Raw genomic sequence first — 101,998 nt, 5'->3', positions numbered from 1 at the left:
TGTGGACCTCATGCAGGGGTGCCTGCCGCAGTCAAACTCCTGAGCATTCTCGCATCGCCGGAAGACGCCGCAGAGCAATTGTGCGCAGTGCGGGGTGCTCCGGCGTGGGCTCTCATAACCTTGGGTAAAAGGCAGGCTCATCCCGCAAACATTACGTTTTTAGGTTGCATCTCCCGCTGGCGGTTCTAGATCTCTTCCGCAACGCGCTTTGCATGTTGATCCGCATGATCCGGGAGGAGGAAATCTTGTCAGACCCAGCCACCACGACCACGGTGCCTTACACGGCCGAGGAAACCCGCCACCGCATCGTTGCGATCATGGCTGCATCTTCGGGCAACCTTGTGGAATGGTTCGATTTCTACGTCTACGCCTTCACCGCGCTCTATTTCAAAAGCTCGTTTTTCCCCAACCAGGATCCGACGGTCCAGCTGCTTCAGACGGCCGGGGTTTTCGCTGCGGGCTTCCTGATGCGGCCGATCGGCGGTTGGCTCTTCGGCCGCGTCGCCGATCGTCTCGGGCGCAAGACCTCGATGCTGATCTCGGTATCGATGATGTGCGGCGGCTCGCTGATGATCGCGGTCCTGCCGACCTATGCGCAGGTCGGGGTCCTCGCGCCCTTCCTGCTGCTGGTCGCACGGTTGATCCAGGGTCTGTCGGTGGGCGGCGAATACGGCACGACCGCAACCTACATGTCCGAAGTCGCATTGCGCGGCCGGCGCGGCTTCTTCTCGTCTTTCCAGTATGTCACGCTGATCGGCGGGCAACTGCTGGCGGTGCTGGTGATCGTCATCATCGAGGCGCTGATGACCAGCGAACAGATCACCGAGTGGGGCTGGCGCATTCCCTTTGCAATCGGTGCCGTCGCTGCCGTCGTATCGATCTTCCTGCGTCGCACCCTGACGGAGACCCAGAATGCTGAAACCCGCAACAGCAAGGAAGCAGGCTCGCTCTCGGCACTTTTCCGCAATCATACCCCCGCTTTCCTGACGGTCCTCGGCTACACCGCCGGCGGGTCGCTGATCTTTTACACCTTCACCACGTACATGCAGAAATATCTCGTCAATACGGTCCACATGCCGGTGAAAACGGCGAGCTACGTGATGACCGTGGCGCTGTTCCTCTACATGTGCATGCAGCCGATATTCGGTGCCTTGTCCGACCGGATCGGCCGCCGCAACAACATGCTGCTGTTCGGCGGGCTCGGCACTCTTTGCACGTTGCCGATCCTCGTCACGCTGCAGCACGTCACCGACCCCGTCATAGCAGGCGTCCTGATCGTGGTCGCACTCGCCATCGTCAGCTTCTACACTTCGATCAGCGGCATCGTGAAAGCCGAGATGTTTCCGGCCGAAGTGCGCGCCCTCGGCGTGGGTCTCGCTTATGCCGTGGGCAACGCTATATTCGGCGGCTCCGCAGAATTCGTGGCGCTATCGATGAAGAACGCCGGAAACGAGCAGCTGTTCTACTGGTATGTCACCATCATGATGATAATCGCCTTCCTCGTCGCCCTAAGACTCCCCCGCCAGGCACGCTATCTGCACGATGACCATTAAGTAAGGGCGGATTCGAGCCTGAGGTATTGCGTGTTTCAGGATCGTGACGGGAGGTGAATGATGGACTGGTCGTGGCAAGGGCTGAGGCGCTCATATCTGACGACGCCTGTGCTGCTGCGGTCTATTCCGGTCGGTATGGTCATCGCATGCGGCGTCGTTGCCACCAGCTGGACGCATAGTTTGCTGAGCAACCATCAACAACTCGTCGTCCACGCCTATCAGGTCATAGACACCACCAAAGACGTACTGATCGGCCTCGACGATGCCGAGACGGGACAGCGGGGATACCTGTTGAGCGGAGATAGCCGCTATCTGGATCCGTACGAAAAGGCCTTGACGAGACTGACGCAACTGCGCGCGACCTTGGCGGTATCGATCTCCGACAACACAGTTCAGGTGGAACGGGTGCGCAGGCTGAACGGTCTTATCGACGAGAAGCTCGCGGACTTGCAGCAATCGATAACCACGCATGACGCCAAGGGTTTCGAGGCGGCGAGGACGATGGAACTCGAAATGATGCAGAAAGCCACGATGGACAGCATCCGGCGAGTCATCGGCGACGTGACCGAAACCGAAAAAGCACTTCTTGCCGCCCGACAGACAAAGGTGGACCGGGACGAGATGCTTATCCGCGTGGTCGCCATCCTCGTCGGTCTCGCATCCTTCCTGACCCGCGCCGGTATCGAAGTGTACCTTGCAAGGACCGGGCGTGCATCGGTTGCAAGCCCTAGGGCAGACGCAGCCGTCCCAAGCAAGAGCTTGGAGAAAGACCGTTGAAGGCTGGCATGCCCGACGGCACGCGACACGCTTCGGCCGCTGAAACGCAAGTTTTCTAGAATACAGGCTAATTGGTCGGTTAGCGCTGTTCGGCATATTTTGAAAATGCCCGGTTTTGCGCTTGCCACCCTCAGCCGCAGATTTCAGGGCAACGTCACGCCCTTTGCCGACACTCCCCGACTGGCCTCCGGTTCCCCCCAAATTGCTGCACTGCCACAAATTTAGCCACTGAAAAACAGTGCGACGTTTTTAGCGTCGTCCGCTTGACAATTCATGGCTGATAAAGCTTTTTATCAAAATCCAGTAAAACAGACGTATGTCCGGTATATTGGACATTCAATAAATCATCTTTTCAAGGGGAACGTCATGACCTTTTCTATTCGTGCCGGCCTGATCGCCCTGGCCGCAGCAGTCGTTTTTTCAAGCCCCGTTCTTGCCGACGGCAGCAAGCTCGATGAAGTGCTTGCACGCGGCCACCTGGTAATGGGTACCGGCAGCACCAATGCGCCGTGGCACTTCAAGAGTGCGGACGACAAGCTGCAGGGCTTCGATGTCGATATGGGCCACATCATCGCAAAGGCCTTGTTCGGCGATCCGGACAAGATCGAATACGTCAACCAGTCGTCCGACGCCCGTATTCCGAACATCACCACGAACAAGGTCGACATCACCTGCCAGTTCATGACCGTCACCGGCGAGCGCGCCCAGCAGATTGCCTTCACCATTCCCTATTACCGCGAAGGTGTCGGCCTCATGCTGAAGGCTGACGGCCAGTATGCCGATTATGCCGCGCTGAAAGCGGCAGGCTCGTCGGTCACCGTTTCGGTGCTGCAGAATGTCTATGCCGAAGCCATGGTCCACGCAGCGCTTCCGGACGCCAAGGTCGACCAGTACGACTCCGTCGATCTCATCTACCAGGCTCTGGAATCCGGCCGGGCCGATGCTGTCGCCACCGACCAGTCATCGCTCGCCTGGTACATGACCCAGAATGCCGGCAGGTATAAGGATGCCGGCTATGGCTGGAACCCGCAGACCTACGCTTGCGGTGTCAAGCGCGGTGACCAGGATTGGCTGAACTTCGTTAACACGGCTCTGCATGAAGCAATGACCGGCGTTGAGTTCGATGCCTATGCGAAGTCCTACAAGACCTGGTTCGGCAAGGACCTGACACCGCCGCAGATCGGCTTCCCGGTCGAATTCAAGTAACTGGCTCCGGGGAGCGAGGCATCCCTCGCTCCCTGTTTCTCCGAGGACGACCATGGGTTACACGCTGAATTTCTCTGCGGTCTGGCGCAATTTCGATTTTCTCTGGAGCGGTTTGGCGTTGAGCCTCGGCCTGGCGGTCATCTCGATCGTGATCGGCGCCGCAATTGGCCTGGTGGTTGCATTTGCCTTGCTGTCTAAGCAGCGGTTCGTGGCCATCCCGGCGCGCTGCTATGTGACGCTGATACGCAACCTGCCTATCCTCGTGCTGGTCCTGTTTGCCTATTTCGCGCTGCCGCAGATGGGATTCAGGTTAGACAAGGTGAAAAGCTTCATCCTGGTGCTTTCCCTCTATTCGGGCGCCTATCTGGCGGAAGTATTTCGCGCCGGGCTGCTGTCCATTCCGAAGGGCCTGACCGAAGCCGGCCTCGCCATCGGCCTGACCTCGAGCCAGATCCGCACCTCGATTATCGCGCCGCTGATGTTCCGGAACGTGCTGCCGTCGCTGTCCTCGACGATCATATCCCTGTTCAAGGACACATCGCTTGCAGCGACCATTGCCGTGCCGGAACTGACCTTCGCCGCCCGCAAGATCAATGTCGAAAGCTTCCGTGTCATCGAGACATGGATGGTCACCTCCGGTCTCTATGTCGTCACCTGTCTTCTCATTGCTGCCGTCATGCGCTTCTTCGAGCGCCGCCTGGCGCTGCCGAGGTAAGCCGATGTCCCACAGTTTCCTCGAACAGCTCTGGATTGCCCGCTATGTGATCGTCAGCGGGCTGATGATGACGATATCGATCTCGCTGCTGGCCATCGTTGCCGGCTCGGTCGTCGGTGTCTTCGTCGGGCTCGCTCTGGCTTACGGTAACATGGCGCTGCGGTTTGTCGTGCGGGCCTATGCCGACATCATCCGCGGCACGCCGGTTCTCGTGCTTGTTCTGGCCAGCTACTATGTCTCGAGTGCCGTCGGTCTTGACCTCGGTCCTTTTTCTGCCGGCGTGCTGGCGCTGGCGATCTTCTGCTCGTCACATGTCGGTGAGATCGTGCGCGGCGCGCTGCAGGCAATCCCCCGGGGGCAGACGGAAGCCGCCAAGGCGATCGGCCTGACGTTCACGCAGACATTCACCTCCGTGCTTTGGCCGCAGGCGTTGCGCCAGTGCCTTCCGGCCTGGGTCAACACGGCTGCAGAAATCGTCAAGGCATCGACGTTGCTTTCGGTCATCGGAGTGGCCGAGCTGTTGCTGCGCAGCCAGGAGATCATCTCGCGCAACTTCATGAGCCTGCAGTTCTACTTCCTCGCAGGCGCCCTCTATTTCGTCGTCAATTTCGGGATCGAGCGCTTTGGCAAATTCGTCGAGCGCAAGACCATGCTGCCATCTTGAGGAGGCTTGCCAATGGCCAAGACCATGCTTGAAATCAAAGGCCTGCGGAAAACCTACGGCCACCATGAAGTGCTGCAGGGCGTCGATTGTTCCGTCGCGGAAGGCGAGGTGATCTCGATCATCGGCTCGTCGGGTTCCGGCAAGACGACGATGCTTCGCTGTATCAACATGCTCGAGGAGTTCCAGGGCGGAACCATCAACCTCGATGGCGAGGAGATTGGCTACCACATCGAAGGTAGCTCGCGCCGCCGCAAGAGCGAACGGGAAATCGCACGCCAGCGCGCGCTAACGGGCATGGCCTTCCAGCAATTCAATCTCTTTCCCCATATGACAGCGGCCGAAAATGTCATGCTCGGTCTCGTCAAGGTGAAGAAGATGCCGAAAGCCGAAGCCCGGACGCTTGCCGAGCGCTGGCTCGATCGCGTCGGCCTCTCGGCGCGCAGCGATCACTATCCCGGCCAGCTGTCGGGTGGCCAGCAGCAGCGCGTTGCGATTGCCCGGGCGATCGCGATGTCCCCGCGCCTGATGCTGCTCGATGAGGTGACCTCTGCGCTGGACCCGGAGTTGGTGGGCGAAGTACTGCAGGTTATCAAGGGCCTGGCGGCAGACGGAATGACCATGCTGCTGGTGACGCACGAGATGCGTTTTGCCTATGAGGTGTCGTCGCGGGTTATCTTCATGAACCAGGGTGTCATCTGCGAAGAGGGCGATCCCAGGGAAATGTTCGTACAGCCGAAGACCGAGCGGCTCGCCGAGTTTTTAAAGACCTCGAGTTTCAACTAAGCAGGAAAGTGAAATATTATGACGATCAAACGTTATGGCGCCGGAGAAAAAGGCGCTGGCGGTCAACCCCTTCCGTTCGCACGGGCTACGGAAGCCGGTGGCTGGCTTTATGTTTCCGGTCAGGTCCCCATGGAGAATGGCGAGATTGTGCCCGGCGGCATCGTCACCCAGAGCCGGAAGGCCATCGACAACATGATAGCCATCCTCGATGAGGCCGGCTACACGCTTCAGGATGTGGTGCGCGTCGGTGTCTGGCTCGACGATCCGCGGGATTTCTGGAGTTTCAATGGCGTCTACGCCGAATATTTCAGCGAGAATCCTCCCGCGCGCGCTTGTGTCCAGTCGCGCATGATGGTCGATTGCAAGGTCGAGGTGGATTGCGTCGCCTATCGCTCGGATCGCGCCTGAATATTGGAGAAATGCATGGCTGAGGCTGCTGTCGAGATCGCATCGCGACGCACCAGAGGACTGGATCGCGCTTTCGAGATCCTGGAGTTTCTGCGCGTCAAGCGCCAGCCCATGAGGCCCAATGAGATCGCGGCGGAAATAGGCGCGCCGCGATCCTCGGTATACGAACTGGTCAACCTGCTTCTCGGCCATGGCATGCTCGACTATCAGGGAGACGACGGGCGGGTGTTCCTCGGCCGTCGTCTGTATTTCCTTGGAACAGCCTATGCCGAGCATTTCGATCTGATGCGGGAATGCGAGCGCATGCTGACCCGGCTTGCGGTGGAAACGCGCGAAACTGCCCAGATGTGTCTGCTCGAAGGCAACAAGTACACTGTCGCGATGATGCGCGAGGGCATTCGACCCTTCCGTATTTCCTCCAACGTAGGCGAAACAGTTTCGATCCCCTGGACGGCGTCGGGACGGCTGCTCGTCTCACACCTGACCGACCAGCAGATCATCGATTTGATCCCGCCGGAAGATTTCACGCTGCCGGATGGCAGGCAGCTGGATCCTGCAGCCTTTCTGGCCGAGGTGCGGACTGCAGCGCGGGATGGATATTTCACCTTCAACAGCGAGGTGGAAAACTTCACCCATTGTTTCGCCGTGCCGATTTACCAGGCCGGTGGCAACTGCATTGCCACCCTCTGCCTCGTCGCGCCTCGGGAAGATGGATTGCGCAACCGCGAACTCTATCTGGAGAGCCTGTTGACGGCCGCGAACGAGATCTCCGACAAGCTCGGGTTCCACAACGAGCGTGCCAGGGTTGCCGTCCCCCGCTGAGGTCTCCGGGCTGGCTGGCTACTTGGGTCGCAGCACGGCCATGCTCATAAGTTTATGCGTTTTTTAGCAATACGACCCACCGAATTGATGTACTCTGCCCTCAATAGCAGGAACCGGGAAAAGCCGGCCTACAGGGGAAGTCGATGCATGAGATACGTCGTCGATGATATCAGCGGTCAAGCCGGGGGCGATGCCTGGCAGGCTGCGGTGACCGAAACCTATTTTCCACTCGATACCGAATACCGCAACAGGCGGGAATTCAGGGGCGTGCTGGAGACATGGTCTCTAGGCCTCGTCGGTGTGTCGAGGATGGAGTGCGACGGCGTCAGCTATCGTCGCCACCGCCGCCACTTTCTCAACGAACGAGATGCAAGTCTTCTCATCACCATTCCTGAAGTCAGCGAAATCGACTTCTCGCAAGGCTCGCGCAGCGTCAATTGCAAGCCGGGTGGATTCATTTTGGAGCGTGGCGATGCGCCCTATGAATTCTGGCACGGCCGCCCGAATGCCCTCTGGGTGCTGAAGGTCCCGGCTGCGAGCGTGCGCTCACGGATCGGCTCGACGGATCGGTTCAGCGCGCTCAGTTTTGACGGGACCCGCGGTGTCGCCGCCCTCTTTCTCGATACGGTACGGACGACGATCAACCATGTCGACGACATCGACGACGTCGCGCGTGAACTGACCGGTCGGCACATTCTCGAAATGCTCTGCCTGTCGATCGTCAGCGACGACCGCGTGCTCGATAGCAATATCTCTTCGATACGGGCAGGGCACCTGCATCGTGCCGAGCAGTACATTCGCGACAATATCAAGAATGCAGATCTCGGTCCGCAATCGGTAGCGGAAGCTGGCGGCATTTCGTTGCGCTACCTGCAGGGCCTGTTCCAGGACAGCAACAAGTCGATCAACGGTTTCATCCGCGACAGCCGTCTGGAGCGCTGTGCCGAGGAACTGATGTCGCTGACCGTCACCACGACGATTGCTGAAATCGCCTATCGCTGGGGCTTCACCGACCAGTCGCAGTTCTGCCGTCACTACAGATCGAAATTTGGCTGCTCGCCAAGCGAGACGCGCCGCGAGGCCCTGCTTCGGGCAGGTAGGACCCACCCGGGAAAAAAGCCGCACTAGCCACTTCGGCCGAGCGGCAAGGGGACATTTGACGCCGTCCGGGCGACCGATCCGGACTTTCGCAACTACCGGACAATCGAAGCGCCATTCCGTGAGGGGTTGGCGAGCGAAGAGTGCTGTCCGGTCGAACCATCCAGAGGATAGATCATGGCGAAGACGAGAGTTGCGGTGGATGTGGGAGGCACCTTCACCGACATTTGCATCATGGATGAGGAGACCGGGTCGATCCGTATCGAGAAGACGGCGTCGACCCCGGATGATCCGATGCAGGCGATCATGAACGGCATCGAGCAGGGCCGCATCGAGCTTTCCGAGGTTACCATGTTCTCGCACGGGACCACGGTCGCCACCAATGCGCTGATCACACGCCGTTTGCCGCGAACAGCAATGGTCTGCACCGAAGGCTTTCGCGATGTCGTCGAGATCCGGCGTGCCAACAAGGAGGACCTCTGGGATACCTACAAGGATGTCGCCAAGCCGTACATTCCGCGACGCGACCGGCTGACGGTTGGCGAACGTGTCGACGCCGAGGGCACGGTCCTCGAAGCCCTGAACGAGGACGATGCCCATCGTGTTGCCGCGATTCTGAAAAAGCGTGGCATCAAGTCCATCGCCGTCTGTTTCATGAATTCCTACGTCAATGGCGCAAATGAACGGCGCATGCGCGATATCCTCAAGGCCTCGATGCCGGAGGTGCCGGTGTCGATTTCCTCCGAAGTCATGCCGGAAATCTTCGAGCACGAACGCTTCTCGACGACCATGGCAAACGCAGTCTGCGCCCCTGTGGTTGTCGATTACGTCTCCCGGCTCGGCGAAAAGCTGGCTGCCGGCGGTTACCAGCGAGACCTGCTGCTGCTGCATTCCGGCGGTGGCGTGATGACGCCAGCGAGTGTTATAGACTTCTCCGCCAGGCTCGCGGGATCGGGGATCGCGGCGGGCGCTATCGCCAGCCGCTTTATCGGCAATCTCTGCGGCTTTCAGAACTCGATAGGCTTCGATATGGGCGGAACGAGCACGGATGTTTCGCTCGCCTGGAACGGTCAGTCTCGTATCACCAAGGACTGGTACATCGAGTTCGGCTATCCCATCCGCTTTCCCTCTATCGAGGTGCTGACGATCGGTGCCGGCGGCGGGTCGCTGGCCTGGCAGGACGAGGGCGGATCGCTACGCAACGGCCCCCAGTCGGCCGGCGCCAATCCCGGCCCGGCCTGCTATCGAAACGGCAATCGGATTGCCACGAACACAGATGCAAATGTCGTCCTCGGCCGTCTCGGCAGCAGCCTCGCAGGCGGCAAGATCACCCTCGATCCGGCGCTTGCCGAGGAGGCCGTACAGGAAACGGTGGCGACACCATTCGGCATGGAGCTTCACGCGGCTGCCGAGGCAATCGTTGCCGTCGCCAATGCAAACATGGCCAATGCCGTACGCCTGATGTCGATCAGCCGTGGATACGATCCGCGCGACTTCGCGCTCGTTGCCTTCGGAGGTGCCGGCGCCCTGCACGGGGCGGCTGTCGCAAGGGAGCTTTCCATTCCGACCGTGATCGTGCCTCCCAATCCCGGCGTCACCTCGGCCCTCGGTTGCCTGCTTGTCGATGTGCAGCACGACTTCTCCGAAAGCTTCATGACCGACGCCTCCATCGTTGCGCCGGCGGAGCTGGAGGCTGCGTTCCAGCGCATGGAGGCGCAAGCGTCCGAGCGCTTGCTGCACGAAGGGATAGCGCCGCAGGATATGGCGCTCCAGCGGACTGTCGAGATGATGTATCAGGGCCAGTGGCGCTCGCTCGCTATCAGCGCACCCGCCCGGATCGTGAGTATTGCATCCCTGATCGATGCTTTCCACGCGGAGCACGAGCGCGAGTTCAACTACCGCCGCGACGAAGCCCCGGTTGCCATCTTTCGCGTCGCAGTCAAGGCGATCGGTCTCGTGCCCAAGGCCGAGCTGCCGAAATATCCGGTGCGCGACCATGCGCCTGCGCCCCTCGACCGACGCGCGGTCTGGTTCGACGGCAAATCCTACGATGCGGCGATCTATCAGCGTGAGGGGCTCGAAGCGGGTGCCACCATCTCCGGCCCCGCAATCGTCGAACAGTTCGATTCGACCACGGTTGTCCCGCCAGGCATGAGCGCCAGGGTCGACGCATTCCTGAATATTCTTATCGGAACGAAAGGCTGAGACATGACCAACTTCGTCGAAACCGAAAAGAGCCTCGATCCGGTCACCTTCGAGGTGCTCAAGAACTCCTTCATCACCACGGTCGACCAGATGGCCGAACAGATGCTGCGCACCTGTTATTCGTTCGTCATCTACAACCGCGACTTCTCCAATGCGTTGCATGACGCCGATGGCAACTCGGTTGCACAGGGCAACTACGACATCGCAGTCCATGTTGGCACGCTGCACAATACCTGCAAGGAAGTCATCCGTGTATTCGAAGGCGACATGGCGCCGGGCGACGTCTACGCAATCAACGATCCCTACGCCGGCGGGACCCATTTCAGCGATGTGCGGCTCGTGCGCCCGATCTTCGACGAGGACACGTTGATCGGGTTTTCGCAGTCGAACGGGCACTGGTCGGACCTCGGAGGGTCGGTCCCCGGCTCCTTCGACGTCACAGCCCGCGACATGTTCCGGGAAGGCATGCGCATCACGCCGGTGAGGCTATTCCGTGCCGGCCGCTTCTGCTCCGATGTTGCCAATCTGATCGCCGCCAATACCCGCGATCCTGCATCGATCATCGGTGACATCCATTCGCAGGCCCAGGCGACCCAGGTAGCGGAGCGGGAACTGCTGCGTCTCGTCAAGAAATACGGCCGCGACACTGTCGTGCGCGGCATGGAGGAAGTTCAGGACTACGTCGAGCGGGCCGTCCGCAAGCGCCTTGCCGAATTGCCCGACGGCACCTGGGAAAGTGTCGACTATATCGATCGCGATCTCGGTGGCGGCGAAGGGATGATCCCCATCCACATCAAGATGACGATCAAGGGCGACACGATCCATTACGATTTTACCGGCAGCCACAAGACGATAGGGTCCATGTACAATTCCGCACCGGGGGCGACCTTTTCAGCGGTGGTCGCGGGAATGAAGACCTTCTTCCCTGATCTTCCCCTTAACAGCGGCTTTTATCGCATGATCGAGGTGACCGCGCCGAAAAACAGCGTTGTCAGTGCCGAGTGGCCGGTGGCAGTCACAGGATTCCTGATGCCGTTCGAGAAAATCATGAATTCGATCTTCGAGATGTGGTCGCAGATCATGCCGGAACGCGCCATCGCATGCGCTTTCAACCTCGAATACCTGCTGGCCGGGGGTCGCGACGCGCGCAAACCGGAAAAGCCGATCTTCATGTTCTACGAGTGGCTTCCGGGGGGATGGGGTGGGCGCAACGGCAAGGACGGCGCCGACGTGACGACTGCCTGCTTTGGAACCGGCCTGATGTCGCAGCCGAACGAAGGTAACGAGCGCGTCAACCCGACGCGGACGACGGAGTTTCAGATCAAGCAGGATTCCGCCGGTCCCGGCAAATGGCGTGGCGGTGTCGGCGTGCAGAAGACCTCGGTGTTGCTGGCGGCCGAAGATGCCGTGATGTCCTATATCTGCGATCGCGAGCGCGCCGTGGTCTGGGGTGTCGAGGGCGGGCTCCCCTCTATGCCGCACGGGCTGACGATCCGCCGCGCGGGCGAGGAGGTCGACACCTGGCTCGGTTCGGTCTTTTCCGACTATCCGGTGTTCACGGGCGATCAATTCGCCCGGCCGACAGCTGGTGGCGGCGGCTTTGGCGATCCGCTGGAGCGCGATCCGCTTCATGTGCTGGAGGACGTGATCGACGATTATGTCTCCATCGAGCGCGCCAAGGTCGACTACGGCGTCGTGTTGAAGGTCATAGATCGCGATCTCTGCGAGTACGAAATCGATCTCCCCGCAACAGAAGCTGCCCGCACCGAAATCCGCGACAATCGCAAGCAATGGGCGCGTTCGGATCCGGCGATGGTATCTGCTCGCTACAAGTCGGGCGAGATCGACGCCATGGATGCAGTTCGTCGCTTCGCGGTCATTCTCGATTGGGAGAGCGGCAACGTCCTCGAGAACACGACCCGGCAATTCCGCGAGAGCTTCGAGAGGCGCAGCGTAGCACACTGGAAGTGAGCGCCAGCGGCATTGCCTCGGTTGAGCTTGGGAAGGGCGTATCTCTTTTTACGATATTACATCCAGGAAACTACTATTTCACGGGCAGGCTTGCCTCTGAAATGATGCTGGAAAGCCGCAAAGACGGCGATTGAAGGGGTAGAAGGTCAATGTCCGAACATCTGCAGCGGTCCCTGACAGTTGCCGGCAGCATCGAGGAAGCGCTTGCCGCGCGCCGACAGGGTGCGGCGATCCTGGCCGGCGGAACGTGGCTCATGCGCAATCCGCGTCGGGGCCACGCGTTGCCGGACGCATTGGTGTCGCTCCACAAGATTGCCGGGCTGACCAGCATCCACATCGAGACCGATCGCGTGACGATCGGTGCGGCCGTAACACATGATGCGCTCGCCCGGTCACTTGCGGGCATAGGCGGCCTTGAGGCGCTGGCTGAAGCTGCATCCGGCGCTGCCAACCCGGCAATCCGCCGGGTGGCAACTATCGGCGGCAATCTCTGCACGCAAGACTTCGCCGCCGCCGATCTTCTGCCCCCGCTGTTGGCCCTCGCGGCGGAAGTCGAGCTGTACGGCAACCAAGGGACAATGCGTGTCCCGATGGTGTCGTTTCTCACGGATCTGAAACGGCTGCTCGCCGATGCCATCCTCGTCAGGGTGATCATCAACCGCGACAGCGCCGCCACCGCGCATGTGAGGCTGCCGCTGCGCCGGGCAGGCGACTATCCGGTTGCCCTCGTTTCGATGGCGCGCCGCCTCGATGGCCGAATTCTCGTTGCCGTCGGCTCTGTCGAGCATGTGGCGCGGCACTGGCTTTCGCTAGAACACGCGCTTGCCACCGAGCCGGGCGGATCGCCCGCTGAACCCGAGAGAGCTTATACCCTTGCCACCGGTTGCAACGACTTCCAGGCCCGCGACGGAATGGAGGCGGATGGCTGGTACCGGCGGCAGGTGTTGCCGGCGCTTGCCCGCCGATGCATGGCAGCACTTCTGAAGACGGAGGCCACCCGATGACCGTGACGCTTCACATCAATCGCTCCCTCTATCGTTTCAACGGCGATCCGATGACGCCGCTGGTCGATATACTGCGGCAGGAACGTTTCCTGACAGGCACCAAGGCCGTTTGCCGCGAGGGATTTTGCGGTGCCTGCACTGTGAGTGTCGACGGAGAGGCCATCATGTCCTGTCTCCGCCCGATGGGATTGCTCGATGGCGCCCACGTATTGTCGATCGAGGCGATGGCGACCGGCGATGGACCGCTGCATCCTCTCCAGGCCGCGTTCGAGGCGGCGGATGTGGTCCAGTGCGGAATGTGTTTTCCGGGCATGGTCATGAGCCTTGCGCCGTTCCTCCGCGACAATCCGACGGCCAGCCGGGACGATGTGAAATCGGCAATGGTGGGCAATATCTGTCGATGCACGGGCTATGAGCGCATTATCGATGCGGTGATGGATTACCTCGGACAACCGGCCGAGGAGCACGTCCATGACTGATGCTTCGACGACCGTGATGGATCTTCCCCGCCGAGACGCCCGCGACAAGCTGCGTGGACGAACGAAATACACCAATGACAGGGCCCGTCCGGATATGCTGCACGCTGTCCTGTTGCGGTCCTCCGTGCCCGCTGGCCGCATTACGCGGCTCGATGTTTCCGCTGCTCTCGAGTGCCCCGGTGTGCTGGGAATTGCGACCGCAGCGGATGCGCCCGGCAATTACGGCATCGGTATCGCCGACCACCCGCTCTTTGCCGTCGATGTGATCCGCTACAATGGCGAGCCGCTCGCCGCGATTGCCGCCGAAAGCGAGGCCGAGGCGCGGGCGGCCCTGGCTGCAATCATTCTGGAGATCGAACCCCTTGCCCCCGTGCTGACGATGGCGGAGGCGCTGACGCCCGGCGCCCGATCGCTGCACGAGGACTGGCGGACATATGAAGTGCTGACCGAGGGCGGTGCACGATCCGGCAACATTGCCTGGGAAGCGAAATCGGTACGAGGCGATGTCGATGCCGCCTTTGCCCGCCCCGATGTGACGATCGTCGAAAGCAATTTCGTCGTCGGCAGGCAGAGCCATGTTCCCTTCGAGCCGCGTGTCGCAATCGGCAGCTGGGAGGACGGCCGGGCGCATATCCAGACATCGACGCAGGTGCCATGGACTGTGCGCAATGTGACCGGTCGCGTCATGCAATTCCCGCCGGGCCGCGTTCGCGTCACCGTTCCGCCGGTCGGCGGCGCATTCGGCTTGAAATTCGATGCGTCGATCGAGCCGATTACGGCACTCTTGGCTCGGATCACGGGCCGGACCGTCATGCTGGAGAATACTCGGCAGGAAGAGATGGCCACCTGCCTCTGCCGGGAGAACGCAGAAATCAAAATTCGCTCGGCCGTATCAACCGAAGGAGAAATCGTCGGGCGCGAGGCCGTCGTGTTGATGGATTGCGGCGCCTATGGCGGCGAACAGGTCTTTCTCACCACCATGACCTCCCATACCCTCGGCGGTAGTTATCGTCTGGGCGCTGCCCGCCTCGTCAGCCGCGCCGTCTACACCAACACGCCGCCGAACGGCGCCTTCCGGGCTTGCAACGGCGTCTATAACGGCTTTGCGCTGGAGCGCCATACCGACGAGATATGCGCCGCAATCGGCATGGACCCCATGGAGTTCCGCAAGCGCAATGTGCTTGGCGACGGCGATCTGGGCCCGACCGGACAGGTGTTCGAGGGTGACGTCCTGCGTCCGATGCTGGAGCGGATGGAGGCACTGCGGGAAAAGACAGGAACGGCGGAAGCCCGCGCCGACGGTCGCCTCTATGGCCGCGCCACCACGGTGGGAACCTGGTTCATCTTCGTTGGGCCATCTGCCGCGACCATCAATCTGAATGCCGACGGCAGCGCCACGCTGGTGACGTCCGGCGTCGAGATCGGCTCGGGAACAATGGTGCAGGCGCTGCCGCAGATCGTTGCCGGCCAGCTTGGGCTGCGACCGGAGCAGGTCGTGGTGCGCGAGGCAGATACGGATTCCGCCGGGCTGGATGTCGGGGTCGGTGGCGGGCGGACGACCGTCTCTATCGGTGCGGCGAGTGTGGGTGCGGCGGCCGAAGTCCGTGAAAAGCTTCTGCGGACGGCCAGTGAGATGTTGCAGACCGCCGCGAGCGACCTGGTGTTGCGCGAAGGGCGGGTGGAAATTGCCGGGCGACCCGGGACCGGCGTCGCCATCCCGACGGTGGTCGCCCATGCGCAATCGACCACGGGGCCGATCAGCGGTACGGGCAGCTTCACCGCAAAGAACACGCCGGCGATGGCAGGCTGTGCGATGGGCCACTTTATCGACGCGCTCGATATTCCCGTCTTCGTGGTTCACGAGGCCGAAGTGGCTGTCGATCCGGATACCGGGCATGTCGAGGTTCTGGCCTACCGGGTGGTGCAGGATGTTGGACGCGCGCTCAACCGCCGTGCCATCATGGGCCAGATCCAGGGCGGCGTCGTCCAGGGCCTCGGCTATGCGCTGCACGAGGAAGTGACGATCACCGCTGACGGCCGGATCGCAGAGGACGGCTTCGAGACCTACCGCGTGCCGCTGGCCGGGGATGTCGTGCCTGTCGTCGCGGATCTCTATGAGGGCGCGCCGTCGATGGGCCCGCTCGGGACAAAGGGAGCAGGCGAAGTCCCGATCCTTGCCGTCGGCTCGGCCATCGCCTGTGCGGTTGCGCGCGCAATCGGCAAGCCGGTCTCCAGCCTGCCGCTAACGCCGCCGCGCGTCCTGCGCCTGATCAACGATCTCGAGCCCACCCCCACCCATCCGCACATCGCCGCAGATTGGGCGACCAACACGCTGGGCTAGGCTTGTTGCCGCGTCAGGACGTCGATAGTGCCGATCGCCTGCCGCATTCGACGTGATGGAGCTGGCGGTATTTTACGCCTGGCCAAATGCCGCTGATTATTTTCTGAGGGCCATTTCTATCTCGTCGAGGACCTTGTCCTTGCCGATCCCGGTCAGAAAGGCGAGACCCTTGATCACCGGCTTTGTGACGGATGCGGAAATGGGCGTGGTGGAGACGATGAAGTCGACGCCGTCGGCAAGCGACGGAACCTCGGTCGCCTTGGCCTGCATGGCGTTGAAAGACAGGCCACGCTTCTTCATTTCTTCCGTCACGGCAGCGTTTACGGCCGTCGATGTAGCAATTCCGGTGCCGCATGCGAAAAGGATAGTTTTCTGCTTGGCCATGTTCAGGATTCCTTTGGTGAGCCGAGAAGCACCCTCACGTCGTGAAGCGTTTTGGCGCGCTTCAATCCATCGAGCGTCGTCGGGCTTTGAATGGCTTCGATAATCTGTTGAAGGGTTTCGATCTGCTTGTCCTTGTCGTTGATCGCAAGCAGGAAAACGGTGCCGACGGGGAGCAGCTCTTCCGGCTCCTCCATATTGGCGAACACGACCGGCGTCGACAGGGTCGCCATGGCAACGCCGGCCTTGATTACATGCTCCGGATCGGTATGCGGCACGGCGACATTTTCGTCCCGCTCCAGCGGCAGTCCTGTCGGCAGGTTCTTTTCGCGGCTGACAACGGCGTCCGCGTAGGTAGTCTTGACATATCCCAGCGTCTCCAGCCGGGCCGCAAGGAGCCGGATTACCTCTTCCGCCGTGGTAGCCCGAACATCGAGCAGGATGGCTTCCGGTTCCAGTATGTCCAACAGGGTAGGCATGTCGTCTCTCCAGTTTCTGTCACACCCGCACAAGGACTTTAGAGTGCGAGTGTCGTCTTTGCCGGTCTGGTTTACCAACGCCTTCTCTCAGGCCGCAGAAGCTTCCACCGGCTCGTCTTCCGCCCCGGCGGCCCGTTCCCAGGCAAGACTATTGCGCCGATAAAGGGCGAAGAGTGCCGCGATGATGGCCGCGAGCAGGACGATGCCGAAGACGCCGAGCCCCTGGATCGCGTTGATGATGACATAGGGGATCCAGAGGAAGCCGTCGACAACGGAGGTGACTTGCAAAGCGTTCGCCGGCAGCTTGAAGCCGGATGAGACGGCAGCGCTGGTAAACAACGGTGCAAGCGCATTCGCCACATAGAAGCCGATGGCAAGCGTCACGGTTCCAACCACGACCATGCGGAACACGTTGCCCTTGAGCAGCGGTGCCGTCAGGGCGACGATGAAAGGGATGACCGCGAGATCGGCAAACAGAATGACGCGATTACCCGGCAGGATAACCGAGAGGATGATCGCAATCGGAACCAGGATGAGCGACGACGAGATCGCCGCCGGATGACCAATCAGGATGGCGGAGTCCAGGCCGACGAGAAGTTCGCGGTCTCCGGTTCTCTTTCGCACGAACGCCTGTGCAGCGTCTGAAACCGGAAGCAGGCCTTCCATCAGCACTTTCACCATGCGTGGCAGGAGCAGCATGACTGCGGCGAGCGTCATGCCCGTGCTGAGGATTTTTGAAAGAACGGTCCCGAGATCGCCAGCGTTGTAGAAGGCGATGGTTCCGAGTATGAGGCCGATGATGAGGCCCAGCACGACCGGCTCGCCGAAAACGCCAAATCGACGCTCGATGGTTTCGGTGCTGATGTTGATCTTGTTGATGCCCGGGATGCGATCCATGATCCAGTTGAGCACGATTGCGATCGGCAGAATTTGTGCCGAGGCAATATGTGGTACCGAGATGCCGGGGACGCCATAGAACTGCTGGACAGCACGGGCGGACCAGTCGGCAAACAGCAAGGACAGGGCAGCCGCCAGGGCGGCTATGGCGATGCCATAGGCAAGGCTGTCGGTAGCCGCCACGACCAGCGAACCGATGAAAGCGAAGTGCCAGAAATTCCAGACATCGACGTTCAGTGTGCGGGTCCAGCGCAGCAGCAGCAGGACGACGTTGACGAGAATGCCAACTGGAATGACCCACAAGCCGACCGACGAACCAAACGCGATGGCAGCAGCAGAGGGCCAGCCAACGTCGACGATATCCCGCTTTATCCCGGTATTGGTGACGATCGCCTGGGCAACCGCACCAATCGAGTTGAACATCAGCCCGAGAACAAGATTGATCCCGATAAAGGCGACGCCGATTGTCACCGCCGCGCGAAATGCCTTGCCGACCTTCGCTCCGAGAATGACGGCGATTATGAAAATGACGATCGGCAAAAGCACAGTCGGACCAAGCGTATCGACGGCCGACTTCAAGCCACTCAGAAAAGTGTCCATATGCGAATTTCTCCCCTCCCATGCTCCATGGCGGCTCCTCCGCCGCATCAGAACATTTGTTCCTCCAACAATACGAAAGTTTATGATTCAGAATCAAATTTGTGTCAATTGCCTATCGGCGCACAGCTTTCGCGCTCGGATATTTACTGTCCTTTCGGCAAGTTCGCCCAAATCATGGCTTCCCTCGAAAGCTCCTCGAATGAACTGAATACCTTGTCGGCGCCCGCTTCAAGCAAATGTGTCTCGTGCTCAACATACGAGTGGCCTCCGCCGGTAAAGCCGAAAACCGTCATGCCGGCCGCACGTCCCGCCTGCGCGCCAAACAAAGAGTCTTCGATGACGAGACAATCAGACGGAGCGAACCCCATCTTGCTGGCTGCGAAGAGAAACAGGTCCGGGGCGGGCTTGCCGTGTTTCACCATGGACGAACTGAAAATGTCGTCGCCGAAAAACGAAATCAGTCCAGTCAGCGACAGGCTATGCTGTATTCTTTCCAGCGAGGAAGACGAGGCGACGCAGCATCGTGCATCGAGAGCGGACAGAAAAGCCGCCACGCCCTTCATGGCTTCGAGTTGCTCGGTGAAGACCTCTTTGGTTTCCAGCCAGACGTCCTCGACATGGTCCCTGGGGTAATCCTGTCCTGTCAGATCATGTATGCGGGCGAAGATATCGGCCTGCTTCATTCCAAAGCATTTGCCGACCACGTCCGGGGTGATTGTCAGCCCGTGCCTTGCATACACCCGAACATAGGCCGAGGCAGCCAACGGCTCGCTATCGACAAGAACGCCATCGCAATCGAATATGAAAAGCCGGTCTTTTGCCAATCCCTGTCCCTCCCCGGACACTGTGCGGAATTCCATTGGAGATGCTGCTAACTGCCTTTTGCTAAAGAAAAGTTCGTCTCGCTCCCCGCTTCGAATTTATACATATTGACATACCACAATACAAATGTTCATTTATGACGTGAGGATGAATGACTGGGCAGCGACACTTTCGGGAGGGGTGAAGATGGCTATATGGCAATGGGCGCTGCTCGCTTTGGGCGCGGTGTGGTTGTTGCAAGTGATTGGCGTCTGGCTGCAGATGCGGCACTACACAGACGTCTTCAAAGGAATAACCAGCAAATATAATGACGGATACGTGGGTGCCGGACACGCGCGCGGTCGCCTCAGAAGAGGCACGATTGCATTGCTGGTCGTCGGCCAGGACATGAAGGTGCAACGCCTCATGACGATGACCGGACGTTCCGTTTTCGCCAAATTCAAGCGAAACGAGCAATATGAAGGCCAGTCGCTCAATGCATTGAAAGCTGCGCAAGCCGTCGCTGCTGCGGACAACACGCACGCGGCCATTTCCAAGGCAATCGAGCAGGTCGAGCACGTTCGAGAGGGCAAGGGGCCGGCAGCGCCGCGCCTCAGGCTTGCCTCGGCATAAAACCCAAAACTATTTCAGATCAATCGAACTGCATTCAAGGAGGAGAGAATGTTATTCGCGTCAGTGCTGGCCGATCATGGCCATCTCGCTATACACGATTTAGGGTCGACGTTTTCCGATGCTGCCTTGCACGGAAAGATGGTTGCCAAGGGAGCCGCCGATAAGCTTATCGTTCTGGCCCAGGCAAATTCCGACATTTCCGTCGAGCAATTCAAGGAAAAGCTGAACAGCGTCAACAAAGAAGAGCAGCTCGGCGGACTGGCGAATATCGGCAAGTATTTCATCGGCATTTTCCAGAAGGGCGGCGAGGTCTTCGCAGGCTTCGTAACAGGAATTATTCCGACGCTGGTCGTGCTGATGACCGCCTTCTATGCCCTGACCGAAATGGTCGGCGAGGAGCGCGTTCATGGCATTGCTCGCGGCGCCGGGCGCATCGCGCTGACGCGCTATACCGTGCTGCCGCTGCTGTCGGTGTTCTTCCTGACCAACCCGATGGCCTATACCTTCGGCGCGTTCCTGGAAGAAAAGCACAAGCCTGCATTTTACGATGCAGCTGTGTCCTACGTTCATCCGCCGCTCGGCTTGTTTCCGCATATCAATCCCGGCGAATACTTCGTCTGGGGCGGCGTTCTCGTGGCGCTGCAGGAGCTGGAAAAGCGCGGCGTCGTCCCGGGCGGATACCACATCAAGATGGCCATCTGGTACGCCATTGTCGGCCTCGTGGTGATCCTGCTGAAGGGCATGCTGACGGAACGTATCACAATGATCATGGCCCGCCGTCAAGGCGTGGAACTCTGATTGCCACTTGGGAGGAGGGGCTATTATGGCAACTGAATACAAGGCAGTAAATATTTCGAGGGGTCCCCAGGGCTGGGGTGGCCCGCTGGTTATCCAGCCGACCATGCAGCGCAACAAGATCGTCTCGGTCACCGGCGGCGGTATTCACCCCGTCGCGCGGCGGATCGCGGAACTGACCGGCGGCGAAGCCGTCGACGGTTTCCGGGCGCCACCGGTCGAGGGCGAAATGGCCGTTGTCGTCGTCGATTGCGGCGGTACTGCGCGATGTGGGGTCTATCCGCGCAAGCGCATCCCCACCGTCAACATCACGCCTGTCGGACAGTCGGGACCTCTGGCGCAATTCATTACCGAAGACATCTATGTCTCCGGCGTGAAGGAGCAGAACATCACCATGGCCGACGGTTCCCAGCCGGTTACCGTGGCAGCGGCCGGAGGGGCTCCGAAGGCAACCGCCGCCCCTAAGACGGTACCTGTCGAGACCGGCGGTGGTGGTTTCATCAACCTGATTGCTGGCATCGGTCGCGTCATGGGCCGCGTCGTCGGCATCTTCTTCAATGCCGGACGCCGTACGATCGACCAGGTCATCCGCAACGTGCTGCCGTTCATGGCATTTGTGACCATGCTGATAGGCTTCATTCTGTATACCGGCGTTGGCGATGTGCTTGCCGAGCCGATGGGGCCGCTTGCCAACAATATCGTCGGCCTTCTGATCATCTCCGCCATCTGCGGCCTGCCGTTCCTGTCGCCTATTCTCGGCCCAGGTGCGGTTATCGCCCAGGTCATTGGCGTGGCGATCATCGGCCCGCAGATCGCAAACGGCACCATTGCGCCCGCAATGGCCCTCCCGGCACTCTTTGCCTACAATGCGCAGGTCGGTTGCGACTTCGTGCCTGTGGGCCTGGCGCTGGGTGAGGCAAAACCGAAGACGATCGAGATCGGCGTTCCCGCCGTTCTCATCAGTCGCCAGATCATGGCCCCGGTTTCTGTGCTCATTGCCTGGGTTACCAGCCTGATCGTGTTCTAAGCCGACGCGTGCGGACGTCTAGCAGACTGCCCGCACGCCCAATACGACAACACCAGGCCGAGCTATTTCTCTAGAGAAGGATTTGTCCATGGCACTGCACCTCAAGACGCAGATTACCGCCGTCGGTCCCGACGTGGCCGATCTGGCCGATGGCGGCGTCCTCATTCTGTTTGCCGACGGCGCTCCGCCCGAACTGGCCGAAGTGTCCGTCCTCCATCTGCCCGATGTCGGGCCCACCGAACAGGAGCCTTCCGTGGGCTCGTCGATCAGGGTGGGTTCTGCCAGCAGCCGGATCACGGCGATGGGGCCAATTGCCTGGAACAAGGTGCTGGAAATCGGCCACGTCGTCATCAACTTCAACGACGCCACGACCGTCGACAGCCCGGGTGCCATCTGCGCCGCGGCAATCGACGCGGATGTGTTGAAAAGCGCACTTTCAGTCGGGACGACGATCACCATCGGTGATTGATCTCGACTGTTGCTGATTATCTAGTGAATGGATGTTTTTATGGAACGCTCAACAATTGTGCGCGTGAAGGAAGGTCTTCATGCTCGTCCGGCAACTCGCTTCGTCAAGCTGGCGAAGAGCTTTGCGAGCGAAGTGGAGATCGTCAAGGATGCGAAGGTCGTCAGTGCGAAAAGCTCGGTAAAATTGATGCTGCTTGCGGTCAAGGAAAACGACTCTGTCGCCCTGCGAGCCACCGGCGCCGACGCACTCGAAGCACTGGATGCACTGGTGCAGTTCCTGGAGAATCCGGAGTCAGGTCTCGACGGCGTCACAAATGCCTCTGCGGCGCCCGTTGCCAGCGAGGCTACCGGCACTGCTGCGCCTGAGCGCGCCGGCGTGCTTCAGGGGATCGCCGCCAGCGAGGGCGTCGGCTTGGCGAAGATATTTCGCTATTTTCCGAAGAAGTTCAAACCCGTGCAACGCCGGCTGCGGGACGATGAAATCCTCTTCGAAATAGAGCGATTCGAGAAGGCGATCTCGTCTGTCAGACAGCAGATGGAGGCAGCACTCGCTGCCAAGGGACTGTCTGAGACGGACAGCAGCATCATTTCCGCGCTTGTCGAGATTGCCGGCGATCCTGAGATCATCGACGGCGTCGTGGTTGCGATCGGCGAGGGCCTCGATGCGACCGATGCCGTCTTGAAGGTTACGGACGAAACGGCAGCCTCCTTCGGTCGCGTTTCCGATGCCTATCTGAATGCAAGAGCCGACGACGTAAAAGCCATTGCGCGACAGATCTGTCTGGCGCTTGCCGGCGAACGCGACATCGGCCTCGATGAAATCACGGAGCCATCCATTGTGCTGGCGGAAGATATCGGCGCCTGGGACCTGGCGCGCGCACCGGTTAAGCTGATCAAGGGCGTCATCTGCGCCCACGGTGGCGCCACGTCGCATATCGCCATCATTGCAAGGGCGCACGGCATTCCGGCTGTCCTCGGTCTCGGCAATGGTATCGATGCCCTCGTCTCGGCCACGGACGTTGCTATCGATGGCGGCAAGGGACTTATCTATCCCGATCCGGATGCGGCGTTACGCGAGACGTTCGCCCGGCGTCTTGACGCGGCGGCGAATGAGGAAGTCCGTCTGCGTGCATTCAAGGATGTGCGGCCGCATCTCGCGGACGGCACGCCGATCGAGGTTGCCGCAAACATCGGCTCCATCGAGGAGCTCGAAGCCGCCAAGGAAGCCGGTGCGATGGGCATCGGCCTGTTCCGTACCGAACTCCTGTTCATGAAGCACGGCGGATTGCCGAGCGAGGACATGCAGTTCGATATCTATTCGCAGGCAGCGCGGGGAATGGCACCCGATCCGGTCATCATCCGGACGCTCGACATCGGTGGCGACAAGCCAGTGTCGGGCATCGTGTTTCCCGAGGAGCAGAACCCGTTCCTGGGTTGGCGTGGTGTGCGCATGTGTCTCGACAGGCCGGATATCTTCAAGCCGCAATTGCGGGCACTGCTGCGCGCCGCGACGCAAGGCAATATCAAGGTGATGTTGCCGATGGTATCCACCATCGAAGAGGTCAAGCGCACGCGGGATCTGATCGACGAATGCGCGCGCGAACTTGCCGCCGAAGGAAAGCCTTTTGCGAGCTTCGCTCTCGGCGTGATGATCGAGACGCCCGCAGCGGTGATGATTGCGCCGTCGCTGGCAAGAGAGGTCGATTTCTTCTCGATCGGCACAAACGATCTGACGCAATACATCATGGCGGCCGACCGGATGAACCCGCAGGTCGCGGCACTCAATGACGTCGGCAATGCGGCAGTCCTGACGGCAATCGAGATGGCAGCGAGGGCCGGCAAGGAGGCTGGTATCATGGTCGGCATGTGCGGGGAGGCCGCTGCCCGCCCGGATCTGATCCCGCTGTTCCTGAAATTCGGTTTGACCGAACTCAGCATGAGCTCCGCCTCCATTCCGCGCGCGAAGAAATGCATTTCGGAACTCGGCTCCGCAAGCGCCGGTTGATCTGCCGGAGCCGGATATCGAAACCGTAATGACGATTTCCAATTGCGCCTACTGTTGTTAAGGGTAGTTTTTTACTTCCTAAGACGCGGGAGCCAACTTGGCACGTTCGAAGAAAGACATCTCAAAATCCGAAGGCGCAGAAGATCAGGCCCCATCGGCCGGCCAGACTTCGGGCAACCGGGCTGACAGAATGCGCATTCGGGCTGCCTGGATGTATTTCGTCGAGCAAATGACCCAGAACGACATCGCGGACATTCTGGGCGTCGGGCGCGTCACCGTCGTTCGCATGCTGGCGGAAGCGCGAAGTCGCAACGAAGTAAAAATCGCCATTGAGGGAGAGCTTGCGGAAATCGTCGGGCTCGAACGATCGCTCGAGATCGCCTTCGGAATAGAGCAGGTGGTCGTGGCACCTTTGTCCGATCCGGAAGCGGACCCAATCCCGACGATTAGTGCAGCAACCGGTGCGTTTCTGTCTAACGCGATGAAGCCGGGAATGACGGTCGGTGTCGGCTGGGGCAGGACGCTGTTTGCCTGTCTTTCGTCGATCAATGCCCGTAATCTTCAGGATTTCAAAGTGATTTCGCTTTTGGGCGGTGTCAGCCAGGCGCGCCGATTCAATCCTGCCGAATTTGCCTGGCGCTTTGCCCAGGTGTTCCAGGGCGACGGCTACCTCATTCCGGCGCCAGCGATGGTCGACAGCCTGGAAACGAAGGAAGCGCTGATCAAGCGATGCGGTCTCCAGGATATTTTGGACATGGCCGACAATATGGATGCGGTGGTTGTCAGTGTCGGCGGCATCGATTCTGCAACAACCTTTTATCGCGGCGGCTTTCTTACCGAGAAGCAGAGAAGCGAACTGGAAAAGCTGGGCGCGGTTGGCGACCTGCTATTCCATTTTTACGATCGAAATGGCGATGTGCTGGATCATCCGATCAACAATCTCATCATGTCGGTCGAGGTCGATCGTATCCGCCGAACTCCCTTGCGGATCCTCGCTTCGGGCGGAATAGACAAGCGCGAATCGATGCTCGGCGCCATGCGCCTTGTCCAGCCAACGGTCCTCATCACCGATGAGGAAAGTGCACGGCGCCTGTTGCAGGGCGCGGATGATTTCCTGGCAGCAGAAGCGCCATAAGCCTCGCCTGAAATACCCATTTATCCGTGAAATTCGAGAGCCGGCCGATCCCCCATCGGTGGCATGCGGACGCTGTTGCCTGATCGCAGCAGCGCATCTTTGAGGTCTCGAAATGAACATTCGCGTTGACAGAAAGACAAATGTACGAATACAGTCGCACTGAAAGACACGGTCATTAATTAACTTGGGAGGAGTTTCTATGGCTATCAACGTCGCGCCAACGGGCTTGGCGCGTGATCTCATTGCACGCGCTGAAACAGGACGTCCGGTTCGTATCGGCTTGATCGGCTCAGGCGAAATGGGAACCGACATCGTTACTCGCGTAGCCCATATGACGGGCATCGAGATCGGTGCAATCTGCGATCTCAATCTTCCCGCCGCGTCACGCGCGGTCGACATTGCCTACCAGGAAACCGGACATGCACGCGAAGCCGACAGCGCAAGCGCGCTGTCGGCGGCGATGGAAAGCGGCAAGATCGCCGTCACCAGCGATGCCAATCTCATCCTGCAGAATGGCCTGATCGACGTCGTGATCGATGCGACCGGCGTGCCCGCCGTTGGCGCTGAAATCGGCCTCTCCGCCATGGAAAATGGCAAGCACCTCGTCATGATGAACGTCGAAGCCGATGTGACGATTGGGGCTTTCCTGAAGAGCGAGGCCGAGCGGCTTGGCGTTACCTATTCGCTGGGCGCCGGCGATGAACCGTCTTCCTGCATGGAGCTGATCGAATTCGTCTCGGCGATGGGGCATCCGATCGTTGCGGCCGGCAAGGGAAAGAACAATCCCCTGAACATCGATGCCATACCGGACGACTATGCAGAGGAGGCCGCGCGCCGACACATGAATGTCCGTATGCTCGTCGAATTCGTCGATGGATCGAAGACGATGGTCGAGATGGCGGCAATCGCCAATGCGACCGGGCTGGTTCCTGACAAACCCGGCATGCACGGCCCGGCAGCAACGCTCGACCAGCTTGCAAAGACGCTTGTGCCTGAAAAGGACGGTGGCGTGCTGTCGCGCATCGGAGTCGTCGATTATTCCATCGGCAAGGGTGTGGCGCCCGGCGTTTTCGTCGTTGCCGACATGTCGCATCCGCGGATTTCGGAGCGAATGGAAGACCTGAAGATGGGCAAGGGCCCGTACTTCACATTCCATCGGCCCTACCACCTGACGTCTCTCGAAGTGCCGCTGACCTGCGCGCGCGTCGTGCTTTACGGCAAGGCCGACATGGTGCCCCTGTCGAAGCCGGTCGCAGAGGTCTGTGCTGTCGCCAAGAAGGATATGAAGCCGGGCGAAAAACTCGATGCAATCGGCGAATATTGCTACCGCGCCTGGATCATGACGGCGCCAGAGGCGCGCAGCGCGTCGGCCATTCCCTGCGGCTTGCTGCAGGGCGGCACGGTGACGGCCGCCATCAAAAAGGGTGAGCTGATCACCTATGCCAACGCGGCAGTGGCGCCGGGCTCGAAGATTGCAGCGCTGCGGGCGCGTCAGGACAAGCTTGTTTACGGGGCAGGAGCTTAAGGATGCCAAACAGTCCGACAGCCGAGGCAATTGTTGCTGAAACAGGCAACATGCCTTTTCTCTACAAGAATTTCAGCCGCGAGCAGCTATTGGAAGCCTTGCGGAAGATGCATCTGATCCGGAAGTTCGAGGAAGGCGCCGAGGAGAGTTATACGCGTGGCCTGATTCATGGCACCATGCATCTTTCCATCGGTCAGGAAGCGAGCGCCATGGGCATCTGCCTGGCGCTGACCAACGAAGACCAGATCACCTCGACGCATCGCGGTCATGGCCATTGCATTGCCAAGGGTGCGGATGTGAAGCGCATGTTTGCCGAGTTCTTCGGCAAGACGACCGGCTATTGTGCCGGTCGCGGCGGATCGATGCACATCGCCGATGTGACGACTGGAAACCTCGGCGCCAACGGCATCGTCGGCGGCGGCATTCCGATTGCGGTCGGCGCTGCGCTGACGTCGAAGCGGATGAAAACGGGCAAGGTCGTCGTCTGTTTCTTCGGCGACGGCGCCAACAATGAAGGCGCATTCCACGAGGCGCTGAACATGGCGGCGGTCTGGAAGCTGCCGGTCGTCTTCGTCTGTGAAAACAACAAATACGGCATGTCGACTTCGACAGAGCGTTCGACCGCCGTCCCGAACATTGCCGATCGTGCTGCCGGCTATGCGATGCCGGGTGTCATCGTAGACGGCAACATCCTGTCGGATGTTGCGGAAGCCTCGCAGGCTGCCGTCGAGAGGGCGCGATCCGGTCAGGGGCCATCCCTCATCGAGTGCAAGACTTACCGGCATCGTGGCCATTCCAAGAGCGACCGCAACCGCTACCGGACGAAGGACGAGATAGACGACTGGATGACCAATCGCGACCCGATAGACATGTTCGAGAAGCAGCTGGCCGAATTCGGCATAGCGGACGAGGCGACGCTGGCAGGTATTCGCGACAGCGTTCGCGAGGAGATTGCGGCAGCCATCGAATTTGCCAAGTCCAGCCCATCGCCCGAAATGGCTGATCTCGGACAGAACGTATATACGGAGCAGTCGTAATGGATGCGGCAGTGAGAGAGCTGAGCTATTCCCAGGCTATTCAGGAGGCGATGGCGATTGCCATGGAAGCCGATGAACGCGTGTTTCTCATGGGCGAGGATATCGGCGTCTACGGCGGTGCCTTCCAGGTGACCGGCGATCTGATCGAGCGGTTTGGTCCTGATAGGGTCATGGACACACCGATCTCCGAACTCGGCGGCGCGGGCGTGGCGGTGGGCGCCGCCCTGACCGGTATGCGTCCGATTTTCGAATTCCAGTTTTCCGACTTCGCAGCACTGGCCATGGAGCAGATCGTCAACCAGGCGGCGAAAATTCGCTACATGCTGGGTGGAGCGGTTTCCGTACCGCTGGTCATGCGCTTTCCGGCAGGCTCGGGAACCGGTGCGGCAGCACAGCACAGCCAGAGCCTTGAGGCGTGGCTCGGTCACGTTCCGGGGCTGAAGGTCATCCAGCCGGCCACGCCGCACGACGTGAAGGGCATGCTGCTGGCGGCCATCGAAGACCCGGACCCGGTGATGATCTTCGAGCACAAGCTGCTTTACAAGATGAAGGGACCCGTTCCCGAAGGCCACTATATCGTGCCGATCGGCAAGGCCGCCATCGCCCGCGAAGGCCGCGACCTGACGATTGTTGCGACGTCGATCATGGTGCACAAGGCGCTGGAGGCTGCCGATACGCTGGCGGCCGAGGGTATCGATGTCGAAGTCGTTGATCTTCGCACCATTCGCCCGATGGACCGGGAAACCGTCATCGCCAGCGTCAAGAAGACTTCCCGCCTGATGTGTGTCTACGAGGGCGTCAAGACCCTCGGTGTCGGTGCCGAGGTCAGTGCGATGATCGCTGAAAGCGATGCCTTCGATTACCTCGATGCGCCCATCGTGCGGCTTGGCGGCGCCGAGACACCCATTCCTTACAATCCCGAGCTGGAGAAGGCAGCCGTGCCGCAAGTCGCCGGCATTCTCGCCGCGGCACGCGATCTGGTGAAGGGAGTGCGCTGAGCCATGGCAATCGAAGTCATTCTTCCGAAGGTTGACATGGACATGGCAACCGGCCGGATATCCAAGTGGTTTTTTGAAAGCGGCGCCACGGTCAAGAAAGGCGATGTGCTTTTCGAGATCGAGACCGACAAGGCGGCCATGGAAATCGATGCTCCGGCAAGCGGCATCCTGCGTGATGTGGTGGGTGCCGAGGGTATGGATATCGCCGTGGGAGCGCCGGTGGCGTGGATCTACGAAGAAGGCGAGGCTTATTCTCCGGGCTCCAGCGCTGCACCTGCCGCGCCTCCGGCAATTAACGCTGAGGCCGTTCCGGAGCAGACTGCATCCGTTGAAGCTGCTGCAAGCCCCGTGGTAGCGGGTGAGGGCATCCGTGCCACACCGCTTGCCCGGCGATTGGCCCGCAATGCCGGGATAGACATCAGCCGCATAACCGGATCCGGACCAAATGGCCGGGTGACGCGCGCCGACGTGGAAGGCTACGCACCGCCTGTTCAGCAAGAAGAAGCCGTTGCCGCGCCTTCCGGTGCTCAGAAGCCGGTGGTTGCCGGTCCGTCGAGCGAGCAGACCCGCAAGCTCTTTGCCGAGGGAAGCTACGATCTCGTCGCCCATAGCAACATGCGCCGGACGATTGCGCGCAGGCTCGTCGAGGCAAAGAGCACCGTACCGCATTTCTATCTGACGATCGATTGCAACATCGACGCTCTTTTGAAACTGCGGGCCGAGGTGAATTCCTCGACGCTTCCGATCGGCGGCAAGCCAGCCAACAAGCTTTCCGTCAACGACATGGTCATCAAGGCCTACGCAATGGCACTCGCCGCAGTTCCTGATGCCAACGTGTCATGGACTGACGACAGCCTGATCGTCCATCGGCATGTAGATATCGGCGTTGCCGTATCCGTACCCGGCGGGCTTATCACGCCGATCGTGCGAAATGCCGAGACAAAGACCTTGTCTGTCATTTCGACCGAGATGAAGGACCTCGGTGCCCGCGCCAAGGAAGGTAAGCTGAAGCCCGAGGAGTACCAGGGGGGGACCGCCGCGATCTCCAATCTTGGCATGTTCGGCATTCGCGAATTCGCAGCCATCGTCAATCCGCCGCACGCCACCATCCTTGCCGTCGGCGCCGGAGAAAGACGCGCCGTGATCTCCGGGGAGGCTGTGGTACCCGCGACGCTGATGACCGTGACGCTATCGACCGATCACCGTGCAGTGGATGGCGCTCTCGCGGCAGAGTTGATCGGAGCCTTCAGGACATACATCGAAACGCCGATGGCGATGATCATATAGTGCAAGTCCGGGTGGATCAGATCCACCCGGATGCCCCAAAGTCTCCTTGCGAAGATGGGCTGGAGGAAAAGTCTCACTTCCATGCCTGAGCGATCATGAAGCCGATCGCCGCGGCGCTCAAATGGTCGGCGCTACCAGCCGTTCTGTGCTCGGGGCCCGATCGAACTTGTTTTCCGCATTTTGCCGGGCGAGCATGCCGACGCGCATCTCTGGCAGATCAGGTGTCGCCCAGTTGGGCTCGCCGCCAAAAAACTTGTCGAGAAATGCGACCGCATAGGCAGGCATCTCGCTGGTGTTCTCCTTGAACGACCACCAGGTCCGCAGATCATCGACACCGCCCGACAGGGGCAATGTCGACTGGAATTCCTGCTGATGCACGGCTATGACCGCACTGATGCAATAGTTGGTGTAAAGAAAACCCTCGGGCCAGAAGGCCACAATCCCGGGGACCGGAACGGCGCTTTTTGCCTCTACCAGATCGACTTTCGCAGGCCGCGCCTTGATCAGTTCTTTCAATGCGAGACCGCCGGCAAAAACGATGAAATCCGCACGGTTCACAGTCGCTAGGCTCTTCTTCGCATCCAGCACCTCGACCCAGTCGATGAATACCTTTGCAAGCTTGTCCTCGTCGATGGTGACAGACAGTCCGTAACGCGCAGATAGCGTCTGCGCACTGCTGCGAAATGACTTTCGAAACCATCTGAGTTGGCGGAGCCGATGTCCGAAATCAGGCTCTGCTGCAATCTCATTCTGGGTGAGCAGATCCAAGCGCGTAACTCCGGCAGGACAAATTATCCCGAATATTGCGCTTAATTTGTACAATATGCATAAGAAACTGTCAAATGTTCAGCGCACAGCTTCAGGGAAGGTGTCTGAGAAGGCTCGTGCAGGTTTTAATCAGTGCTTCGGTTCGCAAGCCGGACCTGATGGCTTCCTGAAAGACCTCGCTGCGGAGATTGCAAACCGTGATCGCATCCGGCGTAAACGACTGAAACTCGCTTCCCGTGAGGCGATCTGAAATCGAAAGTGCGAACGCAAGCGACAGGGCCGCATAGAGTTTCCAGGTTTCGCTGTCATGGACATTGCCAACGCTCGCGATTGGCTCGTGCTTTACAAACGCGACGAAAACTGTTGCGCAGCAGGTGCCGAGGTCGTCCAAGGTCCATCGCTCGCTTCTGGACGCCGTCATGACTTGCCTTGCCGCTGCCGTGACGCGCGCTTTCAGGATGAGCCGGGCCGGGCCAACGCCCTTGGTGATGAGCTTGAGCGCCGTGTAAAGGTCGTCGGTGAGTTCGTCCTCGTCGCCAGAGATTGCTCCGCTCGCTGCACCGAAGTAGAAGGAGAACTCCCGGAACCCTGCCTCCGGCGCCCGCAGATCCCGCAAAGGCGTGACGAGCGATTGCAACGTTGTCATCACCCCATCCACCGTCTGCAAAGTGCCGCCGACAAGACGGCTTAGCTCTGCCGGAAGGGGTGGCAATGGCTGGTTGGCGACGCTGATGGCGGGTGCCTCGGAGCTCAACGTGTGGATGAGATGCCGGAGGCCCCGAAACTGGTCACCGATATTGTCTTTCAGGTCCCGTCGAATGGTAGAAAGCATGGCACAGCCTCTATCTGAAGAACGCCCGGCCGAGCCGAGGCATTTCGCCAGATTATACCCTATATCAGGACAATATTGTACGCCTTCCTCGCAAAAATAGAGTCTTCCGGTTCACTTGTATGACACTCAGTAGACAAGCCAGGAGGCGCCAGTGGGTGTAGGGGCGCTTCGTCGCAAGGGGCCTTGATGCGCGCACCTAAAACGCAGCGCCGGGCCAGCGCATATCTCTGCCCGCATCATTAGTTTCAACGTCCACCGGTTCAGCTCCCATAAACCCCCGCGCCTGTGCTTCGCACCGTGCCCAACTGTACCGTCTTTCATCCCCTTGACGCCTTCGTCGGGCTGCCATAGGCTTTGTCGTATTCACCAGGGGTGTCCCGTCAAGGGGCTGAGATTCTGCTATCGCGCGCAGTGACCCGTTGAACCTGATCCAGTTCATACTGGCGTAGGGACGGTGCAAAGCGCTGCTGCAGTTACAGATCCGCATCCCGGATTCCGTGTCGGCGTTCTTCCATCATTCCGGCTCTAGGACTGGGTCTCCAAACGCAAACTTGGAGCCTCACGATGAATATTGCCTCTAAAAACCAGAGCCCGACGGTCACCTCGGGCGCATTCCCGGCCTCCCGCAAAATCCATGTCGAAGGCCAGCGATATCCCCACATTCGCGTGCCGATGCGCGAAATCTCCCTGCATCCGACTGCGGGGGAGCCGCCTGTTATCGTGTATGACAGCTCGGGCCCGTACACCGATCCAGGCCATATCGTTGCGATCGATCGCGGTCTTTCGCGCCTGCGGGAAAACTGGATCCTGGCGCGCGGCGATGTTGAGCGTTACGAAGGCCGCCACGTCATGCCGGAGGATAACGGCTTTGCCACCGGCGAGCGATTGACGCCGGAATTTCCCGTTCGCGATGCGCCTCTGAAGGCCGCTCCCGGCCGGGCCGTCACCCAGCTTGCCTATGCTCGCGCCGGCATCATCACGCCCGAGATGGAATTCATTGCCATCCGCGAAAATCTCGGACGCCAGGCTGTCCGTGAAGCCTCGTTGCGGGATGGCGAAAGTTTTGGCGCTCACATCCCGGATTTCGTAACGCCGGAATTCGTGCGCCGTGAGGTGGCCGAGGGCCGCGCCGTCATTCCGGCCAATATCAACCATCCCGAAAGCGAGCCGATGATCATCGGCCGTAATTTTCTGGTGAAGATCAACGCCAACATCGGCAACTCTGCTGTCACCTCGTCCATGGAGGAGGAGGTCGAGAAGATGGTCTGGGCGATCCGCTGGGGCGCCGATACGGTGATGGACCTGTCGACCGGTCGCAACATCCACAATATCCGCGACTGGATCATCCGCAATTCGCCCGTGCCGATTGGCACCGTGCCGCTCTATCAGGCTTTGGAAAAGGTGGGTGGCATTGCCGAAGATCTTTCCTGGGAAGTCTATCGCGACACACTCATCGAGCAGGCCGAACAGGGCGTCGACTATTTCACCATCCACGCCGGCGTCCGCCTTGCCTACATCCACCTCACCGTCAACCGCGTGACCGGCATCGTCTCGCGTGGCGGGTCCATCATGGCCAAGTGGTGTCTGCACCACCACCGCGAAAGCTTTCTCTACGAGCACTTCGACGAGATCTGCGATATCGCCCGCGCCTACGACGTGACGTTTTCGCTGGGCGACGGACTGCGTCCGGGCTCGATTGCCGACGCCAACGATGCCGCCCAGTTCGCGGAGCTGGAGACGCTTGGCGAACTGACGAAAATCGCCTGGGCAAAGGATTGCCAAGTGATGATCGAAGGACCGGGCCATGTTCCGATGCACAAGATCAAGGAGAACATGGACAAGCAGCTGGAGACCTGTGGCGAGGCGCCGTTCTACACGCTTGGACCGCTGACCACCGATATCGCCCCCGGCTACGACCACATCACGTCGGCAATCGGCGCTGCGATGATCGGCTGGTTCGGCACCGCTATGCTCTGCTACGTGACACCGAAGGAACATCTGGGCCTGCCCGACCGCGACGACGTCAAGACCGGCGTCATCACCTACAAGATCGCCGCCCATGCGGCCGATCTCGCCAAGGGCCATCCGGGCGCACGCCTGCGTGACGATGCGCTGTCGCGCGCACGGTTCGAATTCCGCTGGGAGGACCAGTTCAATCTTTCGCTCGACCCGGATACGGCGCGCAGCTTCCACGACCAGACGCTGCCGAAGGAGGCGCACAAGGTGGCGCATTTCTGCTCCATGTGCGGCCCGAAATTCTGTTCCATGAAGATCTCGCACGAGATCCGTGCCGAAGCGCAGAAGGAGGGGCTGGAGGCGATGGCTGCCCGCTATCGTGACGGCGGCGATCTTTACATGCCGGTGGAAAATCCTGCCGAGACGATAGTCGGTGAAGCCTGATGGCGGGGTTTCTTGTCAGGGGTGCCGGTGTCGCCGGACTGACCGTCGCGTATGAACTGCGCAAACGCGGCCATGAAGTCGATATTGTGGATTGCCGGGATGCGGCAGGGCTCGGAGCATCGTCCTTTGCCGGCGGAATGCTTGCGCCCTATTGCGAAAGAGAGGCGGCGGACGAGAGCGTTCTGACACTGGGTTGGGGAGCTGCAGACTGGTGGAGCGACGCCGTACCGGGCGAGGTCGTTCGCAACGGCACGCTGGTGGTGGCACAGCCGCGCGACATGCCGGATCTCGTCCGGTTTGCCTCCCGTACGACAGGCCACGTCTGGGTCGACCGGGATGGCATCGCCGAGCTCGAGCCATCGCTTGGCGGGCGGTTCGAAAAGGCGCTGTTTTTTTGGTCCGAAGCCCATCTCGATCCGCGGAGGGCGTTGACCCGTCTGGCCGAAGCTCTCGGCCGGGGTGGCAGCCGGTTCTACTTCGGTGCCAGCCAGCTGCCGGAACGGCACTACACTTCCACAATCGATTGCACCGGACCGGCGGCGATCCCCCACATTACCGGGCTGCGTGGCGTACGGGGCGAGATGCTGCATCTGGAAACCGAGGAGATCAGTTTGTCGCGTCCGGTGCGGATGCTGCATCCGCGCCATCCCATCTATGTCGTGCCGCGCGCCAACCACCGCTTCATGGTTGGCGCGACGATGATCGAGACGGAGGATGACGGGCCGATTTCGGCACGTTCGCTGATGGAATTGCTCAACACGGCGTATGCGCTTCACCCAGCCTTCGGCGAGGCGCGGCTGGTGGAAACCGGTGTCGGCATCCGTCCGGCTTTCTCGGACAATGTCCCGCGCGTGGTTGAAACCGGGGAGGGGCTGGCGATTGCCGGCATGCACCGCCACGGTTTTCTGCTGGCGCCCGCCATGGCCGTGAAGGCCGCAACACGCCTTTCCAATGGCATGTCCACCAGGAAGGAGTTTTCCCGATGAAACAACTCATCGTCAATGGTGAAGCCCAGGCTCTGCAGGCGGCAACGCTGGCGGAGCTACTTGCCGTGCTGGAATACGAAGGCGAGTGGCTGGCCACAGCAGTCAATGGCGATCTCGTGCACCGCGAGGATAGGGCGGACAGGCGCCTCGAAGACGGCGATCGGATCGAAATCCTGTCGCCCATGCAGGGGGGCTGATCGATGCTGAAACTTTACGATACCGAACTGTCGTCGCGCCTGCTGCTCGGAACGGCGCGTTACCCGTCGCCGGCGGTGCTGGGCGAAGCGGTCAGGCGGTCGGGTGCCGAGATCGTCACGGTGTCGCTTCGCCGCGAAACCTCCGGCGGCAGAACCGGAGGCGCATTTTTCGAACTCATCCGTCAACTCGGGGTGCGTGTCCTGCCCAACACGGCCGGATGCCATAGTGCCTCGGAGGCCATTCTGACTGCCAGGATGGCAAGGGAGATCTTCGCGACAGACTGGATCAAGCTGGAAGTCATCGGCAATCACGACAGTCTGCAGCCGGATGTGTTCGAGCTTGTCGAAGCAGCGCGGATCCTCACCGACGAAGGGTTTTGCGTCTTTCCCTACACGACGGACGATCTCGTCGTTGCGGAAAAACTGCTGGCCGCTGGTTGTCAGGTGCTGATGCCCTGGTGCGCGCCAATCGGTTCGGCGGCGGGTCCGCGCAATGCGTCGGCGCTCGTTGCCTTCAGGGCGGCCTTCCCCGCGATCCCGCTGATCGTCGATGCCGGCCTCGGACGGCCGTCGCATGCCGCTGCTGTCATGGAACTGGGTTACGACGCCGTGCTGCTCAACACCGCCGTCGCCATGGCCGGCGATCCGCCTGTCATGGCCGAGGCGTTCGCGAAAGCAGTCGATGCGGGGCGGCTTGCCTATCTGTCCGGCATGCTGGAGCCGCGTGACATGGCCGTTCCCTCGACGCCCGTCATCGGCAAGGCGGTGTTTCAATGAGGCTCGATCCCTTCTACCTCATCGACGACAGTGCCGACTGGATCGAGCGCCTGGTGCCGCTCGGCGTGAAACTCGTGCAGTTGCGCGTCAAGGACAAGTCTGAGACCGAGTTGCGGCGGGAAATCCGGCGCGCCAGGGCCGTGTGCCTGGCTCACGGATGCCAGCTTGTCGTCAACGACTACTGGCAGCTGGCGATCGACGAGGGATGCGACTTCGTCCATCTCGGACAGGAGGACCTTGCCGGGGCAGACCTTGCCGCCATTCGCGCGGCCGGGTTGAAGCTCGGGCTTTCCACCCATGATGTCGCCGAACTCGACACGGCGCTTGACGCTCGACCGGATTACGTCGCGCTTGGGCCGGTCTGGCCGACCATCCTCAAAAAGATGAAATGGCAACCACAGGGGATCGAACGGGTTGCCGAATGGAAGCGCCGGATTGGCGATCTTCCCCTCGTTGCCATCGGCGGCATCACTGCCGAGCGGGCACCGCTGGTGTTGGAGCATGGGGCTGCGTGCGCAGCTGTCGTTACCGACATCACCCTTCATGAAGACCCGGAAGGCCGGACACGGCAATGGCTTGCAGCAACGGCACCGTGGAGACTTGGGGAAATCGAGAAATGACGCTGATAGCCCTTACCATCGCCGGATCGGACAGCGGCGGCGGCGCCGGTATCCAGGCGGACCTCAAGACATTCTCCGCCCTCGGCGTTTACGGCGCAAGCGTGCTGACCGCCGTCACTGCGCAGAACACGTTGGGCGTTTCGGCCATAGAGGATATCTCCGTTTCCATGGTTGCAGCCCAGATGCAGGCGGTGCTCGCTGATCTCGTCGTCAACGCGATCAAGATCGGCATGCTGTCGCGCGAGGACACGATCCGGACCGTTGCCGAGGGCCTTCGGGGCTTCGACAGACCTGTCGTGCTCGATCCCGTCATGGTGGCAACATCCGGAGACAGGTTGCTCCGCGACGATGCGGTGGCTGAGTTGAAACTGGCACTGATGCCGCGAGCCGATATCATAACGCCGAACCTCTTCGAGGCAGCAATCCTGACGGGCCTGCCGGTGGCAGAAACGCCGGAAGAGGTTGCACGGCAGGCACTGCAGATGCGCAACGAGGGCGCACGTGCGGTGCTGATCAAAGGCGGTCATGGCAAGGGTAGCGAATGCGTCGACACCCTTTTGACCATCGACGGCACCTTCCATGCCTTCAGATCACCGCGTCTCGAAACACTCAATGGTCACGGAACCGGCTGCACCCTGTCAGCAGCCATTGCCGCCCAACTCGCCCACGGACACGATCTGCCGACCGCTGTCGGAATGGCGAAAGAATACGTGCACGCAGCCCTAGCCGCTTCAAGAGATCTGCGGATAGGAAAGGGCCGCGGTCCGGTGCACCATTTCTATGCCCAATGGAAGGAGTTGGGAGGCGCTTAGTCCAATGAGCGCAACCGCAAACTTCAGGAGCCGATTATATCGCGGCGTTATTTCTTGCTCGGCCTCACGGCGTTGCGCAAGTCGATGAGGCGATCAAGCGATCTCAATGTCCTGTCGCGCGCAACTGTGGCCAGCGCCAGCATCAGCGCTTCGATGCAAACCATGGTGGAGCCGTGCAGGGCGACGTGTTCCGTCTTCGCCCTTGGAATGACGATCGATGCATCCGCATGCCGACGCAACACGGTGTCGGGCTGTCCTACCAGCATGACGATGGGGATGCCGAGACGCTTGGCTTCGCCGATCGTGGCCATGGCCTCGCGATGTGGTCGGCCATATGCCATCATAATGAGCGCGTCACCGCTTTCCATTGACAGCAACTGCTCGGCAAGAGCGATCCCTGTAGCGTTCAGCGTATAGGACCGGTAGCCGTTTCTATGGAAAAGGCGGGAAGCGTAGCTTGCAATGATACCGGACGCGCCTATCCCGAACACCCCGATGGATCGTGCCTCGAGAAGCAGGGGCACCGCCAGTTTAAGCGCCTCGCGACTGGAGGGTTCCGCTAGTGCCGCCATCGCCTTTCGATGATCGTCGATGACAAAATCGATCGCGGCATCCGCGCCGCTGTCGAGTGCCTCCGTCGTCGCGGCCATCTTTTCGGAAGGCGAGTCTGTTTCGCCGATATGAGACTCTAGCGTATCCTTGAGGTCGATGAGGCCTTCGAATCCGAGCGCCTGGATCGCGCGGATGACGGTTGCATCCGAGGTCACGGTATCAGCGGCAATTTCGAGCGCAGATTTTCCAAGGACCGCGTGGCGGTGCTGATCGATATAGTCCACAACGCTGATCAGGCTTGGCGAAAGAGACCCTCGGCGGCTCTTCAGTCTTTCGCCAAAGCGATCGATGCGTCGCGGCCGCCGTGTCCTGCCAGGCGCGCCATCTGGTTCTTTTGGCATAGTCTATTCCCAAAGTTTGAAGGCCAAAGCGCCCTCTTGTCCCAAGCGGTTCTATTTCGACGGCATCGGTGGCTGCCGGCCTGAAATTTGAGACTGGACGACGGAGACCATCAGCGAAAGGGCCGCGTATGAATTGGAGATCGCTTCCTCCCTGGGCAGGACAATATAACGGCCTTCGCGGCAGGCTGCGAGGAAGCGGCAATAGTCCGGCAGTATCTTGTTCATGGCAGCGATCTCGTCTGCAGGCGTGCCGCCGATATCCGACCGATATGTATCGAAGATATAGTCGGCATCGAGCTCCGGCAGTCGTTCGGCACTGACTTCCACGCGGCCGCCCTCCGGAATGCTGTCGATGATCTCGGGGAACCTGAAACCGGCATCTCGAAGGACACGACCAAGCGAACGATAGGTGTGGTAGATGCTCACCTTGCCATTCTGCGCCTGCATTACGGAGACGGTGACCTTGGAGGTATCCACCAGCTTTTTCAGTTGCTCTATCTGGACCTTGTAGCGCCGGTCGAGCACCGCAAGGCGGCCTTGAGTTCCCGTCAGGTCGGCAAGTTTCTCGTATATGTGCGGCGCCCCGCCCGAGGTATCGTCGATGACGACTGTCGGGGCTATTTTAGCGAGTTGTTCGACGGGCGTCGTGCGCCCCGGTTCGGTGATGATAAGGTCTGGTCCTGCCGCGACCACAGCCTCCATGTCGGCGGTGACAGCGCCAATGTACTGAATGCCGGAATTGTCGAAATCCACACCTGTCAGGATCGGGCTCGAGCGCAGATATGGCTTGCCGTCGACGCCGGCACGGCCATGGCTGGCGACGGGTGGTGCGCCGAGTTCAATGAGCGGTATGGTGATATCGAGGTCGTGCATCGAGACGATCCGAAGTGGGCGCTTCGGCACTTCGACAACCCTGCCGGCGTCGTCGGTAAAGGAGCGCATTTCTGCTGCCTGGACTGCAGTAAACGAGACCATCGACAGAGCGATGATGGCGGCGGCAAATGCGGAAGATCTTTTCATTCTGTCATCCTAAAGCTGACCGCGGCGTTTCCAGAGAAGCGTCAAGAGAACGGGGACGCCGACGATCGACATGACGATGCCGGCCGGCAACTGGTGTGGAGCAAATGCGGCCCGCCCGATCGTGTCTGCGGCTAGAACCAGCGCCGCGCCATAGAGCGCGCTTGCGCCCAGCAACCCGCCCTGGCTGCCACGAACCGAAAGCCGGGCGAGGTGGGGTGCGATCAAACCCACGAAGCCAAGACTTCCAACCAGCGCCACACAGGCAGACGTCAGCAGCACAGGTGCCGTGAACCTTATTATTGCGAGTGTTTTCAGCGACACGCCGAGGCCTGCTGCTGCCTGAGGGCCGAGCATCGCGGCATCGGCTGCGCCTGCAGTCAGGAAGAGCAGGCTGGCACCCATGAACATCGCGGCAAAAGCGATCGGTACCGCTTCCCACGAAGCGCCGTTCAGGCTTCCGGCAAGCCATACAAGGGCCGCCTGGACATCGCGGATATCGGCAGTCGTGACGATGACGGAGACGACTGCGGCTGCAAGCCAGGACGTGCCGATGCCGACCATCACGAAGCGCATGCGGGTCACGCCGCGGGCGATCAGAACAACAATGAGCGCAATGGCAAGCCCGCCCGCCATGCCGGCAGCAGTCCGCCCGTAAAGCCCGGCAAAAGGGGCGTACAGCGAAAAGACGATCGCTGCGGCGCTGGCACCTTCCTTGACGCCAAGCAGGCCCGGATCGGCAAGTCCGTTGCGCGTCAGGGTCTGCATTGCCGTGCCGGCAAGCCCGAGCATGGCGCCGACCATCAGTGCCAGGAAAACGCGTGGCAGGCGCAGATCCCACAAGATGCGCATGGTCTGACTGCTGAGGCGCGCAGGATCCACGACGAGATCGAAAGCATCCCTGAGGTCTATCGGCTGGCTTCCGGCAAGGATGGCAAACAGGGTCAGGCAAACTGTGCCGAATGCCAGGCCCAGAATGGTGATCGAGGTGGCCACATGAATGCGTCTCGAGAAAAACGGACCGCTGACGACTATGTGCGGGTTCGGAGTGTCGTAACCGGTCATTTGAGAGCCCGCGAGGCGATGGCGACGAAGAGAGGCGCTCCCAGCATGGCGGTCATGATGCCGGTTGCCAATTCGTAGGGCGTGAACAGCGTGCGCGCGCCTATGTCGGCGGCGACGAGCAACGCGGCACCGAGAAGTGCGGCAAGCGGCAGGGCGATGCGCGCATCTCCGCCGGCAGACCATCGTGCGATGGCAGGCACGATCAAGCCGACAAACCCGATCGGCCCGGCGATGGAGACAGCAGTTCCGGCAAGAATTGCCGTTGCGCAGAGGCCAATGAACCGTGTCGCCCAGATCGGAACGCCGAGCGCCTTCGCCACGATATCGCCGAGTGCCAGGGCGTTGAGCCGTGGGCCAATGAAAAACGCAAGCAGGAGGCCAACAGCTATCGGCCCGAGCGCTGCGGCAATAGTGCCGTAGCTGACGCCGGCCAGATCGCCCGCAAGCCAGAAACGCAGGGATTGCAGCGTCTCCTCGTCGAAAAGCAGTATGGCCGAGGTGATGGACGAGGCCAGCGAAGACAGTGCGATGCCGCAGAAGGTAACCTTGAGCATCGTCGGGCCGGAGCGACCAGCGGAAGACACTGCCAGCACAAGAATAAACAGGGTGGCTGCGCCAACGGACGCGATCAGTGGGCGACTGAGACCACCAGACAGGAAAGGCACACTGCTTGTCGCTGTGACCGCCAGTGCGGCACCGGCATTGAGGCCGAGAATATGAGGCTCACCCAGCGGATTGTGCAGCAGCCCCTGCAGGAGAAGCCCGGAGACGCCGAGTGCCGCACCGACGAGGAGGGCGGCTGCCAGGCGTGCAAATCGCAACTTGACCAGCAGCTGATGATCGAAATTAGCGGGATCGAAATGGAAGACCGCTTGAAAAAAGGTCAGCGGTGAAACCGGTCGGGCGCCAATACTCACATGGATGCAGGCCAGTGTGAGGATCGCCAGGAGAAGCGCGCCCGTTACAAGGCCAACGCGAATCCCGCTTGAGGGCTGGCGCCTGGTATCCGAGGACATGACATAATTCACGTGATCGGCCCCGTGCCATGGGCAGGAACGAAAACCGGTTTGTCAGTCTGCGGATGGGTCAGTCGAATGACCTGCACGCTGAAGACGTCCTCTATGAGTTCGGCAGTGCAGGTACCGGGATCCTCCGCAATGTGCCGAATGGACCCGTTTTTCAAGAAGACGACGCAATCGGCATACTGGACGGCGAAATTCAGGTCGTGCAGCACGACGACGATCGTCCGGTCGTGATCCTGGGCGAGATGCCTCAGCAGTTCCATGACCTCCACCTGATAGTGGAGGTCCAGATAGGTCGTCGGTTCATCCAGCAGGATAACCGGGGTTTGCTGCGCGAGAGCCATGGCGATCCAGCACCGCTGCCGCTGACCGCCGGAAAGACTGTCCACCGGCCGGTGGAGGAGGTCGGAAAGGTCTGTAACCTCGAGTGCTTGCCTGACCGCTTGCTCGTCCTTGTCGGTCCACTGTTTCAGAAAGCCCTGATGCGGATGGCGGCCGCGCGACACGAGGTCATAGACCGTCAAACCTTCCGGAACCACGGGGCTTTGCGGCAGAAGGCCCAGCTTCCTCGCCACCGACCGCGTCGGTAAAACGTGAATGTCGTGTCCTTCCAGAAGCACATTGCCAGCGCTGGGCTTCATCAGGCGGGCGATGGTCGCCAGCATGGTCGACTTGCCACAGCCGTTGGGGCCAACCAGCGCGGTCAGCTTGCCTGCACCGATGTCGAGCGATATTCCGGATAAGACTGTCTGCCGTCCGTAGCCGGCAGAGACGTCGCGTGCGGAGAGGGGATGCCCTTGCCCGGCTCCTCGAGCGTTCGAGTTCAATCTGTCCGTCATGCCCGCGGCAGTCCTGTTTTAAAAATCCGACCTCTCCTACCGTCTCGAAACCGCGCGAGAAAGAGAATTCTTGAGTGTAGTAGTCAATTTTAAATTCGAAAAGATGCGATTGCCGTTGTTGGTTGTGCCTGCGTGACAGCCATATCGCGGCTCACCTCTCCCATAGGCGCACGCTCAACACATTGCTTCTATTTATATATTAGGGGTATCTCAGGGTCGAGAGCCTGACGGCAACGGGAACGCAGGCGAGCACGCCGGGCATAAAATTGCGGATATTCCAGCAATTAAAGTTGACTACTACATTCATGAAATCATACCTGCCATCGGCTTGCAGGCGGGCAAGGGGTAATTCTGACGAAGATATCCGCAAGGATATGGGGGTACGACATGATTGAACGGCGAGCCGCAGGGCGCTACGGTCCCAATATCCTGAGGGCGACTGCCTTGGCGCTGGCTGCCTGCGCCGCCTATCCGGCATTCGGCGAAGACGCTCAACCGGCTGCAACGGCAGAGACCGATGTATTGCCCAAGGAGAGCCGGATAAAGGGCGACACCGTGCTGAAGCCGATCGTCGTCGGTAAAGGCAGCAATGCCGCGACGCAGGGCTATCAACCGATCTCCACCGTAACCGCGACGCGTACGGATACACCTCTGCTCGATATCCCGCAGGCCGTGAACGTTGTCAGCCAGGACGTCCTGAGAGACCAGAATGCGCGGTCGCTGGACGATGCACTTGCGAATATCAGCGGTGTTGCGCAGTCGAATACGCTTGGCGGCACGCAAGAATCCATCATCCGCCGCGGTTTCGGGGACAACAGGGACGGTTCGATCCTCATCGATGGCATGAAAACCGCGATGTCTCGCAGCTTCAATGCGACGACCGATCGTGTCGAAGTTCTGAAAGGCCCGGCGTCGACACTTTACGGCATCCTCGATCCCGGCGGCATGATCAACGTCGTGACGAAGAAACCGGAACAGACTTTCAGCGGCAAGACCTATACCAGCGTTTCAAGCTTCGGCGGTGGATCTGCAGGGTTTGATTTCACAGGCCCGATCGAAGGCACCGATTTGAGCTATCGCTTCGTCGGAGACTACAAACACGTCGACTACTGGCGCAATTTTGGCGTCAACAAGGATTGGGTGCTCTCGCCATCGCTGACATGGTCCGGTGAAGATACCGAAGTGACCGTCTCCTACACGCATGAAGACTATAGCGTCCCCTTCGACCGCGGGACGATCTTCGATCTCGCCACCGGCCATGCCGTCGATGTCGACCCGAAGATCCGCTTCGACGAACCCTATAACATCAGCAAGGGGCAATCGAACCTTGCGTCTGTCCACGTCAAGCGCGACCTTGGCGACGACTGGAAGCTGACATTCGATTACACCTACAGCATCAATACCTATTCGGATAACCAGGCACGCGTCATCTCCTATAACGCAGCGACGGGGATCCTGACGCGACGCGCGGATGCCACGCAGGGCTCGACTATCTACAATCACGCCGTTCGCACCGATCTGTCCGGTGACGTCGATATTGCCGGTTTCCGAAATGAACTGCTGTTCGGGACGTCCTACGATTATGCGGATACGCTCCGGACCAAGCTGATCCGTTGCGCCAATCGCACCGGGTTCAATATCAATAACCCGACTTACGGCACGCTACCGGAATGCACCACCGTATCGGCTGCCGACAGTGACCAGACAGAGCAGATCTCTACAGCTTCCTTCTACGCTCAGGACGCTTTGCATCTCAACGATCAATGGACCCTGGTGGGCGGTTTTCGCTATCAGTATTATGACCTGATGGCCGGCAAAGGGCGTCCTTTTAACGAGAATACCGACAGCTTTGGTACTTCTTTCGTCCCACGGGGTGGGATTGTCTACAAGGTGACCCCGGACTTCTCGCTGTACGCCAATGCTGCCAAGACGTTCCGGCCACAATCTTCCATCGCCAGCTATTACGGCAATCTCGATCCTGAAGAAGGCGTGGCCTATGAGGTCGGTGCCAAATTCGACCTGCTTGACGGCATCACCGCGAACGTCGCGCTGTACACCAGCGACAAGAAGAATGTCGCTTATTCCAGCCTCGATCCGGCGACTGGCGATACGGTCGTGAAGACGGCAGGCCTCGTGCGGGCAAGCGGCATCGAAGCCGATCTGGCGGGCGAAATCACCGATGAGATGAGTTTCATTGCAAGCTACGGCTACACGCACGCGCGGATCCTCGAGGACCCCGACTACGCCGGAAACGAGCCGGTCAATGTACCGCATCATACAGGCTCGCTTTACCTCACCTACGATTTTGGCGAGATCGACAGCCGTGGTGATTCACTGAAGCTTGGAGGCGGTGTTCGCGCTGTTGGGCGGCGTGCCGGGATCAACACGAACGCCTATTACCTGCCGGGCTATATGGTGGCTGACGCATTTGCAGCCTACACCTGGAAGAACGACCGCCCGTTGACGCTCCAGCTCAACCTCAAGAATATATTCAACAAAACCTATTACACATCATCGATCGGCACGACGGCATTGGGAAACCAGATCGGCGAGCCTTTCAGCGCGGTATTGACGGCAAGCGTCCAGTTCTGACAGGTGGCTGAGACGATCGCTTGTCGATGGTTGGCTTGACGGCAGCCTTCCATCGGCCTCTTCGGCTTATTTCCGTAGTCCGCTTTCCTGACGCGGACTACGGGCGCGCGCTGCTGGCCTTATCGGCGCGGCAGCAACCATCAGCATTGCCGAACAGACCGCTGGATCCTCGTTTGTCAAACGGACGGCTACTCAGAACCTGCATTCTCAATTGCGTAGGAGTTCCATAATACTTATTACGAATTTTTCTGTGTGTAGCCGGTACATTCCATTTCCAAGTGCGACATGCCGCGCGCGCCTTTCATCACCCCTCAACCACCCATCTGTTTCATATCCCTGACGTTTTCGACCTTGGTGGTTGTGACGGCGAGGGATTGGGCGAGGATGCCGTTGAATAGGGGGCAGACGAAGAAGAGGTCGCGGTGTGTCTGGGTGGGGGCGTTTTCGAGGGCGTGGGCTAGCGCTTTCAGGAGGACGGATCCGGAACGGAACGCGTAGGTTCCAGCCGAGGCTTCGCTGGAGATGACCTTTTTCTCGGCCGCCTCTACAACGTTGCCCTCGTCGTTTTTACGTAGATAGCTGTAGAGGGGATTTTGGCTCTGGAAGGTCAGCGCGAGGCCGCCGACGTCAGCGTGCCGGGCAAAGTGGAGGGCTGGATCGAGGGCGGTCGCGTAGAGGATGTCGGCGAGATCGATGAGGACAGGATTGTTGTGGGCGCCGAGTTGCAGGGCTGCGCCGGCAAGGCTGCTGAAGGCTGCGCCGGCCGTGAAGTGCGACAGGAAGACGACGCGGCAACCGGGAAACCAGGCTTGGAGGTAGTCGCTTGCAAAGGCGCGTGTTTCCGCCCGATCATGGAGCACGAATGCGTAGCTGGAGGGGGCGGTGCCCCTCGCCCAAGGCCGCTGCTTCAATGTCGCGTAAAGGAAGGGGTCGGCTTGCCCGATATCCATGAGTGCCTTGAGGCTGCCGTCTGCCGACACGAAGTCCGGACCGGCCAGCGGCACGACGATATTGAGGCCGGAGATGTCCATCGGCGTTACGAGGCCATGGCGAGGGGCGCATCGGCCGAAGACGGCAAGCCGCTTGCGGCGAGGTATGCGTTCAGGTCCTCCGGGGTGCCGAGGCCTTTCATGGCATCCGGGCTGACCTCGTAGACGCCGATCCTGGCGCCGTTGCGGATCATGTAGTTGTAGACCGGGCAGGTGTAGAACTCGTTGTTCACCCGGTCGTTACAGGCGATCATGTCGACGGCGGCGCGGACGAAATCGGAGCCCCGACGGAAGAGATAGATGCCGACGGTGGCGAGATCGGAGATCGGCTTTTTCTCTGCCACCTCGGTGACCAGGCCCCGGTCGTCAACCTTGGCGAAGGACCATTTCGGATCCATCTGCGCATCGCGAAAGACCAGGATCGAGCCGTCGAGCTTGCGCTGCAGGCAATCCTCGATGAAGGCGCTGCAATCGAAATCGACCCACTGATCCGAGTTGGCAATCAGCAGCGGCCGGTCGTTGTCGAAGCTGCTGCGGGCAAGCAGCACCGTGCAGGCGGTGCCCTCCGTCAGGTGGTCCACGGGCTTGATCGTGGTGCCCATTGCCCGCAAGAGCTGGACGTCTCCATCGCATGCCTTCATGTGCTCGGCGCGCAGCAGCACAGTGGGTGTGGCATTCGGCGGGCATACATTGCCGATAACATGTTCGAGCATCATCCGGCCATCGACATCGATGAACGGTTTAGGCTTGCGCCAGTTCTGCCGGGCAAAGCGGCTGCCCTCGCCGGCCGCCGGGATGAGCACGTTGATCGGTCGGTCATCCCGTGACTGGTCGCGCAGGCTCGCAGCGAGCTCGGTCGCCGCAAATTCGGCAATCTTTTCCGGCGAATAGAAGCTGTAGTACCTGGAGGCCTCGATCTTCACATAGGCGACCTCTTCGTCGCTGAGGATGATCTGGTTGAGGGCGGCAGAGAAGTAATATTGGCCCTCGACGTCATCGCCGTTGAGGATCGCGCGGCGTGCCGCCGCGAAGAAGTCACCTGCCCGCCGAAAGTAATAGAAGCCGGCAACGGCGATATCGGAGACGACGCGCTTTTCCGCCGCCTGGGCAACACGTCCGTCGCCTTCGGGCACGATGTAGCACCAGCGCGGATGGACGGAGCGGAAGGTGACGACGCCGGAGGCGACGTCGTCATGGCGAAACTTCTCCAGGATTTCCATCAGCGGCGCATCGATGATCTGGTCGCTGTTACAGATGACGAGAGGCGCCTCCAGATCCAGTTCGTCGCCGGCGAGCAGCGCAGAGCAGAGGCCGCCCCTGGTCTCGCCGACGCGCTGGATGACCTTGGTCCCCTGCCCGCCGACAATCATCAGGGTCTCATCGAGCGAAAAGCGTCGCGCATCGTCGGCTGAAATGATGAAGCAGAAGCGGGCGTCGGCAATCGTCGTGCGCAGCGCCGAGACGACGCAGTCGATCATCGGCTTGCCGGCGATCTCGATCAGCGGTTTGGGAAAGAAATACTCCTGCTCGGGAAAGAACTGCGAGCGGCTGGCGATCGGCATAAGAATCTGCATGGAGAATCCTGATCGGGTTACGCTGTCTTGCGATGGGAGATTGCGGATGTGCCGGCATTTGCCGCTTCAGGCCTTGCGGGGTTGAGATCAGCGGCGCCCTGCCCCAGCATGCGGCCCATGTCTGCGAGCTCGATCTCGCTGATGCGCTGCATGATCCGCTCGTAGGTCACATCGGCGGGCGTGCCTATGACGAGCACATGACCGCCGCTTGCACGCGCCGCCCGGATGCCGTGCTCGTTGTCCTCGAGGATCAGGCACTCATGCGGCTCGACGCCGAAGCGCTGCATTGCCGAGAGGTACATTTCCGGATCGGGCTTTGCCTTGGCGACATCCTCGTTGGAGACAATGGCATCGATGAACGGCGAAAGCGCTGCGAGCCGCATCATCACCTCGATGGAATTGCGGATCGAATTTGAGCAGACGGCGATCTTGCGCCCCGACTTGTGCAGGCGTGAGAGCGCCTTCTGGTGGTGGAAGACGGGCTTGCAACGCAGATGGGTGAGTTCGATGGTGTAATTCTGCTTCAGCCCGTTCAGCAGATCGTGCAGCCCGCGCGGCAGTCCATGAGCCGCCGTCAAAATCTCTAGCTTGCGACGTGTCGGCAGTCCATCGAAGGTGGACAGATGGGATTCGCGGCTGATCGTGTAGCCGAACAGCTCGAGCGCGCGGTTCAGCGCCTCGTAATGCCAGTCCTTGGCGTCGATCAGGACACCATCCATGTCGAATAGAACGGCTTTGATCATGCTGCTTCACTCCCGAAGTAAACAGCTGCGGCATCGGGAAAATCCGTGCAGAGCAGCATGGAGGCGAGATCCAGGTTTGGTCGATCCCGCAGCGACGACCAGAAGGTTTCGTGCGGGCGCTTGTGCAGCTCTGGCGAAACCAGCGCGATCGGCTTGCCATTCGTGGACAGTCCCTCTGCCACGTCGACCTGGGGAAATTCGCCGGTAAAATTGTCGAGCCAGATGCCGGCCGATTCTGCGGCCAGAGCGGGCGTCGGCTCGTATTCGCTGACGCGCGTGTAGACCGGCATTCCAGCCCTGATGTAGGCCAACATGTCCGGGATCGACATATCGAAGACGAAATAGGAATTGACGCCGTGGGCGCGCAATGCGCGGTGGGTCATTTCGGCAAGACCGTCGGCCTTGATGTTCAGCGCCAGCGTTCCCGTGCAGCCATTGACGGCGTAGAAATCGAGTAGCCAGTCGAAGGTGATGATGTCGTCGGAACGGGTTGGCGGATCGTGGGAGATGACGAGTGCGCCATCGAGATCGCGAATGTCAGTTTCGAGGCCGAACCCGGCGAGGAGCGCGCTGCAAAGGGCAGTGCGCGAATTTCTCGCGACGTGTTCGTTCCAGCTGCCGCGATGAGCAAGGATGCTGCTTCTGGCAATCGTGCCCATTCTACCGCCCCATCCAAGATCACCGATCAGCACATGCTGTCGCTGCATGGCCATGCCGCAGCAAAACCATGAGTCGCGCTGTCGAGGTCATTGGAGGGGCTGCAGCTTGTGCCAGCCTTATGGTTGAACGATATGCGGGGAAAATCGTACGATAGCGATCAAGTCAAGGTTGTAGGCCCGGCGGCGGGACTTCGTACGGAAGATGGAAATATCAATCGGGCGCGTCGCGCGATCAGTGCGCCCGCAGCTCTATTGATTGCTCCGCAGACGCCGCTATGTCCGTGGAAGCTGTAACCTGCTCGGCCATGCGCGCGGAGAGATCGAAGAGCTCCGTCAGTTCCTGATGCTCGCGGTAGGCCGACAGCCAGTTCTGCTCGCTGGCAGCCTTTGCTTCCGCGGCATCGTCTATCCATGACACGAGGGGGTCGCGTGGTTCTTCCTGATCGGAAGGGTCGTCGATCGGCTGAAACTGGGCGATCAGGAGGCCAATTTTCTGTAGCTGAGAGCGCTGCTGCATCCGGCGTTCGTTGGCGATCAGCAGTCGGAAGGCGTTCACCAAGGTGCCCTTCGGTGAAGGCAGTTCTTCGATGTCTACAAGCCTTGTCTCGGCAATCGGGTTGGCTTTCAGGTAGACGAGAAACTCGCGGACAATGTGACCGGCGTGCAGCAGCGGCGCTGTGTCCATCGGTGTTTCCGACGTGCTCTGCTCGAGCGTTCTGTCCTGGAGTTCCATCTGTAAATCCTTCCGATTGCGCTCGTTAACGCATTCGAAAGGAATTGGTTCAACTGACGCCCGTACGGGCATCCACGGCCTCAGCTGGCTGAAACCGTGGAGGTTATGCTTTAGTCGCGGAACTTGCTGTCGAGTTCGTTGATGGCGGCGACGTTGGAGGCGCTGCGGCCGTTTTCGTCGAAGGTCTGGGCGAGGTAGGCATCGGCGATGGATTTTGCGACTTCGCTGCCGATGACGCGCGAGCCCATGGTGATAATCTGGGCGTTGTTGGAGAGGGCTGCGCGTTCCGCCGAATAGGTGTCGTGGCAAAGGGCGGCGCGGATGCCGGGGACCTTGTTAGCGGAGATCGACACGCCGATGCCGGTGCCGCAGACGAGGATGGCGCGGTCGTATTTGCCGGCCAGCACATCGGCAGCGACGCGAGCCGACAGATTGGCGTAGAATTCGTCCGAGCCATCGGTGGGCTTGGAGACTTCGGAGACCTCGTGGCGGTCCTTCAGGTATTCGGCGAGGACGTGGGCGAGCCCGTTTCCGGCGCTATCGCCAGCGATTGCGAGTTTCATGGGTTTTCTCCTTCGTGTGTGAACTGGATATGGGGTCGATCAGAGAACGGCGCAAACACGGGCCAGGATGTCGAGATAGCCGGTGACATTCCAGGCCGAGCGGCCGATGAATAGGCCGTCGATATGGTCGCAGGCCGCGAGTTCGGCGCAGTTGCCGGGATTGACGGAGCCGCCGTAGAGGCATGGCACGCGGCGCCCGAGGATGCCCTCCGCGACCTTGATGATCTCGGCTTGGCGGGCGTCCGCATAATCGGCTTTCGCGGGGATGCCATTTTCACCGATGGCCCAGACGGGTTCGTAGGCGAGCAGCAGCGGTGCTGTCCGCTGTTCCGCGCTGAGCTTGCCCAGCGCGCCGCGCACTTCGGCGGCCAGAACCTCGTCGGCGCGGCCGCTCTCGCGGTCGGCCAGCGTTTCGCCGATGCAGATCAGCGGGATCATCCCGTGCCGCACGGTCGCCTCGACCTTGAGACCGACCGTCTCGTCGGTTTCGCCAAAGAATTCGCGTCGCTCGGAGTGGCCGAGTTCGACGACATCCATGCCGCAGTCGACCAGCATCAGCGGCGAAATCTCGCCTGTCCAGGCGCCGGATTCAGCCCAGTGCATGTTCTGGGCACCGACCTTCACGGCACTGTCCTTCAGCATCGCCTTGACTTCGCGGATAGAAGTGAACGGCGGGATGACGAAACATTGCAGGCGCGGATCGTTGACGATCTCGGCGCTGGCAAGCCCCTCGGCAAAGCTGCGCGCCTCTGCGAGCGTCTTGTTCATCTTCCAGCTCGTGCCTATCCAGAAAGGCGTCTCGGTCATGGTCTTCTCCCCCGGCGCTAAAGGCTGCGCCCAAATTCATGCAACTAAGGTGACAACCGGCGCCGCCAAGGCGGTGGCCGGCTAGAGGTTAAGGTCGGCAATGCCGGTGTCGATGTGCGGCGCCCAGAAGGCGATCGATTCGGCGATCTGCTCGATCACCTGCCGGTCGTTGGGCTCGCGCTCCTTGAACGACAGCTCCAGGCAGATTTCATTGTCTTTCGCGCCACCCTCGGCGAAGGCAGCCAGCAGCGGCTCCGGCTGCACACGCCCCTTGGCGTTGAATTCCGCCGTGAACGGACGGTGGCCGCCCTTGTCCATCAGCGATTGCTTGATGTGGATGATCGGCGACACCGGCGGCACTGCCCGTGCCCAGGCATAGGGGTCGATATCGTCCGGATTGCTGCTGGTGACATCGCCGTGGTCGATATCGGCCATCATCCACATCGGCACCGCCATGTTGGCTGCGGTCAGACGATCCTGGAGGGCAAAGCTGGCGGCGATGGTTTCGCCGAACTCGCGGCCGATCGACATCGGCTCCCAGAACACGTAGCTCAGACCCGCTACCTTGGCATGCTCGGCGACCTCGGCCCAGCAATCGATGGCGATCTGAATCAGCTCTTCGCGCCGCGCCGTATCGTCGAAATCGCGATAGGTGAAAATGGCAAACTGCGTGCCGACGGAGCTACCGCCGAGATCTGCGGTGATGTCGGCGAAGGTCTTGAACCATTCGACATAGTAGCGCCGGACATCCGCATCCGGATGGCCGAAATGGTTGAGGCGGCCATAGGGCCCTGTCATGCCGGAGGTGATGCGTATGCCGGTATGGGTCAGGGCGGCGCGCATGTCACGTGTCAGCCTCCGGATGACGGCAGCGGGCCAGGATGGGTTGATGAACTCGTGCGTCAACTGCACATCGCGGATCTTCAGGTCACGCGCGATGGCGCCGATCAGGTCGGCCGGTTCGGCGTAGCGGTTGACCAGCGGGTTGGTGTTGAGCGACAGCGTCAGCCCCATCGGTAGCTCCTGTAAACGGCGCGTGGCCGATCCCGTCGACCACGCCTGTAAAAATCGAAACGGCTCAGGCCGAGCGCGCCATCTGCCCATCGAACCAGGCGCCGAAAGCGGCCTTTTCGTCGGCACTCATGTGCAGGCCGTGCTTGGTGCGGCGCGTCAGGATATCTTCCGCCGTTTCGGCCCATTCCTGCTCGATCACGTAGCGCACTTCTGCCTCATAGAAGTTGGGCCCGAAACATTGGCCGAGGGCTGCCACCGATGTGGCACCTCCGATCAGCTTCGATGTGCGGGCGCCATAGAGGCGGGCATAGTGGCGGGCGAGCCCGCGTGGCAGCCAGGCATAATCGCGCTGCAGCTTTTCGAGAAAGCGCGGCACGTCGGCGCCCTCGATGTCGCCACCCGGCAGGATGCCCTTGGCCGTCCAGTCCGGTCCCATCTTCGGGAAGGTCGCCTGCAACTTCTGGATCGCGTGCTCGGCGAGCTTGCGGAACGTGGTGATTTTGCCGCCGAAGACATTCAGCAAGGGCGCGCCGCCCGTCGTGTCTAGGTCGAAGACGTAGTCGCGGGTAACGGCGGAAGGGTTACCCTTGCCGTCGTCGTAGAGCGGCCGGACGCCGGAGAACGTCTGCAGCACATCCTCGCGGCGGAGCGTCTGCTTGAAGTAGCGATTGACGGCGTTGAGCAGGTATTCGATCTCGCTCTCGTCGGCCGAAACGGCTTCAGGAGCACCTTCGTAGGGGATGTCGGTGGTGCCGATCAGGGCCTTGTCGCCCTCGTAGGGGTTGATGAAGATCACGCGCTTGTCGTGGTTCTGCACCAGATAGGCCTGCGGTCCGTCCCAGAATTTCGGCGTGATGATGTGGCTGCCCTTGACCAGCCGAACGTTGCGGCTGGAATTGGTGCCGGCGACGCGGCCGATGATGTCGTTGACCCAGGGGCCGCCGGCATTGACCAGAGCCCGCGCCATGACGACGCGCTTGGCGCCGGTTCGCGTGTCCGTCATCTGCACCCGCCACAGATCGCCCTCGCGCCGGGCGGAGTTGCAGACGGTGCGCGTCAGTACTTCGGCGCCGTGTTCGGCGGCATCCTTGGCGTTCAGCACGACCAGGCGGGCATCGTCGACCCAGCAGTCGGAATACTCGAAGCCCCTGGTATATTCGTCCTTGATCGGTGCGCCTTCCGGATCGCGCCTGAGGTCGAGCGTGCGGGTTGCCGGCAGTTTCTTGCGGCCGCCGAGATGGTCGTAGAGAAACAGGCCGAGCCGCACCAGCCAGGCGGGCCGATCATTGGGGCTGTGCGGCAGCACGAAACGCATCGGCCAGATGATGTGGCTCGCTGAGTTCAGCAGCACTTCGCGCTCGATCAGGGCTTCGCGGACCAGGCGGAATTCGTAATATTCCAGGTAGCGCAACCCACCATGCACCAGCTTGCCGGAGCGCGACGACGTGCCCTGTGCCAGGTCGTCCTTTTCGCAGAGGATCACCGACAACCCACGGCCTGCAGCATCGCGCGCGATGCCGGCGCCATTGATGCCGCCACCGATGATGAACATGTCTACCGTTTGAATATCGCTCATCTGCATTCTCCTGCGGCACGTGCCAGTGTCTTGTTCCGGTTCTGCCGGATGTGATTGTCGATCGGACTTATTCTCGTGGGGATCATGCAGCCGGCGCCTGCTGCGCCGCGAGCATGTCCCATACGGGCTCGAGTGCCTCGCGCGCCTGCCTGTATGCTGGAAACGTCCGGTCGTAGACCGGCACCAGCGACGGGTCCGGTGCTGTACCCGCACCGAGCAAGGGCGTGACCCATTCGGCGATGCAGGCGTTCATGTCGGGGTAGACGCCGACAGCCACTGCCGCCATCATCGCCGCACCGGCAGCCCCGGCCTCCTCGCGCGCCGAGACGCGGACACTGGCGCCGGTAGCCGCAGCAAGCACGCCGCCCAGTGCCTTCGAGCGAGCAGCACCGCCCGTCAGCCGCAACTCGCGCGGCAGTGCACCCATCGCCACGTAGCAATCCCGCGCTGCCATGCCGAGACCCTCGATAACGCTGCGCAGGAGATCGGGATAACGATGGCCGGCATTCAGCCCGATGAAACCGGCGCGCGCGCTGGCGTTGACGAACGGGCCTCGTTCTCCGGCTTCGGAAATGTAGGGGTGATAGAGAACGGCGCCCGGCCGGCTGGCCGCCATCCAGTTGTCGATGCGGGCGACCATCTCTGCGTGGGAAGGTGCAGTACCAGCCTCGCCGATAAGGTCGGCGGCCACGTGCAGGATCCAGTCGAGATTGAGTGTCGCTGCCATGTTGGTCTGCATCTGCGTCACCATGCCTGGCACCGGCAGCGCCATGATATAGCCTGTTCCCTCGGCATTCAGTTGCGCATCGGCTGTTGCGACCGGACGCATGTGGACGCCGGTCGAGCCGATGACGGTGCAGGCGGCATTGAGGTCGCCGGTCCAGACGCCTGCCCCCATGCCGGTCATCACCATGTCGACATAGCCGAGACTGACAGGCGTGCCCTGCTTGAGGCCAGTTGCGGCAGCGGCGGCTGCCGTTAGCGGATGCGTTACCTCGGTTCCGTCGATGATTTCCGGAAGAAGATGCCGGCGCGATGAAAGCCCCAGCGCCGCAATTACACCGTCGTCATAGGCGCGGCTGCGAAAATCGCCGAAGGTCCAGCACGCTTCGGATGGGTCCGTGGCACGAACCCCGGTGAGATTGAGATAGAGCCAGTCCTTGCAATGCAGCGCCACTTCGGCGCGGTCGAGCAGTTCGGGCGCGGTGGCAGACATGTGCGCCATCTGTGCGCCCTGCTGGCAGGTGTTGAGGCCGGTTCCGGTGGTCTCGAAGCGCGTGCGCTCGCCGGATGCGCCGACCAGCTTTCTGACCGTCGGTGCGGCGCGCGCATCGAGCCAGATCCAGGCATCTCCGACCGGGGCATCGTTAGCGCCCACCAGCCAGGTGCCATCCCCCTGTGCCGTTACGGCGACTGCAGCAGTCCGCGCGGCAAGCCCCGGGACCTTTTCGCCGAGTCCCCGGAGTGCAGCGGCACATTCGTCCCAGGTTCGGGCAAGCGGTTGCGTCGCCGAACCGTCCTGCCCCGAATTATAGCGGTTCGCGACCGATGCCGAGGCGATCTGCCGTCCGGCAAGATCGAAGGCCACGGCCTTGATCACCGAGGTGCCGGCATCGATACCGACGAGGATGTCCTGTCCGGCATCAGCCATGGAACTTGGTTCCCGTTTCGCTGTGGCTCAATATCATGCTGTTATTCATAGAACTCTCCCCCTCACCCGTCCCCTCAGGCCAGGTTATCTAGCAGCAGTGCTTGCGCCGTGCGTTCGTCAGTGATCAGTCCGCTCAGCAATCCGCTTTTCATCACCGCCGCGATCGCCCCGACCTTATTCTTGCCGCCAGCAATCGCGACGATACGCCGGCCCTTCATGGCATCGAGACCCGGCGACAATGTTCGCGCCGACAGCGATGTCTCCACCGCCTTGCCGGTCCTGTCGAAGAAATGCCCGAGCACTTCGCCGACGCCTCCGAGTTCGCGGACTTCGGCGATCTCCGCCGCCTCGATCATATGCGACGCCACAAGCTGTGCGTCCGGCTCGACAGTGCCGATGCCGACGATCATCGGATCGGCGCCTGCCGCAAGTTCGAAAATCTCGCGCACGCCGCGTTGCGACAGGAGAACCTCGCGATCCTCCATGGTGTTGGCAAACAGCGGGATCGGCATGACGTAGGCAGCGGCCGCTGTTTTCTCGGTCAGGCGATGCATCACATCGTGCGGGTTCGCCGCATAGTTTCGTGTCACCCCGCCGAGCAGCGAAACGAACCGTACCCGGCTGGCATCGAGGCGTGCCATTTCCTTCACGGCCGCCGCCAGCGTCCGGCCGTGTCCTATGCCGATCACGCCGCCTTGGAAGTTCTCGATCTCGCGCTGCAGAAAGCCGGCCCCGGCCATGCCGAGTGCCTTGAGAGGCAACCCCTGTTCATGCAGATCAGGGACCACCTCCGCGTAGGTGAGGCCGTAGTCGCGCTCCAACTGGCGCTCGAGCGTCACGCACTCGGCGATGTCGCCTTCGATCGTCACCTTCACGGCACCGTTCTGGTTTGCGCGCGCAATCAGCCGGTGGGCTTTAACGCTGGTGATGCCGAGGCGGTTGGCGACTTCGGATTGCGTCAGGCCGGCAGCGTAATGAAGCCAGGCCGCGCGCACGGCGAGGCTGTCTTCATTGTCGCGCTTGTCGGCAAATCGCGCCATGTGCTTTCCGAAGCCTCCAGATTCAACTGAAATTATTGTCGCTCAATGTAATTTTTTGCACGTTTTTATAACATAAGTCAACATTATCACATGTCGTATTCGGGGGAATTTCGGATGGATTGCGAGGGGTACTGCCTTTGCAGGTCTCCGTCGCTTTAAGCGGCAGCCTGCAGAGTTAAGCAGGTCGTACTAACCCGAATTTACCGAAATATGCATTAATTTTGAGCATTTTGAGCTAGAAATTGCCATGAATTGACGGTTTTTGCATACCGAATAGACTCATGTCTTGGTCAATGCGGTTTAGGTCCGGTCTATCCGGGGGCTTCACTTCACACTCTTATGTTGCTCACTCGGCTTGGAGCTTTGTTTTTTGTCCTCTGAAACGGTTTGGAGGTAATTGACAACATCCTGGGTATATCACATATTGAAAGTGGCTGATAACATAAATATACCACAGCCGGTATCGGCGGGTTGAGGAAACTCCGCTTCAAGTGACATTCATAATGCAGAGGGTTTTCCATTTGGAGCCTGACGCAATCCGCCGCTTGGAGGAGGGGCGACCATGCAAGTTTCAGCGCCTCACCCCGTTCGTCTTCATCGTTTCGCTGTCCCTGTCGCCATTGGCAGTGCGCTCTGGCGCGGCAGCCTCTCCCCTTCCCGCATCGTCAAGTCAAAGGTGGTCACACCATGAGCAATCTGGTCGGTACCTCGATACCCAATCCTCCCAAGCCCCGCCTCGGCCTGATCATCGGTTCCGTCGCTATCGTCGTACTGGTCGCTGCCATGGCGCTCGATACCAAGGTGGTGAAGATCGGCTCTGAGGCGGGCGCGCAGCCCAATGCGTTCTCGCCCGAAACATTCGGTTCGACCGAGTTTCCGAAGATCCAGGCGGCTATCGAGAAGCGCGCAGTCAGCGCGGACACCTTGGCGACGGCGATTGCAGCGAACAAGGACGCGGCGGCTAAGCAGTACGGCGTGCCCGGTGGCGTAGGGCCCGAAATTTCGGTCAAGTTCACCGGCGTCGTCGGTGCGGCCAAGTCCGGCATCTACACGGTAGCAGTTCCCGGCGTTCCGAACACGGTGACGATCCGTGTCCAGACTGGGCCGGCGATCAACGGGACCGACCTGCGCGATTCGACCGGCACCGTGACGTTCGACCAGTTCACCAACCAGATCGAATATCAGAATGCCGGCTCGGCCCTGAACAAGGAAATGAAGGCGCAGGTGCTCTCCAAGATCGACACAGCAAACCTCACCGGCAAAACCGTGTCGGTCGTCGGCGTCTTCCAGCTCATCAACCCTAACAGCTGGCTTGTCACGCCGGCCAAGCTGGATGTCCAATGAGCGCCGCACTCAAGCCCGCACCGCAGAACGGAGACATCGTTCTTTCAGCGCATAACGTCGCCAAGTCCTATGGTAACGTTCATGCCCTCAAAGGCGTAAACTTCGATATTCGTCGCGGCAAGGTGACGACGCTGTTCGGCGAAAACGGCGCCGGCAAGTCGACGCTGATGAAGATCCTGTCAGGCGTGGTGACGCCGACCTCCGGGGATATTGTGCTCGATGGCGAACGCGTGGTGTTCAATTCCTCGACCGATGCCCGCGATCGCGGCATTTCCATCATCCATCAGGAACTCAGCCTGGCGCCCAATCTGAGCATCCGCGACAATATCTTCATGGGTCGCGAGATCAGAGGCCCGATGGGTGTCGATTTCGCCGAGGAAGCCCGCCAGGTCAAGGCGCTGATGGCGGATCTCAACGAGGATATCGATCCGATGACCCGCGTCGAGGAGCTCAGGCTCGGGCAACAGCAGATCGTCGAGATCGCCCGCGCCCTTTCCGTCGATTCCCGTATCCTGATCATGGACGAGCCGACATCGGCGCTGAGCGCAACCGAGGTCGAAGTGCTGTTCAAGGTCATCCGCGATCTTACCAGCCGCGGCGTGTCCATCGTCTATATCTCCCACCATCTCGAAGAAGCGCTTCAGATCACCGACTATGCCGTGGTGCTGCGCGATGGAGCCATGACGGCCAAGGCTGACGTCAAGGACATCGACCTCGAATGGATCGTCCGCAACATGGTCGGCGAAAACTTCGATCTCGGCTCGCCGCCATCGGGCTACGAGTTTGGCGATGTCGCGCTTTCGGTCAGCGGCGTCAGCGTCGCCGATGCCTCGGGTACCGGCTATTCCGTGGTCGACAACCTGTCGCTGGACGTGCGTGCCGGCGAGATCGTCTGCATCTACGGCCTGATGGGCGCCGGTCGTACCGAGCTGCTCGAATGCGTTGCAGGTCGCGTCCCGTCCACCGGCGGCAAGGTGATGCTCCAAGGCCAGGACGTGTCGAAGCTCAGCATCGCAGATCGCATCGGTCGCGGGCTGGCCCTTGTTCCCGAAGATCGCCAGCGGGACGGGCTCGTCCAGACGATGTCTGTTGGTACCAACCTGTCGCTCGCCAGCATCGGCACCTTCGTGAAGGGCATGCTGCTGTCGCACAGCCGCGAAAAGGCGCTGATCGACGATTCCATCCGCAATGTCCACATCAAGACGGCAGGCGGCGGCGCGCCGATTGGCTCGTTGTCCGGCGGCAACCAGCAGAAGGTCGTCATCGGCAAGATTCTCGCCACCCATCCGCGCGTCATCCTCCTCGACGAACCCAGCCGCGGCATCGATATCGGCGCCAAGGCCGAGGTCTTCAAGCTGCTCGCCGAACGGGCAGCGCAGGGGCTTGCGGTGGTGTTTTCGACCTCGGAAGTCTCGGAATGCCTGAGTATCGCCCACCGCATCATCGTGATGAGCAAGGGCAGGATCTCGGCGCAGTTTGGGTCCGACGCAACAAAAGAGCAGATCATGGCCGCCTCGGGCGAAGCGGTGATCGAACAATGACGAAGAAGAACGGAGCCATGACCATGAGCGAAGCTGGTCCATCCCGCACAACCACCAAGCCAGGCCTCTTCAGCGGCGGCTTCGATCTCGGCCGCCTGCTGCTCGAGGGGCGCGCCTTCTTCGCGCTGATCCTCATCATCGTCGTCTTCTCGATGCTTTCGCCCTATTATTTCTCGACCGCCAACTTCCTGACGATGGCCTCGCACGTTGCGATCTTCGGCATTCTCGCCGTCGGCATGCTGCTGGTCATCCTGAACGGCGGCATCGATCTTTCGGTCGGGTCGACGCTCGGCCTCTCCGGTTGCATCGCTGGCTTCATGATGCAGGGCATCACGCTGAAGGTGTTCGGCGTCATCCTGTTTCCCCCGGTCTGGGTCGTCGCCGTGTTGGCCTGCTGCCTCGGCGCGCTCGTCGGGCTGGTCAACGGCGTGTTGATTGCCCGCTTCAAGGTTCCAGCCTTCGTCGCGACGCTAGGCGTCATGTACATGGTGCGCGGCGTGGCGTTGCTGATGACCAACGGCCTCACCTACAACAACCTCGGCGGCAAGCCCGAACTCGGCAACACGGGCTTCGATTGGCTCGGCTTCAACCGGTTGGCCGGCGTGCCACTCGGCGTCGTCGTCCTCGTCGTCATCGCGTTCCTCGTCAGCGTCATGCTCAATCGCTCCGCCTTCGGTCGCTGGCTTTATGCTTCCGGCGGCAACGAGCGGGCAGCCGAACTCTCCGGCGTTCCGGTCAAGCGTGTGCAGATCCTGGTCTACGTGCTTTCCGGCGTTTGCGCCTCGATTGCCGGCCTGATCCTGTCCTCGCAGCTGACGTCGGCCGGGCCGACGGCCGGGACATCCTACGAATTGACTGCGATTGCTGCTGTCGTCATCGGCGGCGCGGCGCTCACCGGCGGACGCGGTAATATCCGTGGCACGCTGCTCGGCGCCTTCGTCATCGGCTTCCTGTCCGACGGTCTGGTGATCATCGGCATCTCGTCCTACTGGCAGACGGTTTTCACCGGCGCGGTCATCGTGCTCGCGGTGTTGCTCAATGCCATCCAGTATAGCCGCCGCGCCAAGAAACCCGTCTCGACGGGCGGCCAGACCACTTCTCCGCAACTGGGAGGTAAAGCGTGAAGGCTTGTTCCGCAGCCGAGAAGAATACCGGGTAACCGGGCACTACCATCAACCAAGGAGGAAAGTTTCCATGTTCAACAAGACAAGACTTCTCATGCTGTCGGCTGTCGTTCTCGCCGGACCGCTTATGGCCGCATCGTCCACCTCGGCATTCGCCGACGGCCTGATCTCCATCATCGTCAACGACCCGGCCAACCCCTACTGGCTGACCGAAGGCAACGTTGCTGCTGCCGAAGCCAAGAAGCTCGGCTATACCTCGAATGTCGGCGCCCACAAGGGTGATACCAACACCGAGAGCAACCTGATCGACACCGCGATCACCAACAAGTCGGTCGCGATCATTCTCGATCCGGCCAATGCCAGCGGTTCCGTCGGTGCCGTCAAGAAGGCCGTTGCCGCTAACATTCCGGTGTTTCTGGTCAATGCTGAAATCAACCAGGCCGGTCTTGCCAAGGCACAGCTCGTGTCGAACAACGCCCAGGGCGCTGCCCTCGGTGCGCAGGAGTGGATCAAGTCTGTCGGCGACAAGGGCAAATACGTCGAACTGCTCGGCGCGCCTTCCGACAACAACGCCGCAACCCGTTCTAACGGCTACGAGACCGTGCTGACCCAGTATCCGGACCTCGAAAAGGTCGGTTCCGACGTTGGCAACTGGGATCGTACCCAGGGTCACGACAAGATGCAGAACCTGCTGCAGGCCCATCCGGACATCACCGGCGTCATCAGCGGCAACGATGAAATGGCACTGGGCGCTATCGCTGCGCTGAAGGAAGCCGGCAAGCTCAAGGGCATCAAGGTCGGCGGCTTCGACGGTTCGCCGGATGCTGTGGCTGCCATCAAGGCCGGAGAACTGCAGTACACCGTTCTGCAGCCTGTCGCCGTGTTCTCGGCAAAGGCTGTCGACCAGGCAGATTCGTTCCTGAAGACGGGCAAGACCGGTGTCGACACCGAGAAGCAGCTCTTCGATTGCCTGATCATCAACAAGGACAACATTGCCAAGTATACGGCACCGTTTACTCTGTCCGAATAATCCGACTTTGGGGGCGGCCTTCGGGCCGCCTCCTCTCTTCATGACGAAAGCCCGGGATAGCCCGACTTGTCCACACTCTAGACCGTTGGCATGTCAGTCGCGACGCATTACCGTTTGTGACGACGCCCTGTTCGCGTCATAGATGATGGACGCCGGGCGGGACAACCGCCCAAGTGAACTCGAGCATGCCGGCCCGAACGTGATGATACTGTCCTCGCAGCTGCTGAAGACGACGGGTGATGTACATGATGCCTCTGCGACGTTGCTCGTGGTCGCATCCGACGGCGTGGCAGGCGTGGGCCGGTGATCATGGGTGACCACGACGATACCGGCGAAGCTGCGGACAATCCTCTGATGCAGGAGCAGGTTCCGAGCGACACGCGGCTGGCGCGTCAACTGGCCCGCCGCCAGCAGATGACCGAGGCCGTCATGGCCGAAGGCTCGGTACGCATCGAGGATCTGGCCGAACGCTTCGGCATCAGCCTGATGACTGCCCACCGGGATCTCGACGAACTCGTCAGCCGCGGTATCCTGCGCAAGACGCGCGGCATTGCCTCGGCGGCGCCGACAAGCCTGATCGAATCCAGCGACGTCTACCGCTCCAGTCGCCAGTCGGTCGAAAAGCGTGCGCTTGCGCTTGCGGCAATGCGCTTCGTCGAGCCCGGACAAGCGATCTTCTTCGACGATTCCACCACTGTGCTGCAGATGGCGCAATTCCTGCCCTCCGCCGTGCCGCTTACCGTCATCACCAACTCGCTGACGCTGATGAACGATCTCAAGGGTATCCGCGACCTGACGTTGCTCGGTCTTGGGGGCCAGTACTACAACTGGTGCAATGCCTTCATGGGCCGCATGACCACCCACGAGATCTCGCAGCTGCGGGCCGACACGTTGTTCATGTCGATGTCTGCGATCACCGACGATATCGCTTTTCACCAGTTTCTCGAGATGGTCGATACCAAGCGGGCGATGTTCGATTCCGCCTCCACCCGCATCCTTCTCGCCGACAATACGAAATTCGACCGGCGTGCCCTGCACGTCTTCTCGCCGCTTACCGATTTCGACATCGTCATCGTCGACGACGGCACGCCGCCGGTCCATATCGCCCGCATGCGCGACAAGGGCATCAATGTTGTTGTGGCTCCGACGCGCGGCTCAAGCCATGCATCCGCGCTGAAGCGATACGATCCCCAGGCCCGATAGCTCTCTGTCACGTCACTGAAACAAGGCGGTTGAAGCACCTTTTTACCCTTTGCTAAATGTAACATCACTTGACGTGAACTTACCATGTTTATATGATCCAGTGATGTTGCAGCTGTGGTACGAGCGCTCGTCTTGACGCTCCCGCACCCGGTCGTAAAAGGGAGCGAAAACCATGCCCAGCCTGCTAGGGATCGACAACGGCCTGACTGTCACCAAGGCGGTCATCTTCGATATCGACGGGACGCAGCTTTCGGTGGCGCGACGCCGGGTGCCGCAGTCGATACCCCGGGCGCGCTTTGTCGAGCGCGACATGGCAGGCCTCTGGCAGGCGACAGCAGAGGCGATATCGGAGGCGATAGCCCTTTCCGGCCGGCCGGCCGACGACATCAAGGCCGTTGCCGCCACTGCCCACGGCGACGGGATATATCTTCTGGACCACGCTCTCCAGCCGCTCGGCCCCGGCATCCTTTCGCTTGATAGTCGCGCCGGCGGTATTGTCGACCGCTGGTCGGAAGGATCGCTGTTTGACGAAGCGCTGGCCCTGACCGGCCAGGTGCCGCATGCATCTGCGCCATCGGCCTTGCTTGCCTGGTTGAAGGAAAACGATCCGGAGCGGTTCGGCCGCATCGGCCATGTTCTCGCCTGCAAGGACTGGCTGCGCTTCTGCCTCTCCGGCACGATCGGCACGGACCGGACCGAGGCAAGCACGTCCTTCACCGATGTCAGGACGCAAGCCTATTCGGCCGAGGCCTTGCGCATCTACGGGCTGGAGCAGGTGGAAAGTGCCCTGCCGCCCATCGCAGATTCCAGTGATATCGTCGGCCATGTCACGGCCGCGGCCGCAGCTCTTACCGGGCTCGTCGAGGGCACCCCCGTTGCCTGTGGCCTGCACGATGTCACTGCTTCTGCGCTCGGCATCGGCGGCCATGTCGAAGGTGTGATCAGCATCGTTGCTGGCACCTATTCGATCAACGAGGTCGTCTCGGCGGAACCGCTCACCGATCCCCGCTGGTTCTGCCGCAACGCCATTGCGCCGGGCCAGTGGAACGCCATGTCGATTTCTCCGGCCTCGACGGCCAATTACGACTGGTTTCTCGACACCTTCTGCCGGAAGGAGCAGGACGCCGCCGCCACTGAGGGTGGCTCCATTCATGCGCTGCTGGCAACCGAGATCGACGCGGCGCTGCAGCGGCGCTCGACGATCCTCTTCCACCCCTATCTGTTCGGTTCGCCCTACGGCAATCTTGCCAGCGGCAGCTTCCTCGGCCTGCACGGCTGGCACGACCGGGGCGACATGCTGAAGGCAGTACTGGAGGGGATCGCCTTCAATCACCGCACCCACGTGGATGCGCTCCGTGACGGCTTCCCATTCGGCCAGGTGCGGCTGACCGGCGGCGCCTCACGCAACCCGGCCTTCGCCCAGATGTTTGCGGATATCCTGAACCTGCCGGTGACCGTCACCTCGACGGACGAGCCGGCGGCCTTCGGCGCCGCGCTTTGTGCCGGCACGGCCATCGGCGTCTATGCCTCTCCGCAGCAACCGCATCTGACCGTCGGCGCCACCAGCCGGACCTATCAGCCGGATGCCGCCCGCAGCGCCGTGTTCAACGAGCGCTTTGGCCTGTACTCGCGCCTCGCCGAAGCCTTGAAATCGGAGTGGCCAGCGATCGAGCGGCTGGGCATGCCGCCGGAGACCGTCGCGTGATCAAGGCCGACGAACGGCGCGAGGAAATCGCCAACTATGTCATCAAGTGCGGTCAGGTCCGCATCGATGATCTTGTGACGCATTTCGGCGTGTCGCGGATGACCATTCACCGCCATATCGAGCAGCTGGCCCAGCAGGGCGTATTGCGAAAGCTGCATGGGGCTGTCACCGTGCAGCCCTCCGGCATCTATGAGAGCACGTTCCGCTACCGCATGACGGTCGGGCGTGTCGAGAAGGATGCACTGGCCCGCGCCGCGCTGGAATATGTCGAGGCCGGACAGGTGGTGATGCTCGACGATTCCACCACGGCCAGCGCCGTGGCGCCGCTGCTGGCCGAGATCAAGCCGTTGACGGTCATCACCAACAGCGTGTCGACCGCAGAGGTGCTGATCCATGTCGAGGACATGGATTTCATTTCCCTCGGCGGCCAGTTTCACCGCACCTACAACGCCTTCATCGGTCTCGTCACCGAGAATGCCATCTCGCGGCTGCGCGCCGACATCCTGATCTGCTCCACCTCGGCCATCACCGGCACGACCGGGTTCATCCAGGACCAGCAGGTCGTGCGGGTCAAGCAGGCGATGATGGCCGCCTCCCGCCGCCGCCTGCTTCTCGTCGACCATGGCAAATTCGACAGGATGGCGCTGCACGTGTTCGACGAGCTGACGGCATTCGACGCCGTGCTGGTCACCGACGGCATCGCCGACGCAACAGCGCAAAAGCTTGAACAGGCCGGTGTACGGCTGAAAATCGTAAGGATGGCATCATGACTTCCCCGGAAACAGCATCGGTCGATTTCGCCAGCCGCCTTGCGACTATGACCAATGAGGGCAGTGTCGATGTCGTGATCCTTGGGGCCGGCATCAACGGCGCCGGTCTCTTCCGCGATCTCTGCGCCCAAGGTATCAACTGCCTGATCGTCGAAAAGACGGATTTCGGCGCAGGCACTAGCGCCGCACCTTCGAGGCTCATCCATGGCGGGCTCAAATATCTCGAAACCGGCGAATTCGGCCTGGTGGCGCAATCGACTCTCGAGCGCAATCTGCTTTTGAAGAACGCTCCCCATTGCGTCACCGCGCTGCCGACGATCATTCCGATCTTCTCCTGGACCAAGGGCATCTTCGCGGCGCTGCGCACGCTGTTCGGCTCCACCAGCGCGCCCCGCAGCCGAGGTGCGATCCTCATCAAGATCGGCCTTTCCATCTACGACTACTACGGCTCGCGCGACCGGGTCATGCCACGCCACAAGCTTATCGGCCGAAAGCAGGCCCTGCGCGACATCCCGGCTATGACCAAGTCAATCGTCGCCACCGGCACTTACTACGACGCCAAGATCAGCCATCCGGAACGGCTGGTGCTGGAACTGGTGACCGATGGCCTCGACGCAAATCCGCGCTCGGCCATGGCCAACTACACGACGTTGACATCCGCCAAAGACGGCGTCCTGACCTTCCAGCCGGAGAACGGCCCAGCCTTTTCAGTGCGGCCGAAGTTCGTCGTCAACGCCGCCGGGCCGTGGATCGACCATGTCAACGCCGCCCTCGGCGTGCCGTCGAAAATGATCGGCGGCACCAAGGGATCGCATATCCTGCTGAAGCACGACGAACTGCTGAAGGCGCTAGACGGCCGGATGATCTACTTCGAGGCCGATGACGGGCGTATCTGCCTCGTCTACGACTATCTCGGACTTGCGCTGGTCGGCTCGACCGATATCCCCGCAGACAACCCCGACAGTGTCGTCTCGGAGCCGCAGGAAATCGACTATATGATCAACAGCCTCCGCGGCCTGTTGCCGGGCATGACCTTCGATCACAGCCAGATCGTCTACGCCTATAGCGGTATTCGCCCGCTGCCGGCCTCGAACGCATCCATCCCCGGTCTCATCAGCCGCGACCATTCCGCACCGGTCGCCGAACCCGATAAGGCCCGCCCCTTCCCGATCATCTCGCTGATCGGCGGCAAATGGACGACATTTCGCGGCTTTGCCGAAGAGGTGACCGACACCATCCTCAAGCGCATGGGCGCCAGCCGCAAGACCACGACCCGCGCCATGCCGATAGGCGGCGGCAAGGACTTTCCCACCACCGCTGCGGCCCGTGCCGAATGGTTGAAGCGGGAAAGCGCCGAGACCGGCCTCGATATCCCTCGCCTCGACCAGCTCCTGACACGCTACGGCACCAAGGCCCGGGAGATCGCCCGCTACCGCGGCAAGTGGACGGACCGCGATCGCTTGCCGGATTCGACGGATCACAGCCTCGCGGAAATCGACTACATCCTCCAGAACGAGGGTGTAGAGCACCTCTCCGACATCGTCATGCGCCGCACCACGCTCGCCATCACGGGATCGCTGACGCTGAACGACCTGCAACGGATCGCTGCCACCGTAGCTGTCATGCGCTGTTGGGATGAGACGCGGGTGTCAGCCGAGATCGACGCGGTCACGACACAGCTCGCCAAGAGGAACCATATGCGGGTGAAGTGAAGTTGCTGGCGGGAGGTGGTGCCGGATATTGCCAATGGGCAAGAATCTTGCCGAATAGACAGTCGTTCACAGGAGACAGCATCGCCTCGGCAGCCGTGCTGCACCAGAGGCGGTCATCGCGTGTTCGAAAAGTGAACCTTGCTAGGCTTTGGAATAACAGGGTTCTGGACCTGGGTGTCGCTCCAGATGAGTTCTCGGCCATCCACCGATGTCACTTCGAGGCGGGAAACAAGAGCACCGTTCTTCTTGTCCACCAGTGAAGATCGCTCTTCCTCGGGAGCGAACAGATTTTCTTCACCCCACTGGCGAAGAGCCACGATGACGGGGAACAGTCTGCTTCCCTTGGTTGTCAGCACGTATTCCCGATAGGCTGTGCCATCCGAGGCAGGCGCAGTTTCAAAGATTCCACGCTTCACGAGGTCGCGCAACCTGCTCGCTAATACGCCCTTGCCGATACCCAATCCGGTCTGGAATTCGCTAAAACGGCGGGCGCCATCAAATGCGTCGCGAATAATGAGCAAAGACCACCAATCCCCTATCACATCCAAGGAACGCGCTACCGGGCACCCTGAATTCCAGAGACTGACGCGCTTGACCATCGGCTCTCACTCCATGCAATCATTCTGGTTCTAACTTAGAACTAGAAATAACGCAATCCAGCGGGTCTGATGAAAAACAGGATTGAATTCATGCAGAGGATTGCAAGATGGAAGACGGATCGACCTACGCGGCACTCGGACAACAGGTTAAGGGCTTGTCAACCACGCAGACATTGATCGTCGCAGCATTCGCGGGTCTAAGCGTGGCGAATGTCTATTATGCCCAGCCACTGCTCGATATCATGGCACTTGATTTTGGGATGTCATCCGCGGCCACTGGATCTATCGTCACGCTCACGCAGATTGGCTACGGACTGGGCTTAATCTTCATCGTACCGATTGGCGATCTTTTTGACCGTCGATGCCTTATCGTCGGCCAGGGCGTCCTTTCAGCAATTATCCTGATGGTCGTGGCGACAGCCCGGACGGAGACAATCCTGTTTTCTGGCATGGCCGCCATGGGGCTTCTGGCTGTGGTCGCTCAGGTTCTTGTCGCATACGCCGCCGCGTTGGCAACGGTTGCCCAGCGAGGCAAGGTTATCGGTACGGTCACAACTGGCATCGTGATGGGCATTCTTGCCGCACGATCCATTGCTGGTTCGGTGGCCGACCTCGGCGGTTGGCGTGCGGTCTACATGCTGTCTGCAACGCTTACCTTGTTGATGGTCTGCCTTCTTTTGCGGGCCTTGCCTTCACATCATCCTGAACAGAGGTCAGAAACCTACATTTCTGCGGTCAGCTCGGTGCCGATCATGATCCTGCGTGAACCGGTACTGCTTATCCGAGGCATCCTCGCACTGCTCATTTTTGCTGCGTTCAGCACATTTTGGACAGCGCTCGTTCTTCCCCTTACAAATCAACCTTTCTCCTACAGCCATACCCAAGTCGGTCTGTTCGGCCTCGTCGGGCTGGCAGGCGCGGTTGCTTCGACATATGCAGGCAAGCTTGCCGACCGAGGACATGCCCATTGGACAACGGGAATTTCCCTGTTGCTCCTGCTGATATCTTGGGGCTGGATCGCCTTTCTTCCAGTTTCAATTCCAATACTGCTGATTGGAGTGGTTTTACTCGATCTGGCAGTTCAGGCGGTGCATGTCACCAGCCTGAGCATCATCGTGGCCTTGAATTTGCAGAAGAGCGGTCGTCTGATCGGAGGCTACATGGTCTTCTACTCAGTCGGCAGTGCGGTCGGGGCAATTGCCACGACAACGATCTATGCCCGTTTTGGTTGGTCAGGTGTCAGCGCGCTGGGAGCAACGTTTAGCCTGGGGGCATTGGCACTATGGTTAGCCACATCTCGGTTCTCGGAGATAGGTCGGGGAATCCATTTCTCTGATGGGACGGACTAATGGCCGCTGTTGGCCGATCGCGCTCACCCGAGACTCCCGTACCACCCCACCCTTCACCTCCCATGACAGCCATCGCAAAGCGTGATGGCTCCTGCGTGTCCGGGGTGGAACGTACAAGGCTCCACAACCGTTCTCGTTATGACAATTCCATTTTGGAGATCATACGATGGTTAAGGCCCTGATAGTCTCAGGCGCTCTTGCGCTTACAACTCTTACCGTTATCGGCTACGCAGCGAGTGCATCCGGCGCGGGTGCGGCTGGTGTCGAGACGATGGCTGCGCCTCCGGGTGCCGTGGTCTCGTTTGTCGAGGGGCAGCCTAACCCGGTGTCGACAGCCCTTGTCGAGGAGCCAGTCGTCGTCGGCCAGGCGCTCTCGTCGCATGTCATCCTGGTGCCGGTGCCGGACAATGCGAATTACGCCTATGCGATCGTCAACAACCAGCGGGTCATCGTTGAGCCCGCAAGCCGCAAGGTGGTGCAGATCATTCCTTGATCGGTTGCTGCAAGCAGGCATGACAAACCCGCCGGTCGCCCGGCGGGTTTGTTCGTTCTGGAGGTCTATCAGTGCTTGCCGAACGACTGGTCGAGCAGGCCGCCGTCCGCGAAATATTCTTTCTGAACCTTGTCCCATGAGCCAAAGACGTCTTCGACCTTCAGAAGCTTGACCTCCGGGAAATCGGCCTTGAACTCGGCGGTGACGGCGGGATCGTTCACGCGGTTGCCGTTTTGCGCCAGGATCCGCTGGCCATCGCCTGTGTAGAGAAAGTCGAGGTAGGATTTGGCCACCTCGCGCGAGCCGCGCTTGTCGACGACCTTGTTGACGATGGCGACCGGGAATTCCGCCAGCAGGCTGACGGCCGGCGTCACCACGGCGACCTTGTCGGCGCCGAACTGTTTGGCGATACCGCGGGTCTCCGCCTCGAAGGTCACCAGCACGTCGCCGATGTCGCGTTCGACGAAGGTCGTGGTTGCGGCGCGTCCGCCGGTGTCGAAGACCGGTACGTTGCTGAACAGCTTCTTGGTGAAGGCAGCAACCTTGGCATCGTCGTTGCCATAGGCCTGCTTGGCGAAGGCGACGGCGGCAAGATAGGTGTAGCGGGCATTGCCAGACGTCTTCGGGTTGGGAAAGACGACCTTGACGTCGTCACGCACCAGATCGTCCCAGTTCTTGATGTTCTTCGGGTTGCCGGCCCGCACCAGGAAGGACGGGAAGGAGTAGAAGGGCGAGGCGCCGTTCGGAAACTGCTGCTTCCAATCGGCGGATACAGCGCCCTTTTCGGCGAGGTGGTCAATATCGGTCACCTGGTTGAACGTCACCACGTCGGCATCCAGTCCCTCGATCACGGCACGCGCTTGTGCGGAAGATCCGGCATGGGACTGCTTGACCGTGATGTCCCGGCCGGTGTCGGCCTTGTATTTGGCGACGAACGCCTTGTTGACCGCGACGAAAAGCTCGCGGGAAACATCGTAGGATACGTTGAGGATCTTGTCCGGCGTTTCGGCCATAGCCGCGCCGGAAAGAGCAGCAGCCAAGGCTGCGCCGAACATCAAGGACCGATACATGAAAACCCCCGGAATATGCTGAAATGTGCCGCAAAATTATGCCAACCCACCTCGCGATACGAGGTATGGATTGGCATCGCTGGCAGCGACTTGGAAAATATTGCTCTTTCATCCACATAAACGGGATGAGTATGCTGCAGCGCTATTTCCAGCCCACATTGCTCCGGCGCTGGCTTGGCGCGCGTCAGTAGCCGCTCGTCTTGTCGACTAGGTGCGGAATGGCCTCGCCGCGCTCGAAACGCATGACGTTGCGGGCTATTTCCAGCACGGCGATGCGCGGATGGGTGGGCGCTGCCACGTGCGGGCTGACCCGGATATCGGGATGTCGCCAGAACGGGTCGCTCTCGGGCAACGGCTCGATGCGGAAGACGTCGAGGACGGCGCCGCTGAGCTGGCCGCTGTCGACAGCAGCAATCAGGTCGGCATCGACGACATGGCCGCCGCGCGCACCGTTGATGAAAAAGCCGCCTCTGGCCTGGGCGTTGAACAGGTCGGAACCGACGATGTTTTCCGTCTCTGTCGTCAGGGGCAAAAGGTTGACGAGAATATCGGCGCCGGTGACGGCCGCTACCAGGCTATCCCTGCCGGCGAAGGATTGCGCACCCTCGATTGCGCGCCCGCTGCGGCTCCAGACGCGTGTCTTAAACCCGAAGGCGACGAAATGCCTTGCAACCGGTGTTCCCAATGCACCGGCGCCGAGGATGGTCACGATGCGCTCATGGGCCAGCTTTTCGGCCTGCGGCTGCCAGCGCAATTCGCGCTGGAACCGCTCGTAGAGGCGGATGTTGCGGTGCCAGGACAGCGCCTCTGCCAGTACCCATTCCGTCATCCCTTCCGCCAGCCCATCGTCCACCATCCGCACGATCGGCGTCTTCTCGGCGATTTCGCCGGAACGCAGCAGGTGCTCGATGCCTGCGTTAAGGCTGAGGATAAGCTTCACCTCCGGCAATGCGACCATCAGGCCGGCCTTCGGACGGCCGACGACGAGATAGTCGATCGGCGCTTCGCCCGGCTGCGGCATGTCGATGAGGATCTCGTGGGCGGGAAGTGCCGCCCTGAAAAGGGCAGCCAGGTCTTCGCTGCCTTCGGCAATCAACAGGCGTTTCATCATTTTATCCTGGTCTTGGCTGTTATGCGCGCACGCGCTTCCCCTTCGGTCGACCATCAGGCAATCGTCGACCGAAGGAGAGAGTTCAAAGGCTAAATCAGTGGGTCGACAGTTCCGTCTGGAACTCCTCGATCGAGCGCTCGAAGATGTCGAAGATATCGTTGATCTGGCTCTGCGTGGTGATCATCGGCGGGCACAGCGCCAGCGAATCGCCGATGGCCCGGGCTATCAGTCCGTTATTCTGCAGGATGGCAAACAGCTTCGGCCCGAGCATGCCGGGCGCAAAGCCTTCTCGGGGCGCAAGCTCCAGCGCACCGATCAGGCCGGCGCCACGGGCTTCGATTGCCAGTGGGTGTTCGGCCAGGCCCTTGAGGCGCGAAAGGAAGTTGCCGCTGAGATCGCGGACGTTGCCGACCAGATCGCGCTCCTCGATGATCGCCAGGTTTTCCAGCGCCACCGCCGCAGCGACGGGATGACCTGCGGCCGTCACGCCATGACCGAAGGTGCCGATGACCTTGGATTCGTCGGCGATCGGCTGGTAGACCCGGTCGTTGATCAGCAATGCCGAGATAGGCAGGTAAGATGAGGAGAGCTGCTTCGACAGCGTCATGATGTCGGGGCGCATATCGTATGTGATCGATCCGAACATGTTGCCGGTACGTCCGAAACCGCAGATCACCTCGTCGGCGATCAGCAGGATATCGTGCTTGGCGAGCACAGCCTGAATGGCGCTCCAGTAGCCTTCCGGCGGCACGATGACGCCGCCGGCGCCCATCAGCGGTTCGCCGATGAACGCTGCAATCGTTTCCGGCCCTTCGGCCATGATGATTTCTTCGAGCTCTGCGGCCAGCCGCGCCGAGAAGGCCAGCTCGCTTTCGCCAGGCTTGGCAAAGACGCGGTGGTGCGGGCAACCCGTATGCAGGATACCCGGCATCGGCAGGTCGAACGAGCGATGGTTGTTCGGCAGGCCCGTCAGGCTGGCGCTCGCAAGCGTTACGCCGTGATAGCCTTTGACGCGGGAGATGATCTTCTTCTTGGCGGGAAGGCCCAGCGCATTGGCGCGATAGCGGATCATCTTGACGACGGTATCGTTGGCTTCCGAGCCTGAATTCGTGAAGTACGCCTTCGACATCGGCACAGGCGCCATGCCGATCAGCTTTTCGGCCAGATCGACGGAAGGTGCGTGGCTCTTCTGCGTGAAGGTGTGATAGTAGGGCAGCTTCTCCATCTGCCGGGCCGCAGCCTCGACAAGTCGCTTTTCGCCAAAGCCGACACCGACGCACCAGAGGCCGGACATGCCTTCGATGTATTTCTTGCCCTCGTTGTCGTAGACATAGATGCCTTCGCCGCGCTCGATGACCAGTGGCCCTTCCGCCTCGTTCTTCCGCGCGTTCGTATAGGAATGCATGTGGTAGGCGGCATCGCGCGCCTCGACGGAATTGGCTTTATATGTCACGAGCGTCTCCTTGAATCATCCTCTGTCTACAGTGCAGCAGCGCGCCTTGTTGTCAACGACAGCATCGCTCGGGCAAGCGATTGGGCGGATTTCTTGACGCAGACCTGCCACTCGGCCGCGAACGACTTTTCGACATTTAATAAGGCTCCCTTGCAGTCACGAATTAGTGAACAAGTGTGACCTTGCATCGGAACCTTTGTTCCAACGGCGGGTTACAGACCCTGTGATACTCAGCCGAAATCGGCTCGATATACGCATAGGGAGTTCAAACATGTCCAAGATGCTTTCTATCGCCGGCCTCGGCCTGGCTCTCGCCGGCAGCATTCTCGTCGGCTCGGCGACCATTGCAAGCGCCCAGAACCTCGACATCCAGGTTGGCCCGAACGGCATACGTCCGGTCATCCGTGACCAGGACCGCGACCGCGGCCCACGCGGCGAGTGCAGCCCCCGCGAAGCCATGGCCGCTGCGCGCGACGAAGGATACCGTCATCCGCGCATCGTCCGCGTCACCGATCGCCGCGTGGTGGTCGAAGGCATGACGGAAGAGGGTCTCGACCGCATCACCTTCGCCAACCGCCCCGGTTGCCCGGAAACCTGATCGAAAAATATACGCAACCGCTTCAGCCCCGCTTTCACGAGCGGGGCTTTTCATTGCGGTGAAGGCGCTCCTGCCAAGGGTGCTGGAGGTTATCGAGCGCCTGTGCAACAAGCGTTTCGCTGACGGGACGAGTGGGCTGGATAGAGACGTTCATGCGTTTGCTTTTGAAATTTTTGCGTGTCGTCGCAATCCTGGCCGGTGTGGTCGTTGCTTGCGGCATACTCGGCGTGCTCGTACCCCACCCACCTGCCCGAGATGTCGCCGACGCATCCAGAAACCATCGCATACTGATCCTCAGCAACCCTATCCACACCGATATCGCCATTCCAGTCGATGACGAACTTCGCAGGGAGTTCGACTTCCTGCCATCCGCGGGTCTCGATTTTAAACTCGATGGTGTGCGCTATGTCATCTTCGGATGGGGCGGGCGGGCGTTCTACACGGAGACGCCGACATGGTCGGAGCTGAAGACCATTCCAGTGCTGAAAAGCCTGACCCTTGATCGCTCCGTCATGCATGTGGAACTCGGCGGAGAAATTCCGGTGGGCAGCCCCTATGCCATGACGGTCAATCTCGATGACGCCGGCATGGCAGAGCTGCGCAAGGCGGTACGTCGGAGCTTTGCTGAAAGCGCCGGCGCCCCTTCCGTTTTGAATGGCTTCGCCTACGGTCCCTACGACGCGTTTTACGAGGCCAACGGGTATTTCAATGTGATTGCGGGCTGCAATACATGGACTGCGGCCATGCTGCGGCGCGCGGGTCTCACCACGGGATGGTGGACGCCCATGCCCTTCATGCTGCGGCTGGCGCTCCGGCTTCACAACGGTGCCGACAGCCTGCCTGCCGTGTCGTCCTAGAACTCGGACTTAGGCAGGCCATCGGTGCCGGCTCTCGTCATATGGCGGGCTTGGCCTTATAGTCGCCGGATGAGGATTCTCCTGGTCGAAGACAATCGCGAACTCGCATCCTGGCTCGGCAAGGCGCTGAGACAGGCGCATTATGCCGTCGACATCGTCCATGATGGCGAAGATGCCGAGCATTCGCTAAAAGTTGCCTTTTACGCCGCCGTCGTTCTCGATCTTTCATTGCCGAAGCTCGATGGTTTGACGCTGCTCAAGCGCCTGCGGCAGGGCGGCAACAAGGTGCCCGTCATTATCCTGACGGCGAACGCAAGCCTCGACGGTCGCGTTGCCGGATTGGATAGCGGCGCTGACGACTACCTCGCAAAGCCCTTTGAGATGCCGGAGCTCGAGGCCCGCATCCGCGCGCTGGTGCGCCGCGGTCACGACCGGGCAGCACCCGAGATTGTCGTCGGAGATCTGTTCTTCGACGGCGGGACGCGACAGTTCAAGCTGGCGGGCGATCTCCTTGCACTGACGCCGCGCGAACACTCCGTTCTGGAGCATCTTGTGATGCGGGTCGGCGTGACAGTCAGCAAGGACCGCTTGTCGGAAAGCGTCTTCGGGTTTGACGACGCTGCCGATCCGAGCGCCATCGAGATCTATGTGCATCGCGTCCGCAAGAAGCTGGAGGGCAGCAGCGTCCAGATCGCCACCCTGCGCGGCCTCGGCTATATGTTGCGCCATGCGGAGTGAGGGCGACACCGGCTTCCTTGCAAGGCCAACCCGAGTATTCGCAAGATTGCGCGACAGTCTGCGCGTCCAGCTGCTGACCTGGGTACTGCTGACGCTCGCCGGCGTCATCTGCGTCAATCTCTATCTGAGCTACAAGTCGGCGGAGGCTACGGCCGATCTCGTCACCGATCACACGCTGCTTGCCGCGACGCGGGTGATCGCCGAGGCGATGCGGGTCGATGCATCAGGCACGGTCGAAGCCAACATCCCGCCGGCAGCCCTCGAGATGTTCGATACCGGTTTCGGCGACCGGGTGTTCTATCAGGTCATCACCGCCTGGGGCGGCCTTGTGGCCGGCCTGCCGGACCTGCCTCAGCCGAAGGCCCCGCAACTGGCCGAGGACGGCGTCTTCCGCGGTGATCCGGTGCGGGCCATGACGCTGATCCACCCGATCGTCGGTCTCGGCGAGGACGGGACTATTTCTGTGACGGTGGCCGTCACCCATAACAGCCAATACGCCATGCGCCGCCGCCTTTGGCTTTCGGATTTCACCAAGCAGCTGGTGCTGGTGGTGATCGCCAGCCTGGTAACCATCATCGGCCTGCAGCGGGGGCTGGCGCCGGTGCTCAGGCTGCGCGATGCAGTCAGGGAACGCGGTCGCAATCGGCTAGATCCGCTGTCGCCCGATATGGTGCAGAGCGAGCTGCAACCCCTCGTCCATGCGCTCAACGACCATATGGAGCGGGTACAGAACCAGATGGCGGCCCAGCGCCGGTTTGTCTCCAATGCCGCGCACCAGCTGCGCACGCCGTTGGCGCTGATCTCGACGCAGGCAAGCGTCGCTGCGCGTGAGGGCGACCAGACGAAGCGCGACGAGGCGCTGCAGGCGTTGCGTTTGAGCACCCGACAGGTAACGCGCCTTGCCAGCCAGCTGCTGACGCTGTCGCGCGCCGAGCCCGGCAGTCGACGTCCGCGCAGCGATGTCATCGATCTCGCCGCCACCGCTCGTCAGGTGCTGGAAAGCCAGGCGGAAGAAGCGCTGCGCCGTCACATCGATCTGGGCCTGGAGGCCGAAGGGCCCGTGCATGTCGAGGGCGACGGCACGATGCTGCGCGAGATGCTGGTCAACCTGGTCGACAATGCGTTGCGTTACGGCTGTCGCGAGGGTGGCGTCGTCACCGTTTGCGTGCAGCGCGATGGTGCGACGGCGATCCTGACGGTCGAAGACGATGGTCCGGGCATCGCGGAATCGGAGCGTGGGCCGGTGTTCGAAAGGTTCTACAGGGTGATGGGCACGGAATCCGAAGGAAGCGGTCTCGGTCTGGCCATCGTGCGCGAGGTCGTTGACGGCGCTGGCGGCACGGTCGAACTCAGCGAGGCTTCGGCGGGTGGTCTGTTGGTCACCATTCGCCTGCCGCTGGCAGTCGTCCTGCCATAGAAGAGGCCGGGTTGGAGCCCGGCCCTTTCTGGATCGATATGAAGATCGTATGCCTATTGGGCATCCATATGTTGCTGTGGCCGCCACTTGGCCAGTCGGTTCTCGACCATCGTCATGATGAACTCGGCAATCAGTGTGACGAACATGACGAGGATGATAGCAGCAAACATGCCGGCGGCATCGAAGGTGCCCTTGGCAATCGAGATCAACTGGCCGATGCCGTAGCGTGCACCCACGAATTCGCCGACGATGGCACCGATGATCGCGAAGCCGAACGACACATGCAGGCTGGCGAAGATCCAGCTCATCGCCGATGGCACGATCACTTCCCGTGTTACCTGCCAGTCGGAGGCGCCGAGGATGCGGGCATTGGCAATCATGTTGCGGTCGGCTTCACGCACGCCCTGGAAGGCGTTGGCGAAAACTACGAAAAACACCATGATGAATGCGAGCGCTACCTTCGACGCAAGGCCGAGGCCCATGATCATGATGAAGATCGGGGCAAGCACGACGCGCGGAATAGAGTTGATCGCCTTGATATAGACCGAGAAGATGTCGGCCAGGAACCGGTTGCGGCCAAGGCCGACGCCGACGAGGACGCCGGTGATCGAGCCTGCGAAGAAGCCGATCAGGGCTTCCTCCATGGTGACCCAGAGATTGTACCAGAGCGAACCTTCCGTCGTGCCCTCGGTCGCCCATTCGTAGAGGCGTGAGGCGATAGAGCTCGGACTGGAATAGAAGAACGGGTCGATTATGTTGAAACGTGACGTCAGTTCCCAGAGCGCGATCGTTATGACGAGAATGGCGATCTGCCAGAAGAGGACAAGCTGCTTGCGCCGGGCGATTAGCTTCAGCGCTGCTGCTTCGATCTCGGCATCCGACGTGCCGGCGCGGAAAATCGGCGCGATGCCGGTTTCGAGTGTGGTGATTGACATGATCCGATCCTCCCTCAGGCTGCTTCGCTGGCGCGGCGATAGCTGGTCTCGACCTCCTGGCGGAGATCCTCCCAGATGGTCTTGCAGTAATCGATGAAGCTCTGCTCGTAGCGGATTTCCGAGACGACGCGCGGACGCGGCAGATCGATCTTGTAGACCGACTTGACCGTCGCCGGTCCTGCTGTCAGCACGTAGACCTTGTCGGCCAGCGCCACGGCCTCCTCGAGATCGTGGGTGACGAAGACGACGGACGCCTTGCGCTCGGCCCAAAGCTTCAGCAGTTCTTCATGCATGACGGTGCGTGTCTGCACGTCGAGCGCCGAGAAGGGCTCGTCCATCAACAGGATTTCCGGCTCGTTGATGAAGGTCTGGGCGAGCGAGACGCGCTTGCGCATGCCGCCTGAAAGCTGGTGGGGATAATGGTGGAGGAAGCGGGTGAGACCGACGCGTGCCAGCCAGTCCTTGGCGGTGCTCTCGGCTTCCGCCTTCGACTTGCCGCGAAACAGCGGCCCGGCCATGACGTTGTCTATGACGTTCTTCCACGGAAACAGCGCATCCGTCTGGAAGACGAAGCCGACGCGCGGATCGATGCCGTCGACCGGACCGCCCATCAGGCGGACTTCGCCGGCGCTCGGCTTGTTAAGGCCGGTTACGAGATTGAGGGTCGTTGACTTTCCGCAGCCTGTCGGGCCGACGACGGCGACGAATTCGCCGCGTTCCACGGTCATGTTGAAATCGCGAAGTGCCGTCAGCGACTTGCCGGTCGGCGAGACGAAGCGCAGGCTGACATTGATCAGCTCGATCGCCGGTCCCTGGGCGTTATCCTGTTGCATTTTCATACCTGGTGCGTGCCTGTCTAGGGGCGTGCACGCCTTGCCCCGGACGATCGATGGACCGCTTCCGATGTCTGCCGGAAGCGGGCAGAAGCGCTTACTTGACGTTCTTGACGTATTCCGTCGTGTACGTCTTCGACAGGTCGATCTGCTTGCCCTTGACGTTCTTCGAGAACTCCGAGAGCACGGTGAGGACTGTCTTCGGACCATCTTCCGGCATCACGCCATCAGGCGTGAACATGCCCTTGCCGGCCTCGAGCGCCTTGATGTAGCCGTCCTTGTCGCCGACGTAAAAATCCTTTGGCATCTTGTCTGCGATCTCGGCTGCAGAATGGGTGTTGATGAAACGCAGCGTCTTGACGAAGGCGTTAGCCAGCTTCTGGGCCTCTTCCTTGTGGCTGTCGATCCAGGCATTCTCCATATAGAACGAGGCTGCCGGATAGGTGCCGCCCAGTGCGGCGCGAGTCGATTCGACGGTACGCATGTCGACAAGGATCTTCGCCTCGTCTGTCTTCAGCATGCGCGAAATTGTCGGCTCGGTGGTCATGCCGGCCTGGATCTGGTCCTGCTGCATCGCGGCGATAAATGTGCCGCCAGCGCCGACAGGAATGGTGACAACGTCGCCCGGCTTCAGGCCTGCCTTGGATGCCATGTACAGCGTCAGGAAATTGGTCGACGAGCCGAGGCCGGTGACGCCGAGGTTCTTGCCCTTGAAATCGGCTGGCGACTTGATTTCGGGATGCTTGGTTGAAACGAGTTCGACTTCGCCGGGCGCCTGGCTGAACTGCACGAGGGATTCCACGAACTTGCCCTTCGCCTGCAGGTCGACGCAATGGTCGTAGAACCCGACCACGCCCTGCACTGCGCCGGCCAGCAGCTGGTTCTCGGCGTCGACGCCGGCCGCTTCGTTCAGCAGCTCCACGTCAAGGCCTTCGTCCTTGAAGTAGCCGAGTGCTTCCGTCAGCTTGGCCGGCAGGTAGATCTGCTTTTCGAAACCGCCGACCATGATGGTGATCTTGTCAGCAGCCTTTGCAGCGGTGGTTGCGCCGAGCGATGCAGCGGCCATAATGGCGGAAAGGGCGACGCAATGAAAAAATGCGTTGGAACGCATGGGATATCTCCTCCTGTTGTTGGCACCGTTCTCAGCCCTTGTCGGGCATGGGCTCCTCCACGATGCGTCTGCAACTTAGCGCTCCAACCTTTCATTCCGCTTTCAGTGGAAAACTTACGCGACACATCCCGCAATCTTTACTCGCGATGCCTCCGCGAAAGCGCTAGACGGAGTATATTGCTGACGACCGAAGAGGGACAAACATGAAAATTGCGCTTGCAGCCCTGGCCCTGCTTTGCCTCGCATCCCCCGCGCTGGCGATATCGCGCTACATCTCCACAGACCGTACCTGCGGCGACGTGCAGCAGATTATTGCCAGGGAAAAGGCAGTCCTGCTGCGCTATTTTTCGCGCCGCGGCAACATACAGGTCTATGATCGCTACGTAACAGACAGCGCCAAATGCGACTTCGGATCCTATGCCGCCAGCGCCTATGTTCCGACCAGCGACAATCCCAGCTGCCCGGTTCGAAACTGCCGCTCATCCTCGGCTATCCAGCCCCGATAGGCGCTGCGCTCGCTGATCAAAATATATGCGGTTTGTGAAATTTGCATACAGAGCGCGTTTTTTACGCAGCAGGTGTCGTTTTTCGAACAAATTTGGCATATATCGTACCGCAGCGTTTTCCTGAGCATTCCAAGTGGCTGAATGTTAGGGTTGTCATCGCCTTTTGATCCAGGAGACTGTGCAGTGACTGCAAAAGTACCAAACCCAATCGACATTTACGTCGGCTCACGAGTTCGTATGCGACGCCTGATGCTGGGTATGAGCCAGGAGCGGCTTGCCGACCAGATCGGCGTTACATTCCAGCAGGTCCAGAAATACGAAAAAGGCACCAACCGCATCGGTGCCAGCAGGCTGCAGACGATTGCCGGCGTTTTGGCGATCCAGGTAAGCTTCTTCTTCCAGCAGGATAATTCCCAGTCCATCACGACAGATGGCATCGGGCACTTGAACGGCCTCGACGACCTCTCCGAATTCCTGACCTCGAAAGAGGGACTGGGATTGAACAAGGCTTTTATGAAAATCGGTGACGCCGGCATTCGCCAGTCAATCCTGACGCTCGTGACATCCCTTGCCGACGCATCCGAAGCCGCACCGGCAGCAGTCGCTGTGACGACAGAAGCTCCCATTACACTGCACCATTGAACGCACGGTCGTTTGACCGCTGATCTGATCCAGAACGCGCGCCCTATGAAATCAGGGCGTGCTTTTTTTTGATAACACCACATGCCTCTACGGGCGTATTGGCGAGTCTCTCATCTATAAATTCCTTTTAAAGTTGTAACTAAAAATGAGCCGCACCCAAACGCTGTGTCACGGCTGTTGTCACGCGCCAATGTCCAGTGTCTGCGCTATAGAAACCGCGGAATGCGAACAACTTCGGCAGCGCATGTGGGGCAGCAATGACAACGATACTTCCTAATGAAAACAGAGAGATCGATTCCGACACCCTAAAGGAACTGGCATCGATTGCGCGGCTCATCACCTATGCCCGCGAGAGCGCCAAGGGAATGAATGCCGAGTTTCCAGTTTGGTGCCTGGATCTGGCGCTTGGCGCCGTGCTGCAGGAAATGTATGCGGCCCGCGATCCGCAGTCCCTGATGGGCGAAATGGACGACGACGTCTGCGCCATGGCGCAGCGACACTGATCCGTCCGCATAGCTTCCTCAAGGGCGTGGCAGCGCGCCCTTGAGGAAGACTTCGAAACAACAGCGCAGATGTTCGTTTCTCGCCTCGCGGCTCGGCCAGTGGTCTAGATTGCCCGGCATGGGAGCCAGCGCTCCCATCACCATGCTGAGCAGCATACGGGCCCCGCTTTCGGTATTCCGGATGCTGATTCGCCCGCGTTCGTTTTGTATCTGCAGCCATTCCGCAAGGAGGGTTCGCGATTGCTGCAGGCCGTGTTTGTGCAGCAGCCCGCCGATTTCCGGAAACCTCTCCGCCTCTCCCACGATAAAGTGAATGAACGCCTGGCGATCCCTGTCGACCTCCTCATCGATGTCGATCATGAAGATTTGCTCAAGCGTTTCCATCAGCGGCAGTGTCTCTGTCTCGTCGCGTGGAAGTGCCACCATCGATGCGCGATGAAGGTCGATCATCGCCATGAAAAGCTCTGTCTTGCTGGAAAAAAGCTTGTAGAGTGTCTGCTTGGAGACTTTGCAGCGCATTGCGACCAGATCCATTGTCGTACCGGCGTAACCCATCTGGTGGAAGGTGCTGCGAGCCTCGGCAATGATCATCCTGCGCCGTGTGTCGTCGCTTGCAGTCTGCGGACGGCCACGCGGGCGGCGGACAGCTTCTGCAGCAACCGTTCCTTGAGTCTGATTTTTCATTGACAAACTCCGGGAGCAATTGACATTAACGGCTACAGATATATTTGCCATACCGTGTCGTACTGTAAATAACAGGACTGGAAACCGCAACGTGCAAAACTCCGCCTCCTCTTCGCATGTGTCGCAACGCTCGTCTGCTCCGACGGCCCGGAGCCGGAGCGCCTCGATTGGCAGGGTAGTTGCGCTCGCTGCGGCGGGCCTTGGTATGGCCCTGTTGGTTGCCGGTTGCAACGAGCAGAAGTCCGGACAGAACAACGCGCCGGCGGTGAAGCCCGAGGTTTCCGCCATAGTGCTGCACCCGCAATCCGTCGCGATTACGGCGGAACTGCCGGGAAGAACCTCCGCCTACCTGACGGCAGACGTCCGCCCGCAGGTCGGCGGCATCATTCGTAGCCGAAATTTCAAGGAAGGCAGCGAAGTCAAGCAGGGCGATATCCTGTACGAGATCGACCCCAGGCCTTATCAGGCATCCTACGACAGCGCCGTGGCGGCGCTTCAGAAGGCGCAGGGTGCACTTCCCAGCGCGCAGGCGAAGGTCGATCGCTACAAGGGTCTGAGCCAGCAGAATGCTGTCAGCCAGCAGGATTTCGACGACGCCAACTCGACACTGTTGCAGGCGAAGGCAGACGTCGCGTCCGCCCAGGCTTCACTTGAAACCGCCCGCATCAATCTCGACTACACGAAGATCCGCGCTCCGATCGACGGTCGCGTCGATGCATCCACCGTTACCGTCGGCGCGCTCGTGACCGCCGATCAGACGACAGCGCTGACGACGATCAACAAGCTCGATCCGATGAATGTCGATGTGACTCAGTCGAGCACCAACCTGTTGAAATTCCGCCGTGCTGTCGATGAAGGCCGCCTCAAGACCAGCGGTGACAATGTCGCCGTGCACCTGACGCTGGAAGACGGCTCCACCTACAAGGAAACGGGCAAGTTTCAGTTTGCCAACGCAACAGTGGCTGAAACCGTCGGTACGATCAGCGTCCGGGTTATCTTCCCCAACCCGGACCGCACTCTTCTGCCCGGCATGTACGTGCGGGCGAACATCGAAGAGGGTGTGGCTCCGAACAGCTTCCTCGTTCCGCAGCGCGCCGTGGCTCGCAACACCAAAGGCGAACCGACAGCAATGTTCGTGACGCCCGAAGGCAAGGTCCAGGCCCGGACGCTGGTCGTCCAGCGCAGCTATGGCAACAGCTGGCTTGTCAGCGAAGGCCTGAAGGACGGCGATCGGGTGATCATCGAAGGCGGTCAGCGCGTCAAGGATGGGCAGGACGTCAACGTTTCGATGGTGACCATCGACGACGCGACCGGCAACATCAAGCAGGCTTCCGCTGACCCGAAAAAGTCGACGGATCAGGCTAGCCTCGTAAATACCGACAAGGGTGCCGCCAGCGGCATCGCGGAGTAAGCTGCACGATGTCACGTTTCTTCATCGACCGCCCCATCTTCGCGTGGGTCATCGCCATCGTCGTCATGCTCGCGGGCGCACTTGCGATCACGACACTGTCGATTTCGCAGTATCCGCAGATCGCCCCGACGACAGTGCGCATCACGGCCAACTACACCGGTGCCGATGCGTCGACGGTCGAAAACTCGGTGACCAAGGTCATCGAGCAGGGCATGACAGGTATCGATAACCTGGACTACATGACCTCGACGTCGACCTCGACCGGGCAGACCTCGATTTCGCTGACGTTCACCAATGCCGCCGATCCTGATACCGCACAGGTTCAGGTGCAGAACAAGCTGTCGCTCGTCCAGTCGCAGCTGCCCAATTCCGTTACCAGCACCGGTATTACCGTCTCGAAATCCACCTCCAACTTCCTGATGGTCATCGGCTTCGTGTCGATGGACGACAAGCTTAATGCCAACGATCTCGCCGATTATGTCGACAGCACTCTGAACGATACGATCAAGCGTGTAGAGGGCGTTGGCGACACGACGCTGTTCGGTTCTAACTACGCCATGCGCATCTGGGTCGATCCGGACAAGCTGGCCAAGTACCAGTTGATGGTCAGCGACGTCTCGACCGCCATCGAAGCCCAGAACAGCCAGGTCGCCGCTGGCCAGCTGGGTGCGTTGCCGCAGCGCAAGGGCCAGGAACTGAACGCAACTGTAACGGCCAAGAGCCGCCTGCAGACACCGCAGCAGTTCGAAAACATCATTCTGAAAAGCCTTCCGAACGGTTCGCTTGTCCGCATCAACGACGTGGCGCGCGTTGAACTCGGCGCAAAGAGCTACGCAAGCTCGAGCACCTATAACGGCCATCCGTCTGCCGGTCTTGCTATCCAGCTTGCAGCCGGGGCGAATGCTATCAGCACGGCTGAAGCCGTCGAGTCGACCATCAACGCCCTGAAGCAGACGCTGCCGGCCAATGTCGAGGTCGTCTATCCCTACGACACGACGCCTTTCGTACGGCTGTCGATCGAAGACGTGGTCAAGACGCTGATCGAGGCCATCGTCCTCGTGTTCATCGTGATGTTCGTGTTCCTGCAGAACCTGCGGGCAACCTTGATCCCGACGCTTGCTGTACCGGTTGTGCTGCTCGGAACCTTCGGCATCCTGTCGCTGTTCGGCTACTCGATCAACAACTTGACCATGTTCGGGATGGTGCTGGCAATCGGCCTGCTCGTCGACGATGCCATCGTGGTGGTTGAAAACGTCGAGCGCGTGATGGAAGAGGAAGATCTTTCCCCACGCGATGCGACGATCAAGTCGATGGGCGAAATCACCGGCGCGCTTGTCGGTATCGCGACTGTGCTATCGGCTGTGTTCATCCCGATGGCGTTCTTCGCGGGCTCGGTCGGCGTCATCTACCGCCAGTTCTCCGTGACCATCGTGTCGGCCATGATCCTCTCGGTCATCGTCGCGCTTATCCTGACGCCGGCACTTTGCGCCACTCTGTTGCGCAAGCCGAAGCACGGTTCGAAGACCAAGGGCGTATTTGGCTGGTTTAACCGCAATTTCGATCGCGGCAGCCATGCCTATCAGCGCGGCGTCGGCGGCATTATCCGGCGCAGCTGGGTCGGCCTCGTCGTATTCGTGCTGATCGTCGTCGGTGTCGGCTTTCTGTTCACGCGTCTGCCGAGCTCGTTCCTGCCGGACGAAGACCAGGGCATTCTGATCACCAGCGTCACCTTGCCACCGGGAGCCACCGATGCCCGCGCTAAGGAAGTGCTGGGACAGGTGCGCGATTATTATCTGAATACCGAGAAAGACTATGTGGACGGCGTCTTTGCCGTCGCCGGCTTCGGCTTCGGTGGCCAAGGGCAGAACATCGGTCTCGCCTTCATCAAGCTGAAGGATTTCGCGTCCCGCACGACGCCGCAATCCAAGGCACAGGCAATTGCTGGTCGCGCCATGGGGGCGTTTTCGAAAATCAAGGACGGTAGCGTCTTCGCGTTGGCGCCACCGGCTATTCCTGGCTTCGGTTCTTCCAGCGGGTTTGACTTCTACCTCCAAGACGTCAACGGCCAGGGCCATGAGAAGCTGATGGCGGCCCGCAACCAGCTGCTCGGCATGGCGTCCAAAAGCCCGCTCTTGGTCGGTACCCGACCGAACGGCCAAGAGGATCAGCCGCAGTATCAGGTGGAGATCGACCAGGAAAAGGCGAGCGCACTGGATATCTCGCTAGCCGACATCGACACCACGCTGGCAACCGCCTGGGGCGGCAGCTATGTCAACGACTTCATCGACAGGGGCCGCGTCAAGCAGGTCTATGTCCAGGCCGATGCGGATTTCCGGATGCAGCCTGAGGATTTCGATCGCTGGTATGTTCGAAATTCCGAAGGCTCCATGGTGCCGTTCTCAGCCTTTGCCACGGGAAGCTGGAGCTTCGGTTCTCCTCGTCTCGAGCGATACAACGGCTCTTCCGCAGTCGAGATCCAAGGTGCTGCAGCTCCGGGGGTCAGCTCCGGTGATGCGATGAACGAAGTCAACAAGCTGGTGTCCCAGCTGCCACCTGGCTTCCGTCTGGAATGGACAGGATTGTCCGAGCAGGAAGAGTTGTCAGGCAGCCAGGCGAGCAAGCTCTACGCCATCTCGATCCTCGTGGTCTTCCTGGCGCTTGCAGCCTTGTACGAGAGCTGGTCGATCCCGCTCGCTGTCATGCTGTCGGTGCCGGTCGGCATCTTCGGGGCCCTTCTGGCGGCGACCCTCTTCGGTCAGTCGAATGACGTGTACTTCAAGGTCGGCCTGCTGACGACGATCGGCCTGGCCGCCAAAAACGCCATTCTGATCGTCGAATTCGCGCTGGAGCAGCAGAAGAATGGCAAGAGCCTGATCGACGGAACGCTCGAAGCCTCGCGGCAACGCTTGCGACCGATCCTGATGACGTCTCTGGCTTTTATTCTCGGCGTCATGCCGCTTGCCATCGCGAGTGGCGCAGGTTCCGGAAGCCAGAATTCGATCGGTATCGGCGTCATGGGCGGCATGCTTGCCGCCACCATCCTCGGCGTATTCTTCATTCCGTTGCTGTTCGTTACGACACGGCGGATCTTCAAGGGCAAGAAGCCTGAAGAGGATGTCGCAGCACCGGACGTGAAGCCGGAAGCGACCCACTAAAACGAGACTGAAAGCACAGCCCGGGAGCCGTCAAAAGACCGCTCCCGGGCTGTAGCGATTCTGGGAGGAAGTCGCTATGACAGCTTCAGAGGACATGCCCGTTCGGGAGATGTGACGGGACAGGGAGGGATCATGATCAAGGCACTGCGTATCGAAGCGGAAAACGTAACGCGTTTTCAGGAGATCGAGGCCACGCCTCTCGGACCCGGCCAGGTGCGCGTCAGCGTCCGCCATATCGGTCTTTGCGGCAGCGATCTCAACACCTTCAAGGGTCTGAACCCGCTGGTCCAGCTTCCGCGCATCCCTGGCCATGAAATTGGCGGTGTGATCATGGAAGCAGGCGAAGGCGTCTCCGCCGACTATGCGGCAGGCCGGCGCGTTATTGTCATGCCCTATACCAGTTGCGGCAAGTGTACCTCTTGCCGAAAAGGCCGGGTGAATGCCTGCCGTTACAACAAGACGCTGGGAGTCCAGCAGGATGGCGGCCTCGCCGAGGAAATCGTCCTGCCGGCTGAAAAGCTCATCCTCAACGACGTGCTGCCGCCACGCCATCTGGCCTTGGTCGAGCCATTGTCCGTCGGCTTCCACGCCGTCGAGCGCGGCCGCGTTGCCCGTGGCGACCGCGTCGCAGTGCTGGGCTGCGGCATGATCGGCATGGGCGTACTGATTGCCGCCGTCGCCCGTGGTGCTGAAGTTATCGCGGTCGATCTCAGCCCGGAGAAACGTGCTCTCGCCATGCAGTTCGGCGCCGTCGAGACGATCGATGCCCGCAGCGAGGATGTGGTGGCGCGCGTCATGGCGTGGACAAACGAAGACGGCGTCGATGTCGCCTTCGAGGCGGTCGGCCTGCCCGCTACCTTTACGCAGGCGGTCGATATCGCCTGCTTCGGCGGCCGCGTCGTCTATGTCGGCTATTCCAAGGCGCCGGTCACTTACCAGACGCAGTTCTTCAATCTCAAGGAACTCGACATCATGGGGTCTCGCAATGCCATGATGCAGGACTTCCTGGCCGTCGCCACCCATCTCCAAAAAATCGGCCAAGGCGCCGATGCCTTGATCAGCAAGGTGATTGCGTTTGACGAGGCTGAAACGGCCCTTCCCTATTGGGACGGCAACCGCAATGCCCTGAAGATCATCATAGAGCGCAACGTTTAGGGGTTGCGCGCATCTTTGCTTATAAACGCGCGCCAGGACGCTTGACAAAGACGGCATGCCTGTATTTTACTCAGGCCTGCCGAATAGGCAAATTTTAACACATGACTTCGATGTCGCCGGGCAGTTTCGCCCCCATGATGCCCCATCCAAGATGGGATCCGCGTCGTGGGGTTTTTCGCGTTTGGGTATTGAACAATGATCGACGCACTAAAGATCGGCATCCTCTTTTCGACGACCGGGCCCTATGCGTCGATGGGTCGGGATGCGCGCGACGGTGCCGAATGTGCCATCGAGGAATTTGCTGCCACGGGCGGGCTGCGCTTAGAGCCCGTCTTCGCCGATCCTCGCGCTGATCTTTCCGCCTATCTGGATGGCGCCCGCCATATGCTGCGCAACGAAGGTTGCCGCCATATCGTCGGGACGATCACCTCGGCGGCGCGCAAGGAAATCATTCCGCTGGTCGAAAAGCATGACGGCCTGCTCTGGTACATGTGCCCCTACGAGGGTTTCGAGGCCAACGAGAACGTCATTTATATCGGCGGCTGCCCCAACCAGCACCTGCTGCCGCTCTTCCAGCATCTCATCCCCCGTTACGGCAAGCGCCCCTACCTCGTCGGCGCCAACTACGTGTGGGGCTGGGAAATGAACCGGCTGGCCCGCGAGCTGATTTCCACGGCTGGCGGCGAGGTGCTGGGCGAGCGCTATCTGCCGCTCGAGGAGACTGCGGTCGAGCGCATCGTCGCGGATATTGCCGAGCGCCGGCCGAGCTTCATCCTCAACAATTTGATCGGCCCCTCCAGCTACGCATTTCTGGCGGCCATCCGCGCGCTTGCAGACCGGGACCCGGCCTTCCTGCCGGAGAATTGCCCGGTCGTCAGCTGCGATCTGATGGAGTGCGAACTTTCCGATATCGCCGCAGGTGCGGCCGTCGGGCAGCTTTGCGCCGCCTCCTATTTCGCCAGCATCGTGTCGCCCGAAAATGCCGAGTTCAAGAGCCGCGTGGCGGCGGCATTCGGGCCGGAGCGTGGCGTGTCCAGCGTTTTTGCCAGCGCCTATACCGCTGTCAAACTTTGCGTCGAGGCCATAATCGCAGCCGGTAGCGACGAGCCGCAGGCAGTGCGACGGGCGCTTCATGGCGCCTCTTGGCCGAGCCTGTTCGGTCCGCTCGCGATCGACCGGCAGACCAACCACGCGGCCCTCCCCTTTCATCTCGGACGGATCAATGCCGGCAATGGTTTCGATGTCATCGCCTCGCGTCCGGCCATCCCTGCCGACCCATATCTGACTGCGCGTCACACGATTGCGGCGCCGAAGTTGCGGGTGGTTTCATGAGGGAAACACCGAATTTCACTGGCTGGCATGCTGCGATCCTGCACAGGGAAGACAGCAACACGGAGCGCTTGATCCGCCAGCTGACACTTCTCGGCCTCAGCACATCGCTGCGCTGGGAGCCGCTCTCTGCCATGGAATGTCCGGACCTCGTGATCGTCGATGCCGATCAGGGCTGGGACGGGCTGCTCGCTTCGGCACCCGCCGCGCATCCGGCGGTGCCTGTGATTGCGCTGCTGGGTTCGGAAGCACCGGGCCGGATCGCCTGGGCGCTCGAACAGGGTGCCGGCGCGATCATCGCCAAGCCGGTTGCAAGCTCGGCCGTCTATCCGGCGCTGGTCATGGCGGTCTCCATCCACCAAGAGCGAATGGCGACGCGCTCGAAGATGGATCGTCTGGAGGAGCGCGTACGCATGCGACCGCTCGTTCATGCCGCCGTGCAAAAGATCATGGAGGCGCGGGGCGTCGGGGAAGAGCAGGCCTATACGATCCTGCGCGGCTCGGCCATGCAGCGTAGATTGCCAATGGAACAACTGGCGGCCTTCATTCTCGGCGGCTCCGAACCCTTGCCGGAGGCCGTCTGATGCGTGTCCTGAAATCGATGTTTCGCCAGCCCTCGGCGCTGTTCGGGTTGATCATCGTCATCGCCGTTGTCGTCATGGCGATCGCGGCGCCGCTGCTGGCGCCCTTCAGCCCCGATGACCAGATGTTCGATGGCCTGTCGCTGGATGGCGCGCCGTTGCCGCCCGGCGGCCCCTATCTGCTCGGCACCGATACGCTCGGCCGCGACCTGTTCTCCCGGCTGCTGTTCGGCGCCCGCACCTCGCTGGTCATCGGCTTGGTCGCCAATGGCATTGCGGTCGCCATCGGCCTCTTCATCGGTATTGTGGCTGGTTACGTGGGGGGCTTCTTCGGCAATCTGCTGATGCGCTTCACCGACCTGATGATGGCATTTCCGGCCCTGCTGCTTGCCATCGTGCTGGCGGCCCTGCTGCACCCGAGCCTGTGGATCGTGGCGATGGTCATCGCGCTCGTCAACTGGGTGCAGGTCGCGCGCATCGTCTATACCGAGACGCGCGGACTGGTGGAGCGCGACTTCATCATGGCGGAGCGCTCGCTGGGCGCCGGCCACGGCCGTATCCTGCTGCTGCATATTCTGCCGCATCTGATGCCGACGGCGATCGTCTGGGGCACGCTCGGTATCGCAACGACTGTGCTGCTCGAGGCGACGCTGTCCTTCCTCGGCATTGGCGTGCAGCCGCCGCAGCCCTCCTGGGGAAATATCATCTTCGAGAGCCAGAGCTACTTCGAATCCGCCCCCTGGTTGGTGTTCATTCCGGGCGCCGTGATCCTGCTGACCGCTTTGTCGTTCAACCTCGTCGGCGATGCGCTGCGCGACATTCTCGATCCGACCCAGAGAGGGCGCGGCTGATGGCCCTTCTCATTCTCCGCCGACTTGTCCAGGCGGCACTCATCCTGCTCGGCGTCGGCGCTATCACCTTCCTGCTGCTCTACGCACTGCCGGCCGATCCTGCCGTACTGATCGCCGGCCGTAGCGCGACACCGGCAACCGTTGCCGCCATTCGCCATGAACTGGGGCTGGACCAGCCATTGGTGCTGCAGTTCCTACATTATCTCAGCGGCATCCTCCATGGAGATCTCGGTCGATCCTATACGCAGAAGACATCCGTGCTGCCGCTGATCCTCGCCCGCCTGCCGGCAACGCTGATCCTCATGGCGGCGGGCATCCTGGTCGAAGTTGTCCTCGGTATTACGCTTGGGACCATCGCCGCCGTACGCCGCGGGGGCTTTGTCGACCGGCTGGTGATGATGGCGTCCTTCGTCGGGGTGTCCGCCCCGCAATTTGTCGTCGCGCTGCTGCTCCTCTACGTCTTTGCGGCAAAGCTCGGCTGGTTCCCCATGAGCGGCTATGGCACGCCCAACCATGTGGTGTTGCCGGCCGTGACGCTCGGCATCCTCGGTGCCGGCTGGTATGCGCGCATGGTGCGCTCGGCGATGATCGACGTGCTCAACCAGGATTATGTGCGCACCGCCCGCGCCAAGGGCCTGTCGTCGTCGCGGATCATCTTTCGCCATGCCCTGCCCAACGCCATCCTGCCGATCATCGCCATGATCGGCATCGACATCGGCCAGTTCATGGGCGGTGTCGTCGTCGTCGAGGCCGTCTATGGCTGGCCGGGTATCGGGCAACTTGCCTGGCAGGCCATCCAGCAGGTCGACATCCCGATCATCATGGGTGTCACCATCGTCTCGGCCCTCGCCATCGTCATCGGCAACCTGATCGCCGATATCGTCGCTCCGTTCATCGACCCGCGTATCCGCGCTCAATAACCAAGCAAAAACCAACAGAGGAGTTCACCAATGACAAAAACCTTCCTGCGACGTGCAGCTCTGGCTGCCATGCTCGCGACCACTTCCCTGGTGCCGGCGCTCGCCGTCCAGGCTGCCGACAAGCCTGTCGACGGCGGCAAGATCGTCGTCACCTACAAGGACGACATCGCCACGCTCGATCCGGCCATTGGCTATGACTGGCAGAACTGGTCGATGATCAACGCGATGTTCTCGCGCCTTGTCGATTACACGCCCGGCACGACCGAGTTGAAGCCTTCGCTGGCCGAAAGCTACACGGTGTCCGAGGACGGCAAGACATACACCTTCAAGCTGCGCCCAGGCGTTAAGTTCACCAACGGCCGCGAAGTGACGGCTGCCGACGTCAAGTATTCGATCGAGCGCGCCGTCAATCCGAAGACACAGGGCCCTGGCGCCGGCTTCTTCCATTCGATTGTCGGCTCCGACGCGATGACCGCCGGCACGTCACAGACGCTTGACGGCATCACTGTCGTCGACGACCACACCGTCAAGTTCACGCTGGTGCAGCCGGACGCGACGTTCCTCAATGTGCTCGCCCTCAACTTCTCTTCCGTCGTTCCGAAGGAAGCAGTCGAGGCTGCGAACGGCGACTTCGGCAAGAAGCCGGTCGGCTCCGGCGCTTTCATCCTGAAGGAATGGACGGTCGGCCAGCGCCTCGTGTTCGAGAAGAACCCGGACTACTTCGTCAAGGACCGCCCGCATATCGATGGCTATACGGTCGAAATCGGCCAGGAGCCGCTGGTGGCGCTGCTGCGTCTGCAGAAGGGCGAAGTCGATGTTGCCGGCGACGGCATCCCGCCTGCCAAATACCTCGAGATGAAGAACTCGAAGGATTTCGAAGGCATGATCGTGGATCGTCAGCAGCTGGAAACGAGCTATGTGACGCTCAACACGCAGGTAAAGCCGCTCGACAACGTCAAGGTCCGCCAGGCGCTGAACATGGCTGTCAACAAGGAGCGCATCGTTCGCATCATCAACGGTCGCGCCGTGCCGGCAAACCAGGTGCTGCCGCCGCTGATGCCGGGCTATGACAAGGACTACAAGGGCTATGCCTACAGTGTTGAGAAGGCCAAGGCACTGCTGGCCGAAGCCGGACTGAAGGACGGCTTCACAACCCAGCTCTACACCTCCAACACCGATCCGCAGCCGCGCATCGCCCAGGCGATCCAGCAGGATCTGGCGGCCGTCGGCGTCAAGGTCGAGATCAAGGCGCTTGCCAATCCGAACGTCATCGCTGCCGGCGGTACGCAGGGCCAGGCGCCGATGGCCTGGTCCGGCGGTCTTGGCTGGATCGCTGACTTCCCGGATCCGTCCGACTTCTACGGACCGATCCTCGGCTGCGGCAGTGCCGTCGCCGGTGGGTGGAACTGGTCGTGGTATTGCAACAAGGAAATCGAACCGCGCGCCCAGGCGGCCGACGCCCTGCCGCTGCCTGCCAAGGCTGCGGAGCGCAACGAAGCCTGGAAAAAGATCTTCACCGAGATCCAGGAAAAGGATGCGCCTTGGATCCCTGTGTTCAACGAGCGCCGGGTCGTTGCCAAGTCGAAGCGGATGGGCGGACCGGATGAGATCTACATCGATCCGACCCGCGTCATCGATTACGAAGCGATCTTCGTCAAGAAGTAAGCCGATCGGTTCAATACCTCCCTGGGCATCGCCCCGGGGAGGCTCAATCTTCGGAGGCACCCATGTGCATCGTCTGCACCCACACCATTCACCGCGCCCAGCATAATTTCGGCTGGAACCGGGATTTCGAACCCGCGGTCGTCGCCAAACCCGGTGAAACCATCCATTTCGAATGTATGGATTCCTCCGGCGGACAGCTTGGAGCCGACGCGACGCTGGAATCGCTGAAGGAGCTCGATTTCGGCAAGATCAATCCGGTCTCCGGCCCTGTCTATGTCGAGGGCGCGATGCCGGGCGACGCGCTGAAGGTTACCCTCCGCCGCTTCGTGCCGTCGGGCCTCGGCTGGACTGCCAATATTCCAGGCTTCGGCCTTCTGGCCGACCAGTTTCCCGATCCGGCTCTCCACATGTGGTCCTATGATGCCAACGCCATGACGCCTGCCCTTTATGGGCCCGGCGGTCGCGTGCCGCTGAAGCCATTTGCCGGCACCATCGGGGTTGCGCCTGCAGCCCCGGGTCTGCACTCCGTCGTGCCGCCACGCAATGTCGGCGGCAATCTCGATATTCGTGATCTCAGCGCCGGCGTGACGCTGTACCTGCCGATCGAAGTCGAGGGTGCGCTGTTCTCGATCGGCGACACCCACGCGGCGCAGGGCGACGGCGAGGTCTGTGGAACCGCCATCGAAAGCCAGATGAATGTCGAGGCGACGATCGAACTGGTCAAGGATGCGCGCCTGAAGAGTCCGCGCTTTACGACAACCGAGCCGGTCACCCGCCATCTGGACGGCGCCGGCTATGAGGTGACAACGGGCATCGGGCCGGACCTGATGACGGGTGCGCGGGAAAGCCTGATGCGGATGATCGACCTGCTCGGCGACGAACACGGCATGAGCCCGGTCGACGCCTACATGCTGTGCTCTGTCTGCGGCGACCTCCGGATCAGCGAGATCGTCGACATGCCGAACTGGGTGGTGTCGTTCTACTTCCCGAGGATCGTGTTCGCGTGACGGAAACAGCCTCGTCGCCCGCCGCGCTTTCGGTGAGAAACCTGTGTGTCGATGCCCGCACGCCGGAAGGCCGCCGGCGGGTGCTCGACGACATCGATTTCGATCTGATGACCGGCGAGACTCTCTGCCTTGCCGGCGAATCGGGCTCCGGCAAGTCGGTAACCTCGCTCGCTGTCATGGGCTTGCTGCCGAAAGCATCATTGCAGGTGGCCTCCGGCAAGATCATGCTCGGCGGCCGTGACCTGCTATCCCTGCCCGAGCGGGCGATGCGCAAGGTGCGTGGCGGCGAGATCGCCATGGTCTTCCAGGAGCCGATGACCTCGCTCAACCCGGTGATCTCAGTCGGCGACCAGCTGACCGAGGCGATCCGCGAGCATCAGGAGAGCGACACTGCGAGTGCCGTGGCGTCCGCCCTGCGCATGCTCGACGCCGTCCAGATCACCGATCCGGCTCGGCGGCTGAAGCAGTTTCCCCACGAGCTTTCCGGGGGGATGCGACAGCGGGTGATGATCGCCATGGCGCTCTCCTGCCGCCCCAAGGTGCTGATCGCCGACGAACCGACCACGGCGCTCGATGTCACTGTCCAGGCACAGATCCTGAGTTTGATGCGCGAGTTGAAATCGGAGTTCGGCACCTCGATCATCCTCATCACCCATGACATGGGGGTTGTGGCGGAAATGGCGGATCGCGTCGTGATCATGCAAAACGGCCGCATGGTCGAAAAGGGAGCTGCGATCGATATCTTCGAGCGCCCGACCCACGCCTATACGCAGGAGTTGCTGGGGGCCGTGCCGCGTCTTGGCGCCCATGCCGGTACGGACGGTCCACCGCGCGTCACTGCCAGAGGCCTGGTCGCGCCGATGCCGCTCGACCGGACGCCGGTGCTCAACGTCAGCAATCTGACCGTTACCTACGGCAGCCAGGCCGGCTGGCTCTTCAAGCCAACCAGGCGGGCGGCAGCGGTCGATGGCGTATCCTTCGAGATCCTGCCCGGCAAGACGCTCGGTCTCGTCGGCGAAAGCGGCTCGGGAAAGTCGACGACCGGCAAGGCTGTGCTCGGCCTCATCCCCTACGAGGGGGACGTTGTGATCGACGGCCGCAATATCGGTGGGCTTAGCCAGCGCGAAATGCAGCCGGTTCGCCGCTCCGCGCAGATGATCTTCCAGGACCCCTATGCATCGCTCGATCCGCGCATGGCGGTGGGGGCTGCAGTTGCCGAGCCGATGATCATCCACGGCATCGGCAGCAAATCGGAGCGTCGCGACCGGGTGGCAGAGCTGCTGCGCCGCGTCGGCCTGACGCCCGATGCCGCCACCCGCTATCCGCACGAGTTCTCCGGCGGCCAGCGCCAGCGCATCTGTATCGCACGTGCCCTGGCGCTGGAACCGAAGCTGATCGTTGCCGACGAAAGCGTGGCGGCCCTCGATGTGTCCGTGCGGGCGCGGGTTCTCGATCTGCTGCTCGAATTGCAGGAGACGATGGGTCTCGCCTATCTGTTCATTTCGCACGATATGGCGGTCATCGAGCGGATGTCGCACCATGTCGTGGTCATGCGCTACGGTAAAATCGTCGAGAGCGGCACGCGCCGCCAGGTGTTCGAGACGCCGAAGGATGCCTATACGCAGGCCCTTCTGGCCGCCGTTCCCGCACCTGATCCGCGCGCCCGTGGCCGCAGGCTGGCAGTCCAGCAGTCATGAGAAAATCCGGAAACCAGACCAATGCCTGGTTTCCGGCCCGGCTTAGCGCTTGCGCCAGGTAATGGCTGAGTTGGTGAAGTAGTTCCAGGCAGCCCCGATAGCGGCACCTGCGAGGCCGGCCAACCACCAGCGTGGTTCGCTATTATAGAAGGCGGTCGATACGCCGACCCCGGCAAAAACGCCGAAACTGCAGAGTGCTGCAAACATGCCCAGCCCGGTCACGAACCTCCACCCGTGCCTACGCCTGTCCCTGTAGGTGAGAGCGTTGTTCAGGGTGTAGTTCACAACCATGGTGATGAGCATGGCGGCAGTCTGCGCCGTTGGAAAGTCCAGCCCTGCCCCGAGCAGTATGCGCAGAAACACGAGGTTGACCACGAGGCCCGTCGAGCCGACCAGGCAGAAGGCCAGGAAGCGCGCAGAGATGAAGTCGCCAGAAGCCTTGGAGATGAGAAGCCCGAGATATTCGAACACCACAGATGCATCGAGTTTGCTGACACCGTGCAGGCGCGGGCTGAATGCGTAGGACACTTCCTCGATCCGCATCTGTTTCGGTGACGACGCGACGATGTCGAGCAATATCTTGAAGCCCTGGTTCGACAGGCGCGGCGCCACTGCCTCGACGAATTCGCGACGGATCATGAAAAACCCGCTCATGGGATCGCTTAGCCGCACTCCCAGCAGGGACTGCGCCATTCCCACCGCAAGCCGGCTGCCGGCATGGCGAATTCTCGAAAGCCCGTCCGATGCGCCGTCCGCCTGAATGTAGCGGCTGGCGACGACGAGGTCCGCGTTGCCGGTGCGCAGAACGTTGAACATTTCCGCCAGCCGGGTTTCATCGTGCTGAAGGTCGGCATCCATGACGGCAACCACGGGTGCGGAGCTGGACAGGATACCTTCTATGCAGGCGCCGGCGAGCCCCCGCCTGCCGACGCGGCGCAAACCGCGAATGCGCCGGTCGTTGACGGAAAGGGCGCGAACCTGGCCGATGGTGTCGTCGCTGGAATCGTCATCGACGAAAATCACCTCCCAGTCGATACCGGCCAGCGTCGCGCGCAGTCGGTCAACGAGAATGGCGACGCTTTCGCGCTCATTCAGCGTTGGAATGACGATAGAAAGCTCGGGACCGATATGATCGAGGCTGATTTGAGCGCTGATGGCCGAGAGATCGTCCTCGACAAGGCGCGCGGCAGAGACACTTACATTCATCAATCTTACGACCTTCGAGCGTTAATCCGGCAGTGGCATCAGGCCTTTGGATCGGCTGCCGGAATACGAACACCAAGCTCAGTCTCTGTCGGCGACGCGGACTGTCTGATCATGTCACTCTTGCACCCTTACCCTGACGACAAACTGAAGCGCTGCATGCGAATTCGATCGGGGTGCTCATTGCGACGGGCATTGTGCCGCCGGCGAGGCGCAGTCCCGATAGCCATATCCAATGCGGTAGTAGAACTTGCCGATGGTAACGCCATTCCGGCTGACGCCATGCGTCTGGATATCCGTGAGGCGATCGAAGTAGCGTCCCGCGCCGGGTTTATCGACGTCGCTCTTTTTCAGGCTGACCAGCATGATGGTGCGGCCCTGCATTTCCGCAGGCCTGTACCAATATCCGTACATGAGACTATCGTTGCCAAGCGGACCGGCGCCGACGGAGTTGCCCGCAACGTTGCCGTCGCGCCTGTTGTAGAAAGCGAGTTCGCTGGCAACGAAGTATTTGTCCATGCCTGCCACAAGCACGCTCTGGCCCGCCTGCTCCTCGACAGACCGTTCGATCAGGCCGACTTCGCGGCCGAGATCGTCCCAGGCCACCGGCAATGTGCGGATGTTTCCGAGATGGCCCGCGAACGGCAGCCCGAGGACCAGATAGTGCAGACACACGGCGTATATGGCCAGCGTACCAAGCAGCGTCGGCGCCCAGGACCGGCGCAGCGCTGCGGCAATCCTGGAAGAACCGGAATTGGCGTCGATGATGGTCGCGGCGACGGCGGGCAGGATCGCGAGCCACACCGGCCCCGTCCAGTTGAGCTTCACCTCATGCCCGAGACTGAACGCTGCAAAAACCGACAGGGGCGTCAACGTGAACACCAGCATGAACAGCGTCCTTCGTCTCACCTGCACATCGGTTTTCTGCGCCGTGACGAGGCGGCGAAGACATGAGACCAGCGTTGCGATTGCGACGATGAGCCCAAGCGGCGTCAGCAGCAATGCCGCGCTTGCGACCAGCGCCGGCGAGGAAAAAGCCGGCGTGTCGGCGAGACGCTGGGTGCTCTGGAAGGCGAAAGACGCCCAGGCATGTGTCGCATTCCAGTAGATGACGGGGCTGAACAGGAAAAGCGCCGTGGCAGCTGCAAGATAGGGTTGGGGCCTCATCAGCCATCGCCGCGCTCGCGGGTCGATGAGCATGAAGATCAGGGCTGCGGGGCCGAGCAGCGCAATCGTGTATTTCGACAGCATGCCGAGACCGGCACAGACCCCCACGCCCCACCAGGCATTGCGCTTGTCTGCAACCAGCGCCCGTTCGAGGAAGTACAGCGCCCCTGCCCAGGCCGCAGTCAGGGGCACGTCCGGTGTCATCAGGAACCCGGTGTAAAAGAAGACGGGTAGCACGGCGGTGAGGACAAGCCCGACAATTGCGGTCGTCTTGTCGAAAAGATGGGCTGTCAGGCGGTAGACGAACAAGCACGCAACGATCCACGCAAGGTAGGCCCCGATGCGGACGCCGAATTCGGTATCGCCGAAAAGCGCGGTCCCAAGCCAGATCATCCACGCGGACATCGGTGGGTGATCCAGGTAGCCGATGTCGATATGGCGGGAGAAGTTCCAATAATAGGCCTCTTCCGGCAGAAGATCGACGACGCCGATATAGGCGAGACGCAGCGCCAGCATATAGCAAACCACGCCTGCTGCCGCCAACTGCCAGCGCGCCGGCGCCGAGGAAGGCCACGTCATCCGGAAGACGAAAAAGTGATTGCCGAAATAGCACGCAACCGCTGAAGCGCCGGCGCCGAGGACGATTGCGGCTGACGGCGACCATGTCAGCAACGCCATCGCGTCCGCAAATACCCCGCCGCGCAGTCCGAACCCCAGAAAGCAGATTGCCACGTAGCGGCCAAGCTGATGCCAGACGCCGCCTCCGGCTGCCGCTCTGGAGTGCAGAATGTAGGAGAAGGTCGACGCCACAGCAAAGCTTGCGGCCAATGCCACCGGCAGGCTGATGCCGAGACCGAAAAGCATCTCGAAGAGCAACACGTCGATAGCGTAGGCCGTCAAGCTCCCCCAGAGGAAAGGACGTGCTGCGAGCCCGGATCGTTGCTCCACGGAAATGTCGAGCGCTTGCCTGGCACCTGAGCCGGGACCTCCGGCCACCATCGCAGGCGTCGTCACGTCGCGCACGACAGACCGGGGACCAACAGGTTGAGATGGGAAAAACTGGTCATGTTCGGAGTACGGCTTTCTCTGAGGCCAGTCTGTTGGGCTGGCGGCACTTTGAAGTCGACCACAGCAAGACGGACCGATGACGGTTGCCGTTCACTATCTTGCGCAAAGCTGACAGACGCCTGAACCTGCCTGTTCCGGGGACGCAAACAGCGCGCCCCAGTCGAGTGTCACCGGTATTTGGCGGGGCGCATTGATCGAGAACAATTTCAGGTGAATGTCAGTATAAACGTGCATCTACCGACGCTAATGCTTCGGGGGTAGCGGATTTGCGTATTCTTTTGGTCGAGGACAACTTCCTCATCGGCGATGCGCTGCACGACCACATCGTAGCGGACGGATGGGACGTGGACTGGGTGCTGACCCTTGCGGCAGCCCGCGTCGCCGCAGACGAGGGGTCGTACGCTCTGGTGCTGCTGGATCTGCATCTGCCTGACGGAAGCGGGCTCTGTCTGCTCCGTTCCTTGCAGCAGACGTCGCCGCACATCCCTGTCATTATCCTGTCCGCTTACGACCAGGCTTCCGACAGGATCGAGGGGTTGGAAAACGGTGCGATTGACTACCTGACGAAGCCCTTCGACCTTGGCGATGCTCTTGTCCGTATTCGCCGTTTTGCCAGGCCTCAGGGGATCTCACCCTGGTGGCCGTCGCTGAAGACGATCGCCGGATGCGGATTGCGCACGATAAATGGCGTTTCAAAGAAGAGCGTCAGTCACTTTGATTGAAAATTTTCTGGCTTGACCGCGGACGCTCAGAGATAGCGACGGTTGGTCATTCCCTCAGCCACCGCCAGAACTCCCGCAAAAATCACCACGGACGACAGCCAGCCAAGGATGACATCCGAGAGATAGTGCGCGCCCGTGAGCACGCGCATCACGGGGATGATGAGGGAGATAAAGGCCATGGGCAACCCCAGCGTCAGGCGCCAGCGTGCCGGCAGAAGAAGGATGAGACAGAAAAGCCATCCCGCCGACGATGCCTCTCCCGACACGAACGAGCAGTTCTTGAGACATTTCCCGGCGAACGAGCCCGCTTGGACAAAATCCAGCTGGCCTCCGAACCCGGACGTCTCGCGCGGGCGTGGGCGGCCTGAAAATGTCTTCAGGAAAAGGTTGACGGTCAGGCCGCAACCGAGCGCCAGCGACATCAGCGCTGTCAGGCTGAGCATCACCCGCGGGCTCTTCCAGTCCGCAGCACCAGTGAATTTGCAGCGGATGAGGTCGGCAATCAAGACGGCGACTGCGATGTAGGGAAGCACGAAGAGCACGTTGCGTGCCGCTGTGAAAAACGGGCTGGCATCGTAGGCAAAACTGCCGCAAGTCCGGCCGACGGCGTCGAATATGCTGCAATTTGTGCCGGTGAAGAACCGCTGTGCGACGGCGATATCGATGGAAGGAAAGGCATTGAACAGAGCGAGGATTGCCCACCAGAGAACGAACGTCACCATAAATATGACACGGCTTCTCGCCGTATAGGCTTGCGGGGCGGCAACGCTCGTCAGATCAGACATCGGCACAATATTCTCGCTTACGGTGTTTTATCCCACCTGCCTTGCTGCGTTCGACGCCCACGATCATCTGCAGCCATGCTGCTGGATATCGCTCGACGCTGACAGGAGCCTGAAGCGCCAAAGGAAATCTGGCTGCACTCTTGCAAACCGCTGTCAGCCCCCCGCACCCTCGCCCTGCTCTGCCAAGCCAGCGGCGTCCCGGCATCTGACTACCGCGCCCGTGTGAAAGGTTGATGATCCCGTTGGTGTCATGCACGTCGGCGTCCTTGTCGCCGCTGCCTGCTGTGCTGGTCCGTTGAAACGGCCATGTCTGGCAGGTATCGGTCTTCGCCGAGAAGCGCTCGATCATAGGCGTGCCGATCGGGTTCGGCGCCGTCCCTTGCGAGGGCCGATAGCAACCGCGCAGACCGGCTGAGCAGACGCGTGATCTCCAGCCATGCCCTGTAGGGCTGGACGGATAGATAATGCCAGCGCGAAAGATGAAACGCCCGTCGGTGGCCCTGTATCTGTGATATCAGGCCGATATCCTGAACGACCGGCACGGGAACGACGAAGGCTGCCTTCAGGCCGGCAAAATATTCAAGATCGAAGGCAATGTCGAAGGGAAGGCGCATGGGCATCAGGCCGGTGACGAACCACTCCGCCGCCCGCCGGTTGATGACGTATGCGCCAGACCCTTTTTCGCGCGTCAGTGAGATCGCCAGGCTCCGGCGGGGCGTGAGCTTGCGGAAAACATGCTTTTTGCCGCTGTTGACGCTCGATAGCCGCAGAATATCCCAGGTCTCGCCAGCTTTAATAGCGCCGTGGATGAGGTCGCTGATATCGTCGGGAAGAACCGCGTCGTCCTCGAGCACGAGGGCATGCTCCGACGATGAGGCCAGCAGCCGGCGAGCGCATTCGATGTGGCTCAGATAGCATCCGACCTCGGCCGGGTTGCGCCGCCTGCCGTGGCGCAGGACATAGGCGCGCTCGGCAAAATCGGCGGTCGGGAACTGGATTGCTCTCCCGTCGATGGCGGAGACCCTCTCGAACGGCAACGACAGATCCGAAAGCATCGAGGTCATCAGTTCCAGACGGTCGGGCGCCCTGTCCAGATTGATCAGATAGACAGGGACGGTAAGTGTCTCGCGATTGACCCGGTGCATGTCGTCATTACCCGCTGCGATCTCTTGTCGGCGCATTCGCCGATTTGCTGCCACAGCTATTGGCGGCAGGAATTACAGCTGACTTACGGAATAGCGGCGACACGGCAGCAGGCCGGCTCGCCGCCACTTTGATGCGTCCTAGCGGTCGTCTGAATCGCCATCCGACGCGCTACGCAGAGAGAGTGCGGCGATGGCAGACGGCACATTGGCGGCCGATGAGGCGCCAACTGTCGGCTGGGGAGTGCCCGACGGATTGGCAGATGCAGCCGGGGAAACCGGTGGTCGTGTCTGGACGGCTGCGGTGGTGGAAAGGGCGGCGATGGATGAAATGGCAGACAAGGATGCATCTCCTTCGGCCGGCCTCCGCATCATGCGTCGGGCGCAGCCAGATTGAGCGCACGGTTCATCCATCCGCGTTTGGCGATGGGGCTGTGAGGGCCATTCGATCGCTTCGCTGGTTATGCCGGCTGCAGCTTACAGGCGACT

96 protein-coding genes and 1 riboswitch (1 of these 97 only partly in view) are annotated in these 101,998 nt (G+C 60.8%); of the genes, 61 read left to right on the top strand and 35 right to left on the bottom strand.

Translation table 11 applies throughout. The annotated features are described in order from the left end of the window. The first annotated feature begins 245 nt into the window (after positions 1-245). From J5278_RS29575 to J5278_RS29505, 15 genes are all read left to right on the top strand, one after another. The gene (locus J5278_RS29575) at positions 246-1,553 is read left to right on the top strand and encodes an MFS family transporter (protein WP_224127992.1); all 1,308 of its coding nucleotides are present in this window, start codon (positions 246-248) and stop codon (positions 1,551-1,553) included. A 57-nt stretch (positions 1,554-1,610) separates the two neighbouring features. Then, positions 1,611-2,330, top strand: a complete 720-nt coding sequence (locus J5278_RS29570; protein ID WP_209185612.1) for a CHASE3 domain-containing protein — start codon at positions 1,611-1,613, stop codon at positions 2,328-2,330. Between the two features lie 366 nt (positions 2,331-2,696). Beyond that, positions 2,697-3,536, top strand: a complete 840-nt coding sequence (locus tag J5278_RS29565) for a transporter substrate-binding domain-containing protein (protein WP_209185611.1) — start codon at positions 2,697-2,699, stop codon at positions 3,534-3,536. Between the two features lie 52 nt (positions 3,537-3,588). Then, the gene (locus tag J5278_RS29560) at positions 3,589-4,251 is read left to right on the top strand and encodes an amino acid ABC transporter permease (RefSeq protein WP_209185610.1); all 663 of its coding nucleotides are present in this window, start codon (positions 3,589-3,591) and stop codon (positions 4,249-4,251) included. A 4-nt stretch (positions 4,252-4,255) separates the two neighbouring features. Beyond that, on the top strand, positions 4,256-4,915 hold the full coding sequence (locus tag J5278_RS29555) for an amino acid ABC transporter permease (RefSeq protein ID WP_209185609.1): 660 nt from the start codon (positions 4,256-4,258) through the stop codon (positions 4,913-4,915). A 12-nt stretch (positions 4,916-4,927) separates the two neighbouring features. Next, positions 4,928-5,698, top strand: coding sequence for an amino acid ABC transporter ATP-binding protein (locus J5278_RS29550; protein WP_280636339.1), 771 nt, complete (start codon positions 4,928-4,930; stop codon positions 5,696-5,698). Positions 5,699-5,716: 18 nt separating this feature from the next. Beyond that, positions 5,717-6,106 (top strand): RidA family protein, encoded by a 390-nt coding sequence (locus tag J5278_RS29545; RefSeq protein ID WP_142824993.1) that lies wholly within the window; start codon positions 5,717-5,719, stop codon positions 6,104-6,106. 15 nt (positions 6,107-6,121) lie between these two features. Beyond that, positions 6,122-6,928 carry an IclR family transcriptional regulator gene (locus J5278_RS29540; RefSeq protein WP_209185608.1) on the top strand — a complete coding sequence of 269 codons (807 nt, stop codon included), beginning with the start codon at positions 6,122-6,124 and terminating at the stop codon, positions 6,926-6,928. 147 nt (positions 6,929-7,075) lie between these two features. Beyond that, on the top strand, positions 7,076-8,056 hold the full coding sequence (locus tag J5278_RS29535; RefSeq protein WP_209185607.1) for a helix-turn-helix domain-containing protein: 981 nt from the start codon (positions 7,076-7,078) through the stop codon (positions 8,054-8,056). A gap of 147 nt (positions 8,057-8,203) precedes the next feature. Continuing rightward, positions 8,204-10,231 carry a hydantoinase/oxoprolinase family protein gene (locus J5278_RS29530; RefSeq protein ID WP_209185606.1) on the top strand — a complete coding sequence of 676 codons (2,028 nt, stop codon included), beginning with the start codon at positions 8,204-8,206 and terminating at the stop codon, positions 10,229-10,231. 3 nt (positions 10,232-10,234) lie between these two features. Next, a complete protein-coding gene (locus tag J5278_RS29525) occupies positions 10,235-12,202 on the top strand; it encodes a hydantoinase B/oxoprolinase family protein (protein ID WP_209185605.1) in 1,968 nt (655 codons plus the stop codon). Then, on the top strand, positions 12,199-12,336 hold the full coding sequence (locus J5278_RS29520; protein WP_209185604.1) for a hypothetical protein: 138 nt from the start codon (positions 12,199-12,201) through the stop codon (positions 12,334-12,336). Before J5278_RS29525 ends, J5278_RS29520 begins: the two co-directional genes overlap by 4 nt. Before the next feature lie 15 nt (positions 12,337-12,351). Next, on the top strand, positions 12,352-13,206 hold the full coding sequence (locus J5278_RS29515) for a xanthine dehydrogenase family protein subunit M (protein WP_209188065.1): 855 nt from the start codon (positions 12,352-12,354) through the stop codon (positions 13,204-13,206). After that, a complete protein-coding gene (locus tag J5278_RS29510) occupies positions 13,203-13,685 on the top strand; it encodes a (2Fe-2S)-binding protein (protein WP_209185602.1) in 483 nt (160 codons plus the stop codon). The genes J5278_RS29515 and J5278_RS29510 overlap by 4 nt, the downstream gene beginning before the upstream one ends. After that, positions 13,678-16,026 carry a xanthine dehydrogenase family protein molybdopterin-binding subunit gene (locus J5278_RS29505; protein ID WP_209185601.1) on the top strand — a complete coding sequence of 783 codons (2,349 nt, stop codon included), beginning with the start codon at positions 13,678-13,680 and terminating at the stop codon, positions 16,024-16,026. The genes J5278_RS29510 and J5278_RS29505 overlap by 8 nt, the downstream gene beginning before the upstream one ends. A gap of 96 nt (positions 16,027-16,122) precedes the next feature. On the opposite strand, the gene J5278_RS29500 is transcribed toward J5278_RS29505, so the two are convergent. The 4 genes from J5278_RS29500 to J5278_RS29485 all read right to left on the bottom strand — a co-directional run bounded on the left by J5278_RS29500 (position 16,123) and on the right by J5278_RS29485 (position 19,207). Then, complete coding sequence (locus J5278_RS29500) at positions 16,123-16,410, bottom strand: PTS sugar transporter subunit IIB (RefSeq protein WP_209185600.1); 288 nt, start codon at positions 16,408-16,410, stop codon at positions 16,123-16,125. Between the two features lie 2 nt (positions 16,411-16,412). Continuing rightward, positions 16,413-16,886: a PTS sugar transporter subunit IIA gene (locus J5278_RS29495; RefSeq protein ID WP_209185599.1), complete on the bottom strand. Its 474-nt coding sequence runs from the start codon at positions 16,884-16,886 to the stop codon at positions 16,413-16,415. Between the two features lie 87 nt (positions 16,887-16,973). Continuing rightward, on the bottom strand, positions 16,974-18,383 hold the full coding sequence (locus J5278_RS29490; protein WP_142825003.1) for a PTS galactitol transporter subunit IIC: 1,410 nt from the start codon (positions 18,381-18,383) through the stop codon (positions 16,974-16,976). Positions 18,384-18,526: 143 nt separating this feature from the next. Beyond that, positions 18,527-19,207 (bottom strand): HAD family phosphatase, encoded by a 681-nt coding sequence (locus tag J5278_RS29485; protein ID WP_257625539.1) that lies wholly within the window; start codon positions 19,205-19,207, stop codon positions 18,527-18,529. 184 nt (positions 19,208-19,391) lie between these two features. Here J5278_RS29485 and J5278_RS29480 point away from each other — a divergent pair, with 184 nt between their 5' ends. The 10 genes from J5278_RS29480 (at position 19,392) to J5278_RS29435 (ending at position 30,094) form a co-directional block, all read left to right on the top strand. Next, the gene (locus J5278_RS29480; protein WP_209229799.1) at positions 19,392-19,817 is read left to right on the top strand and encodes a transcriptional regulator GutM; all 426 of its coding nucleotides are present in this window, start codon (positions 19,392-19,394) and stop codon (positions 19,815-19,817) included. 48 nt (positions 19,818-19,865) lie between these two features. After that, positions 19,866-20,615, top strand: coding sequence for a PTS glucitol/sorbitol transporter subunit IIC (locus J5278_RS29475; protein WP_209185596.1), 750 nt, complete (start codon positions 19,866-19,868; stop codon positions 20,613-20,615). 25 nt (positions 20,616-20,640) lie between these two features. Further along, complete coding sequence (locus J5278_RS29470; protein WP_209185595.1) at positions 20,641-21,639, top strand: PTS glucitol/sorbitol transporter subunit IIB; 999 nt, start codon at positions 20,641-20,643, stop codon at positions 21,637-21,639. Positions 21,640-21,727: 88 nt separating this feature from the next. Then, complete coding sequence (locus tag J5278_RS29465) at positions 21,728-22,108, top strand: PTS glucitol/sorbitol transporter subunit IIA (RefSeq protein WP_209185594.1); 381 nt, start codon at positions 21,728-21,730, stop codon at positions 22,106-22,108. 39 nt (positions 22,109-22,147) lie between these two features. Then, positions 22,148-24,112 carry a phosphoenolpyruvate--protein phosphotransferase gene (ptsP, locus tag J5278_RS29460; protein WP_209185593.1) on the top strand — a complete coding sequence of 655 codons (1,965 nt, stop codon included), beginning with the start codon at positions 22,148-22,150 and terminating at the stop codon, positions 24,110-24,112. Between the two features lie 118 nt (positions 24,113-24,230). Beyond that, on the top strand, positions 24,231-25,247 hold the full coding sequence (locus tag J5278_RS29455) for a sugar-binding transcriptional regulator (protein WP_257623518.1): 1,017 nt from the start codon (positions 24,231-24,233) through the stop codon (positions 25,245-25,247). A 199-nt stretch (positions 25,248-25,446) separates the two neighbouring features. Further along, the gene (locus tag J5278_RS29450; RefSeq protein ID WP_209185592.1) at positions 25,447-26,772 is read left to right on the top strand and encodes an NAD(P)H-dependent oxidoreductase; all 1,326 of its coding nucleotides are present in this window, start codon (positions 25,447-25,449) and stop codon (positions 26,770-26,772) included. A 2-nt stretch (positions 26,773-26,774) separates the two neighbouring features. After that, the gene (locus tag J5278_RS29445) at positions 26,775-27,809 is read left to right on the top strand and encodes a thiamine pyrophosphate-dependent dehydrogenase E1 component subunit alpha (RefSeq protein WP_280636342.1); all 1,035 of its coding nucleotides are present in this window, start codon (positions 26,775-26,777) and stop codon (positions 27,807-27,809) included. Next, on the top strand, positions 27,809-28,807 hold the full coding sequence (locus J5278_RS29440; RefSeq protein WP_142825011.1) for an alpha-ketoacid dehydrogenase subunit beta: 999 nt from the start codon (positions 27,809-27,811) through the stop codon (positions 28,805-28,807). The genes J5278_RS29445 and J5278_RS29440 overlap by 1 nt, the downstream gene beginning before the upstream one ends. A gap of 3 nt (positions 28,808-28,810) precedes the next feature. Beyond that, the gene (locus J5278_RS29435; protein WP_209185591.1) at positions 28,811-30,094 is read left to right on the top strand and encodes a dihydrolipoamide acetyltransferase family protein; all 1,284 of its coding nucleotides are present in this window, start codon (positions 28,811-28,813) and stop codon (positions 30,092-30,094) included. Between the two features lie 117 nt (positions 30,095-30,211). Here the strand turns inward: J5278_RS29435 and J5278_RS29430 are convergent, their stop codons facing one another. After that, a complete protein-coding gene (locus tag J5278_RS29430) occupies positions 30,212-30,862 on the bottom strand; it encodes a hypothetical protein (protein ID WP_209185590.1) in 651 nt (216 codons plus the stop codon). A gap of 91 nt (positions 30,863-30,953) precedes the next feature. Continuing rightward, positions 30,954-31,694 carry a hypothetical protein gene (locus tag J5278_RS29425; RefSeq protein WP_209188066.1) on the bottom strand — a complete coding sequence of 247 codons (741 nt, stop codon included), beginning with the start codon at positions 31,692-31,694 and terminating at the stop codon, positions 30,954-30,956. A gap of 358 nt (positions 31,695-32,052) precedes the next feature. After that, a riboswitch (TPP riboswitch) is annotated at positions 32,053-32,164 on the top strand. 94 nt (positions 32,165-32,258) lie between these two features. Between J5278_RS29425 and thiC the strand changes: the two genes are divergently transcribed. The 6 genes from thiC to thiD are packed head-to-tail and all read left to right on the top strand — an operon-like array spanning position 32,259 to position 37,486. Continuing rightward, positions 32,259-34,094 (top strand): phosphomethylpyrimidine synthase ThiC, encoded by a 1,836-nt coding sequence (thiC, locus tag J5278_RS29420; RefSeq protein ID WP_209185588.1) that lies wholly within the window; start codon positions 32,259-32,261, stop codon positions 34,092-34,094. Next, entirely contained in the window at positions 34,094-35,080 is a 987-nt protein-coding gene (locus J5278_RS29415; protein WP_209185587.1) for an FAD-dependent oxidoreductase, read from the top strand. The genes thiC and J5278_RS29415 overlap by 1 nt, the downstream gene beginning before the upstream one ends. Further along, positions 35,077-35,277, top strand: a complete 201-nt coding sequence (gene thiS / locus J5278_RS29410) for a sulfur carrier protein ThiS (RefSeq protein ID WP_209185586.1) — start codon at positions 35,077-35,079, stop codon at positions 35,275-35,277. Before J5278_RS29415 ends, thiS begins: the two co-directional genes overlap by 4 nt. Before the next feature lie 3 nt (positions 35,278-35,280). Continuing rightward, on the top strand, positions 35,281-36,054 hold the full coding sequence (locus tag J5278_RS29405; protein WP_209185585.1) for a thiazole synthase: 774 nt from the start codon (positions 35,281-35,283) through the stop codon (positions 36,052-36,054). Beyond that, positions 36,051-36,674 (top strand): thiamine phosphate synthase, encoded by a 624-nt coding sequence (locus J5278_RS29400; protein WP_209185584.1) that lies wholly within the window; start codon positions 36,051-36,053, stop codon positions 36,672-36,674. Before J5278_RS29405 ends, J5278_RS29400 begins: the two co-directional genes overlap by 4 nt. Continuing rightward, entirely contained in the window at positions 36,671-37,486 is an 816-nt protein-coding gene (thiD, locus tag J5278_RS29395; protein ID WP_209185583.1) for a bifunctional hydroxymethylpyrimidine kinase/phosphomethylpyrimidine kinase, read from the top strand. Before J5278_RS29400 ends, thiD begins: the two co-directional genes overlap by 4 nt. A gap of 47 nt (positions 37,487-37,533) precedes the next feature. On the opposite strand, the gene J5278_RS29390 is transcribed toward thiD, so the two are convergent. From J5278_RS29390 to J5278_RS29370, 5 genes are read right to left on the bottom strand one after another with little or no spacing between them, the layout of a single operon-like run. Next, positions 37,534-38,439 (bottom strand): MurR/RpiR family transcriptional regulator, encoded by a 906-nt coding sequence (locus J5278_RS29390; protein WP_209185582.1) that lies wholly within the window; start codon positions 38,437-38,439, stop codon positions 37,534-37,536. A 51-nt stretch (positions 38,440-38,490) separates the two neighbouring features. Beyond that, a complete protein-coding gene (locus tag J5278_RS29385; RefSeq protein ID WP_247749370.1) occupies positions 38,491-39,414 on the bottom strand; it encodes an ABC transporter substrate-binding protein in 924 nt (307 codons plus the stop codon). Between the two features lie 54 nt (positions 39,415-39,468). Continuing rightward, positions 39,469-40,521: an iron ABC transporter permease gene (locus J5278_RS29380; protein WP_209185580.1), complete on the bottom strand. Its 1,053-nt coding sequence runs from the start codon at positions 40,519-40,521 to the stop codon at positions 39,469-39,471. After that, positions 40,518-41,537, bottom strand: a complete 1,020-nt coding sequence (locus J5278_RS29375) for an iron ABC transporter permease (protein ID WP_209185579.1) — start codon at positions 41,535-41,537, stop codon at positions 40,518-40,520. Before J5278_RS29375 ends, J5278_RS29380 begins: the two co-directional genes overlap by 4 nt. 8 nt (positions 41,538-41,545) lie before the next feature. Further along, positions 41,546-42,382, bottom strand: coding sequence for an ABC transporter ATP-binding protein (locus J5278_RS29370; RefSeq protein ID WP_209185578.1), 837 nt, complete (start codon positions 42,380-42,382; stop codon positions 41,546-41,548). Positions 42,383-42,769: 387 nt separating this feature from the next. On the opposite strand from J5278_RS29370, the gene J5278_RS29365 reads away from it, so the two are divergent. Then, positions 42,770-44,974, top strand: a complete 2,205-nt coding sequence (locus tag J5278_RS29365; RefSeq protein WP_209185577.1) for a TonB-dependent siderophore receptor — start codon at positions 42,770-42,772, stop codon at positions 44,972-44,974. Positions 44,975-45,285: 311 nt separating this feature from the next. On the opposite strand, the gene J5278_RS29360 is transcribed toward J5278_RS29365, so the two are convergent. The 11 genes from J5278_RS29360 to J5278_RS29310 form a co-directional block, all read right to left on the bottom strand. Beyond that, positions 45,286-46,005: a hypothetical protein gene (locus J5278_RS29360; RefSeq protein WP_209185576.1), complete on the bottom strand. Its 720-nt coding sequence runs from the start codon at positions 46,003-46,005 to the stop codon at positions 45,286-45,288. Positions 46,006-46,010: 5 nt separating this feature from the next. Continuing rightward, positions 46,011-47,537 carry a glycosyltransferase family 2 protein gene (locus J5278_RS29355; RefSeq protein WP_209185575.1) on the bottom strand — a complete coding sequence of 509 codons (1,527 nt, stop codon included), beginning with the start codon at positions 47,535-47,537 and terminating at the stop codon, positions 46,011-46,013. Between the two features lie 17 nt (positions 47,538-47,554). After that, positions 47,555-48,280 (bottom strand): HAD family phosphatase, encoded by a 726-nt coding sequence (locus tag J5278_RS29350; protein WP_209185574.1) that lies wholly within the window; start codon positions 48,278-48,280, stop codon positions 47,555-47,557. Next, positions 48,277-48,993 (bottom strand): hypothetical protein, encoded by a 717-nt coding sequence (locus tag J5278_RS29345; RefSeq protein ID WP_209185573.1) that lies wholly within the window; start codon positions 48,991-48,993, stop codon positions 48,277-48,279. Before J5278_RS29345 ends, J5278_RS29350 begins: the two co-directional genes overlap by 4 nt. 178 nt (positions 48,994-49,171) lie before the next feature. After that, complete coding sequence (locus tag J5278_RS29340; protein ID WP_209185572.1) at positions 49,172-49,672, bottom strand: hypothetical protein; 501 nt, start codon at positions 49,670-49,672, stop codon at positions 49,172-49,174. 110 nt (positions 49,673-49,782) lie between these two features. Continuing rightward, positions 49,783-50,235 (bottom strand): RpiB/LacA/LacB family sugar-phosphate isomerase, encoded by a 453-nt coding sequence (locus J5278_RS29335; RefSeq protein ID WP_142825031.1) that lies wholly within the window; start codon positions 50,233-50,235, stop codon positions 49,783-49,785. A 39-nt stretch (positions 50,236-50,274) separates the two neighbouring features. After that, complete coding sequence (locus J5278_RS29330; RefSeq protein WP_209185571.1) at positions 50,275-51,042, bottom strand: triose-phosphate isomerase; 768 nt, start codon at positions 51,040-51,042, stop codon at positions 50,275-50,277. Positions 51,043-51,123: 81 nt separating this feature from the next. Next, positions 51,124-52,056 carry a sugar phosphate isomerase/epimerase gene (locus tag J5278_RS29325; RefSeq protein WP_209185570.1) on the bottom strand — a complete coding sequence of 311 codons (933 nt, stop codon included), beginning with the start codon at positions 52,054-52,056 and terminating at the stop codon, positions 51,124-51,126. Positions 52,057-52,120: 64 nt separating this feature from the next. Further along, a complete protein-coding gene (locus tag J5278_RS29320) occupies positions 52,121-53,632 on the bottom strand; it encodes a glycerol-3-phosphate dehydrogenase (protein WP_142825034.1) in 1,512 nt (503 codons plus the stop codon). An 82-nt stretch (positions 53,633-53,714) separates the two neighbouring features. Next, positions 53,715-55,283, bottom strand: coding sequence for an FGGY-family carbohydrate kinase (locus J5278_RS29315; protein WP_209185569.1), 1,569 nt, complete (start codon positions 55,281-55,283; stop codon positions 53,715-53,717). A gap of 74 nt (positions 55,284-55,357) precedes the next feature. Further along, positions 55,358-56,323: a sugar-binding transcriptional regulator gene (locus tag J5278_RS29310; RefSeq protein ID WP_209185568.1), complete on the bottom strand. Its 966-nt coding sequence runs from the start codon at positions 56,321-56,323 to the stop codon at positions 55,358-55,360. A gap of 687 nt (positions 56,324-57,010) precedes the next feature. On the opposite strand from J5278_RS29310, the gene J5278_RS29305 reads away from it, so the two are divergent. From J5278_RS29305 to J5278_RS29270, 8 genes are all read left to right on the top strand, one after another. Then, complete coding sequence (locus tag J5278_RS29305) at positions 57,011-57,667, top strand: DUF2291 family protein (RefSeq protein ID WP_209185567.1); 657 nt, start codon at positions 57,011-57,013, stop codon at positions 57,665-57,667. Then, positions 57,664-59,208: a sugar ABC transporter ATP-binding protein gene (locus J5278_RS29300; RefSeq protein ID WP_209185566.1), complete on the top strand. Its 1,545-nt coding sequence runs from the start codon at positions 57,664-57,666 to the stop codon at positions 59,206-59,208. Before J5278_RS29305 ends, J5278_RS29300 begins: the two co-directional genes overlap by 4 nt. 23 nt (positions 59,209-59,231) lie before the next feature. After that, positions 59,232-60,332 (top strand): ABC transporter permease, encoded by a 1,101-nt coding sequence (locus J5278_RS29295; protein ID WP_209185714.1) that lies wholly within the window; start codon positions 59,232-59,234, stop codon positions 60,330-60,332. 70 nt (positions 60,333-60,402) lie between these two features. Then, on the top strand, positions 60,403-61,362 hold the full coding sequence (locus tag J5278_RS29290; protein ID WP_142825039.1) for a D-ribose ABC transporter substrate-binding protein: 960 nt from the start codon (positions 60,403-60,405) through the stop codon (positions 61,360-61,362). A 309-nt stretch (positions 61,363-61,671) separates the two neighbouring features. Continuing rightward, positions 61,672-62,565, top strand: coding sequence for a DeoR/GlpR family DNA-binding transcription regulator (locus J5278_RS29285; protein ID WP_209185565.1), 894 nt, complete (start codon positions 61,672-61,674; stop codon positions 62,563-62,565). A 172-nt stretch (positions 62,566-62,737) separates the two neighbouring features. Beyond that, positions 62,738-64,270, top strand: coding sequence for an FGGY-family carbohydrate kinase (locus J5278_RS29280; protein ID WP_209185564.1), 1,533 nt, complete (start codon positions 62,738-62,740; stop codon positions 64,268-64,270). Further along, positions 64,267-65,040 (top strand): DeoR/GlpR family DNA-binding transcription regulator, encoded by a 774-nt coding sequence (locus J5278_RS29275; RefSeq protein WP_209185563.1) that lies wholly within the window; start codon positions 64,267-64,269, stop codon positions 65,038-65,040. Before J5278_RS29280 ends, J5278_RS29275 begins: the two co-directional genes overlap by 4 nt. A gap of 47 nt (positions 65,041-65,087) precedes the next feature. Further along, positions 65,088-66,752 (top strand): glycerol-3-phosphate dehydrogenase/oxidase, encoded by a 1,665-nt coding sequence (locus tag J5278_RS29270; RefSeq protein ID WP_247749371.1) that lies wholly within the window; start codon positions 65,088-65,090, stop codon positions 66,750-66,752. Positions 66,753-66,865: 113 nt separating this feature from the next. Here J5278_RS29270 and J5278_RS29265 read toward each other — a convergent pair whose 3' ends face one another. After that, positions 66,866-67,351 (bottom strand): helix-turn-helix domain-containing protein, encoded by a 486-nt coding sequence (locus J5278_RS29265; RefSeq protein WP_142829415.1) that lies wholly within the window; start codon positions 67,349-67,351, stop codon positions 66,866-66,868. A gap of 107 nt (positions 67,352-67,458) precedes the next feature. Here J5278_RS29265 and J5278_RS29260 point away from each other — a divergent pair, with 107 nt between their 5' ends. Then, positions 67,459-68,700: an MFS transporter gene (locus J5278_RS29260; protein ID WP_209185561.1), complete on the top strand. Its 1,242-nt coding sequence runs from the start codon at positions 67,459-67,461 to the stop codon at positions 68,698-68,700. Between the two features lie 166 nt (positions 68,701-68,866). Next, positions 68,867-69,193: a DUF1236 domain-containing protein gene (locus J5278_RS29255; RefSeq protein WP_209185560.1), complete on the top strand. Its 327-nt coding sequence runs from the start codon at positions 68,867-68,869 to the stop codon at positions 69,191-69,193. A gap of 68 nt (positions 69,194-69,261) precedes the next feature. Here the strand turns inward: J5278_RS29255 and J5278_RS29250 are convergent, their stop codons facing one another. The 3 genes from J5278_RS29250 to J5278_RS29240 form a co-directional block, all read right to left on the bottom strand. Then, positions 69,262-70,263, bottom strand: coding sequence for a sulfate ABC transporter substrate-binding protein (locus J5278_RS29250; protein WP_209185559.1), 1,002 nt, complete (start codon positions 70,261-70,263; stop codon positions 69,262-69,264). Between the two features lie 184 nt (positions 70,264-70,447). Further along, on the bottom strand, positions 70,448-71,371 hold the full coding sequence (locus tag J5278_RS29245) for a glyoxylate/hydroxypyruvate reductase A (RefSeq protein ID WP_209185558.1): 924 nt from the start codon (positions 71,369-71,371) through the stop codon (positions 70,448-70,450). Between the two features lie 97 nt (positions 71,372-71,468). Next, positions 71,469-72,827, bottom strand: a complete 1,359-nt coding sequence (locus J5278_RS29240; protein WP_209185557.1) for an aspartate aminotransferase family protein — start codon at positions 72,825-72,827, stop codon at positions 71,469-71,471. 271 nt (positions 72,828-73,098) lie between these two features. On the opposite strand from J5278_RS29240, the gene J5278_RS29235 reads away from it, so the two are divergent. The 4 genes from J5278_RS29235 (at position 73,099) to J5278_RS29220 (ending at position 76,437) form a co-directional block, all read left to right on the top strand. Continuing rightward, positions 73,099-73,425 carry a hypothetical protein gene (locus tag J5278_RS29235; protein ID WP_209185556.1) on the top strand — a complete coding sequence of 109 codons (327 nt, stop codon included), beginning with the start codon at positions 73,099-73,101 and terminating at the stop codon, positions 73,423-73,425. A 152-nt stretch (positions 73,426-73,577) separates the two neighbouring features. Next, a complete protein-coding gene (locus tag J5278_RS29230; protein WP_209188069.1) occupies positions 73,578-74,282 on the top strand; it encodes a TIGR02117 family protein in 705 nt (234 codons plus the stop codon). 69 nt (positions 74,283-74,351) lie between these two features. Further along, entirely contained in the window at positions 74,352-75,020 is a 669-nt protein-coding gene (locus J5278_RS29225; RefSeq protein WP_111221015.1) for a response regulator, read from the top strand. After that, positions 75,010-76,437, top strand: a complete 1,428-nt coding sequence (locus J5278_RS29220) for a sensor histidine kinase (protein WP_209185554.1) — start codon at positions 75,010-75,012, stop codon at positions 76,435-76,437. Before J5278_RS29225 ends, J5278_RS29220 begins: the two co-directional genes overlap by 11 nt. Before the next feature lie 53 nt (positions 76,438-76,490). Here J5278_RS29220 and J5278_RS29215 read toward each other — a convergent pair whose 3' ends face one another. From J5278_RS29215 to J5278_RS29205, 3 genes are all read right to left on the bottom strand, one after another. Next, positions 76,491-77,372 (bottom strand): ABC transporter permease, encoded by an 882-nt coding sequence (locus tag J5278_RS29215; RefSeq protein WP_142825053.1) that lies wholly within the window; start codon positions 77,370-77,372, stop codon positions 76,491-76,493. A gap of 14 nt (positions 77,373-77,386) precedes the next feature. After that, a complete protein-coding gene (locus tag J5278_RS29210; RefSeq protein ID WP_209185553.1) occupies positions 77,387-78,205 on the bottom strand; it encodes an ABC transporter ATP-binding protein in 819 nt (272 codons plus the stop codon). 97 nt (positions 78,206-78,302) lie between these two features. Continuing rightward, positions 78,303-79,316 carry an ABC transporter substrate-binding protein gene (locus J5278_RS29205; protein WP_142825055.1) on the bottom strand — a complete coding sequence of 338 codons (1,014 nt, stop codon included), beginning with the start codon at positions 79,314-79,316 and terminating at the stop codon, positions 78,303-78,305. 203 nt (positions 79,317-79,519) lie between these two features. Between J5278_RS29205 and J5278_RS29200 the strand changes: the two genes are divergently transcribed. The 3 genes from J5278_RS29200 (at position 79,520) to J5278_RS29190 (ending at position 80,967) form a co-directional block, all read left to right on the top strand. After that, positions 79,520-79,822 carry a hypothetical protein gene (locus J5278_RS29200; protein WP_209185552.1) on the top strand — a complete coding sequence of 101 codons (303 nt, stop codon included), beginning with the start codon at positions 79,520-79,522 and terminating at the stop codon, positions 79,820-79,822. A 183-nt stretch (positions 79,823-80,005) separates the two neighbouring features. After that, a complete protein-coding gene (locus J5278_RS29195; RefSeq protein ID WP_111221020.1) occupies positions 80,006-80,464 on the top strand; it encodes a helix-turn-helix domain-containing protein in 459 nt (152 codons plus the stop codon). Positions 80,465-80,721: 257 nt separating this feature from the next. After that, the gene (locus J5278_RS29190) at positions 80,722-80,967 is read left to right on the top strand and encodes a hypothetical protein (RefSeq protein WP_209185729.1); all 246 of its coding nucleotides are present in this window, start codon (positions 80,722-80,724) and stop codon (positions 80,965-80,967) included. Between the two features lie 18 nt (positions 80,968-80,985). Here J5278_RS29190 and J5278_RS29185 read toward each other — a convergent pair whose 3' ends face one another. After that, positions 80,986-81,651 carry a TetR/AcrR family transcriptional regulator gene (locus J5278_RS29185; RefSeq protein ID WP_209185551.1) on the bottom strand — a complete coding sequence of 222 codons (666 nt, stop codon included), beginning with the start codon at positions 81,649-81,651 and terminating at the stop codon, positions 80,986-80,988. Positions 81,652-81,856: 205 nt separating this feature from the next. On the opposite strand from J5278_RS29185, the gene J5278_RS29180 reads away from it, so the two are divergent. The 10 genes from J5278_RS29180 to J5278_RS29135 all read left to right on the top strand — a co-directional run bounded on the left by J5278_RS29180 (position 81,857) and on the right by J5278_RS29135 (position 95,422). Next, entirely contained in the window at positions 81,857-83,062 is a 1,206-nt protein-coding gene (locus tag J5278_RS29180) for an efflux RND transporter periplasmic adaptor subunit (protein WP_142825059.1), read from the top strand. An 8-nt stretch (positions 83,063-83,070) separates the two neighbouring features. Beyond that, a complete protein-coding gene (locus J5278_RS29175; RefSeq protein ID WP_142825060.1) occupies positions 83,071-86,217 on the top strand; it encodes an efflux RND transporter permease subunit in 3,147 nt (1,048 codons plus the stop codon). A gap of 132 nt (positions 86,218-86,349) precedes the next feature. Beyond that, entirely contained in the window at positions 86,350-87,372 is a 1,023-nt protein-coding gene (locus J5278_RS29170; RefSeq protein WP_209185550.1) for a zinc-binding alcohol dehydrogenase family protein, read from the top strand. A 195-nt stretch (positions 87,373-87,567) separates the two neighbouring features. Further along, the gene (locus J5278_RS29165; RefSeq protein WP_209185549.1) at positions 87,568-88,704 is read left to right on the top strand and encodes a transporter substrate-binding protein; all 1,137 of its coding nucleotides are present in this window, start codon (positions 87,568-87,570) and stop codon (positions 88,702-88,704) included. Further along, positions 88,701-89,285 carry an ANTAR domain-containing response regulator gene (locus J5278_RS29160; RefSeq protein ID WP_209185548.1) on the top strand — a complete coding sequence of 195 codons (585 nt, stop codon included), beginning with the start codon at positions 88,701-88,703 and terminating at the stop codon, positions 89,283-89,285. Before J5278_RS29165 ends, J5278_RS29160 begins: the two co-directional genes overlap by 4 nt. After that, on the top strand, positions 89,285-90,133 hold the full coding sequence (locus tag J5278_RS29155) for an ABC transporter permease (RefSeq protein WP_209185547.1): 849 nt from the start codon (positions 89,285-89,287) through the stop codon (positions 90,131-90,133). The genes J5278_RS29160 and J5278_RS29155 overlap by 1 nt, the downstream gene beginning before the upstream one ends. Then, the gene (locus tag J5278_RS29150; protein ID WP_209185546.1) at positions 90,133-91,053 is read left to right on the top strand and encodes an ABC transporter permease; all 921 of its coding nucleotides are present in this window, start codon (positions 90,133-90,135) and stop codon (positions 91,051-91,053) included. Before J5278_RS29155 ends, J5278_RS29150 begins: the two co-directional genes overlap by 1 nt. Positions 91,054-91,083: 30 nt before the next feature. Then, a complete protein-coding gene (locus J5278_RS29145) occupies positions 91,084-92,718 on the top strand; it encodes an ABC transporter substrate-binding protein (protein ID WP_209185545.1) in 1,635 nt (544 codons plus the stop codon). A 62-nt stretch (positions 92,719-92,780) separates the two neighbouring features. Further along, positions 92,781-93,725 carry an acetamidase/formamidase family protein gene (locus tag J5278_RS29140; protein ID WP_209185544.1) on the top strand — a complete coding sequence of 315 codons (945 nt, stop codon included), beginning with the start codon at positions 92,781-92,783 and terminating at the stop codon, positions 93,723-93,725. After that, complete coding sequence (locus J5278_RS29135; protein ID WP_209185543.1) at positions 93,722-95,422, top strand: ABC transporter ATP-binding protein; 1,701 nt, start codon at positions 93,722-93,724, stop codon at positions 95,420-95,422. Before J5278_RS29140 ends, J5278_RS29135 begins: the two co-directional genes overlap by 4 nt. Positions 95,423-95,464: 42 nt before the next feature. On the opposite strand, the gene J5278_RS29130 is transcribed toward J5278_RS29135, so the two are convergent. Further along, positions 95,465-96,628, bottom strand: a complete 1,164-nt coding sequence (locus tag J5278_RS29130) for a glycosyltransferase (protein WP_209185542.1) — start codon at positions 96,626-96,628, stop codon at positions 95,465-95,467. Positions 96,629-96,805: 177 nt separating this feature from the next. Further along, entirely contained in the window at positions 96,806-98,806 is a 2,001-nt protein-coding gene (locus J5278_RS29125; protein WP_209185541.1) for a glycosyltransferase family 39 protein, read from the bottom strand. Positions 98,807-99,126: 320 nt separating this feature from the next. On the opposite strand from J5278_RS29125, the gene J5278_RS29120 reads away from it, so the two are divergent. Next, complete coding sequence (locus tag J5278_RS29120) at positions 99,127-99,582, top strand: response regulator (protein WP_209185540.1); 456 nt, start codon at positions 99,127-99,129, stop codon at positions 99,580-99,582. A 26-nt stretch (positions 99,583-99,608) separates the two neighbouring features. Here J5278_RS29120 and J5278_RS29115 read toward each other — a convergent pair whose 3' ends face one another. Continuing rightward, on the bottom strand, positions 99,609-100,367 hold the full coding sequence (locus J5278_RS29115; protein WP_209185539.1) for a phosphatase PAP2 family protein: 759 nt from the start codon (positions 100,365-100,367) through the stop codon (positions 99,609-99,611). Between the two features lie 248 nt (positions 100,368-100,615). Then, on the bottom strand, positions 100,616-101,548 hold the full coding sequence (locus J5278_RS29110) for a glycosyltransferase family 25 protein (protein ID WP_247749361.1): 933 nt from the start codon (positions 101,546-101,548) through the stop codon (positions 100,616-100,618). A 154-nt stretch (positions 101,549-101,702) separates the two neighbouring features. Here J5278_RS29110 and J5278_RS29105 point away from each other — a divergent pair, with 154 nt between their 5' ends. Then, a complete protein-coding gene (locus J5278_RS29105) occupies positions 101,703-101,906 on the top strand; it encodes a hypothetical protein (RefSeq protein WP_209185538.1) in 204 nt (67 codons plus the stop codon). A 91-nt stretch (positions 101,907-101,997) separates the two neighbouring features. Here the strand turns inward: J5278_RS29105 and J5278_RS29100 are convergent, their stop codons facing one another. Next, position 101,998, bottom strand: partial view of a HAMP domain-containing sensor histidine kinase gene (locus J5278_RS29100; RefSeq protein ID WP_209185537.1) — a 1-nt sliver only. The gene runs 1,340 nt beyond the window's last position; only 1 of the gene's 1,341 nt is visible here; the start codon falls outside the window, past its right edge; the stop codon is cut by the window's right edge — 1 of its three bases falls inside, at position 101,998.

This window comes from Rhizobium sp. B21/90, from assembly GCF_019355815.1.
In the GTDB taxonomy this organism is placed as follows: domain Bacteria; phylum Pseudomonadota; class Alphaproteobacteria; order Rhizobiales; family Rhizobiaceae; genus Rhizobium; species Rhizobium rhododendri.
This window is presented reverse-complemented; position numbering and strand designations above follow the sequence as displayed.

Excerpts from the sequence above, each read along its gene's own strand:
- J5278_RS29150 (WP_209185546.1), top strand. The coding sequence starts at position 90,133 with ATGGCCCTTCTCATTCTCCGCCGACTTGTCCAGGCGGCACTCATCCTG.
- J5278_RS29495 (WP_209185599.1), bottom strand. The coding sequence starts at position 16,886 with ATGCCTACCCTGTTGGACATACTGGAACCGGAAGCCATCCTGCTCGAT.
- J5278_RS29445 (WP_280636342.1), top strand. The coding sequence starts at position 26,775 with ATGCCAAACAGTCCGACAGCCGAGGCAATTGTTGCTGAAACAGGCAAC.
- J5278_RS29145 (WP_209185545.1), top strand. The coding sequence starts at position 91,084 with ATGACAAAAACCTTCCTGCGACGTGCAGCTCTGGCTGCCATGCTCGCG.
- J5278_RS29255 (WP_209185560.1), top strand. The coding sequence starts at position 68,867 with ATGGTTAAGGCCCTGATAGTCTCAGGCGCTCTTGCGCTTACAACTCTT.
- J5278_RS29425 (WP_209188066.1), bottom strand. The coding sequence starts at position 31,694 with ATGCTTTCTACCATTCGACGGGACCTGAAAGACAATATCGGTGACCAG.
- J5278_RS29415 (WP_209185587.1), top strand. The coding sequence starts at position 34,094 with ATGGCGGGGTTTCTTGTCAGGGGTGCCGGTGTCGCCGGACTGACCGTC.
- J5278_RS29315 (WP_209185569.1), bottom strand. The coding sequence starts at position 55,283 with ATGGCTGATGCCGGACAGGACATCCTCGTCGGTATCGATGCCGGCACC.
- J5278_RS29230 (WP_209188069.1), top strand. The coding sequence starts at position 73,578 with ATGCGTTTGCTTTTGAAATTTTTGCGTGTCGTCGCAATCCTGGCCGGT.
- J5278_RS29505 (WP_209185601.1), top strand. The coding sequence starts at position 13,678 with ATGACTGATGCTTCGACGACCGTGATGGATCTTCCCCGCCGAGACGCC.
- J5278_RS29320 (WP_142825034.1), bottom strand. The coding sequence starts at position 53,632 with ATGAGCGATATTCAAACGGTAGACATGTTCATCATCGGTGGCGGCATC.
- J5278_RS29170 (WP_209185550.1), top strand. The coding sequence starts at position 86,350 with ATGATCAAGGCACTGCGTATCGAAGCGGAAAACGTAACGCGTTTTCAG.
- J5278_RS29260 (WP_209185561.1), top strand. The coding sequence starts at position 67,459 with ATGGAAGACGGATCGACCTACGCGGCACTCGGACAACAGGTTAAGGGC.
- thiS (WP_209185586.1), top strand. The coding sequence starts at position 35,077 with ATGAAACAACTCATCGTCAATGGTGAAGCCCAGGCTCTGCAGGCGGCA.
- J5278_RS29175 (WP_142825060.1), top strand. The coding sequence starts at position 83,071 with ATGTCACGTTTCTTCATCGACCGCCCCATCTTCGCGTGGGTCATCGCC.
- J5278_RS29105 (WP_209185538.1), top strand. The coding sequence starts at position 101,703 with ATGGCAGACGGCACATTGGCGGCCGATGAGGCGCCAACTGTCGGCTGG.
- J5278_RS29235 (WP_209185556.1), top strand. The coding sequence starts at position 73,099 with ATGTCCAAGATGCTTTCTATCGCCGGCCTCGGCCTGGCTCTCGCCGGC.
- J5278_RS29475 (WP_209185596.1), top strand. The coding sequence starts at position 19,866 with ATGTTATTCGCGTCAGTGCTGGCCGATCATGGCCATCTCGCTATACAC.
- J5278_RS29435 (WP_209185591.1), top strand. The coding sequence starts at position 28,811 with ATGGCAATCGAAGTCATTCTTCCGAAGGTTGACATGGACATGGCAACC.
- ptsP (WP_209185593.1), top strand. The coding sequence starts at position 22,148 with ATGGAACGCTCAACAATTGTGCGCGTGAAGGAAGGTCTTCATGCTCGT.
- J5278_RS29130 (WP_209185542.1), bottom strand. The coding sequence starts at position 96,628 with ATGAATGTAAGTGTCTCTGCCGCGCGCCTTGTCGAGGACGATCTCTCG.
- J5278_RS29360 (WP_209185576.1), bottom strand. The coding sequence starts at position 46,005 with ATGGACATCTCCGGCCTCAATATCGTCGTGCCGCTGGCCGGTCCGGAC.
- J5278_RS29190 (WP_209185729.1), top strand. The coding sequence starts at position 80,722 with ATGACAACGATACTTCCTAATGAAAACAGAGAGATCGATTCCGACACC.
- J5278_RS29510 (WP_209185602.1), top strand. The coding sequence starts at position 13,203 with ATGACCGTGACGCTTCACATCAATCGCTCCCTCTATCGTTTCAACGGC.
- J5278_RS29250 (WP_209185559.1), bottom strand. The coding sequence starts at position 70,263 with ATGTATCGGTCCTTGATGTTCGGCGCAGCCTTGGCTGCTGCTCTTTCC.
- J5278_RS29525 (WP_209185605.1), top strand. The coding sequence starts at position 10,235 with ATGACCAACTTCGTCGAAACCGAAAAGAGCCTCGATCCGGTCACCTTC.
- J5278_RS29340 (WP_209185572.1), bottom strand. The coding sequence starts at position 49,672 with ATGGAACTCCAGGACAGAACGCTCGAGCAGAGCACGTCGGAAACACCG.
- thiC (WP_209185588.1), top strand. The coding sequence starts at position 32,259 with ATGAATATTGCCTCTAAAAACCAGAGCCCGACGGTCACCTCGGGCGCA.
- J5278_RS29205 (WP_142825055.1), bottom strand. The coding sequence starts at position 79,316 with ATGCGTTCCAACGCATTTTTTCATTGCGTCGCCCTTTCCGCCATTATG.
- J5278_RS29385 (WP_247749370.1), bottom strand. The coding sequence starts at position 39,414 with ATGGTCTCGTTTACTGCAGTCCAGGCAGCAGAAATGCGCTCCTTTACC.
- J5278_RS29400 (WP_209185584.1), top strand. The coding sequence starts at position 36,051 with ATGAGGCTCGATCCCTTCTACCTCATCGACGACAGTGCCGACTGGATC.
- J5278_RS29540 (WP_209185608.1), top strand. The coding sequence starts at position 6,122 with ATGGCTGAGGCTGCTGTCGAGATCGCATCGCGACGCACCAGAGGACTG.
- J5278_RS29295 (WP_209185714.1), top strand. The coding sequence starts at position 59,232 with ATGAGCGAAGCTGGTCCATCCCGCACAACCACCAAGCCAGGCCTCTTC.
- J5278_RS29350 (WP_209185574.1), bottom strand. The coding sequence starts at position 48,280 with ATGATCAAAGCCGTTCTATTCGACATGGATGGTGTCCTGATCGACGCC.
- J5278_RS29370 (WP_209185578.1), bottom strand. The coding sequence starts at position 42,382 with ATGACGGACAGATTGAACTCGAACGCTCGAGGAGCCGGGCAAGGGCAT.
- J5278_RS29500 (WP_209185600.1), bottom strand. The coding sequence starts at position 16,410 with ATGGCCAAGCAGAAAACTATCCTTTTCGCATGCGGCACCGGAATTGCT.
- J5278_RS29440 (WP_142825011.1), top strand. The coding sequence starts at position 27,809 with ATGGATGCGGCAGTGAGAGAGCTGAGCTATTCCCAGGCTATTCAGGAG.
- J5278_RS29270 (WP_247749371.1), top strand. The coding sequence starts at position 65,088 with ATGACCAATGAGGGCAGTGTCGATGTCGTGATCCTTGGGGCCGGCATC.
- J5278_RS29215 (WP_142825053.1), bottom strand. The coding sequence starts at position 77,372 with ATGTCAATCACCACACTCGAAACCGGCATCGCGCCGATTTTCCGCGCC.
- J5278_RS29220 (WP_209185554.1), top strand. The coding sequence starts at position 75,010 with ATGCGGAGTGAGGGCGACACCGGCTTCCTTGCAAGGCCAACCCGAGTA.
- J5278_RS29365 (WP_209185577.1), top strand. The coding sequence starts at position 42,770 with ATGATTGAACGGCGAGCCGCAGGGCGCTACGGTCCCAATATCCTGAGG.
- J5278_RS29390 (WP_209185582.1), bottom strand. The coding sequence starts at position 38,439 with ATGCCAAAAGAACCAGATGGCGCGCCTGGCAGGACACGGCGGCCGCGA.
- J5278_RS29185 (WP_209185551.1), bottom strand. The coding sequence starts at position 81,651 with ATGAAAAATCAGACTCAAGGAACGGTTGCTGCAGAAGCTGTCCGCCGC.
- J5278_RS29530 (WP_209185606.1), top strand. The coding sequence starts at position 8,204 with ATGGCGAAGACGAGAGTTGCGGTGGATGTGGGAGGCACCTTCACCGAC.
- J5278_RS29545 (WP_142824993.1), top strand. The coding sequence starts at position 5,717 with ATGACGATCAAACGTTATGGCGCCGGAGAAAAAGGCGCTGGCGGTCAA.
- J5278_RS29550 (WP_280636339.1), top strand. The coding sequence starts at position 4,928 with ATGGCCAAGACCATGCTTGAAATCAAAGGCCTGCGGAAAACCTACGGC.
- J5278_RS29480 (WP_209229799.1), top strand. The coding sequence starts at position 19,392 with ATGGCTATATGGCAATGGGCGCTGCTCGCTTTGGGCGCGGTGTGGTTG.
- J5278_RS29155 (WP_209185547.1), top strand. The coding sequence starts at position 89,285 with ATGCGTGTCCTGAAATCGATGTTTCGCCAGCCCTCGGCGCTGTTCGGG.
- J5278_RS29375 (WP_209185579.1), bottom strand. The coding sequence starts at position 41,537 with ATGTCCTCGGATACCAGGCGCCAGCCCTCAAGCGGGATTCGCGTTGGC.
- J5278_RS29110 (WP_247749361.1), bottom strand. The coding sequence starts at position 101,548 with ATGCGCCGACAAGAGATCGCAGCGGGTAATGACGACATGCACCGGGTC.
- J5278_RS29565 (WP_209185611.1), top strand. The coding sequence starts at position 2,697 with ATGACCTTTTCTATTCGTGCCGGCCTGATCGCCCTGGCCGCAGCAGTC.
- J5278_RS29555 (WP_209185609.1), top strand. The coding sequence starts at position 4,256 with ATGTCCCACAGTTTCCTCGAACAGCTCTGGATTGCCCGCTATGTGATC.
- J5278_RS29465 (WP_209185594.1), top strand. The coding sequence starts at position 21,728 with ATGGCACTGCACCTCAAGACGCAGATTACCGCCGTCGGTCCCGACGTG.
- J5278_RS29345 (WP_209185573.1), bottom strand. The coding sequence starts at position 48,993 with ATGGCCATGCAGCGACAGCATGTGCTGATCGGTGATCTTGGATGGGGC.
- J5278_RS29140 (WP_209185544.1), top strand. The coding sequence starts at position 92,781 with ATGTGCATCGTCTGCACCCACACCATTCACCGCGCCCAGCATAATTTC.
- J5278_RS29560 (WP_209185610.1), top strand. The coding sequence starts at position 3,589 with ATGGGTTACACGCTGAATTTCTCTGCGGTCTGGCGCAATTTCGATTTT.
- J5278_RS29265 (WP_142829415.1), bottom strand. The coding sequence starts at position 67,351 with ATGGTCAAGCGCGTCAGTCTCTGGAATTCAGGGTGCCCGGTAGCGCGT.
- J5278_RS29470 (WP_209185595.1), top strand. The coding sequence starts at position 20,641 with ATGGCAACTGAATACAAGGCAGTAAATATTTCGAGGGGTCCCCAGGGC.
- J5278_RS29355 (WP_209185575.1), bottom strand. The coding sequence starts at position 47,537 with ATGCAGATTCTTATGCCGATCGCCAGCCGCTCGCAGTTCTTTCCCGAG.
- J5278_RS29535 (WP_209185607.1), top strand. The coding sequence starts at position 7,076 with ATGAGATACGTCGTCGATGATATCAGCGGTCAAGCCGGGGGCGATGCC.
- J5278_RS29180 (WP_142825059.1), top strand. The coding sequence starts at position 81,857 with ATGGCCCTGTTGGTTGCCGGTTGCAACGAGCAGAAGTCCGGACAGAAC.
- J5278_RS29245 (WP_209185558.1), bottom strand. The coding sequence starts at position 71,371 with ATGAAACGCCTGTTGATTGCCGAAGGCAGCGAAGACCTGGCTGCCCTT.
- J5278_RS29210 (WP_209185553.1), bottom strand. The coding sequence starts at position 78,205 with ATGCAACAGGATAACGCCCAGGGACCGGCGATCGAGCTGATCAATGTC.
- J5278_RS29310 (WP_209185568.1), bottom strand. The coding sequence starts at position 56,323 with ATGGCGCGATTTGCCGACAAGCGCGACAATGAAGACAGCCTCGCCGTG.
- J5278_RS29165 (WP_209185549.1), top strand. The coding sequence starts at position 87,568 with ATGATCGACGCACTAAAGATCGGCATCCTCTTTTCGACGACCGGGCCC.
- J5278_RS29225 (WP_111221015.1), top strand. The coding sequence starts at position 74,352 with ATGAGGATTCTCCTGGTCGAAGACAATCGCGAACTCGCATCCTGGCTC.
- J5278_RS29300 (WP_209185566.1), top strand. The coding sequence starts at position 57,664 with ATGAGCGCCGCACTCAAGCCCGCACCGCAGAACGGAGACATCGTTCTT.
- J5278_RS29305 (WP_209185567.1), top strand. The coding sequence starts at position 57,011 with ATGAGCAATCTGGTCGGTACCTCGATACCCAATCCTCCCAAGCCCCGC.
- J5278_RS29200 (WP_209185552.1), top strand. The coding sequence starts at position 79,520 with ATGAAAATTGCGCTTGCAGCCCTGGCCCTGCTTTGCCTCGCATCCCCC.
- J5278_RS29405 (WP_209185585.1), top strand. The coding sequence starts at position 35,281 with ATGCTGAAACTTTACGATACCGAACTGTCGTCGCGCCTGCTGCTCGGA.
- J5278_RS29490 (WP_142825003.1), bottom strand. The coding sequence starts at position 18,383 with ATGGACACTTTTCTGAGTGGCTTGAAGTCGGCCGTCGATACGCTTGGT.
- J5278_RS29335 (WP_142825031.1), bottom strand. The coding sequence starts at position 50,235 with ATGAAACTCGCAATCGCTGGCGATAGCGCCGGAAACGGGCTCGCCCAC.
- J5278_RS29115 (WP_209185539.1), bottom strand. The coding sequence starts at position 100,367 with ATGTCTGATCTGACGAGCGTTGCCGCCCCGCAAGCCTATACGGCGAGA.
- J5278_RS29290 (WP_142825039.1), top strand. The coding sequence starts at position 60,403 with ATGTTCAACAAGACAAGACTTCTCATGCTGTCGGCTGTCGTTCTCGCC.
- thiD (WP_209185583.1), top strand. The coding sequence starts at position 36,671 with ATGACGCTGATAGCCCTTACCATCGCCGGATCGGACAGCGGCGGCGGC.
- J5278_RS29160 (WP_209185548.1), top strand. The coding sequence starts at position 88,701 with ATGAGGGAAACACCGAATTTCACTGGCTGGCATGCTGCGATCCTGCAC.
- J5278_RS29325 (WP_209185570.1), bottom strand. The coding sequence starts at position 52,056 with ATGGGGCTGACGCTGTCGCTCAACACCAACCCGCTGGTCAACCGCTAC.
- J5278_RS29285 (WP_209185565.1), top strand. The coding sequence starts at position 61,672 with ATGGGTGACCACGACGATACCGGCGAAGCTGCGGACAATCCTCTGATG.
- J5278_RS29570 (WP_209185612.1), top strand. The coding sequence starts at position 1,611 with ATGATGGACTGGTCGTGGCAAGGGCTGAGGCGCTCATATCTGACGACG.
- J5278_RS29515 (WP_209188065.1), top strand. The coding sequence starts at position 12,352 with ATGTCCGAACATCTGCAGCGGTCCCTGACAGTTGCCGGCAGCATCGAG.
- J5278_RS29450 (WP_209185592.1), top strand. The coding sequence starts at position 25,447 with ATGGCTATCAACGTCGCGCCAACGGGCTTGGCGCGTGATCTCATTGCA.
- J5278_RS29380 (WP_209185580.1), bottom strand. The coding sequence starts at position 40,521 with ATGACCGGTTACGACACTCCGAACCCGCACATAGTCGTCAGCGGTCCG.
- J5278_RS29330 (WP_209185571.1), bottom strand. The coding sequence starts at position 51,042 with ATGACCGAGACGCCTTTCTGGATAGGCACGAGCTGGAAGATGAACAAG.
- J5278_RS29280 (WP_209185564.1), top strand. The coding sequence starts at position 62,738 with ATGCCCAGCCTGCTAGGGATCGACAACGGCCTGACTGTCACCAAGGCG.